Below are 114,905 nucleotides of genomic sequence, written 5' to 3' on the forward strand. Positions count from 1 at the left end.
GGACCGAAACCTTTGCCAAACGCATTACGCTTGGCCGCCTGTCCGAGCCGGAAGATGTCGCCGCCTGCGTTTCATACCTGGCAGGCCCGGACTCCGACTACATGACCGGCCAGTCGCTCTTAATTGATGGTGGAATGGTGTTTAATTAAATTCTAATAAGCTCTGACATGAGTTTTCCCCTGCACCCGTGCAGGGGCTTTTTTTTGTCTCCTCCTTCATTGTGCATTACACTGCGCGCTGCAAAACTTTAGTCATTACGATCTGACAGGCGGTAACAGCGATGAACGGTACAATCACAACGTGGTTTAAAGATAAAGGCTTTGGATTTATCAAAGATGAAAACGGCGACAACCGCTATTTTCATGTGATTAAGGTCGCGAACCCCGATCTGATTAAGAAAGATGCCGCGGTGACCTTCGAGCCGACCACCAACAACAAAGGCCTTTCCGCTTACGCGGTGAAGGTGATCCCGGAAAGCAAACATCTCTTTATTGCTGGCGAGCGCGTGAAGCTCTCCTCGATCAAATCCTTCGTGGTGTTTAACGAAGAAGAGCCGGCTGATACCAAAATCGACAAAGAGAACGCGGTGCTGTCGGTGGGGCTGCTGATGAACAGCATCAAGCCGAAATCCGAGAAAAAGCCGGGCGAAATGCGCACGGTGAAGAAGCTGGCGATCACCACCTTCCAGAACACGACGCTGATCTTCACCGAAGATGAGATCGACATCGACGCCACGGTGAAGCTGCTGAAGTGATTTTTTTTGCCGGGTGGCGGCGACGCCTTACCCGGCCTACGAAAAACCATCAACGCGGCACGAAACGTAGGCCCGGTAAGCGCAGCGCCACCGGGCACCGCCGCGCGCACTTACCCCATCCTGTGCTCACCCCGTAACATCGCCTCGCGGTCAAACACCCTCTGGATCTCCCCGTGCGCCATAAACGCCGCCCGGTCGGACATATGCGCAATCACGTCCGCGTCGTGGCTCACCAGCAGGTAGGTCATGCCGTGCTCGGCCTTCAGGCGGTTGAGCAGGTTCAGAATTTCCGCCTGCACCGACATATCCAGCGCCGAGGTTGGCTCGTCCAGCAGCAGAAGCTGCGGGCGCAGCAGCAGCGCACGTGCAATCGCCACTCGCTGGCGCTGGCCGCCGGAAAGCTGGTGCGGATAACGCCTGCCCGCGTCGGCGAAAAGCCCCACCTGCTGCAGCGCATCCGCCACCTTTTCCGCAACCTGCGTTTCGCCGTGGATGCTTAACGGCTCCGACAGGGTGCGCGCAACGGTGTGGTTTGGGTGCAGCGACGCCCACGGATCCTGAAACACCATCTGCACGTTGCGGCGAAGCTCGCCTTCAAAACGCCGTCCTGGCCGTAGCGCGTCTCCCTGGATCGAAATGCGCCCGTTCCACTCGCGCTGCAATCCCGCCAGCACGCGCAGAATAGTCGATTTCCCGCAGCCGGATTCGCCGATCAGGCTGAAGGTTTCGCCTTTCTCGATGCCAAAGCTGACGGCGGACACCGCCGTTTTCTCCCCGAATCTCACCTGGAGATCGTTAACCTCAACGAGCGCCATTATCGGCCTCCTTCCACGGCTGCGAGCGGTCCAGCGTCGGCAGCATCTGGCCGAAGGTGCTGGCGTTCGGACGGCAGGTCCACAGGGTGCGCGTATACGGGTGCGTCGCCTGCGGAAGCCGGTTCGCCGCCATCTCATCGACCTTTTCGCCCTGATACATTACCAGCACGCGGTCGCAGTGCTCCGCCACCAGCGGCAGATCGTGGCTGATGAGCAGCATCGCCATCTGGCGTTCTTCGCTCTGCTGCACCAGCAGCTCGAGGATCTGATTGCGCAGGCGGGCGTCCAGCGCGGAGGTGGGTTCGTCGGCAATCAGCACCTGGGGGTTGTTGATCAGCGCAATGGCAATCATCACCCGCTGGCCCATGCCCCCGGAGAGTTCGCCGGGGTAGCGCGTGAGGACATGTTCGTTGAGCCCGACGGCGCGGATGACGTCGTGAATGCGCGCCCTGCGCTCGGCGCGGGGGAGGCGCTGGTGTAGGGTCAGCGCTTCATCGAGCTGAGCGGCGACGTTTTGCGCCGGATTCAGCGCGTAGCGCGGGTCCTGCAGGACCATCGCAATCCCGTTGCCGCGCAGCGCCTGCCAGCGGCGGGTGCTCAGGGTCAGCAGGTCGTTGCCGAGCACGTTAAGCCGGTTCGCGCTCACGATGCCGGGCTTACGCACCAGCCCCATCAGGGCGCGGGCGGACATTGATTTGCCCGAGCCGGATTCCCCCACCAGCGCCAGCCGCTCGTTGCCCAGCGTGAAGCTGAGGTTGTTGACCACGCGCGCGGCGGGGTAGTCGATATTCAGCGCATCGACGATGACGCGTTGTTCAGTCATGCTGCGGCTCCAGTACGTCGCGCAGGCCGTCGCCCAGCAGGTTAAAGGCCAGGCTGGCAAACAGAATCGCCCCGCCCGGAATGGCGGCTATCCACCACTGGTCGAAAATCACCTGCATACCGTCGGCAATCATCGCGCCCCATTCAGCCATCGGCGGACGCGCGCCAAGACCGAGGAAGCCCAGCCCGGCGGCCGCCAGAATAATCCCCGCAAGATCCAGCGCCAGCCGCACAATCGCGGACGGCAGGCACAGGGGCAGAATATGGCCGACCAGCAGGCGCGGGCCGCGAATGCCCATCATCTCGGCGGCGGCGAGGTAGTCGCTGTGGCGCAGACGCTGGATCTCGCTCCGCGCCTGCCGCGCGTAGGCGGGCCAGGTGGTTAAGGCCAGCGCCAGCGCGCCGTTGACCAGCCCCGGGCCAAGCATCGCCACAAACGCGAAGGCGAGGATCAGACGCGGCATCGACATTACCACGTCGGTAAAACGCATCAGGATGCGCTCCAGCCAGCCGCCGTAGTAGCCGGACAAAATCCCCACCAGCAGCCCGGCGGGCAGGGTGATTAGGGTAACTAACGCCACCAGCCCGAGCGCCGGGCGGGTACCGTAAATCAGGCGCGAAAGCAGGTCGCGCCCGTAGCTGTCGGTGCCCAGCCAGTGCTGGCCGTTCGGTGCCTGCAGGCGCGCGGCGGCGTCCTGCCAGTTCGGGTCAAGCGGTGCCAGCCACGGCGCGAACAGGGCGATAACCACCAGCAGCGCGATGGCTACCAGCCCGCAAAATGCGGCAGGGGAGCGGCGCAGGCGACGTAAGAAGAGATAAAACGGCATCAGCGCACCCTGGGATCTGTCGCCCGCACAAGCAGGTCGGTAAGGTTATTAATGAGTACAAAGCAGACGCCAATCAGCAGCGTGCCGCCCATGACGGCGGTGGTGTCTCCGGCGAACAGGGCGGTGGTGAGGTAGCGCCCGATCCCCGGCCAGGAGAAGACGGTTTCGGTTAATACCGCGCCTTCCAGCATGCTGGTGTAGGCGAGGGCGATTACCGTCAGCAGGGTACCGCGAATGTTCGGCAGCACGTGGCGCAGCAGAATGGTCATCTCCCCGGCGCCCTTGGCGCGGGCAAGCAGGATGTACTCTTTGTTCATTTCGCTCAGGCAGGCGGAACGCGTCAGACGCGTGATGCTCGCCAGCGAGTAATAGGCCAGCAGCAGCACCGGCAGTACCAGGTGGCTGAGGGCGTTGCGGAACGCCTCGCGGTCGCCGGAAAGCCAGGTATCCACCAGCGCAAAGCCGGTACGCGGCTCGACGGTGAACTGCCAGATATCGTCCAGCCTGCCGGGACCCGCGCTCCACTGCAGCTTCGCGTAGAACAGGGCCAGCATCAGCAGGCCGAGCCAGAAAATCGGTACCGAGTTGCCGAGCAGGGTGAGGGTTCTGATGGCGAGATCGAGCGGCGAACCGGCGTAGCGGGCGCACAGCACTCCGGCAATCACGCCGAGCACGGCGCCGATGATTAACGCCAGCGTGGCCAGCTCCAGCGTGGCGGGGAACGCGTGCAGCAGGTCCTGCAGCACCGGCTGCCCGGTGGCGCTGGCGGTGCCTAAATCACCGTGGGCAAGGTTTTGCAGGTAGTGCCAGAACTGCACGAGCAGGGGACGATCCAGCCCAAGCTGGTGGCGAACCTGATCGTAGGTTGACTGGCTGGCGTGATCGCCGACGATCTGCAGCACGCGATCGACAGGTGAAAACGCCGAGAGCGCAAACGTGACGAGCAGCAGCCCGAAGAGCGTGAGCAGCAGGGTCAGCAGACCCTGAAGCACGCGGGTGGAAAGACGTGGCATGGGAAATCTCTTCATGCCGGGTGGCGGCTTCACCTTACCCGGCCTACAAAAACTGAAAATAAGCACGGACGGCCCCCTCTCCCTTGGGAGAGGGCGGGGTGAGGGGAAACAGGCGGCTCTGTTGCGCGATGTTGCCCTCACCCCAACCCTATCCCACGGGAGAAGGAGAAGGGCTACTTCGTGACGCGGTCGTACCAGACCATATCCGCGTTCAGCCCCTGCTGATACCCCTTCAGGTTATCGCGCACCACGATCTGGGTTTTGCCCTGATCGACGAACACGTACGGCGAGCTCTGCTGCAGCTGCTCCTGCATCTTCTTGTACAGATCCAGACGCTTCGCCGGATCCGGCTCGGCTACCGCCGCCAGCGTGGCTTTGTTCAGCTCCGGGATTTTCCAGCCGTTCAGCCCGGCCACGGTGCTGGATTTACCGTCGTTCCACGCGAAGGCGCTGGCGTTAGAGTGCGCGTCGAAGTAGTCCGGGATCCACAGACGAATCGCCGCCTGATGCTGCTTTGCGCGCACGCGGGCATAGACCTGGCTCCCGGCGGCAGGCAGCAGATCGACCTTCACGCCACCCTGAGCAAAGCTCGCCTGCATCGACTGGGCGATGGTGATAAACGGCGGCTTGTTCTCCACGTCCAGCGTGAAGTGCGCGTCTTTAATACCCGCTTTGGCGAGAATGGCTTTCGCTTTTGCCGGGTCAAACTTAAACGGGTTGTCTTCCAGCGCGCCCGGCAGGCCGACCGGCAGGAAGCTCTGATGAACAAAGTACTGGCCTTTCAGCAGATTTTTGGTGATGCCTTCATAATCGACCAGCCAGCGCGAGGCTTCCCAGAACGCCGGGTTGTTCAGCAGCGGGTTGGCGCTGTTGCCGGTGTTAAACACCAGGTAATTTTGCTCGGCGGACGGAATGCTCAGCACCTTAACGCCCGGCTTGCCGTCCAGGGCGCTTATCTGATCTGCTCCGAGATCGCGCGCCACGTCCGCATCACCCTGCTGGATCAGCAGGCGGCGTGAGGCCGGATCGGGGACGTTTTTAATGATGATGCTTTTGAGCTTCGGCGCGCCGCCGGGTGCCGATTCGTTAGCTTCCAGCACGATGGCCTGATGCGGCTGATAGACGCGCATTTTGAACGCGCCGCTGCCCGCGGAGTGCATTTTCAGCCAGGCGTTGCCGAAGTCGTTATCCTTCACGTTTGCCGCAACCTGCTTTTCATCGACGATGGAGGCAATCGGCGTGGAGAGAATATTCAGCGCCACCGACGGGCTAACGTCCGCCGTCCAGTGAAGCTGGAGGGTATGGTCGTCCACCTTTTTCAGCTGGCTGGCGATGTTGCTCGCGTCCCAGCCCAGCACGTTCAGAATAAAGGCCGGGGATTTGTTCAGCGTCACGGCGCGGGTGTAAGAGAAAATCACGTCTTCCGGGCGCAGCGGGTTGCCGGAGGCGAATCTGGCATCGGGCTTAAGTTTGATCGTCAGCGTTTTTGCTGCCGCGTCCGCTTCCCAGCTTTCTGCCAGAATCGGGGTGATTTTTTCCGGGTTATCGCGGTCCGGCTGTACCAGACGCTGATACAGACTCGGCACGGTCTGGATGCTGGAAAGCTCGTTGGCTTCGGCCGGGTCGAGGCTCACGATGTCATCCAGCCCCTGGGCAACAACCAGCGTGTTGGGCGGAGTAGCGGCGTGGACAACGCCTGAGAGCGCAGCCAGCACCAGTAACGGCAACAGTTTTTTCGTCATAGCGATCCCTGAGAAGAATATATTGTGATTGTTTTATGCTCCGCTACGTTAGGTCGACTCTGACATTCCGCAAAGTCGAAATTCAGCTTTGCTTATATCTTGCGGGAATATCGCATGCGCTCGGGCTATTAAAATACGCTGCTTTTCGCCCGCTTTTTAACCTGCTATAACAAACTCCTTACCTTTCAGGGAGTCACCGCCGTGCCCGAAATCAATCAACATGGTCAAACCGTTAACGATATCGTTCCGGACTGGAGAGGCGCGCGCGTATTAACCCGCACGCCGCTGTTCGGCCAGTATTGCCGCCTGGAGCCGCTGGATGCCGATCGCCACGCGGCCGATCTCTATGAGGCCTACGCGCTGGGCGACGACAGCGACTGGACGTGGCTTGCCAGCACGCAGCCAGCGAGCGTGGAAGCCACCGCCCACTGGATCGTGGCTAAGGTGATGGACGATGAGCTGGTGCCGTTTGCCGTCATTGATTTACGCACCGAACGCTCGGTGGGGCTGGTGAGCTATATGGCTAACGAGCGGCTGCTGGGGTCGGTGGAAATTGGTCACGTGACCTGGTCGCGCAGGATGAAAGGAACCCGGATGGGCACCGAAACGGTGTGGCTGCTGCTGAAAAATGCGTTTGAGCACGGCTACCGGCGCGTCGAGTGGAAGTGCGATTCCATGAACATTGCGTCGCGCAGCGCGGCGGAGCGGCTGGGGTTTGTCTGGGAAGGACGCCTGCGCCAGAAGCTGGTGCGCAAAGGGCGCAACCGCGACAGCGATATGCTTTCTATTATTGACGGCGAGTGGCCGCAAAGAGACGCCGAGCTGCGCGCCTGGCTGGCGGCGGAGAATTTTGACGGGGAAGGGCGGCAGATTAAGCGGCTTGAGGCGTTTCGGTTATAAGTGTTTAATGTAGGGTACATCTGAAACGGTCGATCAATCTGCGGAAATGGCAATTTCGATCAAATTGGTTTTTCCGGACTGTAGCCCCTGCGTCACCGCCGTGGCGATATCCGCGGCCTGGGTCACCCGGCAGCAGCGGATACCCATCGCGGCGCCCAGCGACTGGAAATCAATTCGCGGGTTAATCAGATCCATCCCGATAAAGCGACCCAGCTTTGTCGAACTGTAGCCCGGCTGTCCCTTCATGAAGTTTTTCAGGATGTTGTACTCCAGGTTATTCATCACGATAAAGGTGACGGGCAGATTTTCGTGCGCCGCCGTCCAGAGCGCCTGCGGCGAGTACAGGGAGGCGCCGTCGCCAACCAGACACACTACCGGCTCGCGTCCCAGCCCCAGCGAGTGCCCTACTGCTGCAGGCATTCCCCAGCCCAGACCGCCGCCGCGCATAAAGTAGTAGCGCGGGTGCTGCTGGTCGGAGATAAACCGGCGAACGTGTCTGGCCGTTGCTATCGCCTCGTCGACAATCGTGGTGCCCGGCGGAACGGACTTTATCACCTCGTAGGCCGCGACCATCGGCGAAATCGCCGGGCGCAGCCGCTCGGCTGCCAGACGCTCTTCCTGCAGTTGCCACTCTTTTTCACGTTCAGCGCGTGCCGCTTTGAGCAGCCGCTGATGCGTCAATTTGCTTGCCACCCGGCGCTGCTCAAGCTTCGGCAGCAGTTCCTTCAGGGAGAGTTTTATATCCCCCATCACCGAGAGGCGGGTGGCGTAGGTGCGGCCAAGTTCGTTCATATCCGCCGAGAGCTGATACACCGCGCAGGTTTCCGGAATGGCCTCGCCCTCGCTATACAAAATGGTAATCAGGCTTCTGCCGCCGATGATAAACACCGCATCGTAGGCATTAACGACGCTGGCGATTTCATTTGCGGTGGTGGGCATATTGCCTCGCCAGAGCGCGTGCTGCGTGGGGAAGGGCAAATTCAACGGCCAGGAGGAGCCGTAGACGTGGGCGCCTAGCGCTTCAGCAAGCTGGACAATCTCCTGCGTCGAGCCGCTGGAGTGAACTTCATCCCCCGCCACAATCATGATCCTGCCGGGGGTAACTTCGCTGAGCGCCTGCGCCAGTTCGTCCAGCGAGCCCGCCACGGTGTGGTAGTTCACTTTAGAGGCCGTTTGTATCCCGGCGTCGCTGAGCTCTTCCATCACGTTCATTGGCAGGGATAGCAGCACCGGACCCGCGGGGGGGTAGCTGGCGGCATGAAAGGCCCGGCGCACAAGAACCGGGAGCTGATCGGCGCTGGTGACCTCCTGCGCCCATTTCACCACCGGCGAGCCAATGGAGACAATGTCATCGTACAGGAGCGGGTCGCGCACGTAGTGCCGGGTATCCTGCTGCCCGACGGTGACAACCAGCGGCGTTTTCATGATCCGCGAATTAATGAGATTCCCCATGCAGTGCCCAAGACCGCTGGCGGTATGCAAATTGATAAAACCGGTCTTGCCGGAGGCTTTCGCGTAGCCGTCGGCAATGGCGACCACGCTGCTCTCCTGGAGTGCCAGAATATAGTGAATATTTTCATGGCGAAGAAGGGCATCAATGAGCGGGAGTTCGGTGGTGCCGGGGTTGCCAAAAATATATTCCACACCTTCACTCTCCAGCACTTCAAGGAGAATGTCGGCACCCGATCGCATATTTAAATCTGATATGGACGTTAATGATTTAATCATAATGACACCTCATTCAGCTTTATTTAACTCATGCTAAAATTCTTCCTGCGTAGGACGGACAATTATTTCATTTACATCAACGTCGCCAGGCTGTTCGATAGCAAATAATACGGCTCTGGCAATCGACTCTGCCGGAATAGCCTGCTTATAAAATTCATGCAGGAACTGTTTGCTCGGGGCATCAGAGCTGCCAAACTGCAGCTCGCTTTCAACGGCGCCGGGGGAAATAAGGGTCGTCCGAACGGTTTTCCCCGCTTCCTGACGTAAGCCTTCACTCAGGGCGCGGACGGCGAATTTCGTGGCGCTGTACACCACGCCGCCGGGGGCAAGGACCTTGATACCCGCCACGGAGGCTACGTTAATAAAGTGTCCGCTCCCCTGTCGCTGGAATACCGGGAATGCCGCTGCGATACCGTACAGCACGCCTTTGACATTGGTATCGATCATCCGGTCCCACTCGTCGGTTTTCAGCTCGCTGAGGGGGGCAATCGCCATAAAGCCCGCGTTGTTGATCAGCACGTCGACGCGCTGGTATGCGGCAACGGCAGCGTCAATCGCGCGCTGAACCTCCTCCTGTCGGGTCACGTCTGCCTTCACGGCAATCGCCTGGCCCCCCTGCTGAATAATGCGATCCACCAGGGCGTTAATTCTCTCCAGACGACGGGCAACCAGCACCAGAGAAAAAGGTTTATTTGCCAGATGAAGGGCAATGGCCTCACCAATACCGCTGCTGGCACCGGTGATAACAATAACTTTGTTTGAACTATTATTCATGATCTTATCTCACTGTTGTGTGATGCAAAAATAAAGGCAGGGACAAATTAAAGAATAATAAGAATATCTTTAATTTCAGGTTTGAATATATTGTATATTTCAGGTGGAGCGACATTCGATTAAACATAGTTGAGTTGCGGGAACAGTGTCAATCGACTTTTAAATAAACAAAATAATTGCAGGCTAATATTTATTTCTTATAGCTGGCGAAAAAATATTATCGTAATGAAGGGAAGTATTGAAAACCCTCTCCTTTTAAGGAGAGGGCAGGATTTTAGACTTTCTGTCGTGCCTGACGAACCGGCGCCCCGTTCGCCACATAATACGCCGCCGTGCTCTTCGCCAGCGGCTCGCGCCCGCGAATGGCGTCGGCAATTTTTTCGCCAATCATAATAGTGGTGGCGTTCAGGTTGCCGGTGATGATCTGCGGCATGATCGACGCATCCACCACGCGCAGCCCTTCCAGCCCGTGAACGCGGCCTTCGCCGTCGACCACAGCCATCTCGTCATAGCCCATCTTGCAGGTGCCGCACGGGTGGAAGGCGGTTTCCGCGTGGTTGCGCACGAACTCGTCCAGCTGCTCGTCGGTCTGGCATTCGATACCCGGGCTGATTTCGCGACCGCGATATTTGTCCAGCGCGGGCTGGTGCATGATCTCGCGGGTGATGCGGATAGCGTCGCGGAACTCCTGCCAGTCCTGCTCGTGAGACATATAGTTGAACAGGATCGCCGGATGCTGGTGCGGATCGCGGGACTTGATGCGCACGTGGCCGCGGCTCGGGGAGCGCATGGAGCCAACGTGGCACTGGAAGCCGTGCTCTTTTACCGCGTTCGAGCCGTTGTAGTTAATCGCTACCGGCAGGAAGTGGTACTGAATGTTCGGCCATTCGAACTCTTCGCGGCTGCGGATAAAACCGCCCGCTTCGAAGTGGTTGCTCGCGCCCACGCCGGTGCCGCCAAACAGCCACTCGGCGCCAATCTTCGGCTGGTTCCACCACTGCAGGGCAGGGTAGAGGGAGACCGGCTCTTTGCATTCGTACTGGAGGTACATCTCCAGGTGATCCTGCAGGTTTTCGCCCACGCCGGGCAGGTCGTGCACCAGCGGGATATCGAACTGCTTCAGCAGCTCCGCGCTGCCCACGCCGGAGCGCTGGAGGATCTGCGGGGAGGCAATCGCGCCTGCACACAGCAGTACCTCTTTATTCGCCGTCGCTCTGGACGGGATGGTGCTTTCGCCCTCCAGCCACTCGACGCCCGCCGCGCGCTTGCCGTCAAAAATAATATGATCGGTCATGGCGTGAGTGCGGATGGTCAGGTTCGGGCGCTTTTTAGCCTGGTCCAGATAGCCGCGCGCGGTGCTGGCGCGTCGGCCCTGCGGCGTGACCGTGCGGTCCATCGGGCCGAAGCCTTCCTGCTGGTAGCCGTTGAGATCGTCGGTGCGCGGATAGCCCGCCTGCACGCCCGCCTCCACCATCGCCTCGAACAACGGGTTCACGCCCGGTTTCGAGGTAGTAACGCTCACCGGACCGTCGCCGCCGTGATAGTCGTTCGGCCCCACGTCGCGCGTCTCTGCCTTGCGGTAGTAGGGCAGGCAGTTGAGGTAGCTCCAGTGCTCAAGGCCAGATTCTTTGGCCCAGTTGTCGAGATCCATCGCGTTACCGCGGATGTAGCACATGCCGTTGATCAGCGACGAGCCGCCCAGCCCTTTGCCGCGTCCGCACTCCATGCGGCGGTTGTTCATGTAAGGCTCTGGCTCGGTTTCATACGCCCAGTTGTAGCGCTTGCCCTGCAGCGGAAACGCCAGCGCGGCGGGCATTTGGGTGCGGAAGTCAAAGCGGTAGTCCGGCCCGCCCGCCTCAAGCAGCAGGACGGTGGTGTTCGGATCTTCAGTCAGTCGCGTTGCCAGCACGTTGCCGGCAGAGCCGGCCCCGATAATGATGTAGTCAAATTGCAAATAAACCTCCCGGTTAAAATATGGACTGGAATTTACCCATCTCAACCTGGATGGACTTCACCTGGGTGTAGCTCTGCAGCGTCATCACGCCGTTCTCGCGGCCAATGCCGGAGTGTTTGTAGCCGCCGACCGGCATTTCTGCGGCGGATTCACCCCAGGTGTTGATCCAGCAGATGCCCGCTTCGAGCTGATGAATGGCGCCGTGCGCGCGGTTCAGGTCGGCAGTGACGATGCCCGCCGCCAGACCGTAGTCGGTGTCGTTGGCGCGGCGGAGCGCTTCTTCTTCACTTTCATAGGTGAGGATGGACATCACCGGGCCGAAGATCTCTTCGCGCACGATGGTCATCTCGTCGGTGCAGTCGGTGAACACGGTCGGGGCAACCCACGCGCCGTTGTCGAAGCCTTCGCCCTTCAGCACGTCGCCGCCGCACAGCACGCGCGCGCCTTCCTCTTTGCCTTTGGCGATGTAGCGCAGCACGCTGTCGCGGTGCGGGAAGCTGACCATCGGGCCGAAGTTGGTGCGTTCGTCGAACAGATCGCCCGCGCGGATGCGGCCCACGCGCTCGACGATTTTCTGCTCAAACGCGACCTTGAATTTCGCGGGCACGAACACGCGGGTGCCGTTGGTGCACACCTGGCCGGAGCTGAAGAAGTTCGCCATCATGGCGATGTCTGCCGCGAGATCCAGATCGGCGTCGTCGAAAATAATCAGCGGGGATTTACCGCCCAGCTCCATCGTCACCTCTTTCAGGGACGAGGCCGCCGAGTTGGCCATCACCTTTTTGCCGCTGGCAACGCCGCCGGTGAAGGAGACTTTCGCGATGCCCGGATGCTCGGTCAGGTACTGGCCGGTCTCCGCGCCCACGCCCGGCAGGACGTTAAACACGCCGTCCGGAACGCCCGCTTCGGTGTAGATTTCTGCGAGCTTCAGGGCGGTGAGCGGCGTCACTTCGCTCGGCTTGAAGATCATTGCGTTGCCCGCCGCCAGCGCCGGGGCGGATTTCCACAGGGCGATCTGGATCGGGTAGTTCCACGCGCCGATACCCGCCACCACGCCCAGCGGCTCGCGGCGGGTGTAGACGAACGAGGTCTCACGCAGCGGGATCTGGCTGCCTTCCAGCGCCGGGATCAGCCCCGCGTAGTACTCCAGCACGTCCGCGCCGGTGACGATATCGACGGTTGAGGTTTCGGAATACGCTTTACCGGTATCGAGGGTTTCCAGCTTCGCCAGCTCATCGTTGCGCTCGCGCAGGATATCGACGGCGCGACGCAGAACGCGCGAGCGCTCCATGGCGGTCATCGCCGCCCAGATTTTTTGCCCGCGTATTGCGCTTTCCACGGCGCGATCGACGTCTTCTCTCCCGGCGGCCTGTACGCTCGCCAGAACTTCACCGTTGGCCGGGTTGATGGTCTCGAAGGTGTGACCGCTGGTGGCGGAGGTATAACCACCATTGATATAAAGCTGCTGTTCTGCCATTCGGGACATAAATTCTCCTCGGTTATTCGGTCGGTAAATGCTGGCTGATGAAGTGGCTGGTGAGCGACTGCGCCAGGGTCTTATCCAGCGGCTTGCCGCTCAGCGCGGCGCGTAGCCACAGCCCGTCGATCAGCGCCGCCAGGCCGTAGCCCGCCTCTTCGGCCTGTTCGCGCGGCAGCTCACGGCGGAACTCGTACACCAGGTTTGACAACAAGCGACGGCTGCTCACCTGCTGCAGGCGGTAGAGCATCGGCTGGTGCATGCTGCTCGCCCAGAAGGCCAGCCAGGCCTTCATTGCCGCGCCGCTGGTCTGGGTTTCATCAAAATTGCCGCCGACAATTGCCTGCAGGCGCTGCTCCGCGCTGCCGTCCGGCAGGGCGCGTAAGCGGCTCAAAACCGCGTCGCGCAGCTGGCCGGTGATGTCGCGCATGGTCGCTTCCAGCAGACCGTTTTTGTCTTTGAAGTAGTGACTGATGATCCCCGTGGAAACGCCCGCCCGACGGGCGATCTGCGCGATCGTCGCGTCATGCATTCCCACTTCATTTATTGCTTCCAGCGTGGCGTCGATAAGCTGCCTGCGCCGGATCGGCTGCATCCCCACTTTGGGCATTTTTGCCACTCCATTCATCAGCGTTGGTAATACATTAAAGCGGTTTTTGATTGGACGTTCAATATAAAATGTGTCTTAATTGTTGCGGATTTGGATTTCAATAGTTACAAAAACAGTGGGGATACTGGATGACAGACCTTTCACAAGACAGAGAAAAAGACAAAATCAACCCGGTCGTTTTTTATACTTCCGCCGGGCTGATTTTGTTGTTTTCCCTGACGACGATCTTCTTTCGTGATTTTTCTGCCGAGTGGATTGGGCGCACCCTGAACTGGGTGTCGAAGACATTCGGCTGGTACTATCTGCTGGCCGCGACGCTCTATATCGTCTTCGTGGTCTGCATTGCCTGCTCGCGCTTCGGCTCGGTGAAGCTCGGGCCTGAGCAGTCCAAGCCCGAGTTCAGCCTGCTGAGCTGGGCCGCGATGCTGTTTGCCGCGGGCATCGGCATCGACCTGATGTTCTTCTCCGTGGCGGAACCGGTTACGCAGTATATGCAGCCGCCGGAAGGGGCAGGGCAGACGATGGAGGCCGCGCGCCAGGCGATGGTCTGGACGCTGTTCCACTACGGCCTGACGGGCTGGTCGATGTACGCCCTGATGGGCATGGCGCTCGGATACTTTAGCTATCGTTATAATTTACCTCTCACCATCCGCTCCGCGCTGTACCCGATCTTCGGTAAAAAGATTAACGGCCCGATTGGCCACAGCGTCGATATTGCGGCGGTGATCGGCACCATCTTTGGTATCGCGACGACCCTCGGGATTGGCGTGGTGCAGCTCAACTACGGGCTGAGCGTGCTGTTTGATATCCCGGATTCGATGGCGGCCAAAGCGGCGCTGATTGCGCTCTCCGTCATTATCGCCACCATCTCGGTGACGTCGGGCGTCGATAAAGGCATCCGCGTGCTCTCCGAGCTGAACGTGGCGCTGGCGCTGGGCCTGATCCTGTTCGTGCTGTTTATGGGCGATACCTCGTTCCTGCTCAATGCCTTAGTGCTCAACGTGGGCGACTACGTAAACCGCTTTATGGGCATGACGCTGAACAGCTTCGCCTTCGACCGCCCGGTAGAGTGGATGAACAACTGGACGCTGTTCTTCTGGGCGTGGTGGGTGGCGTGGTCGCCGTTTGTCGGCCTGTTTCTGGCGCGTATTTCGCGTGGCCGCACCATCCGCCAGTTCGTGATGGGCACGCTGATTATCCCGTTCACCTTTACCCTGCTGTGGCTGTCGATTTTCGGCAACAGCGCGCTGCATGAGATCATCCACGGCAATGCAACCTTCGCGCAGGAAGCGATGGCGCACCCGGAGCGCGGCTTCTACAGCCTGCTGGCGCAGTACCCGGCGTTTACCTTTAGCGCCTCCGTGGCGACCATCACCGGCCTGCTGTTCTACGTCACCTCGGCAGATTCCGGCGCGCTGGTGCTGGGCAACTTCACCTCGAAGCTGAAGGACATCAACAGCGACGCGCCGAACTGGCTGCGCATCTTCTGGTCCGTCGCCATCGGCCTGCTGACGCTCGGCATGCTGATGACCAACGGCATTTCGGCGTTGCAGAACACCACGGTGATCATGGGCCTGCCGTTCAGCTTCGTCATCTTCTTCGTGATGGCCGGGCTGTATAAATCGCTCAAGGTGGAAGACTACCGCCGCGTCAGCGCGAGTCGCGACACCGCGCCGCGTCCGATGGGCGCGCAGGACAGGCTGAGCTGGAAGAAACGCCTCTCGCGCCTGATGAACTATCCGGGCACGCGCTACACCAAACAGATGATGGAGACGGTCTGCTTCCCGGCAATGGAAGAGGTTGCGCAGGAGCTGAAGCTGCGTGGCGCCTACGTGGAGCTGAAAAACCTGCCGCCGGAGGAGGGAGAGACCCTGGGGCACCTGGATCTGCTGGTGCATATGGGCGACGAGCAGAACTTTGTTTATCAGATCTGGCCGCAGCAGTATTCAGTACCCGGGTTTACCTACCGGGCGCGCAGCGGGAAATCGACCTACTACCGGCTTGAGACCTTCCTGCTGGAAGGGAGCCAGGGGAATGATTTGATGGACTACAGCAAGGAGCAGGTGATTACGGACATTCTGGACCAGTATGAACGGCACCTGAACTTTATCCATCTGCACAGGGAAGCGCCGGGGAATAGCGTGATGTTCCCGGATGTTTGAGATTTGAGCTGAATAACCTATAAACGCATCGCCGTCGCCCTCAAGCCGGGTGGCGGCGATGCCTTACCCGGCCTACAAAATCGGTTTACCGTAGGCCTGATAAGCGCAGCGCCATCAGACTTTTAGCAGCGTCCACACGTTCCCATCATTATGCTGCCAGACGAGGTTGAAGCGTTTACCTTCAGGATAGTCTCCAGCAGGGTGCGAATGCGCCAGCGTGATTGTTTTTTCCGATAACTCAGTGACTCTCGCCCACTCAAACCCCATGTAAGTATTTACCTTCGGGAAGAGGGCTTTAAACAAACTCTCTTTGGCGCTAAAAGCGAGCGTCAGCGCCAGCGCAAAGGGGTAGCACGAGTGCGTCAGGCATATCGCCTCCTGCGCATCAATGATGCCGTCCTGGATTTCGCGGGCTTCGTGGTCTGGAAGAATGGCTTCGCAATCAATACCTACGAGCGCATCTGGATGAGGGACGACAACCGCCATCGCCTGCGTGCCGCTGTGGGTAATGCTCCCCGAAACCCCTTTCGGCCAGAGCGGTTCGCCGCTGGGGCCGATGCCGGGGATCGCGCGTTCATGTATCGCACCGAGCGCATGCGCGGCGGCGATGCGGCCTGCCAGATGCTCAGCTTTGCGTTTGCTTCCGGCGTTTGAAAGCTCTGCGTGGTGGGGGAGCCAGAGGAGATCGGCATCGGTGAAGGTGGTGGGGGCGAAGGTGACGTGGTGGACGGTGTGGCCGGCAAGAATGAACGTGGTGTGGGTTGTGTGCATGTTTTTCCCTTCAGAATTGTGCGGCCTGATGCCCTCACCCCGGCCCTCTCCCATGGGGAGAGGGGGCAAACACTAAAAACGGCAACTGGGTTGCCGTTTTGTTTTTACCTTAGAATCGCGTATTCACGCTCATGTACCAGGTACGGCCCGGCTCATTATACGTATACGCTCCCGCACCGTACATATACGCACCGGTGGTGGCATTTCCGGTCGTCTGGGCATTACCCGCGCGCCACTGGCGTTTGTCGAAGACGTTATCCACGCCGCCGGTCAGACTAACGTTTTTGGTCATATCCCAGGTCGCGCTCAGGCCAACGATGCTGTACGGGCTGACTTCGTCTTTCTCAGACCCGGTTACCGGCTGACCTTTGTAGTTGTACTTCTTCGGCTGCTGCTTGCCGTACCAGGTGAAGGTCGACTGGAGCGACACGTCCTGATGCACCTGCCAGCTCAGGGTCGAGTTCAGCGTGTACTCCGGAATAATCGACAGACGATCGCCGGTCTCCTTGTTCTTGCTCTGCAGCATGTAGGTGATGTTGTTGGTCCAGTTGATCGTGTCGCTGACCGGCACGTTCAGGGAGCCTTCCAGCCCTTCGACCACCGCTTTCGGTACGTTTTCCCACTGGTAGATATCCGTCTGCACTTTACCGGAAGAAGTCTGGCCAATCGGCGCGTAGCCCGCTTCAATCTTGTCGCGGTAGTCGTTGCGGAACCAGGTGACGCCCGCCAGCCAGCCGTCGTGTTTCCACTCCAGGCCAATCTCTTTGTTGATGCTGGTTTCGGCCTTCAGGTCGTCGTTACCCATCATGTAGCAGCCCACGCCGTCGGAGCTGGCGTAGCAGCCCTGGCCTTTGCTGTAGAGCAGGTAGTTCGGGTTGGTCTGGTACAGGCTCGGCGCCTTATAGGCGCGGGCGATCCCCATCTTCAGCGTGAAGTCATCCCCCAGACCCTGCGACAGGTTCAGGGATGGGCTCCAGTTGTTGCCGACGATAGTGTGGTGGTCGAAGCGCAGGGCAGGGGTCAGCATGGTGCTGTCGGTCAGCTCCATGTTGTTTTCGGCGAACAGGGAGAAAATCTCCGCCGAGGTGTACGGGCTGCGGTCGTTGCTCATGCCCGGAATGGTGCCGCCCTGCTGGGTTTGGGTGAAGGAGGTCGAGTCCTTCATGCGCTGCTGGTTCCACTCGGTGCCGAGCGTCAGGTTCTGGTTAACGAGGAAATCAATCGGCAGGTTGATTTCACTGTGCAGCATCACGTCGGCCAGATCGGTGTCGGTGAATTTATTACTGTTGAACAGGCCTTCCAGACCGCCCGCCAGCCCTTCGCCCAGACGGGAGTTGCGGGTGTGCTCGTACTGCGCCCAGTTGCTGGTGGTAATGCCGTTATCCCAGCCGCCGTTCCAGGTTACCGCGAAGTTCTGGCGATAGATACGGTTGGTCTCTTTGCCGTAGTTCTTTTTCACCAGACCGCTGGAGCTGTTGTCGTTGTTGGTATTCTGGGTATCACCGGCGTAGAGGTTGTTCTGGCGGCTGTAGCCCGCCTCAAATTCCAGAGACTGCATCGGCGCAAAGTCCCAGCGCACCACGCCGTTGATGTCTTTATTTTCCACCCCTTCACGGCCCGCGGGCAGCGTGTCGGCGTAGGCACCGGTTCGGTCAGACTGGTGACCCTGGTTGATGTCCCACGCGTCGGCCTGGGTTTTGTCCAGGTTACCGAACATGCGGAAGCTGAAGTCGCCGCCCAGCGGGCCGCTCAGGCTGAAGTTGGTGCGTTTGGTGGAACCTTCGTCCTTGTGCTCTGGCGCGTTCAGGTAGGTGTTCCAGGAGCCGTGCCACTGGTCGTCGAATTTTTTGGTGATGATGTTCACCACGCCGCCTGCCGCGCCGTTGCCGTAGCGCGCGGCGGCCGGACCGCGGATCACTTCGATGCGCTCGATCATCTCCGGCGGCACCCAGCCGGTATCGCCGCGGGTGTCACGCTCGCCGCGCCAGCCCAGACGAATAGAGTTGCGGCTGGTGACCGGCTTGCCGTCGATCAGGATCAGGGTGTTTTCCGGCCCCATGCCGCGAATGTCAATCTGACGGTTGTTTCCACGCTGGCCGCTGGTGGAGTTCCCGGTGAGGTTAACGCCCGGCATGGTGCGGATGATTTCCGCCACGTCGCGCGCGGGCGGGTTTTTGCGGATCTCGTCGGCGGTGATGGTCGACACGCCCGGCGCCTGTAAATTCTGCTCGGCGGCGGTGATCACCATAGTGTCTTCGTGCTGCGCAGAGGCGGTGTTGTCGTCTGCCACGGCGGGCAGAGCGACACCATAAATCCCTAAATTGACCAGCAAGGCCAGAGAGTGAATCTTCTTATTCATTGTACGTCCCGCTTTTATGGTTATTTAATGAGCGCGCTTCCCACAGCGCGGGCATTACGCTATTGCAAATGCAAATAGTTATCAATAATATTATCAATAAAATTTGCTCTGAAACAAAAAAGTCTGTTAAACATGGGGTTATAATGGTGACGACGTTAACAACCGGAAGTGAAGCGTGGTGGCAGTCGAAAAACGGACCTGAATGGGAACGTCTGAAGGAGAACTGTCGCGTCACCTTCTGGTGGCGGGATCCGGCAGGCACGCAGAAAACCTCATCGGTCAAACGCGTCTGGCTCTACGTTACCGGCGTGACCGACCATCATCAGAATGCCCGCCCGCAATCTCTTGAACGCATTCCGGATACCGACGTCTGGCAGTGGCAGGGCGAGTTCAGCCCGGAATGGCGCGGCAGCTACTGTTTTATCCCCTCCGTAAATGAAAACGATTTTGCCGATACCGTGTTTGAAGGTCAGCAGCCGGACCGCATGGCGCTGCGCGAAGGCTGGCGCAGGCTGCTGCCGCACGCGGTTTCCGACCCGCTGAATCCGCAGAGCTGGCGCGGCGGGCGCGGTCATGCCGTCTCGGCGCTTGAGATGCCGGACGCGCCCGTTCAGCCCGGCTGGAATCAGCCCAAAACGCCCTTCAAGGCGCCGATCTGCATTGAATGGGAAAGCGCGCGCCTGAAAAACCGCCGTCGCGTCTGGATTTTCACCACCGGGGATGACGGCCCCGAGCGCCCGCTGGCGGTGCTGCTCGACGGGCAGTTCTGGGCCGAAAGTATGCCCGTCTGGCCTGCGCTGGCGTCGCTCACCACCGGGCGCCAACTGCCCCCTGCGGTCTACGTATTAATTGACGCGATCGACATGGAACATCGCAGCCGCGAATTGCCCTGTAACCGCGATTTCTGGCTGGCGGTGCAGGAAGAACTTCTCCCTCATGTAAAACAGCTCGCGTCCTTCAGCGACCGCGCCGACCGTACCGTGGTCGCGGGCCAGAGCTTTGGCGGCCTCTCTTCGCTTTATGCTGGCCTCAACTGGCCGCAGCGCTTTGGCTGCATCCTCAGCCAGTCCGGATCCTACTGGTGGCCGCACCGCGGCGGGCAGCAGGACGGGCTGCTCATCGAACAGCTTAAAGCGGGTGAAAAAACCGCACGCGGGCTGCGCATCATCCTTGAGGCCGGGCGTAACGAGCCGCTTATCTTCCGCGCGAACCAGGCGATTTACGCCGAACTCCGCGCGCAGCAGGTTTACTGGCGTCAGGTTGACGGCGGACACGACGCGCTTTGCTGGCGCGGTGGGCTGACGCAGGGGCTAATGACCCTCTGGCAGCCGCTTATTCAATAACGGAGTCTGTATGGAATTCAGCAATCCTTTCGATAATCCGCAGGGACAGTTCGCCATTTTGCAAAACGACCGTGGGCAGTACAGCCTGTGGCCGCAGCAGTGCGAACTGTCGGCGGGGTGGCGCGTGGTGTGCGAGGCCCAGTCTCAGGAGGCGTGCCAGCAGTGGCTCGCCGGGAACTGGCGCACGCTTGAACCGTCCCATTTTGCGGAGGGGAGCGCATGAAACGGCTTCCTCTCGTCGCCGCCCAGCCGGGTATCTGGATGGCGGAACAGCTGTCCTACCTGCCAAACGCCTGGAGCGTGGCGCACTACACCGAGCTGAAAGGCGATATCGACGCGCCATTGCTGGCAAAAGCCATCGCTGAGGGCATGATGCAGGCCGATACCCTGCGAATGCGTTTTGCCGAGGATAACGGCGAGGTGTGGCAGTGGGTGGATGACACCCTCATTCTGCCGGAGCCGTCCATCGTTCGCGTTACCTCTCACGACGCTGCCGTGGCGCTGATGGAGGCCGATCTCCGCCAGAACCTGCGCGTCGACAGCGGTCAGCCGCTGGCGTTTCACCAGCTGATTCAGGTGGGGGAAAGCCACTGGTACTGGTATCAGCGCTATCACCATCTGGTGGTGGATGGCTTCAGCTTCCCGGCCATTACCCGCCAGATCGCCGCGATTTACGCCGCGTGGAAAAAGGATGAACCGACTCCTGACTCCCCGTTTACGCCATTTGCCGAAGTGGTGGAGGAGTATCAGCACTATCGCGACAGCGAGGCGTATCAGCGCGACGGCGCTTTCTGGGCCGAGCAGCGCAGGCAGCTTCCTTCTCCGGTCTCGCTCTCTTCCGCACCGCTGCCGGGACGCGCCGCTACTACCGATATCCTGCGCCTGAAAATCGCTGCCGACGGTCGCGCCTTCAGCCAGCTTGCGCAGGCGGCAGGACAGGCGCAGCGTACCGATCTGGCCCTTGCGCTGGTGGCGCTGTGGCTGGGGCGCCTGACCGGACGGCTGGACTACGCCGCCGGGTTTATCTTTATGCGACGAATGGGCTCCGCCGCGCTGACCGCGACCGGGCCGGTGCTCAACGTCCTGCCGCTGGCGGTGAATATCAACCCGCAGGAGAGCCTGCCGGAGCTGGCGCTGCGCCTGGCCAACCAGCTGAAAAAAATGCGCCGCCACCAGCGCTACGACGCCGAGCAGATCGTGCGCGACAGCGGGCGTGCCGCAGGCGACGAAGCCCTGTTTGGCCCGGTGCTGAACGTGAAGGTGTTTGATTATCAGCTGGATATCGACGGCGTGGAGGCCATCACCCACACGCTGGCGACCGGCCCGGTAAACGATCTCGAGCTGGCGCTGTTCCCGGACGAGCAGGGTGGGCTGAGCATTGAGATCCTCGCCAGTAAGCAGCGCTACGACGAGGCGACGCTGACGCGTCACGTTGCGCGCCTGAACGCGATGCTGATGCAGTTTGCGGCCAACCCGGACCTGCGCTGCGGCGAGGTGGAAACCGTTTCAGAGCAGGAATACCAGATGCTTGCGCGCATCAACGATACCGGGCTGGCGCTGCCGGCCACCACGCTGGCGGATCTGGTGGCGGAGCAGGCGAGCAAAACGCCGGACGCCCCGGCGCTGGCGGATGCGCGCGTTGAGCTGAACTATCGCCAGATGCGCGAGCAGGTCATCGCGCTGGCAAACCTGCTGCGCGAGCGCGGCGTGAAGCCGGGCGACAGCGTGGCGGTGGCTCTGCCGCGCTCGGTGTTCCTGACGCTGGCGCTGCACGGCATCGTCGAGGCTGGTGCCGCGTGGCTGCCACTGGATACCGGCTACCCGGACGATCGTCTGCGGATGATGCTCGAGGACGCGAAGCCGTCCCTGCTTATTACCACTGACGAACAGCTTCCGCGATTTAGCGATCTGTCCGTCGAGACGTTTAGTTACAACACACTGTTACCGGCCGCGGGTGCTGAACCGCTGCGGCTGGCCAAGCCGGAGCAGACGGCCTACATCATCTTTACCTCCGGCTCGACCGGGCGTCCAAAAGGGGTCATGGTCGGCCATACCGCCATCGTTAACCGCCTGAAGTGGATGCAGGACCACTACCCGCTGGACGCGACGGACGTGGTGGCGCAGAAAACGCCGTGCAGCTTTGACGTGTCGGTATGGGAGTTCTGGTGGCCCTTTATCGCCGGGGCGAAGCTGGTGATGGCAGAGCCGGACGCGCACCGAGATCCGCAGGCGATGCAGAGCTTCTTCGCACGGCACGGCGTGACCACCACCCACTTCGTGCCGTCGATGCTGGCGGCGTTTGTCGACTCGCTGACGCCGGAAAACGTCGACTGCTGCAGAACGCTTAAGCAGGTGTTCTGCAGCGGCGAAGCGCTGCCGACCGAGCTGTGCCGCGAGTGGGAGCAGCTCACCCATGCGCCGCTGCACAACCTGTATGGCCCAACCGAAGCGGCGGTGGACGTCAGCTGGTATCCGGCGTATGGCCCCGAGCTGGCGGCGGTTGAGGGCAACAGCGTGCCGATCGGCTTCCCGGTGTGGAATACGGGACTGCGCATTCTGGACGCGATGATGCACCCGGTGCCGTTCGGCGTGGCGGGCGATCTGTATCTCACCGGCATTCAGCTGGCGCAGGGGTATCTGGGACGTCCGGACCTCACCGCCAGCCGCTTTATTGCCGACCCGTTTGCCCCCGGCGAGCGGATGTACCGCACCGGCGACGTTGCCCGCTGGCTGGACAACGGCGCGGTGGAATATCTCGGCCGCAGCGATGACCAGTTAAAAATTCGCGGCCAGCGCATCGAGCTGGGCGAAATCGACCGGGCGATGCTGTCGCTGCCGGACGTGGCCCAGGCCGTCGCCCACGCCTGCGTGTTCAACCAGGCGGCGGCCACCGGCGGGGATGCCCGCCAGCTGGTGGGATACGTCGTCTCCGAATCCGGCTTACCGCTGGACCGCGACGCGCTGCTTGCGTCGCTCAAAGCCCAGCTGCCGCCGCACATGGTGCCGGTGGTGCTGCTGCAAATCAGCGCGCTGCCGCTCAGCGCGAACGGCAAGCTGGATCGCAAGGCGCTGCCGCTGCCGGAGTTGACGAGTAAAACCTCTGGCCGCGTGCCGGAAAGCGAATCCGAAATCGCCGTCGCGCAGGCATTTTCCGCGCTGCTGGGCTGCGAGGTCAACGACATTGAGACCGACTTCTTTGCCCTCGGCGGACACTCGCTGCTGGCGATGCGCCTGGCGGCGCAGCTTAGCCGCGCGTTCGAGCGCAAGGTTACGCCGGGGCAGATTATGGTCGCCTCCTCGGTGAGCAAGCTCAGCGCGCTGCTGGACTCGCAGATGAGCGACGAGCAGGCGCAGCGTCTGGGGTATGAAACCCTTCTGCCGCTGCGCGAAAGCGACGGGCCGACGCTGTTCTGCTTCCACCCGGCGTCCGGCTTTGCCTGGCAGTTTAGCGTCCTGGCGCGCTACCTCAGCCCGCGCTGGTCCATTGTCGGCATTCAGTCGCCGCGTCCGGACGGTCCGATGCAGCAGTGCGCTGATCTGGATGGGGTCATTGAGCATCATCTTAATACGTTGCGTAAGCAGCAGCTGCGGGGGCCATATTATCTGTTCGGCTATTCCCTCGGCGGCACGCTGGCGCAGGGTATTGCCTCCCGTCTGCGCGAGCAGGGAGAAGCGGTGGCCTTCCTCGGCCTGCTGGACACCTGGCCGCCGGAAACCCAGAACTGGTCGGAGAAAGAGGCCAACGGCCTTGACCCGGAAGTGCTGGCGGAGATCGAGCGCGAGCGTCAGGCGTTTATTGCTGCCCAGCAGGGACAGGGCTCCAGCGAGCTGTTTAACGCTATAGAGGGCAACTACGCCGACGCGGTGCGGCTGCTCACCACGGCGCACAGCGCGCGCTTTGATGGCAAAGCGACGCTGTTCGTCGCCGAGCGGACGCGAACGATGGATCCGCAGGTCGCCTGGGCGCCGTGGGTGGCGGAGCTTGAGGTGTACAGCCAGGACTGCGCCCACGTGGATATCATTTCACCGCAGGCGTTTGAGAAGATAGGGCCGGTGTTGAGGGAGATACTGGGATAACGTCAAAAGCGCCGGGTGGCGGCTGCGCCTTACCCGGCCTACGGATCCGTGGTTGATGTTTGTTAGGTTTGCTCCCTCTCCCTGTGGGAGAGGGTCGGGGTGAGGGCATCAGACCGCACGCTTGCCCAGCGGCACCACCAGCGGCGTACCCGCCACCGGATCGTCAATAATCATGCAGCGCATGCCGTAGATCCGCTCGATCAGCTCCGGCGTCACAATCTCTTTCGGCGCGCCCTGCGCCACGATCTCACCGTCGCGAAGCGCAATCAAATGCGTGGCGTAGCGGCACGCCTGGTTTAAGTCGTGCAGCACCGCCGCCAGGGTATACCCCTGCGTGCGGTTCAGCTCGCTCAGCAGCTCCAGCAGGTCAATCTGATGGCTGATGTCGAGCCAGGTCGTCGGCTCGTCCAGCAGCATGATCGACGTTTCCTGCGCCAGCACCATCGCGATCCACGCGCGCTGACGCTGTCCGCCGGAGAGGGTGTCCACGCTCTGCTGGGCGAGCCCGGTAATACCCGTCGCCTGCATCGCGCGGTTCACCGCCTCGTCATCCTCTTTACGCCAGCGGGTAAATAGCGGCTGGTGCGGATAGCGTCCGCGCGAGACCAGCTCCTGCACCGTGATGTCGCCCGGCGTGGTGGCGTTTTGCGCCAGCAGACCGATGCGTCTGGCCACCTCCTTGCTGGCGAAGCGCTGGATCTGCTCCCCGTCAAGAAACACGCTGCCTTCAGCCGGCGTCATCAGGCGGCTCAGCGTGCGCAGCAGGGTCGATTTTCCGCAGCCGTTCGGGCCGATAATGGCCGTGAAGTGGCCGTCCGGAATGGCAACGGATAAGTCACGGGCAATGATTTTTTTGCCGTAGCCGAGGGTGAGGTTTTCGCCGCGCAAGCGGGTGGTTGTGTCTGTCATTTCCTGCGTGACTCCTGAACGAGCAAGACGATGAGGTAAATTCCGCCGAGACTGACGGTCACCACGCCCACCGGCAGTTGATAAGGCATAAACAGCCGCTGGGCGCAGAGATCGGCGGCCAGTAGCAGCAGCGCGCCGCACAGCGCCGCCTGGGTTAATCCCCAGCGCGCCGTGCCGCTAAGTCGCCGGGCGATGTGCGGCGCTACGAGGGCGATAAACGAGATTGGCCCGGCAATCGCGGTGGAGGCGGCGGTCAGCAGTACGGCGACCAGCATCAGCATCAGGCGCGAGCGTTCGACGCCCACGCCCAGCGCGCAGGCGCTATCGTCGCCCATCTCCAGCAGACGCATACGGCGCACCAGCAGCAGCGCGCCGATAAACATCAGCAAAATCAGCGGCGCGGCGGGCCAGATTTTGCCCCACGTCAGGCCGTTGAGGGAGCCTGCATACCACAGCCCGGCGGAGAGTGCGGTTTCCAGAGAAGCCTGCAACAAAAGCCAGGTGTTAAACGCCATCAGCATCGCGCGGATGCCGATCCCGATAATGATCAGCCGGAAGGTGTCAATGCCGTTGCGCCAGGCCAGGGCCCAGATAAGCAGCGAGGTCAGAATGCCGCCCGCCATCGCCGTAAAGGTAATGGCCGTCAGATGTTGCCCGAACAGCACCATCGCCACCAGCACGCCGCTCCAGGCGCCGGTGTTGAGGCCCATCACGTCCGGGCTGCCCAGCGGGTTGCGCATCAGCGACTGGAATATTGCGCCGCTCACGCCGAGCGCCGCACCGACCAGAATCGCCATCGCCACGCGCGGCAGTCGCCACTCCGTCACCACCATGGTGATGTTACGCGGCGCGATGCCGAGCAGGGCGTTGAAGACCTGAGTAAAGTCGAGCGTCACCGCGCCGCTGCGCAGGCTCCAGACCGCCAGCAGCAGAATGGCGATAAGCAGCAGCGAGACGCTGGTCAGTAAACGACGGGACGGGGCCATCATGCGCCACCTCCGCGTTTACGGCGAACCAGGAAGATCAGCACCGGCGCGCCGATAAAGGCGCTGACCACCGAGACGCGCAGCTCGCCGGGCACCAGCAGGCGGCCCAGCACGTCGGCAAACAGCAGCAGGGCAGGGGTCGCCAGCAGCGTCACCGGCAGCGACCAGCGGTGATCCGCCCCCACCAGCCAGCGCGCCATGTGCGGCATCATCAGGCCGATAAAGGCGATCGGGCCGACCACGGCGGTCGCGCTGCCGCACAGTACGGTGATGGCGAACAGACCAATCAGCTGCGTGCGCGCCACGCGGTTGCCGAGGACGGTCGCGGTGTCGCTGCCGAGGCTCAGGCTGTTGAGCGACCGGCTTAAAAACAGCGCCACGGCGGCAGCGATAATGACCGGGATCGCCACCACTTTAAGCGTGTCGAGGGTGCGGATATCCAGCGAGCCGGCCTGCCAGAAGCGCAGCTGGTCGTAGACGTCCGGGTTGAGCAGGGCTATGCCGTTGGACAAGCCCTCCAGCACCGCCGCGAGCGCTACGCCCGCAAGGGTCAGGCGTACCGGGCTCAGCTGCCCGCCGCCCTGGCTGCCGGTAAAGGCGACGACCAGCGAGGCGGCCAGCGCGCCGCAGAAGGCCATCACCAGCTGTTCAGAGGGTGAGGTCAACCCGAACAGCGCCGCGCCGAGCACGATGGCAAAGCTGGCGCCGGAGTTAACGCCGAGAATGCCGGGGTCCGCCAGCGGGTTACGGGTGAGGGTTTGCATCAGGGCACCGGCAAGGCCCAGCGCGCCACCGGCCAGCAGTCCGGCAAGCGTGCGGGGCAGTCGGGCGTCGAGCACGATGACGCAGTCGGCGCTCTGGCAGGTGCCGGAGAGCGCATCAACGATAACGGACGCGGGCAGCGGCTTCGCGCCGACCAGCAGGCTGAGTGCAGCCGCAAGGCTCAGGAGCAGCAGTAAAACGGGCACGGCAACGGCGCGCACCGCAGAAGAGGAAAACGACATAGCAACATCCATGATTTGATAATGATAGTGATTATCGTTATCTATCTTATTTGGCTATGTTAGCATGTGCGCCCATGGAAAGGGTAGAAATAGACTCAAGGCTTTGTCATGAATCAAAAATCCTGGCTGCTCAACCTCAGCCTGCTGAAAACGCACCCGGCGTATCGCGCCGTTTTTATCGCTCGCTTTATCTCCATTTTGTCCCTCGGGCTGCTCGGCGTCGCCGTGCCGGTACAGATCCAGACCCTGACGCACTCCAGCTGGCTGGTGGGGTTATCCGTCACCTTAACCGGCGGGGCGATGTTCATCGGCCTGATGGTCGGCGGCGTGCTGGCGGACCGCTACGAGCGTAAAAAGCTGATCCTGCTGGCGCGCGGCACCTGCGGCGTGGGCTTTATCGGGCTGTGTCTGAACGCGATGCTGCCGGAGCCGTCGCTGATTGCGATTTACGCGCTGGGGCTGTGGGACGGTTTCTTCGCCTCGCTGGGCGTGACGGCGCTTCTTGCGGCAACGCCCGCGCTGGTCGGGCGCGAGAACCTGATGCAGGCGGGGGCGATTACCATGCTCACCGTGCGTCTGGGCTCGGTGATTTCGCCGATGGTGGGCGGCCTGCTGCTGGCGACCGGCAACGTGGCGTGGAACTACGGGCTGGCGGCGGCGGGAACCTTTATCACCACGCTGACGCTGCTGCGTCTGCCGCTGCTGCCGCCTCCGCCGCAGCCGCGCGAGCATCCGCTGAAATCGCTGATGGTCGCGATTCGTTTCCTGTTCAGCAACCCGCTGATTGGCGGGATTGCGCTGCTCGGCGGCCTGCTGACCATGGCGAGCGCCGTGCGCGTGCTCTACCCGGCATTAGCGGGAGCGTGGCAGATGAGCGCCTCGGAGATTGGTCTACTGTACGCCGCCATTCCGCTCGGCGCGGCGTGCGGGGCGCTGACCAGCGGCAACCTGGCGCAGAGCGCGCGTCCGGGGTTGATTATGCTGCTTGCCACGCTGGCCTCGTTTATCGCCATCGGCTTCTTCAGCCTGATGCCGGTGTGGGCTCTCGGGGTGCTGTGTCTGGTGATTTTCGGCTGGCTGAGCGCCATCAGCTCGCTGCTGCAGTACACCCTGATCCAGACCCAGACGCCGGAAGGGATGCTCGGGCGCATTAACGGCCTGTGGACGGCGCAGAACGTGACGGGTGATGCGATTGGCGCGGCGATCCTCGGCGGGCTGGGCGCGATGATGACCCCGGTGGCCTCGGCGAGCTGCGGCGGGTTTGCGTTAGCGATGGTTGGCGGGATTTTGTTAGTGGCGCTGGTGGAGTTGCGGCGGTTCAGGCAGGAGGTTGTGTTGAACGACGGGGCGGCCTGATGCCCTCACCCTGGCCCTCTCCCACAGGGAGAGGGAGGGGAAATGCCTACTTAAACAATGCATTCAATCGGTCTAACACCAACATCGCGCTGTAATAATCCAGGCGGAACGTCTCCGTTCCCAATGCCCAGACCCGTTTGTTTTTCACCGACGGCAAATGCGCCAGCAGCGGGTTGGCGTAAATCGCATCCACGTCTTTCTGGTCGCCGGCAAACACAAACAGCCCTTCGCCGTTCAGCCCCGTCGCCAGGTTTTCCCCTCCCAACTGAATGATGTCGTGGCGTTTGCCCTGGCTTTTTGAGGTGTGCAGTCCGGCGGGCAGCTCCGCCAGCGTAAAGCCCAGCTGGTGCAGCAGCTTGCCCTGCGCCGATTCCGCAGTCCACAGGTTGGCGCTGTGCGCGGCGGCGGTATAGACGATGGCGTTGACAGGCTGCGGCGGCAGCTTCATCTGCTCTTTCACCTGCGCGAGCTGTTTATCAAAGGCGGCAATGCGCTCTACGGCCTGTTTTTCCTGCCCGGTAATGGTGCCCAGTAGGGTCAGCAGTGCCTGCCAGCTTTTGTCGTCGTAGTTGATGATAAGCGTCGGCGCGATAGCTGAGAGCTGATCGTACAGCGCCAGTGCGGAATCCCCGCCGGTAGCGCTGATCAAAATCAGATCCGGCATCTGGGCGGCGACCGCTTCGGCGCTCGGCTCGCCGATGTACAGCCGTGCAACCTTGCGCTGTTTCGCAATATCACCCCACTGGCGCAAAAAGCCCTGCGCATCCGCCACGCGGTTGTTCGGCGTGGTGGCGCCGCTGGCGACGACCGGGGCGTCAATCGCCAGCAGGGAGCCGGTTAAGGTCACGCTGGTGGAGACAATGCGCGTCGGTTTGCTCTCAAGCGTGTGAACGCCTCGGCTGTCGGTCACCTGACGCGGCCAGTCGGCGGCAGCGGCTGAGGCAAGTCCTAAAACAAAAAGTCCAGATAAAAGCAGGGTATTACGGAATAGGGCAGGGAATTTCACAGCGCGACATCCTGTTTTTGTTGAAGATAATGCTTCTCATTTTCATGGTTGCCGCGAAGGGATGCAAGCTTTTGTCGCACAAGTTATTTGTCTGACGGTTGACAGCGAAGCGATGTGGGATTAGGTTAGCCGACGAAAATATAAATGATAATCATTATTGCTTCTTTTATCATTTTGAGGAGGATGATATGGACACGTCCCTGGCTGAGGAAGTTCAGCACACCGCGACCACGCTGCAATCAGACAGCTTTTTCTTTATGTCGCCTTACCGCAGTTTTACTACCTCAGGCTGTTTTGCCCGCTTCTCTGAACCCGCCGTCGGCGGCGACGATCCGGCGGGGCACTTCCAGCAAAAATTAGCCCAGGCCTTCCGGAATGCGAAAGCCAGCGGCATCGCTCATCCGGTGATGGTAGGGGCTATTCCGTTCGATACCCGCAAGACATCTTCTCTGTTTATTCCTCAGCGCTGGCAGACCTTTTCCCGTCCGGCACGTCAGCAGTCCGCACGCTATTTCTCCGGCGCGCAGGCGCTGAAGGTGGAACAGCGCACCGAGATCCCCGCTCAGCCCGTGTTCGAAGAGATGGTCGCGCGCGCCGCGTCGCTCACCGCCACGCCGCAGGTGAATAAGGTAGTGCTGTCGCGCCTGATTGATATCGCCACCGATAAAAACATGGATAGCGGTGCGCTGATGGAGCGGCTGATCGCCCAGAACCCGGCGAGCTTTAACTTCCACGTGCCGCTGGAGGACGGCGGCGTGCTGCTCGGAGCCAGCCCGGAACTGCTGCTGCGCAAAGAGGGCAGGCACTTTAGCTCGCTGCCGCTGGCAGGCTCCGCGCGCCGCCAGCCGGACGACGTATTGGATCGCGAAGCGGGCAATAAGCTGCTCGCCTCCGAAAAAGACCGTCACGAGCACGATCTCGTAACCCAGGCGATGAAGGCCATTCTGGCACCGCGCAGCCACCACCTGAGCATGCCGTCTTCCCCGCAGCTCATCACCACGCCGACGCTGTGGCATTTGGCGACGCCGGTTGAAGGTGACGCGCGTGACAACGAAAACGCCCTGACGCTGGCCTGCCTGCTGCACCCGACCCCGGCCCTGAGCGGCTTCCCGCATCAGGCGGCAAAAGAGCTGATTGCCGAGCTGGAGCCGTTCGACCGCGAGCTGTTCGGCGGCATCGTCGGCTGGTGCGACAGCGAAGGCAACGGCGAGTGGGTGGTGACCATCCGCTGCGCGCGTCTGCATAAAAACACCGTTCGCCTGTTTGCCGGCGCGGGCATTGTGCCGGCCTCCTCGCCGGTGGGCGAGTGGCGCGAGACGGGCGTGAAGCTCTCCACCATGCTTAACGTGTTTGGCCTGCACTAAGGAACGCTCATGACTATTCCCTTTACCCGCTGGCCTGAGGAATTCGCCCGCCGCTACCGTGAAAAAGGCTACTGGCAGGATCTGCCGCTGACCCACATCCTGACGGATCGTGCGGACAGCGATGCCGTGGCGATTATCGACGGCGAGCGGCACATCACCTACCGCGCGTTTAATCAGGCGGTAAACAATCTGGCGTCCGCTCTTCAGGCGCGCGGGCTGCAGCGCGGCGAGACGGCGCTGGTGCAGCTCGGAAACGTGGCCGAGTTCTACATCACTTTCTTCGCGCTGCTGCAAATCGGCGTCGCGCCGGTGAACGCGCTCTTTAGCCATCAGCGCAGCGAGCTGAACGCTTACGCGGAGCAGATCAAACCCGCCGCGCTGATTGCCGATCGCGACCACGGGCTGTTTGCGGGCGATGATTTTCTTAACACCTTTGTGGATGCGCACCGCTCGGTTCGCGTCGTGCTGCTGCGCGGCGATAAGGACGAACACGCCCTGGAAGCGGCGATTGCGCGTCCGGCGGACAATTTCATCCCGAACCCAACGCCCGCCGACGAAGTGGCGTTTTTCCAGCTTTCCGGCGGTAGCACCGGCACGCCGAAGCTGATCCCGCGCACGCACAACGATTACGACTACAGCATTCGCCGCAGCAACGAGATTTGCGGCATCACCGCCGATACGCGTTACCTGAACGCGCTGCCCGCGGCGCATAACTACGCCATGAGTTCGCCGGGATCGTTAGGCGTTTTCACCGCGGGCGGCTGCGTGGTGCTGGCGAACGATCCGAGCGCCACGCTCTGCTTCCCGCTGATTGAACGGCATCAGATTAACGTCACCTCGCTGGTTCCTCCGGCGGTGAGCCTCTGGCTGCAGGCGATTGCCGACGGCGCGGGAAGCGCGCAGCTTAAATCCCTCAGGCTGCTGCAGGTGGGGGGCGCACGTCTCTCCGCCACGCTCGCGGCGCGCATTCCGGCGGAAATCGGCTGCCAGCTTCAACAGGTGTTCGGCATGGCGGAAGGGCTGGTGAACTACACCGCGCTCGACGACGCGCCGGAACGCATCATCAACACCCAGGGCCGCCCGATGTGCCCGGACGACGAAGTTTGGGTGGCGGACGAGCACGGAAACCCGCTGCCGCGCGGTGAGGTCGGGCGTCTGATGACGCGCGGGCCGTATACCTTCCGCGGCTATTTCAACAGCCCGGAACACAACGCCAGCGCCTTTGACGCCGACGGCTTTTACTGCTCCGGCGATCTGATTGCCATTGACGAGCAGGGCTACATCACCGTGCAGGGGCGCGAGAAAGATCAGATCAACCGCGGCGGCGAGAAGATCGCCGCCGAAGAGATTGAAAACCTGCTGCTGCGCCACGAGTCGGTGATCCACGCCGCGCTGGTGAGCATGGAGGACAGCCTGCTGGGCGAAAAAAGCTGCGCGTATCTGGTGGTGAAACAGCCCCTGCGCGCGGTCGAGGTGCGCCGCTTCCTGCGCGAGCAGGGCGTTGCCGAATTCAAGCTGCCGGACCGCGTGGAGAGCGTGGATGCGCTCCCGCTAACGCCGGTCGGTAAAGTCGATAAGAAACAGTTGCGCCTGTGGCTTGCTGAACGCGCCCGGGGCTGAGGAATAGAGTATGGCCATTCCAAAATTAACCGCTTACGCGCTGCCGACCGCCGCAGATCTGCCGACCAACAAGGCGAACTGGGCGTTCGAGCCTGAGTGCGCCGCGCTGCTAATCCACGATATGCAGGAGTATTTCCTGAACTTCTGGGGCGAAAATAGCGCGATGATGCAGCAGGTGGTGGCGAATATCGCCAGACTGCGCGCTTACTGCAAAGCGCACAATATTCCCGTCTACTACACCGCCCAGCCGAAAGAGCAGAGCGACGAAGAGCGCGCCCTGCTGAACGACATGTGGGGGCCAGGCCTGACCCGCTCACCGGAGCAGCAGCGCATTGTAAGTGAACTGACCCCGGACGAAGCGGACACGGTGCTGGTGAAGTGGCGCTACAGCGCGTTTCACCGCTCGCCGCTGGAGCAGATGCTGAAAGAGACGGGCCGCAACCAGCTGCTGATTACCGGCGTCTACGCCCACATCGGCTGCATGACCACCGCCACCGATGCCTTTATGCGCGACATCAAGCCGTTCTTTATCGCCGACGCGCTGGCGGATTTCACCCGCGACGAGCATCTGATGTCGCTGAACTACGTAGCAGGGCGCTCGGGCCGCGTAGTGATGACCAACGAGCTGCTGCCTTCCGTTCCGGCGACCAAAGCCGCGCTGCGCGAGCTGATCCTGCCGCTGCTGGACGAGTCCGACGAGCCGATGGATGACGAAAACCTGATCGACTACGGCCTGGACTCGGTGCGCATGATGGCGCTGGCCGCCCGCTGGCGCAAAGTGCACGGCGATATCGACTTCGTGATGCTGGCAAAAAATCCCACAATCGACGCCTGGTGGGCGCTGCTCTCCCGCGAGGTGAAGTGATGGGTCTGGATTTCACCGGTAAAACCGTCTGGGTGACGGGCGCGGGTAAGGGGATTGGCTACGCGACGGCGCTGGCGTTTGTGGAGGCGGGCGCACGGGTGACCGGCTTCGATCTGGCGTTTCCGCTGGGCGATTATCCGTTCGCCACTGAAACCCTGGACGTGGCGGATGCCGCGCAGGTGCATGAGGTGTGCGGGCGCGCGCTGGCGTCGCTTGAACGGCTGGACGTGCTGGTCAACGCGGCGGGCATTCTGCGCATGGGGGCGACGGACCAGCTTTCGCAGGAGGACTGGCAGCAGACCTTCGCGGTTAACGTCGGCGGCGCGTTCAACCTGTTCCAGCAGACGATGGGCCAGTTCCGCCGTCAGCAGGGCGGGGCGATAGTCACCGTGGCGTCCGACGCGGCGCACACGCCGCGCATCGGCATGAGCGCCTATGGCGCGTCGAAGGCGGCGCTGAAAAGCCTGGCTATGACCGTCGGGCTGGAGCTGGCGGGCAGCGGCGTGCGCTGTAACCTGGTGTCGCCGGGCTCAACGGACACCGATATGCAGCGCACCCTGTGGAAAAGCGACGACGCGGAGCAGCAGCGTATTCGCGGCTTTGGCGAGCAGTTCAAGCTTGGCATTCCGCTGGGCAAAATAGCTCGTCCGCAGGAGATAGCCAGCACGGTGCTGTTCCTTGCATCCGATGCCGCCAGCCATATCACCCTGCAGGATATCGTGGTGGACGGCGGCTCCACGCTGGGGGCGTAAGATGATCTGGAAACGCCATTTACCGCTCAAGGAGCTGAACGCGACCAGCCTGAATACGCTGGTGGCGCATCTCGGTATCGTCTATACCCGCCTCGGTGACGACACGCTGGAAGCGGAGATGCCGGTGGATGCGCGTACCCATCAGCCGTTTGGCCTGCTGCACGGCGGCGCGTCGGCGGCGCTGGCGGAAACGCTGGGGTCGATGGCCGGTTTTCTGATGACCCGCGACGGGCAGAGCGTGGTGGGGACGGAGCTTAACGCCACGCACCATCGTGCGGTCTCTCACGGCAAAGTGCGCGGCGTTTGCCAGCCGCTGCATCTGGGGCGTTCGAGCCAGAGCTGGGAGATTGTGGTATTCGACGAGCAGGGGCGGCGGTGCTGCACCTGTCGGTTGAGCACGATGGTGTTGGGCTAAGCCAGGCAGATCAAAGTGATCGGCTTAACACTGTGGTGTAAATCTCTGGTTTGACCACGCATTATTGCGTTTCAAAGTTGTTAAATTTTTCCGGTTGTTCTAGAAACAAAATGTAACATCTCACTGTTTCACAACAACGGACAACAACTATGAACAACTCAGGGAAATACCTTATATGGGCAGGGCTCTCCGTTGTGGGAGCCTTTGCCCTGGGCTATATCGCCCTCAACCGGGGGGAACAGATCAATGCGCTCTGGATCGTCGTCGCCTCCGTCTGCATTTATCTGATCGCGTACCGTTTTTATGGCCGCTATATCGCGAAGAACGTTCTGGCCGTTGACGCTACGCGCATGACGCCTGCCGTCCGCCATAACGACGGGCTGGACTACGTGCCGACCGACAAAAAAGTGCTGTTCGGTCACCATTTTGCGGCGATTGCCGGAGCGGGTCCGCTGGTGGGGCCGGTGCTGGCAGCTCAGATGGGCTACCTGCCGGGGATGATCTGGATCCTCGCGGGCGTGGTGCTGGCGGGCGCGGTGCAGGACTTTATGGTGCTGTTCGTCTCGACCCGCCGCGACGGGCGTTCGTTGGGTGAGCTGGTGAAAGAGGAGATGGGGGCAACCGCCGGGGTAATTGCGCTGGTGGCGACCTTTATGATCATGGTGATCATCCTCGCGGTGCTGGCGATGATCGTGGTGAAAGCGCTGACCCACAGCCCGTGGGGGACCTATACCGTTGCCTTCACCATTCCGCTGGCGCTGTTTATGGGGATCTATATTCGCTACCTGCGCCCGGGCCGCATTGGTGAGGTGTCGGTAATTGGCCTGGTATTCCTGGTGTTCGCCATTATCTCCGGCGGCTGGGTGGCGGAAAGCCCGACCTGGGCGCCGTTCTTCGACTTTACCGGCGTCCAGCTGACCTGGATGCTGGTGGGCTACGGCTTTGTGGCGGCGGTGCTGCCGGTATGGCTGCTGCTGGCTCCGCGTGACTATCTCTCTACGTTCCTGAAAATCGGCACCATCGTCGGGCTAGCGATCGGCATTCTGATTATGCGCCCGACCCTGACCATGCCTGCGTTAACCAAATTCATCGACGGTACCGGCCCGGTCTGGACCGGCAACCTCTTCCCGTTCCTGTTTATCACCATCGCCTGCGGCGCGGTGTCGGGCTTCCACGCGCTGATCGCTTCCGGCACCACGCCGAAGATGCTGGCGAATGAAAATCAGGCCTGCCTGATCGGCTACGGCGGCATGCTGATGGAATCCTTTGTCGCCATCATGGCGCTGGTCTCTGCCTGCATCATCGACCCGGGCGTGTATTTCGCGATGAACAGCCCGATGGCGGTACTGGCACCGGCTGGTACCGTTGACGTGGTGGCGTCCGCCGCGCAGGTAGTGAGCGGCTGGGGCTTTGCGATTACCCCTGATACGTTGACGAGCATCGCCAGTGAAGTGGGCGAGCAGTCGATTATCTCCCGTGCGGGCGGGGCGCCGACGCTGGCAGTGGGGATGGCCTACATCCTGCACGGCGCGCTGGGCGGGCTGATGGACGTGTCGTTCTGGTATCACTTCGCCATCCTGTTCGAGGCGCTGTTTATCCTGACGGCGGTAGATGCGGGTACCCGCGCGGCGCGCTTTATGCTGCAGGACCTGCTGGGGGTGATCTCCCCGAACCTGAAGCGTACCGATTCGCTCCCGGCTAACCTGCTGGCGACGGCGCTGTGCGTGCTGGCGTGGGGATACTTCCTGCACCAGGGCGTGGTTGATCCGCTGGGCGGAATTAACACCCTGTGGCCGCTGTTTGGTATCGCCAACCAGATGCTGGCGGGCATGGCGCTGATGCTCTGCGCGGTGGTGCTGTTCAAGATGAAGCGCCAGCGTTACGCGTGGGTGGCACTGGTGCCAACCGCGTGGCTGCTGATCTGTACCCTGACGGCGGGCTGGCAGAAGGCCTTCAGTCCGGACAACAAGGTGGGCTTCCTGGCGATTGCCAACAAATTCCAGGCGATGATCGACAGCGGTAAGATCCCGGCGCAGTACACCGAGTCCCAGCTGTCTCAGCTGGTGTTTAACAACCGTCTGGACGCCGGGCTGACCATCTTCTTTATGGTGGTGGTCGTGGTGCTGGCGTTGTATTCTCTGAAAACCGCGCTGGCGGCGTTGAAAAACGATAAGCCAACGGCGAAAGAGACGCCGTACGAGCCGATGCCTGAAAACCTGGAAGAGATTGTGACCCAGGCGAAAGGGGCGCACTAACCTGTGTGCCGGGTGGCGGCTTCGCCTTACCCGGCACACATTTCTTCTCCGGCCTTTCCCTTTGGGAGATGGCCGGAAACAAACGAGAAACTGATTATGTTCGACACCCTTTCCAAAGCAGGTAAGTACCTGGGCCAGGCCGCCAAAATGATGATTGGCGTGCCGGACTACGACAATTACGTCGAGCATATGCGCGTTAACCATCCGGACCAGACGCCCATGACCTACGAAGAATTTTTCCGCGACCGCCAGGATGCCCGCTACGGCGGCAAGGGCGGGGCGAAGTGCTGTTAACCCTCTTTCGGTAAATAGAGGCTGATCTGTTCCTGCTTGCAGCCGTAGATCGCCGCCAGCTTTTCACGGGTGCGCTTTTGCGGACGGGAGTCGAGCGCTTCCAGCTGCGACACGGCGGACTGGGTGATGCCGAGTTTTTCCGCCACCTCCTGCTGGGACATGCCGCGCAGGATACGCCACGCGGCCTGCAGGCTGACGTTCTGCCAGGTCATGATGCTGCATACTTCTCCCGGCAATTCCACGTCATCCAGACTATCGTGTTCGACTTCAATATCCTCCAGATCGTCATCGGTTTCGTCGTCAATTTCTGTCATCTGTAAGAGCATACGAAAATATTCGTGATAGGGAATAACGACGTACTGCGTTTTCCCATTATCGTCCTTGATTAGCTGTACAGCCATAGTTGGCACTCTCCTCATGCAGGTAAGTCGTTGAAGTTCTGCGCTTGACGGCCAAAACATAACAATGGTCATCGGGAGCGTCCCGAAGCGTATAGACGATGCGGTAATCGCCTACGCGAAGCCGGAAATGATTTTCTGTCGTCGATATTTTTTTGATATCGGGCCGGGGAGCCGAGCTGTCATCCAGCTCGGAGAGCTTTACCTCAATTCGACGCTGATATCGCTCGTCAATTCTGGAAAATGCCTTTTTTGCACCATTTGACCAGACAATCTTCATCCGTACCTCCACTGTACGCCCACACAAAGTATAAGGAAATAATAAGGCTATTAGATAAATTCCGAATTTCTAATGGGATACTGTAGAGCGGTAAAATAACCGGAGAAAGCGGCAAAACGCGAACCGTCGAGGGCGCTCGGAAACGCCTCTGCCGGGCGACAGAGGCTTGCAGGGAGATTGCGATCAGGCGTTCAAACCGCCGTCCACGTCCAGGCCGGTACCGGAGATCTGCCCGGCCGCCGGGCTGGCAAGAAACGTGACCGCCGCCGCGACGTCTTCCGGCTGACCGTAATGACCCAAAGCAATAAGCTGACGCTGAGAGTCAGCCTGTTCCCCGTCTTCCGGGTTCATATCGCTGTTGGTGGGGCCGGGGTGCACCAGGTTAACGGTAATGCCGCGCGGCCCTAAATCACGAGCCAGCCCGCGGGTGAGGGAATTCAGCGCCGATTTGGTCATCGAGTAAACGGCAATGCCCGGCTGCGCCACGCGGTTTGCCAGACAGCTTCCGATGTTGATAATGCGCCCGCCGTCGGACATGTGCACCAGCGCTTCCTGAATGGCGATCACCACGCCGCGAATATTGACGTTGATAAGGGCGTCAATGTCCGCCAGCGTCATGGACTCCAGCGGGCCGCCGCGCGCGATCCCGGCGTTGTTGACCAGAATGTCCAGCCCGCCAAGAGAACGCGCCGCATGGGTGACGGCATCCTGAATCGCCTGCGCGCTGGCGCTGTCGGCCTGCACGGCTTCGCTGTGGCGCCCCAGCGCCTTAATCTCATCGGCGACCGCCTGGGCTTTATCGGCAGATTTTTCATACGTAATAATCACATCCGCACCGGCGCGCGCCAGCGACAGGGCAATCGCACGACCCAGCCCGCGGCTGGCACCGGTAACCAGCGCCTTTTTACCTGTTAAATCGATCTGCATGATGACCTCGTTACGAGAGTGGTAAGAATCATCATTAGGTATAGCCTGTCGGGGCGATTAACGGCTGAAGGATTCCACTTTCTCAAACGCGGCGCGCAGAACGTCAGGCGTTAACGTAACAGGTAAATAGTGAATCGACTCCACCGGGCGCAGGGTGTGGGCGATGACCCGATCCAGCTCGTCGCGGTTATTGATGTCGACGTCCAGCTCGCGCAGCGTGGTCGGCAGGTTAAAACGCTGGTACGCCGCGACCAGCTGCGCCAGCACGTCGTCCTGGCCGAGCAGGGCGCTCTGCACCAGAATCCCGTAGGCTACCTTGGTGCCGTGCAGGTATTTTTCCGTCTGCGGCAGCACGGTTAAGCCGTTGTGTACCGCATGCGCCGCCGCCACGCGGGTATAGCGCTCGCCCAGGCCGCCAACCATTCCGCCGCCGGCGATGATTGCATCGACCACGTCCCGAAACGCCTGCGTCTGTTCGCCGCGCTGCTGGTCGGCCAGCGCCTCTTCGCTGCGCGCCAGCAGCACGTCGCGGATCGCCAGCGCGCCGTTGATGCCCAGCCGCACGGTCAGCGGCAGGTTCTCCGGCTCAGGTGCCAATACCACCGCTTCGTACCACTTCGCCAGCGTATCGCCGATGCCCGCCAGCAGATACTCCGCCGGGGCGTTAAGGACGATCTGCGGCTCCACCAGCACCAGGAAGTTGGCGTCGTCGAAGATCTCAAAATGCAGCGCCTGACCGGCATCGTTGTACCAGACGGAGAGCGGGGTCCACGCCGCGCAGGTGGCGGCAATGGTGGGGATGCCCACGAACGGCACCCCTAAGCGGCGCGCCACGGCCTTGACGGTATCCATCACCGCGCCGCCGCCGACGCCAATCACCACGCTGGCGTCGCTGCCGGATTCATTCACCAGATGGGTGACGTCGCGCTCGCTGCAGTGGCCTTTAAACAGCAGGCGTTTCGCCCCCGGCGCGTTAAAGCTCTCCGGCAGGAAAGGGCGCGCGCCTTCGATAGCGCGCTCGCCGTAAATCCACACCGCGCGGGAAAGCTGTTCCGGGGTAAAGAAGTTATCCAGCCTCGCAAGGCTTCCGGGATGAGATAAGTAGTTCGCCGGGCCAGGCACGACGCGGATATCGGTGTTGCTCATGATGGTGTCCTTTTTGCGGAAGCGCTAACCCGATGTTATGTCTGGACATCCGGATGGCTAATAATATTTCGCTTTAACTTATGCCTTTTCCGTCGTTGTCAGTCAACCGGAGCTGTGAAAAATTCGATAAATCAGAAGAGTAATGAAGGATTTACGCGGATGGTTTCCAGTCGCCTTGAGATGCGCGGTATCAGCCTGGCCTTTTCCGGCTTTCAGGCGCTGTCGCGCGTGAATTTCACCTTAACCGGCGGATCCGTACACGCGCTGACCGGCGCCAACGGCGCGGGGAAATCGACGCTGATGGCGGTGCTGTGCGGCACGCACGACCACTATGAGGGCGAGATCAGCATCAACAACCAGCCGGTGAGCATCCGCGAACCGCTTGACGCCAAACGGCTGGGGATCCACCTCGTGCAGCAGGAGGTGGACGTGGCGCTGATCCCGGGGTTAAGCATCGCCGAAAACATCATGCTCGACCAGCTGGCGCAGCCGGGGCATCGTTTCAGCTGGCGCGCGATCCGCCAGCAGGCGAGACAGGCGCTGGCGCAGCTCGACGTGACGCTGGACGTTCGCCGTTCCATCGACGGCTGTTCGCTGGCCGAAAAGCAGCAGATTTTGCTGGCACGCGCCTTGTCCCACCACTGCCGTTTTTTGATTCTTGATGAGCCCACCGCGCCGCTGGACGCGCATGAGAGCGAGCGCCTGTTTGGGGTGGTGAGACGCTTAAAGCAGCAGGGCATCGGCGTGGTGTTTATCTCTCACCGCATTCACGAGCTGAAGGCCATCTGCGACACCCTGACGGTGCTCCGCGACGGCAAGCTGATCGAGTCCGGTCCGATGGCCGATCTTAGCGGCGAAGCGATCGTCGAGAAGATGCTCGGCCACGTGCTGAGCGATATCTATCCGCCCGCGAGGCCGCCGCACGGCGAAGAGACGCTGCTGCGGGTGGAAGGTCTGCATGACGACGCGCTGCTGAAAGATATCTCCCTGCACCTGCGCAAAGGCGAAATCCTCGGGATTGCCGGGCTGGCGGGCGCGGGGAAAACCGAACTCTGCAAGGCGCTGTTTGGCGCCACCAAAAGCCGCGTGGCGCGCGGTGAGCTGAATCATCAATCCTGGCAGCCGTGCGACCCGGCCGACTCCGTGCTGCGCGGTCTGGCGCTGGTGCCGGAGGAGCGGCGCAAAGAGGGCATTTTTATCGACGAACCGGTGAGCATGAACCTGGCGGTAACGGCGGATAACAGCTTCTCGCGCTGGAGCCTGTTTGGCCATCGTCAGGCGTGGCGCTGGGCGGAAGAGGTGATAGCCCGCGTCGGCGTGCGCGCGCGTGGGCCGGGGCAGGTGCTGCGCCGTCTCTCCGGCGGCAACCAGCAGAAGGTTGCCATCGGTAAATGGCTGCGCAATGACGCCAGCGTGCTGATCTTCGACGAGCCGACCAAAGGCGTGGACGTGAAGGCCAAAACCGATCTGTTCCAGCTTATTGACGGCCTGGCGCGCGAGGGCAAAGGGGTGATTTACGCTTCGGGCGAATTTGCCGAACTGGTCGGGTTGTGCGACCGCATCTGCGTGCTGTGGGACGGGCGCATCGTGGCGGAAATCGCCGGGGCCGAGGCCCGCGAAGAGACACTACTTTATTATTCAACCGGAGGAACGGCGTCGTGAGCAAGGCCCTTTCAGTGAACGCGGCGGCGTCTGGCCGCCAGCAGATTTTCGATTTTCTCTACAGGTGGGGCATGCTGTTGACCGTCGTCGCGCTGGTGGCCGTCTTTGGCCTGGCGTCGGACAGCTTCCTCGATCCGAACAACATCATCAACATTCTGCGCTCGATTGCCATCGTGACGGTGATTGCCATTGGCGTGTCGATCTCGTTGACCATCGGCGGGTTCGATCTCTCCGTCGGATCCACCGCCTCGCTGGCGAACGCGCTGGTGGTTTCACTTTTCGTCTGGCACGGCTTGGGTACCACCGAGTCGATTCTGATCACCCTCGCGCTCTGCACGCTGGTGGGGCTGTTTAACGCCTTCCTGATCGTCATCCTGCGTATTCCTGACATGCTCGCGACGCTTGCCAGCCTGTTCGTCATTCAGGGCGTGGCGATGACCTACAGCTACGGCGGGTCGATTACCGAGAACATGGTGCTGCCGAGCGGCGACATGGCGGAAGGCACTATTCCGGTGGCGTTCAGCCTGCTGGGGCAGGTGCCGACCATCGTTATCGTCATGCTGGTGGTGACCGTGCTGGCGCAGCTGGGCCTCTCGTTGACCACTCACGGGCGCCGGATGTACGCCATCGGCGGCAACCCCGAAGCCGCGCGTCTCTCCGGCATTCGTACCACGCGCTACAAGGTGGCGGCCTACGTGATTGCCTCTCTGCTGGCGGGACTGGGCGGGATTTTGTTGGCTTCGCGCATCGGTTCGTCGCAGGTAAATGCGGGCGGCGGATACCTGATGGATGCGGTGGCGGCGGCGTGGATTGGCTTCTCCCTGGCAGGCTCCGGCAAGCCGAACGCGCTGGGAACCCTGGTCGGAGCGGTCATTCTCGGCGTGCTGTCGAACGGGCTGGTGATGCTATCCGTGCCGTACTACGCCATGGACATTATAAAAGGGCTGGTGCTCGCGGTAGCGCTGGCGATTACCTACATACAAAAACGCTGACAACACAACGGGATAAAAAAATGAAAAAGATTGCACTCTCTTTGGTGGCACTTGGGTTGCTCACTGCTCTGCCAGGCTTCGCGGCTACGCCCGCGCCGCTTCCGGCTGCCATTGCGAACCATGACGGCCCGATCCGCATCGCGGTGATCCGTAACCTCGGCTCAGACGACAACACCACGCAGTTTATTGCCGGGGCAATTCAGGAAGGGAAAAAGCTCGGCTTTAAGGTCAGCACCTTTTTAAGCAACGGGGACGACGCCAAATTCCAGGACTTCGTGAACCAGGCCATCAGCCAGAAATATGACGGGATTATTCTCTCTCAGGGGCGCGATCCGTACTCCACCGCGCTGGTGAAGAAAGCGGTGGATGCCGGGATCAAAGTTTCAGTCTTTGATACGGCGGTTAACGGCGAGATCCCGGGCGTAACCGTCACCCAGCAGGACGATGCCTCCCTGACGAACCTCTCCTTCGGCCAGCTGGCGAAAGATTTCAACGGCAAGGCCAATATCGTCAAGCTGTGGGTGGCGGGCTTCCCGCCGATGGAGCGTCGTCAGGCGGCCTATAAAGAGCTGCAAAAGCAGTATCCGGACATCAAAGAGCTGGAATCTATCGGCGCCGTTTCCTCTGACGTGCAGGGCGATACCGCCAACAAGGTGGGTGCGATCCTCGCGAAATATCCGAAAGGCAAAATCGACGCCATCTGGGGCACGTGGGACGCCTTCAGCCAGGGCGCGTATAAGGCGCTGAAAGAGAACGGCCGCACCGAAATCAAGCTCTACAGCATCGACATCTCCAACCAGGATCTGCAGCTGATGCGCGAGCCGGGCAGCCCGTGGAAAGTGAGCGTGGCGGTGGATCCGAAGCTGATTGGAGCGACCAACGTGCGTCTGGTGGCGAACAAGATTGCCGGGGAAGCGACGCCAGCGACCTACGATTTCAAAGCGGCGGCCATTCCTCAGGCGCTGCTGACCGCCCAGCCGGGCCCGGTGAACGTGGCGTCGCTGGGGAAAATCATTCCGGGCTGGGGCCAGACGGAAGATTTTATCGCGCCATGGTTTGCGACGCTGGAAGCGAAAAATAAATAAAATCAGGCCGGGTGGCGTCAGGTGCGGCCTGACGCCCTCACCCCGGCCCTCTCCCGCAGGGAGAGGGGGAAAACCAACAGTACCCGTAGGCCCGGTAAGCGTAGCGCCAACGGGCGAAAGGAGTTCAAGGTGTCTCAACTACCCCCACCCGAATACAGCCGCAATATGCGGCTGATTGGCCATAGCGATCAGGGCGGTCGTCCGGACGGCGTACAGCTGATGGTGCATCGCGGTTTCGCCTATATCGGCCATATGGTGTCGCAGGGCTTTTCGATTGTCGACGTGCGCGACCCGAAGAACCCGAAAGCGGCGGGCTACGTGCCCGCGCCGCCCGGCACCTGGAACGTGCACCTGCAGGCGCATGACGATCTCCTGCTGGTCATCAACGCGCGGGATCTTTTTGCCGATGCCCGCTTTGCCGACGAGAAGGTCTACTACACCCGCCAGGTGGGGGAGACCGTTAGCGACGTGCAGGACAAAGGCTGGAGCGCCGGGCTGCGCGTATTTGATATCTCCAAGCCCGACAGGCCGCGCGAAATCGGCTTTCTGTCGCTGAGCGGCATCGGCATTCACCGCATCTGGTACGTCGGCGGACGCTGGGCCTACGTTTCAGCACTCATTGACGGCTTTACCGACTACATCTTTCTGACCATCGACCTGGCGGACCCGCGCAAGCCTGAAGTGGCGGGGCGCTGGTGGCTGCCGGGGATGAACCAGGCGGAAGGGGAGAAGCCGAACTGGCCGGAAGGGAAACGCTACGCGCTGCACCACGCGATTATCGCGGGCGATACCGCCTACGGCAGCTGGCGCGACGGCGGCCTGACGCTGCTGGACGTGAAGGACCGCACCCGGCCGAAGCTGATTAGCCACCGCAACTGGAGCCCGCCGTTTGGCGGCGGGACGCACACCGCGCTGCCGCTGCCGGACCGCGATTTGCTGGTGGTGCTGGACGAAGCGGTGCTGGATAACCAGGAGGACGGCGAAAAGCTGATCTGGCTGTTTGATATCCGCGAGCCGTCGAACCCGGTGAGCATCTCGACCTTCCCGCAGCCGGATGAAACCGACTATGTGGCGAAAGGTGCGCATTTCGGGCCGCATAACCTGCACGAGAACCGGCCGGGGAGCTTCGTCAGCTCGACGCTGATTTTTGCGACGTATCAGAACGCGGGCGTGCGCGCGTATGACATTTCCAATCCGTATCGTCCGGTGGAAACCGGCGCGCTGGTGCCTGCGGCACCGGAGAAAATGATGGATACCCGCCCGAATCGCCCGCAGGTGATCCAGTCGTGTGACGTGTTTGTGGATGCACAGGGAATTATCTACAGCACGGATTATAACGGCGGGCTGTCGGTGATTGAGTATTTGGGGTAAGCGCAGTTTGATGCCCTCACCCCGGCCCTCTCCCACAGGGAGAGGGAGAAAATCAGAATCGTAGGCCCGGTAAGCGCAGCGCCACCGGGCACAAAGCCGGCACTCAGCTGTACTGCCGCACTCGTGCCACCAGATCTTCCGCGCTATCGATGCGGTCGGCAATGACAATCAGCGCTTTACCGAGCGTTATCGCGTGGCGCAGGCACTCGTGGCGCATCGCCTCGTCCTGGATGGTGTCGATATCCGCCACGTGGGAAAGCCCGACGCTGCGGCGAATGAGCTCGGTGCCGCAGAAGCCGATGGCGTCATGCCAGACCTTTTTCAGGAACGCGGAGGCATAGCCCGGCGCGCCGAGCGCGGCGTCGCGCGTTTTCTCGTTTGCCAGCGCCTGGAAGCGTTCCGCGAAGGTGTTCCACAGCTCCTGAATATCGGTCAGGCGCTGCTCGCGCGCGGCGGCGGCATCGCGAATGCCCAGGTGCCCCGGCAGCCCGCAGAAGTTCAGCAGCAGGTTGCCGATGGCGGTGCCGACGTCAAAGCCAATCGGGCCAAAGTAGCCGAACTCGGCGTCGATGGCCTTCAGGCTGCCGTCGGCCACAAAAATCGAGCCGCTGTGAATATCGCCGTGCAGGAGCGCTTCGGCGTGCGAGAAGAAGCGATGCTTCAGGGAGGCCACGGCAATTTTAAGCTGAGCGTCGTCGCGCAGGGCCGCGACGTCATTTTCCAGCTCGGCCGGGTAGCTGTTGCGCTCGTGGATCTGGTACGGATCGTTGAAGAACAGATCTTCGGTGATCTCGCACATCTCCGGGTTGATGAATTTCGCCACCTGCGCTTTCTTCTCGTGCGGGTGCAGGTAGAAATCGCTGGTGTAGAACAGCGCGTGCGCGAGGTATTCACCCAGCTGACGCGCCGCCAGCGGGTAATAATTATTTTTGATCAGCTCGCCGCGCCAGATGCGATGGCTGGAGAGATCTTCCATCATCATCACCGCCAGCTCCGGATCGAAGTGGTGGATTTTCACGGTGTGCTGCGGGCTGTGCCGGTAGTGCTCGACTAGGGTTTGCGCCTCCAGACGGGCGCGGTCCAGCGTCAGCGGCCAGGACTCGCCGACGCAGCGCACGTAGGGTAGCGCCTGCTTAACGACGATGCGGCTCACGCCCGCGCTGTCGAAAATTTTAAAGACCAGATTGAGGTTGCCGTCGCCAATCTCCTGCGCCTCTACCAGCGATGAAGGATCGTCAAGTCCGCCAAACTGCCTGGCATACTCCACGGCATCCTGAGCGGTAAAGGTACGGTATTGCGACATGGCCTGCTCCTCACGAGTTTTTAAATTAAGACATGTAGACGTCTATACATCTGGATTTCATCCTGACACAATGTGCTACAACAACGCAACAGGGAATTAACGACATGCAGACATTACAGACGACCAGCCTGCGGGTGGCGAATAATCAGCTCTTTATTCTCGACCAGCAGGCCCTCCCGCAGGAGAAACGCTGGCTGGATGCCTCGACCGTAGAGGCGCTGGTTGGGCATATCCACGCCCTGCGCGTGCGCGGCGCGCCGCTGATTGGTCTCTCTGCAAGCCTGCTGCTGGCGCTGCTGGCGGAAAACGGCAAAAGCCGTGACGAGCTGGCGATTGCGCTGGAAACCCTGCGCGCGTCCCGCCCGACGGCGGTGAACCTGATGAACAATCTCGACCGCATGAAGATTGCGCTGTGGCAGGAAGAGTATGTTCCGGCGCTGGTGTCGGAGGCGCTGCGCCTGATTGATGAAGATAAACGACTCTGTGATGCCATTGCGAAAGCGGGCAGCGCGCTGGTGAAGCCCGGCAGCCGCCTGCTGACCCACTGCAACACCGGCGGACTGGCAACGGCGGGGGTCGGTACGGCGCTTGGGGTCATTGCTCGCGCGCACCAGGAAGGCAACGTGAGCAACGTCTGGGTCGATGAAACCCGCCCGCTGCTGCAGGGCGGTAGATTGACCGCGTGGGAGCTTGGCGAGCTGGGTGTGCCGTATCAGCTGATTACCGATTCCATGGCCGCCAGCCTGATGGCGAAAGGGCAGGTAGACGCCGTGTGGGTGGGCGCAGACCGCATTGCGGCTAACGGCGACGTGGCGAACAAAATCGGCACCTACTCCCTGGCGGTGCTGGCAAAATTCCACGGCATTCCGTTCTATGTGGCCGCGCCGCAAACGACCCTCGACCCGGAATGCCCGAACGGCGACGCGATCCCGATTGAGCAGCGTGCCGCCAGCGAGGTGACGGGCGTCGCCGGAAGCTTTGGCGCGGTTCAGTGGGCGCCGGAAAACGCGCAGGTCTACAACCCGGCGTTTGACGTTACGCCAGCCTCGCTGATTAGCGGCTGGGTGCTGGATACGGGCGTGGTCACGCCGGAAGAGGTTGCGGAAGGGAAATTTGCCTGAGTCCGGCTATCCTTTAAGGGGCTCCCTTAAGAGGACAACATCGTGACGCTCGATCCTGAAACTGACTTAAAACTGGAGCGCGTGGTGGATGCACCGCGCGACCTGCTGTGGCTGTGCTGGACCACGCCGGAACACATCAAAAACTTCTTCATTCCTGCTCCCCATAAGGTGACCGAATGCGATCTCGATCTCCGCGTGGGCGGGCGGTTCAACACCGTGTTTGAGGTGGACGGTCAGCGGATGGATAACCGGGGCGTCTTTCTGGAAATCGATCCCGGTCAAAAGCTGGTCTTTACCGACGGCTATACCGAAGGCTGGAAACCGGCCGGGAAGCCGTTTATGACGGCGATCCTGCTGCTGGAGGATGTGGGCGAGGGCAAGACCCGCTACACGGCGATTGCGCGTCATCCGACGAAAGAAATCCGCGAACAGCATGAACAGATGGGCTTCCACGAAGGGTGGGGGATTGTGCTGGATCAGCTGGTGGGGTATGTGAAAGGACTGGAGCGTTGAAGCCCGAGCGGCCTGATGACCTCACTCCGACCCTCTCCCACAGGGAGAGGGAGCAAACGCTAAAAACGGCAGCTATAGCTGCCGTTTTGCTTTTACCTATGCGAGGCGTGGATACGCATCCGCGATCGCATCGCCCGTAAACTGCGCCACCCAGCCTTCCGGATTGTCGAAAATACGAATGGCGGTAAAATTCGGCTCTGAGCCCATATCAAACCAGTGCGGCGTGCCCGCGGGAACGGAAATCAGGTCGTTTTTCTCGCACAGCACCTGATACACCTCATCATCAATGTGCAGGCAGAACAATCCCGCGCCTTCCACGAAAAAGCGCACTTCGTCTTCGCCATGGGTATGTTCGTTCAGGAACTTCGCGCGCAGCGCCTCTTTCTGCGGGTTGTCGGCGCGCAGGCTAATCACATCCCAGCTCTGATAGCCTTTCTCCGCCACCAGCTTGTCGATCGCATGCTGATACGCCGCGATCACGGCTTCAGGCGCGGGATCGTGTCCTAAATCGCGATCCGCAGCCCAGCGTTCAAACCGCACGCCTTTGGCGTTGAGCTGCTGGGCGATCTCGGCGGCGTCGGTGCTGTGCCACTGGTGTTGACTGGCGTCTTTATCGGAATAAATGGTCAATGCGCTCATGAAGGGATCTGCTCCGGATTAATCTCGTCAAACTGGTGGACCTGATGGTGATGGCTTGCGCCGTCATCATCACCGCGAATCAGCTGCAGGGTGCGAAAACCTGCCTGTTCAGCCGCGTCCAGCTCCTGATGAATATCGGACAGGAACAGGATCTGCGACGGGGCGATGCCCGTTTGTGTCGCAATGTTCTGATAGGACTGCACCTCGCGCTTGGCGCCGATGTGGGTATCAAAATAGCCGCTGAACAGATGAGTAATATCACCTTCGTCGCTGTAGCCAAATAACAGTTTCTGCGCGGCGACGGAGCCAGAGGAATAAACATAGAGATCAATCCCTTGCGCTTTCCACTTTTCCAGCGCAGGCAGTACGTCCGGGTAGAGGTGGCCCGTGAAGTCGCCGTTCACGTAGCCGTCATGCCAGATGATCCCCTGCAGGGCTTTTAGCGCCGTGGATTTGCGGTCTTCATCCATAAAGGCAAACAGCGCGTCGATGAGTTCGCCGACGCTGGCGTGTGGATTACCGATTTCATCACGCAGGTTGTCCAGAATGGATTTGACCGGCTCGGCGTACTGCTGGGCGGTCACGAAGGCCGCCAGCCGCTCACGCGCGTAGGGGAACAAAACATCATGGACAAAACGAATATCGCTGGTGGTCCCTTCAATATCCGTCACAATCGCGCGAATCATACTCTCTCCAGTTGTCGTAAACGCATTTCGCATTCAAATAGGAATTCTAGTCCTTCCAGATGACGGCGGGCCTCGGCCACGTCGCGTCCCCAGCAGGTTAAGCCATGACCGCGCAGAAGAAAACCATAATTAAGCGGGCGCTCCTGCGCGTAATGGGCGATTCGGGAGGCGAGGGCGTCGATATCCTGGTCGTTATCAAAGACCGGGATAGCCACCGTATCCAGATGCGTGGTCTGCCCGGTGAGGGATTTTTGCATCTCAAAACCGCTGATGTTGAGCTCGGCTTCTTTGACCAGACGCGACAGTACCGTGGCGTTGACGGTATGAACGTGCAGGACGGCGTTGGCTTCCGGGAACAGGCGATAAATCAGCGTGTGAAGACCGGTTTCCGCCGACGGCCTGCGGCCAGACGGCGCGCGGTTGGTGGCAATTTCAACCTGCAGAAAGTCCGCCGTTGTCAGGCTGCCTTTGTCTTTGCCGGATTCGCTGAGCCAGCAGAGGTGTTCGTCCTGACGCACCGACATATTGCCGCCGGTGGCTGGCGCCCAGCCTTTGGCGCCAATCCAGCGGCAGGCGTCGACAAGATGTGTGAGTTGCAGGTTGTCTGTCATTTCCTTTTACCCTCGCGGTCAGGAATATTCATATGGTTTAGACGTCTAAGCGTCTTGATTGCCAAAGACTAACATCGTGTTATAGTGGCAGCAACATAAGTATTACAAGCAGGCACGACACAATGAGCAATAACGCTTTGATTCCGAAGAGTAAACTTCCCAATCTCGGTACTACCATCTTTACGCAGATGAGCGCTCTGGCGCAGCAGCACAACGCCATTAACCTTTCTCAGGGCTTCCCGGATTTCGATGGCCCTACCTATTTACAGGAGCGTCTGGCGTACCACGTGGCGCAGGGGGCGAATCAGTATGCGCCGATGACGGGCGTGCAGGCGCTGCGGGAAGCCATTGCGGATAAAACGGCGGAGCTGTACGACCATAAGCCCGATGCGAACACCGACATTACGGTGACGGCAGGGGCGACCGAAGCGCTGTATGCGGCCATCACCGCGCTGGTGCGTGCGGGCGATGAAGTTATCTGCTTTGACCCGAGCTACGACAGCTATGCGCCTGCGGTTGAACTCTCCGGCGGCGTGGTGAAACGCGTGGCGCTTCAGCCGCCGCACTTTCGCCCTGACTGGCAGGCGTTTGCCGCGCTGCTGAGCGACAAAACCCGCCTGGTGATCCTGAACACCCCGCACAACCCGTCGGCGACGGTGTGGCAAAAGGCCGATTTCGCCGCGCTGTGGCAGGCGATTGCGGAGCGTGAAATTTACGTGCTCAGCGATGAAGTCTACGAGCATATCTGCTTTGCAGAAGAAGGACACGCCAGCGTGCTGGCCCATCCGCAGCTTCGCGAGCGCGCAATCGCTGTCTCGTCATTCGGTAAGACTTACCATATGACCGGCTGGAAAGTGGGCTACTGCGTCGCACCGGCCGCCATTAGCGCCGAGCTGCGCAAGGTGCACCAGTACCTGACCTTTGCCGTGAACACGCCGGCTCAGCTGGCGCTGGCGGATATGCTGCGCGCTGAACCCGGGCATTATCGCGCGCTGCCGCGTTTCTACCGTGAACGTCGGGATCTGTTTGTGGCGGCGCTAAGCAAAAGCCGTCTGGAGATTTTGCCCTCAGAAGGGACCTATTTTCTGCTCGCCGACTACAGCGCGATATCGGATCTGGACGACGTGAGCTTCTGCCAGTGGCTGACGAAAGAGGTGGGCGTGGCCGCTATTCCGCTGTCGGTATTTTGCGCCGATCCCTTCCCGCATAAGCTGATCCGTCTTTGCTTTGCGAAGCAGGAATCGACGCTGCTGGCGGCGTCAGAGCGTCTGAACACGCTCTGATTATTTCACCGTCCAGGCTTCTGAGTAACGACGGTCTGCAAACAGTTCCAGCAGACCGTTGATTTGCTTGAGGCGCAAGACTTCATCGCCGTCCATACCCAGTTCCCTGCTTATTCTCTCGTCATTCCAGCCAAGCTGCACCAGCTCGCGAACGATCTCCGACATGGCGTTAATCTGGTGTCGACCCCGCGCCCGGTTGTGACGAATCGTGGCGGCCATACGGTTATGTTTATCCTGCCGATCCCGACGCAGGCAGGTGATGGGGAGATAGCCCTTGAGCTGACGCTTCAGCGCCGCCCGATTTTTACCAATTTCATGGCGATGAAAACCATCCACAATTTCGTAGTGGTGCGGTTCGCTTTCAGTCACAACGATAGGTTGGGTGAATCCATCGAGCTCCAGTGACTGACTGAGCAGCCGTTTTTCTGGTGGCGCAACGTTATTGGGGTTGTAGTCGTTAGCGGTAATAGCGTCCTGTCTTATCCAGAGGACGCAGTCTATAGGTTGCTCACGAAATGGACTGTGTTTATGGATCGCTTCACGAAAGGCATTTATGGCGTTAATGCGCTCCTCTTCGGAAAGTGACTGAAGGTACGTTTCCATCTCGGTGATTAGTCTTTGTTGCATAATATGCCCCACTCCTTGCGTTTCGCCTTCACTCTTTCGCTGTAGCGCTGATAATGTTTGGGTTTGTTTGGGCTGAACGATAGCGCCCTGCACCAGTAGTCGTTATTCAGGAGAACCTTGCAAATACGGCGCCATGAGGGAATATCTTTGGCTCCGATATCACCGTCCTGCGTATCGGGAATATCCTCCAGGCCTCTCTTCTGATACCAGTGCAGATAAATGGCGATTTTATTGCGGTAATGCTCAGCCGTATGTTGCGGCATGCTGTCGAGGAGCAACATGGCATATTCGCGCCAGCACAGGTGTTCGGGTTTCAGAATTTTTCGGTGACCATAAAAATGGTTATCGTGTCCGGCGTACATCCCCCCGCTGCGCGCACCGCTCACGCGCTCACACATGGCCGCCCAGCGATCGGGCTCAACAACGTGGTAGAGCCATAATCCCTGACGCTGTTCAGGACCAAAGGGTTCACAAATCCGCATGTAGCGTAGCGGCACGCCAGCCTGAAACATCAGGTCATAGAGTGGGTTATAGCAACACCCTGATTTGGCGAACCAGGTCCATATATCGGCGGTTTTCCAGTCGTAGAGAGGGTAGATATACCAGGCATGTCCTCCCGGTGCGACGGTTGTCCAGGGTTTATCGTCGGCAAACCGCTGTTTACGCGCCGACGCGATAGCCAGAAAACGGTTGTAAGACTCATCGGCGCGGATGCCAATCAGTATCGCCGCCGGGCGATTGCAGGAGAACCAGTCGGAGAAACTGCGGACAAAGGTTTCAAACGTCATGCCTGGCTGGTAGAAGGAAAAAAAAGCGGGATCGGTAATCGCATCGTCAGGAGGCTGGCGGACCCATCGGGTGCCGGGTTCCCAGCATTGCCATTTCGGCTGGAATTGTGACAGTGAATTTTGCGTTGTCAGGGGAAGCGCGACCCACCAGAAATGATCGATGACATCGCTGTACAACTCGCGCATATGTTCCACATGGGTAATGGTATGGGAAAACTGCGCTTCCCAGTCGATAAAGAGCACATCTATTTTGATTTTCATCAGTCGCGCCTGTTGGGCAACCAGATGCAGCATAATGGTGGAGTCTTTACCTCCTGAAAAAGAAACACAGGTTTTGGGAAAGTTTTCGAGCGTCCATTTTATTCGCTCCCGAGCAGCGGTAAGAACATCCTGATTTAAAGAGTATTTATAAAGTGACATGCTTATTCTCATCCTGAGGGATAAATACCTGACTGTAGCGTCAATGCTAATGAGAGGATTATATCAGTCAATTTTAATTAGATATGCTACGGTAATGATATCTCTTCAATAAAACTCGCGAATGCCGAGCTATTGAGCGCGGAACGGTTGTACATCATGTAAATATCAATGCTTGGGAATTGAATGTCAGTTTCCACTTTTCGCAGGTTGAGGGCTGGGCCATATTGTTCGAAGGCCGGCGCAGGTACTAATCCTATGAGATCGGACGAACCGATCGCCGACAGAAGGGATATAAAAGAGTCGCTACGATAGACGATATTTCTTTTGGTTAACAGGCTTTCGGCCTTTTCCTGATAGTCTTTGAAGCTGTTCTCATCGTTCAGGTAGGCGGTGAAGTTTTCATTCAGGATCTCTTCACGCGTGGGATTTTCACTGAGACGGGGATGGCCCTCACGACAAACGAGGACGAAAGGAAGTTTATGGTAGAGGCTACAGGCGACAGAATGATTGTTAGAAGAAGAAAATGAAAATATCAGGTCGGCTCTTCTGTAGGCTAAGAGATCTTCTGCTGAATCAGACGAAAGAAAAACATCATGTAATTCAATTGAATAGTTATGGTTTTCCATCAGCAATTTTATAGGGTCAAGCGTTGCTTTCATACTCATAAAATGCGGGCAATAAATGACAAAGTTCTTCTTCAACCCGCTGCTGTGCATGATATTGATAGTCTGCTCCAGCTGGTTCAGGTTCTGTTCCAGATGATGATGCAGATTGACGCCGACGGTCGTGGGCGTGATCCCTTTACCGGAACGGATAAACAGAGGATCGTTGAGTTGCCCTCTCAGACGCTGCAGTGACTGGCTCACGGCAGAGGGTGTGATATACAGCGTCTCGGCGGCTTTACTGATACTAAGGTGCTGGTAAATGCACTCGAAAATGACTAACAGATTAAGATCGAATTTTTTAAGGTCATAGAGGTTTGCCATGTTTCGTCCTGAGGGTGCTGCGTTTGCTGTGGTTATCATATAACTGGTAACAATAGTTTGAGGCTAACTATTTATAATTCTTTCGGTTAATTCTCTTAGTTTTAAATTAAAAACATCTTAATATATCACGGTGGCAGATTATTGAAATAGTGCTTCGAAGGCGATTGAGATAACTTTATTGTAGAAAAGGGAGTGATCATTTTAAATGACAATTGCCATTTATATATCGCGATAGTTTTATAATAAAAATAAATCTATAACGCTCCGGAATGATGTTCGACGCAACCTATCACAGCCATAGGCAGGAATGCCTCTCTTATGGATTGCTCAATCCCTGCGCGGGTGGTGTAATCAAAAGGCTGTTACCGCCTTGATATAAAGGGTTGTAGAGCGCAACGCAACGCCAGTTTCGGCTGGCACTGAATGTACCTGCGGGGAATTCAGGTATCAGGGCCGCCCGTTGAGGCGGCCTTTTTACTTTTAGGCTTTCCTGTAAAAGGTTCACCTTGTTGTCTTGTCGACGTTGTAAGGTTTGGCTGATTGATTTGATAAAGCATACGCATTAGCCCCGATGAATAAAGTTGGTTACCTTACATCTCAACGAAAACACGGAGGAAGTACAGATGTCTTTGATTAACACCAAAATTAAACCTTTCAAAAACCAGGCGTTCAAAAACGGTGAGTTCATCGAAGTTACCGAGAAAGATACCGAAGGCCGCTGGAGCGTCTTCTTCTTCTATCCGGCTGACTTTACCTTCGTTTGCCCGACTGAACTGGGTGACGTGGCAGACCATTACGACGAACTGCAGAAGCTGGGCGTAGACGTTTACTCTGTCTCTACCGATACCCACTTCACCCACAAAGCATGGCACAGCAGCTCTGAAACCATCGCGAAAATCAAATACGCGATGATCGGCGACCCGACTGGCGCCCTGACCCGTAACTTCGACAACATGCGTGAAGATGAAGGCCTGGCTGACCGCGCCACCTTCGTTGTTGACCCGCAGGGCATTATCCAGGCTATCGAAGTTACCGCTGAAGGTATCGGCCGTGATGCTTCTGACCTGCTGCGTAAAGTGAAAGCTGCTCAGTACGTGGCTTCTCACCCTGGCGAAGTATGCCCGGCGAAATGGAAAGAAGGCGAAGCGACGCTGGCTCCATCCCTGGACCTGGTTGGCAAGATCTAAGTCTGTAAAGCCTGGCGGCGCTGCGCTTGCACAGGCCTACAGTATCGTAGGCCGGGTAAACGAAGTGCCACCCGGCAATCAATGGGCGCACCCGCGCCCATTTCATTCCAGCACCATGATGCAAGTTGCATTCAGGCCGCCCGTATAAGGCAGCTTGCATGATGACGTCTTAAGAGAGGGAAGAACAATGCTCGACACTAACATGAAAACCCAGCTCAAGGCCTACCTTGAGAAACTGACCAAACCCGTTGAGCTGATTGCCACGCTGGACGACAGCGCCAAATCGGCAGAGATCAAGGAACTGCTGGCGGAAATCGCCGAGCTGTCGCCGAAAGTGACCTTCAAAGAAGACAACGCGCTGCCGGTCCGTAAGCCCTCTTTCCTGATTACCAACCCAGGCTCCGACCAGGGACCGCGCTTTGCCGGCTCGCCGCTGGGTCACGAATTTACCTCACTGGTGCTGGCACTGCTGTGGACCGGTGGTCATCCGTCAAAAGAAGCGCAGGCGCTGCTGGAGCAGATCCGCGATATCGACGGTGATTTCGAATTTGAAACCTATTACTCGCTCTCCTGCCACAACTGCCCGGACGTGGTGCAGGCGCTGAACCTGATGTCGGTCCTGAACCCGCGCATCAAGCACACGGCGATTGACGGCGGTACCTTCCAGAATGAAATCACCGAACGCAACGTGATGGGCGTTCCGGCGGTCTACATGAACGGCAAAGAGTTCGGCCAGGGCCGTATGACGCTGACCGAAATCGTAGCCAAAGTGGATACCGGTGCTGAAAAACGTGCGGCGGAAGAGCTGAACAAACGCGATGCTTATGACGTGCTGATCGTCGGTTCCGGTCCTGCGGGCGCGGCGGCAGCGGTGTACTCCGCGCGTAAAGGTATTCGTACCGGCCTGATGGGTGAACGATTTGGCGGCCAGGTGCTCGATACCGTGGACATCGAAAACTACATTTCCGTGCCGAAGACCGAAGGTCAGAAGCTGGCAGGGGCGCTGAAGGCGCACGTCAGCGACTATGACGTAGACGTGATCGACAGCCAGAGCGCCAGCAAGCTGGTTCCGGCCGCGGCCGAGGGTGGTTTACACCAGATTGAAACCGCGTCCGGCGCGGTGCTGAAAGCGCGCAGCATTATCATTGCCACCGGCGCGAAATGGCGCAACATGAACGTTCCGGGCGAAGATCAGTACCGTACCAAAGGCGTGACCTACTGTCCGCACTGTGATGGCCCGCTGTTTAAAGGTAAACGCGTGGCGGTGATCGGCGGCGGTAACTCGGGCGTGGAAGCGGCTATCGACCTGGCGGGGATTGTTGAGCACGTTACCCTTCTGGAGTTCGCTCCAGAGATGAAGGCCGACCAGGTACTGCAGGATAAAGTTCGCAGCCTGAAAAACGTCGACATCGTACTGAACGCGCAGACCACGGAAGTGAAGGGCGACGGCAGCAAAGTGACCGGCCTGGAATATCGCGACCGCGTGAGCGGCGACGTGCACAGCGTTCAGCTGTCAGGGATCTTCGTGCAGATTGGTCTGCTGCCAAATACCACCTGGCTGGAAGGCGCGATTGAGCGCAACCGCATGGGCGAAATCATCATCGATGCGAAATGTGAAACCAGCGTGAAAGGCGTGTTTGCGGCGGGCGACTGCACCACCGTGCCGTACAAACAGATCATTATCGCCACGGGCGAAGGGGCGAAGGCGTCTCTGAGTTCCTTTGACTACCTGATTCGCACCAAAACCGCATAACAGAAGAAAGTAAGGCTACACCTGCAATAGCGAGAGGCCACCGAAAGGTGGCCTCTTTTTTTATCTTACGACCATCACCGGTATATGGGTGTGGCGGATCACGCTGGAGGCGTTAGATCCCAGCAGATGCGTGGTAATGGAAGGGTTGCGCGAACCGATGACCACCACGTCTGCTTTCAGCTCGTTCGCCAGTTCGTTTACCGCATCGCGTACGCTGCCGAATCTGACGTGCGTTTTGATGCGAGAAGGGTCGATGCTGAAGTGGCTGACCATGGTTTGCAGACGAGTTTCCGCTTCATGCTGCAAATGCTCCTCGAAGCGACGCACGTCGGCGGCAAAGCGGTGCAGGCTCAGGCTGGCGGAGCCCGGCAGTACGTGTAAAAGATGGATAACACCGTCCTGCTGCGCCAGGAACTCCGCATGGCGAACGGCCTTGTCGCTCAGCTCCATCTCAAAAACATCAACCGGCATAATGATTCTCTGATACATACCCGTTTCTCCTTGTTTATAAACGCTGAACTCATTCAACCATAAAAAATAAATGGTTTCTGTAAGCGCCCCGTCAGTTTTCTTATCTCGCCAGGATAAATCTCAAAAGGCCCATATTACGGGGCAGACCTTGAGCGGTAGCTACCCTTATACACTTACCTGGAACCTTTCGGAGGTCGCATGAAAGCACTTACGTATCACGGTCCGCACCATGTTCGCGTCGAGAATGTCCCCGATCCCATTATCGAGCAGCCCGACGATATCATTTTGCGCGTCACGGCCACGGCGATCTGCGGCTCCGATTTGCATCTCTATCGCGGAAAGATCCCGAAGGTGCAGCACGGCGACATTTTTGGCCATGAGTTTATGGGGGAAATCGTCGAGTGCGGCGCAGAGGTGAAGAATTTGCAAAAAGGCGATCGCGTGGTGATCCCCTTTGTCATTGCCTGCGGAGACTGTTTCTTCTGCCGTCTGCAGCAATACGCGGCCTGTGAGAATACCAATGCCGGGCAGGGCGCCGCGCTGAACAAAAAGCAAATTCCCGCGCCGGCCGCGCTGTTTGGCTACAGCCATCTCTACGGCGGCGTGCCGGGGGGACAGGCGGAATATGTCCGCGTGCCAAAAGGCAACGTCGGGCCGTTTAAGGTCCCGCAACTTCTTTCCGATGATAAGGCGCTGTTCCTGTCCGATATTTTGCCCACGGCCTGGCAGGCGGCAAAAAATGCGCAGATTGAAAAAGGCTCAAGCGTTGCGGTTTTCGGCGCCGGGCCGGTGGGGCTACTGACTATTGCCTGCGCGCGGCTGTTAGGGGCTGAGCAGATCTTTGTTATCGATCACCACCCGTACCGTTTGCGATTTGCCGAGGCGCGTTACGGCGCAATTCCCATCAACTTTGATGATGAAAACGACGCAGCGGAAAAAATCATCGAGCAAACCGCTGGCCAGCGCGGCGTTGACGCCGTGATTGATGCGGTAGGGTTCGAAGCGAAAGGCAGCACCACCGAAACGATCCTCAGCAATCTTAAAATTGAAGGTAGCAGCGGCAAAGCGCTGCGGCAGTGCATTGCTGCCGTTCGACGCGGTGGCGTAGTTAGCGTACCCGGCGTGTACGCCGGGTTTATTCATGGATTTCTGTTTGGCGATGCCTTTGATAAGGGGCTGACGTTCAGGATGGGCCAGACCCACGTCCATGCCTGGCTGGGTGAACTGCTGCCGCTGATCGAAAAAGGGCTGCTTACGCCGGAAGAGATCGTGACCCATTATCTTCCCCTTGCCGATGCGGAACGCGCCTATAAGGTGTTCGAAAAACGGGAGGAGGAGTGCCGGAAGGTGATTCTGGTCCCTGGCGCAGAAACGCCCGAGGCCGCAGAGCAGAAAGTTAAGGGCCTGGTGAATGCTTTCCCCGGTGGGGTTGCATGAATACTCGCCTAGCTGTGGCGTTCAAGATAAAGCACGGCCAAGACGATAATCGCCGCAATAATCAGAAAAATAAGTGTGATAGCCAGTATCTCACTCATGACCGTCCCCACGGCACCAAAACAGATTAAGCGTGGATTAAGGGCTTTTTGCGCGATATAAGAAAATGGGGTGAATTTACGGAAAGAGGATGCGGCTGCATCCTCTGTGCAAAGCGGGTGGGCGCTTGGTCAGAAGTGGTTAACGCAGGTAATCGCCCGCGGCTTCTGGCTGGTAGAGCAACGCCAGCACTTCAAGATGGGCAGAGGCGCCGCCCGGCAATTCCCAGTGGATGGTATCGCCCGTGCGCAGGCCCAGCAGTGCGGCACCCACAGGCGCAAGAACAGAAAGCTGTGCGCTGCTGTCGGTCATCTGAGCCGGGTAAACCAGCGTGCGGGTCAGCTCTTCACCGGTGGTCAGGTTGCGGAATTTTACCTGGCTGTTCATGGTGACCACGTCATGCGGCATCGTCTCAGGCGTGCACATCTGCGCCCGGTCGAGCTCCTCATTCAGGGCGTCGGCCACGGGAAGTGAGGCAAACTCTGCTTTTTCCAGCAGCCTGTCGATACGTTCTGCGTCGAGCTCATTGATGATAATTGTAGGTCTGGACATTTTTACTCCATGTCGTTAATGCTGCGTGTAACGCAGAAACCAATCCAAAAGAAAACCCTCGCCGTCTGGCAGCGAGGGTTTAACTCTCCCGATGATACTGGCTGAAGGCGCAAGTTTGAAGTGATGAAGGTCACATTCATGGTCCATATGAATTTTCGCTGAAATTTATTCAGTCTTCATTCCGGACGGAATACGTTACGCTGAGAGTCCTGAACCCGGGCGTTGCGCGAAGCGCAATTCGCGTCAGCCCACCAACGAGAGAGAATTATGTACTTCTACCAACCGTCTCAGGGTCACGGCCTGCCGCACGATCCGCTGAACGCCATTATTGGTCCACGTCCGATCGGCTGGATCTCCTCATGCGATAAGGCCGGTCAGCTGAATCTCGCACCGTACAGCTTCTTTAACTGCTTTAACTATCGCCCGCCGATCATCGGCTTTTCCAGCAACGGCTGGAAGGACAGCGTGCGTAATATTACCGAAACAAAGGAATTTGTCTGGAACCTGGCGACGCGCGATCTCGCGCAGGCGATGAACCAAACCTCTGCGATGCTTCCCCACGATAGGGATGAATTTAGCTTTGCCGGGCTAACGCCAGCGGCGAGCCAGCTGGTTAACGCGCCCCGCGTCGCCGAAAGCCCGGTGAACTTTGAGTGCCGCCTGTCGCAGTGCATTCAGCTTACCGGTGCCGACGGCACACCGGTCGATACATGGCTGGTGTTGGGGGAGGTGGTCGGTATCCATATTGCCGAAACGCTGCTGGAAGAGGGGATATACCAGACGGCTAAAGCGCAGCCCATCCTGCGTGCGGGTGGGCCGACGGCGTATTATGGCATCAGTGATGAAAACCGGTTTGATATGGTGCGCCCGGGCGCGGATCAGTAACCGGCTTTATCAATCACGAACTGTTTTCCGCAGTTACCCGGATGTGGCTGCGGTACAAATGACGCCGCAGAAAGCGGGTTGTTAATGATATCCGCCTTAAGCGAAATCTGCATCTCGGTCAGATACGCCGGATTGCCGTTGCAGGTCAACTTGATCGCTTTGATGTTCTCCTTGCCCCAGCTTTTGGCAACGGCACTGTCAAAGTCGCTGCGATTGATGGTTTTCCCGTAATTATCGGCGAGGAATTTACCGACCGCGCTGTTTTTAACTTCCTGATTCATCCGCACCATCGTGCCGAAATAGGCATCCGGATCGAAACCAAAGCAGACGCCATGTTTGGCATATTCGTAACGTTCCAGGCAGGAATTACCGCCCGCGCCCGGCATCACGTCGTTGAGCTTTGCTGCAGCAGAAAGCGAGAGTCCAGTTTCGGCGGCATCGCATTTGCGGCTGGCCTTCACTTCCGGCATGTTCGGAATCGGGCGCGTGGCGCAGCCAAAACGCATCCATCGACGTTCATCCACGCCGCGTGCGGCAATAGATTTTGGCAAGCCAGGCCATAGACCGTGGACGGTCAGAAAATCGGCTTTATTATCGCGCTCTTTTTGCAGGCGACATTCGTCAGGTTCATTGCGGTTGCGCTCGACCATGCTCTGGCAAAACCCGGTTTGCCAGGACAGAGCCAGCACATAGCGATCGAAATCGCTATACTGTGTTGCCTTCAGCGGTTCCGCCTGCGCGGAGAAGATACAGAGAGAAAGCGCCATTGCGCCAGACGGGATGACGATATCCTTCCTGAACATATGATTTCCTGATCGAATGAGCACGATTTATTTCTGGAAGTTATTAAAGCACAAAAAGCGCCCGCAGGCGCTTTTTGGATATCCATAATTTAGCTTAGGCCGCGCCGGGTACCAGCACTTCCGTGGCGATAATCACGATAATCAGACCAACTATAACGGGCACTGAGGTGCGTTTGACGACTTCGAATGGCGAAATTTTCGCCATCCCGGCAACGGCGACGACCACACCCGACACCGGCGAAATGGTCCGGCCGAGGTTTGACGCCTGCAGCATGGGAATGGAGAGGTAGGCTGGGTTAATACCGGAGGAGTGAGCCAGTTTCGGGATCATCTCAACGAAAGCGTAGAAAGGCGCATTACCGGACCCGGTGGTCATCGCCGCCAGCATGGTGAGCACCACCAGAACCAGCATCAGGATAATACTGGCCGAGCCGAACGAGGTGGCGATAGAAATCAGGCTCTGGATAAAGCCGATCGTGCTCAGACCTTGGGCAAAAACGCCCGCTGCAACCAGCAGGATCACCACGCCAGCGAAGGCATCCGCCATACCGCGATACGCTACTTCCAGACCCGAGAAGACTTTTTGCGTGTTAAAACCGCGCACAAACTCCAGCACGGCGGCCAGCAGCATACAGATGACCAGAATGGTGATGATGTGCAGCTGTGGACCCCATTTGCCGTCAAAAATCAGCACTCCGACGATCGGGGTGAACGGCAGAATGGCATAGAACGCGGGAGCGGTCGTGGTGATTTCACTCACGTCCATCATTTCATGGCTGATGTTTTCTTTCTTATCGAGATAGCGCTGCCAGAAGAAATGTGCGATCCCCATGCCCACGATGGCAACGATCGAGATCGGTAACGTGGTTTTAAAGGCGAAGTCGATGAGTGACATCTCCGCCGCCTTTGCCGCCAGCACAACGTCGCCGGAGGTCGGGGAGAGAATAATCGCTGCCGGAGACGCGCAAATTGCCGCGGCCGCGCCACGGCTGATACCGACGTTCACCATGACCGGGAACAGCGTCGCCATGAGCAGTACCCCAAGTCCGGTAGCTGACGAAACGGCCAGCGACATGAGGCAGGCGAGGAAATAGGCGGCGACCATTAGCAGATACGGCGAGTTAATGTATTGCAGGGGTTTAGAGGCAAGCTTAACGACCATGTCGTTGGCGCCAATGTGGGTCATGTAGGCTGCAAAACCGCACAGCATCATGATCATCATACCCAGATCGCCGCCGCGGCTCATGAGCAATATTTTAATATATTCAACAATATCTGTAGCAGTGTAACCGGTGCTGGTCGCGCTGGCAGGTAACACCTGGTGCCCCATTATTGCGCTGATAATCAGCAGCGTTAGACCGCCGACAAATAATACGCCCGTGGCCGAGTAGCCTTTAATGATGTAGCGTGCGACCCCGACAATGACGACGACTCCAATAAGGAGTTCGAATAACGTAAGCATGATTTCCCCTGTATCTCTGCTGCTATGGAGCACAAAAAATCAATAAAAAAAAGAAGGATGAAAATGTGCCGAATAATTGGCCTGTTCTTGCTGATTAAAATCAATAAACAGACGACTAGAGAACCGAACAACCGTGTTTTGCCATGGCCCGTACATTTATGTCATGTGGCCCTTGACCGTCAGAAATAGCGCAACATGCCCCATTAATGATAACAAATTGTTAATGTTTTGTGTGGTTTTGCATGTTGCTGATTAACAAAGAGTAATGTGAAAGTCACACCCCTTGTGGGCTTATTTGCACGTATCTCTCGCTTTCTTTAAGAATATTCCCGGAAAGAGCCCGAATAATTAGGAATAAAGCTGATGTCGTTAAGCCTTGATTCAACTATTTTATGGTAAACTTTGCCTCGAATACTAAGAATGGTAATTGCATTGTGATCGTACGTAATACATTTTTCTCTATTTTGTTGTTTATTTTTGGGCAGTTAACGTTTTCTTCTGTTGCTCAGGCAGAAAGCAACGCGACGGGTAAAGGCTGGTTCTCAACCTTTACGGATAATGTTTCCCAGACATGGACGGCACCTGAACATTATGATCTCTATGTCCCGGCAATAACGTGGCATGCGCGTTTTGCTTATGACAAAGAGAAAACCGATAAATACAACGAGCGTCCGTGGGGCGCGGGTTTTGGCCAGTCGCGCTGGGATGAAAAGGGAAACTGGCATGGCATCTATCTGATGGCCTTCAAAGACTCGTTTAATAAATGGGAACCGATTGGGGGGTATGGTTGGGAGAAAACCTGGCGTCCGCTAGCGGACGAGAACTTCCACGTCGGTTTGGGCTATACCGCCGGGGTCACTGCACGTGACAACTGGAACTATATTCCGATCCCGGTCCTACTGCCTTTGGCCTCTATTGGCTATGGTCCCGCAACGTTCCAGATGACCTACATCCCGGGTACGTACAACAACGGTAACGTTTACTTCGCCTGGATGCGTTTTCAGTTTTAACTGACAAAACGTTACATGCTGGTGATAAAACGCGCAGTTGTTGATTCATAAGCGATAAAAATCTGTCAGTGAAAATTAACGCGACTTTAGTCACTTTTTATCAAAGATCCGCTGGACAAAAGGTCCCACAATTGATGTACTGATAACCGACACAGCATTTGTGTCGTTTTTTAATGTAAAGGTAATTTTGATGTCTAAGATTAAAGGTAACGTTAAGTGGTTTAATGAGTCCAAAGGATTCGGTTTCATTACTCCTGAAGATGGCAGCAAAGACGTGTTCGTACACTTCTCTGCAATCCAGTCTAATGGTTTCAAAACTCTGGCTGAAGGTCAGCGTGTAGAGTTCGAAATCACTAACGGTGCCAAAGGCCCTTCTGCTGCTAACGTAATCGCTCTGTAATTCAGACGCGTCAGCAAGAATTTCAAAACCCGCTCACTGAGCGGGTTTTTTTCGTTTTGAATCAGCCAAGCAGATACATTTTCAGGAAGCTGGCTACGATCAGCACGCTCACCAACACCATTCCTGCGCTCATCAGACTCTGTTTCATTCTGTCACCCTCGTTCAGTATTGCATTTAGAGTGACAGAGAATAATTAAGCCAACATTAACGGTTCGGCTGTTAATGCGCGCTTGCGGAAGAAAATAGCCAAAATGCGATCCCCGTCATCGCAAACGAGCCGAACATATTGATCGCCATATTCATCAGCGCCCAGCCAATGCGGCCTTCCTGAAAGAGAAAAACCGTTTCCGCAGAAAAGGTTGAGAAGGTGGTCAAACCGCCGCAGAATCCGGTGGTAATCAATACCTTCCACATTGGGTCAATGTGCGTCATTCGGTTAAACCAGGCCAGCCCCATGCCGATGATAAAGGCACCAATCAGGTTAGCGGCCAGCGTCCCCATGGGAATCGCCTGATGCAGGGGGTTAAACCGCATACTCAGAAACCATCGCGCAACGCTACCCGTTCCCCCACCAATAAAAACGGCTAAAAGTAGTTGTAACACGCTAAATACCTGCTATTTGATGTGTAAGAGTAGCGAGTTTAACGCCGTTTATGATGAGGGGACAAATATGTATGTAGCGGTAGGGCAGTTTGCCGTCACGCCTGACTGGCATCAGAATGCGAGAACATGCGTCGAACTGATGATGCAGGCCCGGCAGAAAGGCGCGTCGCTGTTGGTTCTCCCCGAGGCGCTGCTGGCCAGGGACGATAATGACCCGGATTTATCCGTGAAGTCCGCGCAGCCGCTGGATGGCGAATTCTTACAGCAATTGCTCGCCCAAAGCGCGGGCAATACGATGACGACGATCTTAACGATCCATGTTCCCTCCACGCCGGGTCGAGCAGTCAATACGCTGGTGGTGATTCGTAACGGGACCATCGTCGCACGCTACGCCAAGCTTCATCTCTATGATGCGTTCAGCATCCAGGAGTCGCGTCGCGTTGACCCCGGAGACGAGCTCCCTCCGCTGCTGGAGATTGACGGATTTAAGATCGGGCTGATGACGTGCTATGACCTGCGTTTTCCCGAGCTGGCGCTGCATCTGGCGCTGCAGGGGGCGAACGTGCTGGTACTCCCTGCCGCGTGGGTCAGAGGGCCGTTAAAAGAGCACCACTGGGCAACGCTGCTTGCGGCGCGCGCGCTGGATACAACCTGCTATGTCGTTGCCGCAGGAGAATGTGGCACGAAAAACATCGGGCAAAGCAGGGTGGTTGATCCGCTGGGGGTGACGATCGCCGCCGCCGCTGAAGCCCCGTATTTGTTGGTGGCGGAGATAAACTTAGAGAGAATTGCGCTTGCGCGTCAGCAATTACCCGTTCTTCGCAATCGTCGGTTTGCGCCACCGCAATTATTGTGATGTTTTTTTCAACAATGCTTGATTCACCTTGTTACAGATTGCTATTGTGTGCACGCGCTAAATGACCGTTAATACAGTCAGGTTTTGGCGCTGAATGCAGCCTGTTTTAAGTAAAGAAGGTATCTATGGGTGAGATTAGTATTACCAAACTGCTGGTGGTTGCCGCACTGGTCGTCCTGCTGTTTGGTACCAAGAAGTTACGCACGCTGGGTGGTGACCTGGGGGCTGCCATCAAAGGCTTTAAGAAAGCGATGAACGATGATGATGCAGCGGCGAAGAAAAGCGCCGAGGATGACGTCCCGGCAGACAAGCTTTCTCACAAAGAGTGACAGCAACGCCTGAGGGCTTGCGAAAAAAAAACCGGCTCATGAGGCCGGTTTTTTTGTATTACTGTAAATGAATATTACAGCATTATTTAACTTCTTCGCCTTTAGCCTGCATATCGGCATGGTATGAGGAGCGAACGAATGGGCCGCAGGCAGCATGGGTGAAGCCCATCGCCATCGCTTCGGCTTTCATTTCATCGAATTCGTCCGGGCTCACGTAGCGCTGTACCGGCAGGTGGTGACGGCTTGGCTGCAGATACTGTCCGAGGGTCAACATGGTCACACCGTGGCGGCGAAGATCGCGCATCACCTCGATGATTTCATCATTGGTTTCACCCAGACCCACCATCAGACCAGACTTGGTCGGAATATGCGGATGCGCTTCTTTGAAACGCTCCAGCAGCTTCAGGGACCAGTTGTAGTCAGCGCCCGGACGGACCTGACGGTAAAGACGCGGCACGTTCTCCAGGTTGTGGTTAAACACATCTGGCGGCGTTGCGGTCAGGATATCCAGCGCACGGTCCATACGGCCGCGGAAGTCAGGCACCAGCGTCTCGATTTTGATGTTAGGGCTTTTCTCTCGAATGGCCGTAATGCAGTCGGCGAAGTGCTGAGCACCACCGTCACGCAGGTCGTCACGGTCAACGGACGTGATAACCACATAACGCAGCGCCATGTCGGCGATGGTCTGCGCCAGTTTCTGGGGTTCGTTAGCATCAGGCGCGACTGGACGGCCATGAGCAACATCGCAGAACGGGCAGCGGCGGGTACAGATAGCACCCAGAATCATAAACGTCGCGGTACCATGATTGAAACATTCAGCAAGGTTCGGGCAAGAGGCTTCTTCACAGACGGAGTGAAGGCCATTCTTGCGCATCGCCGCTTTGATCCCCTGGATACGCGAAGAGTCGGCCGGAAGTTTGATTTTCATCCATTCCGGTTTTCTTAACAGCGCCTCGCGCTCTGTAGCCACGTTTTTAACCGGGATAAGGGCCATTTTATCGGCATCGCGGTATTTAACACCGCGTTCCATCACAATGGGTTTACTCATAGCGTGCGTGTTCCAGTTGCGAATATCGAAGGAAAGCGTTTCAATTCAAGGGAATGTTGTATTTATCAACTATTTTTGAACGAACGACAGGCAGTATATCATTGAAACGGTCGTTAAAGCAGCCTGCCAGATCGCCAATTTGTAAAATAGTTGTTGTTTTGTGCCTTTTGCCCTGCGGGTTGCAGGGACTTGTGCTGGCTAAACCTGTCAGAAGGCCTGACGGATAATGCGGATGACGTTTTCCAGGACCGGGTCGCGCAAACTCAGCTTGTTATAATGCAGTGAAATCTCGATAGATTCCGCATTAAGCTGACTGAGCGGGATGCTTTCCAGCGGCCAGCATTTTTGTAGCAGACTGTACAGGCGTGATGGCATAACGCACAGCATGTCGCTGCTGCCGATCAGGGATGCGGTGGTAAACATATTGTAACTGCTGAAGCTGATCTGACGTTCCGGGAAAATTTCATCAATACGCTGACGAAGTGCGTGATTAGATTGCCCTTCGGTCATGAAAGATGAGTGATCGTAGTTGCGCAGGTTTTCGATGGTTAACGGCTCGCTAAGAGCAGGATGCTGCTGGCGGCAAACCAGTACCAGGTTATCCGCATAAAGCACATTTTGCCCCAGCGCTCTGGCACTGAAGCTGCCGCTTTCAATAATCAGGTCCGTCTGGAACTGGGCAAGCTGAATGTCTGGTTCATTGAGAGGCACGTTACGAAGCAGGAGCTGCGGAGCATGTTCTTTCACGGCCTGGAAGATCGCCGGCATCACCAGCACCCCTACAGAAGGGGAACAGCCGATGGTGATGGTTCGCTGCTTATCATAGCTTCCGGTTAAATCCAGCGCGCCCAGAATCGACTCCAGCCCCTGACTGATGTACTCATGGAGATGCGTGGCGTAAGCCGTTGGCGTTACCCCCTGGCCCTTGCGGATAAATAATGGGTCAGGAAATATAGCGCGAAGCTTTTGGATTGACTGGCTTATTGCTGATGGCGTGAGATTAAGAATTTTCGCAGCGTTAACGATACCCTTATGGACATATACCGCCTCAAAAATAGTCAGTAAATTGAGATCAATATTACGTAAAGTCCGAAAAATTTGTGGCTTGTCTTCGCCACCGGGTTCATTCAGTCGTTTGGCTGGTAAATTATTATACTCCACGCTTTCACTCCGTATACATTCACAATATGAATGATAGTTGAATTTATTTATTATGCTTGTAGAGATTCGTAAAGTGTTGGTTTTGTTTCACTTGTTTATCAAAAACAAACAGTTGAGTGATTATTGCTCACGTTACTTATGCCGTGTTTGCCGTGCTTGCTGGAGGCTAAATAATATGTGGCGGTAATATTCGGGCGCTTCGAAAATATAGAATCTGTGGATTATTGTAAAGTGCAAAAGCGGTAAATAAACAGTGGCCCGCCAAATTATCGAGCCATGTTGTATGATGTATTAAGCAGGGATATATTCGTATGGGGGATTGTTAAGTAGCGCTAACATCTGCTTTAAAAGCACTGGACGAATAGTTTCTGGCGTAGCGGTTTCAACCCACTGGCGTACCTGCGTCATTTCCATGCCGGCATAGCCGCAGGGGTTAATGCGTTGGAAAGGCGCGAGGTCCATATTAATATTCAAGGCCAGGCCATGGAATGAGCAGCCTTTACGAATACGCAGCCCCAGGGAGCAGATCTTCATTTCCCCAACGTAAACGCCTGGCGCATCGGCGCGTGGATGCGCGTCAATACCATATTCCGCCAGCGTGTTGACGACAGTTTGTTCCAGTAAGGTAACCAGTTCACGTACGCCAAGCTTTCTGCGTTTCAGATTGAGCAGGACGTACATCACCTGCTGCCCGGGCCCATGATAAGTGACCTGACCGCCGCGATCGCTCTGAATAACCGGGATATCTCCCGTCATTAGCAAATGCTCTGCTTTACCCGCCTGGCCCTGCGTAAATACCGGCAGGTGTTCGACCAGCCAGATTTCATCCGGGGTGCTGTCATCGCGTGAATCGGTGAAGTCATGCATAGCCTGGGAGACAGGCTCATAAGGTTGCAGGCCGAGGTGACGGACCAGAATTTTATCCTGATACAAAACTGCGTCTCCGAAGACGAGGGACAAAAGGTGTGGGGGAGTATATCACAGCGGGGAGAGGGGTTACCCGGCAAACCGGGTAACCGCAAAGGGACTACAGCACCATACGAACAATTTCGATATTGCCGAGCTCTTCGTACAGCGTTTCAACCTGCTCAATGTGTGTCGCAGTGATGGTAATAGAGACAGAGTGGTAGTTGCCCTTGCTGCTTGGTTTTACTGACGGAGAGTAGTCACCCGGCGCATGGCGCTGTACCACTTCAACCACCTGATCAACCAGCTCAGGTTTCGCCAGACCCATTACTTTGTAGGTAAATGAGGTAGGGAATTCAAGCAGTTCGTTAAGTTTGGTTTTCATGTCAGCTCCGGCGTAACGTCAAAAAATAATAACTCCCACGTCAGATGGGAGTTATCAGGATACTTAGTATATGGGGATCAAAATCACACTTTCAAGTGTTCAATTTTTAACCAAACCAGTGGTGGAACATCAATTTAATGTAATCAATGATTTTGCCGAAGAAATTGCCTTCAGGAATTTCTTGCAGGACAACCAGCGGACGCTGATCGATCGTTTTTCCATCCAGCTGGAAGTTGATCGTGCCCACAACCTGGTTTTTCTGCAGCGGGGCATGCAGCTCGGTGCTGTTCAGCACGTAGCTGGCTTTCAGATCCTTCATGCGACCGCGTGGAATGGTCAGGTAGAGGTCTTTATCAACGCCGAGTGAAGCACGGTCGTTGTCGCCGAACCAGACGGGTTCAGACGCAAACTCTTTGCCTGCTTTCAGTGGATTCACGGTTTCGAAGAAGCGGAAGCCCCAGGTCAGCAGTTTCTTGCTTTCTGTTTCACGACCTTTAAAGGTGCGGCCGCCCATCACGGCAGAGATCAGACGCATCTGACCTTCAGTGGCAGAGGCCACCAGGTTGTAGCCCGCTTTGTCGGTGTGGCCAGTTTTGATGCCGTCAACGTTCAGGCTGTTATCCCACAGCAGGCCGTTACGGTTGGTCTGACGAATACCGTTGAAGGTGAACTCTTTCTCTTTATAGATAGAGTATTCGTTAGGTACATCGCGGATCAGCGCCTGACCAATCAGGGCCATATCACGTGCGGAGCTGTACTGACCGTCTGCGTCCAGGCCGTGTACGGTCTGGAAATGGCTGTTTTTCAGACCCAGCGCGGTAACGTAGCTGTTCATCAGGCCCACAAAGGCATCCTGGCTACCGGCGGCGAAATCGGCCATCGCCACGCAGGCATCGTTACCAGACTGCAGGTTGATACCGCGAATCAGCTGGGAAACAGGAACCTGCATACCCGGCTTCAGGAACATCAGAGAGGAACCTTTGAAAACAGGGTTCCCGGTTGCCCACGCATCGTTACCGATGGTGACCAGATCCGATTCTTTGAATTTACCTGCCTTCATCGCCTGGCCGATAACGTAGCTGGTCATCATTTTGGTCAGGCTGGCCGGGTCACGGCGGGCATCGGCATTCTGTTCTGCCAGTACTTTGCCAGAGTTGTAATCGATCAGGATGTAGGATTCCGCGTCGATTTGCGGAACGCCAGGGATCATGGTCTTGATATTCAGGTCATCGGCGTGAGCTGCAGAGAGCGCAGCAGCGCAAAGGGCCGTGGTCAGCGCCATGCGCTGCACAAAACGAGCAGAAAAAGTGGTCTTCATGGTCAGAACTACGACATCCGTGATGGAATTAAAAAAAGTGCCTTACTATAGCAAATGCTATTCAGGCAGGCATCCGACTTTAAGCATGAGTTTGTGAATGTGTTTTACACTAACTGACAATTCGGATACCGCCGGTTAATTATTTCGCAACAGCGATAAATGACTGAAGTTGAGCTTCATTCTGCAGACGCTGCTGCAGGGATGCGGCCTGCGATTTGCTGGCAAACGGCCCCATCTGAATGCGCCAGACCGCGCCGTTCTGCTCAACGCGTCCCGGTACGCCAAACTGCTGGCTCAGACGCTGTTGGTACTGCTTGGCCCGGGCCTGATCGCTCACTGCGCCTACCTGAACCACATAGTTGCCGCTGGCCGCTGCTGGAGCCGCCACCGCCGCACTTTGCGTGGCCGCTGGCGCCGTTACGGGAGCCGGCTGGGTCGCTGGCGCAGCAACGGGAGCAGGGGCCGGAGTCGGCTCACTGCCTTCCAGCACGCCCGAGGCTAAGGTCGTCGGTGCGCCAAGAAAGCCGCTACTCTTTACCGGCGCGCCGGTAGAATCCTCGCTTTGCAGCGTGTCATTGCTGATCGGGCGAATTTCTCCCCCCGGCTGAGCTGGCTCTGCCGGAGACGAGACGCTTCCCATTCCGCCGTCAAGATTTGGGCGGTCAGGAAGGGCATAGGTCTGTTTTGCCACCGTCGTACACGCGGTACCCGGCCCGGAGAGCGAACCATCCTGTGCGACGATAATCGGATCAATACGGACTTTGGTGTTGTTCGAGGTGTTCAGGCGATCGGCAGACGCGCGCGACAGGGAAATCACCCGGTCATTCCCGTAAGGTCCACGGTCGTTGATCCGCACGACGATCATACGGCCATTCGCCAGGTTGGTGATACGGGCGTAGCTCGGGATCGGCAGCGTCGGGTGTGCCGCCGTCAGCTGCATTGGGTCGAACGCTTCCCCGGAAGCCGTCAGGTTACTTCCTGGCTCGGCATCATAAATGGCGGCAAAGCCCGCCTGACTGAAACGGGAAGGATCCTGAACAATTTTATAGCTTTTGCCATCGCGCTCGTAATCCTGATTGGCACTGGCATTCAGCGGTTCATAAACGGGATCGGCACCGCTGATTTCAACGATCGGGCCATTACATACCGCAGGCTGCGGCGGCGCGACGGTTGCCTGTTGCTGACCATCATCACTTGTGCAGGCCGCAAGTAAACTTGCCGCGATGCAGATCCCCAGCCACTGCTTACGCATTCCGATCCCCTTATTTTTATACGCTTTTTGACAACATTTTTCTGTGGGTATGGATCGACATCACGATACCAAACCCGGCCATCAACACGATCAGTGCCGAGCCTCCGTAACTCACCAGCGGCAGCGGTACGCCTACCACCGGCAGAATACCACTCACCATACCAATATTTACGAAGACATAAACGAATAAAATCAGCATCAACCCGCCGGCCATGACGCGACCAAAGGTGGTTTGCGCGCGCGCTGCAATCCACAATCCCCGCATGATCAGCAGGACGTACAGCGCCAGCAATATTAAGATGCCAACCAGCCCCAGCTCTTCCGCCAGTACCGCAAAGATAAAGTCGGTGTGGCGTTCCGGTAAAAACTCCAGCTGCGACTGCGTGCCGTGCAGCCAGCCTTTACCGCGCAGGCCGCCGGAGCCAATCGCAATCTTGGACTGAATAATATGATAGCCCGCGCCCAGCGGATCGGTTTCCGGATCGAGCAGCATCATGACGCGCTGGCGCTGGTAATCATGCATCAGGAAGAACCACAGGATAGGAATGAAAGCCGCAATCAGCACCACCGCGATACCAATCAGGCGCCAGCTCAGTCCCGACAGGAACAGGACAAACAGGCCGGAGAGGGCAATAAGGATTGAGGTCCCCAGGTCAGGCTGTGCCGCAACCAGCAGCGTTGGCAGGAAAATCAGCACCAGCGCGATAGCGGTATTCTTCAGAGACGGCGGACAGACGTCGCGGTTGATAAAGCGTGCCACCATTAGTGGAACGGCGATTTTGGCAATTTCAGAGGGCTGGAAGCGGACAACGCCCAGATCCAGCCAGCGCTGCGCCCCTTTTGAAATGGCGCCAAACGCATCGACCGCAACCAGCAGAATAATACAGAAGATGTAGAGATAGGGCGCCCAGCCTTCGTAGACGCGCGGCGGGATCTGCGCCATCACCACCATGATAATTAGACCCATGGCAATCTGGCCGATTTTGCGCTCCATCATCCCGATGTCCTGGCCGCTGGCGCTCCAGATAACCAGCGCGCTGTAAACCAGCAGAGCCAGCAGGATCAGCAGCATGGCTGGGTCGATGTGGATTTTGTCCCACAGCGATTTTTTATTTGGATTATCCGTCATGATTATTGGTCCTCCGCCGCAGCGGCGGCCGGGTTTTCAGCCGGCAGTTCGGTGTTGTTATCACCCAGCATAATGTGGTCAAGGATCTGGCGCATGATGGTCCCTACTGCAGGCCCGGCACCGCCGTTCTCGAGAATCATTGCCACCGCGACCTGCGGGTTGTCATAAGGAGCAAACGCCGTCATCAGCTTATGGTCACGCAGACGTTCAGCAATGCGGTGCGCGTTATAGGTTTCATTGGCCTTAAGACCAAACACCTGCGCAGTACCGGACTTCGCCGCCACTTTGTACGGCGTCCCGGCGAAATACTTGTGTGCGGTACCGTTCGGGCGGTTTGCCACGCCGTACATACCGTCTTTCGCAATTTCCCAGAAGCCTGAATGTATGTCACCCACCGGGGCTTCATGCGGCTGGTTCCACGGCACTTTTTTGCCGTCTTCAACCGTACTCTGCAGCAGATGCGGCACTTTCACCACGCCGTCATTGATGAGGATCATCATGGCTTTGTTCATCTGAAGCGGCGTTGCCGTCCAGTAGCCCTGACCGATACCCACCGGAATGGTGTCGCCCTGATACCACGGTTTTTTAAAGCGCTTCAGCTTCCATTCACGCGTTGGCATGTTACCAGAACGTTCTTCTGAAAGGTCCACGCCGGTGTAATGCCCGTAGCCGAATTTGCTCATCCACTCTGACAGACGGTCGATACCCATGTCATACGCCACCTGATAGAAGAAGGTATCCGCAGACTCCTCCAGCGATTTGGTGACGTTCAGATGACCGTGGCCCCATTTTTTCCAGTCACGATAGCGCTTGTCTGAACCCGGCAGCTGCCACCAGCCCGGGTCGAACAGGCTGGTATTACGGTTGATGACGCCAGCACTCAGCGCAGAGACCGCCACGTACGGTTTAACCGTTGATGCCGGCGGGTAAACCCCTTGCGTCGCGCGGTTCACCAGCGGCGTGTTCGGGTCATTCAGCAGACCGGAATAGTCTTTACTGGAAATGCCGTCAACAAAGAGGTTCGGGTCATAGCTAGGCATGGAGACCATCGCCAGGATGCCGCCGGTACGAGGATCGGTGACCACAACGGCTGCACGGCTACCCGCCAGCAGGGTCTCGATGTACTGCTGAAGTTTGAGGTCGAGCGTCAGATAGACGTCATGCCCCGCCTGAGGCGGCACTTCTTTCAGCTGGCGGATCACGCGGCCGCGGTTGTTAACTTCAACCTCTTCATAGCCGGTTTGTCCGTGCAGAACGTCTTCGTAGTAACGTTCGATCCCCAGCTTACCGATATCGTGCGTAGCAGCGTAGTTGGCCAGCTTGCCGTCTTTATCAAGGCGGTCGACGTCTTTGTCGTTAATCTTGGAAACGTAGCCAATCACATGCGTCAGCGCGGAGCCGTAGGGATAGTAGCGACGCTTATATCCCTTCACTTCCACGCCGGGGAAACGGTACTGATTCACCGCAAAGCGGGCCACCTGGACTTCCGTAAGATTGGTTTTAACCGGAATCGAGGTGAAGCGGTGAGAGCGGGCGCGCTCTTTTTTGAAGGCCGCGATATCGTCATCGTTAAGGTCGACAACGCTTTTCAGCGCTTCCAGCGTATCCTGAACATTATCGACTTTTTCCGGCATCATCTCGATTTGATAGATGGTGCGGTTCAACGCCAGCGGTGTGCCGTTACGATCGTAAATAATGCCGCGGCTGGGTGCGATAGGCACCAGCTTAATGCGGTTTTCGTTTGAACGCGTCTGGTAGTCGGTAAAGCGGACAATTTGCAGATTATAGAGGTTGGCGATCAGCACGCCGGTAAGCAGCAAAATCCCGGTAAAGGCGACCAGCGCCCGGCGCACAAACAGCGCGGACTCAGCCGTATAGTCGCGAAAAGAATTCTGTAGTTTCATCCGCTGCTTAATCTACCCTGGTCAGTCATTACTCGCGGTGATAGGGGTGGTTGGTAGTAATGCTCCACGCGCGATACAGGCTTTCTGCCACCAGTACCCGAACGAGCGGGTGGGGAAGCGTCAGCGCGGAGAGAGACCAACTTTGTTCAGCCGCCGCTTTGCAGGCAGGGGATAACCCTTCTGGTCCGCCAATCAACAGACTGACGTCACGACCATCCTGCTTCCAGCGCTCCAGTTCTTGCGCCAGCTGCGGCGTATCCCAGGGTTTACCTGGAATATCGAGGGTGACGATGCGGTTTTTGCCTGCGGCAGCCAGCATCAGTTCGCCCTCTTTATCGAGAATACGTTTGATATCAGCGTTCTTGCCGCGCTTACCGGCGGGAATTTCCACCAGCTCGAACGGCATGTCTTTTGGAAAACGACGCAGATATTCAGTAAAACCGGTTTGTACCCAGTCCGGCATTTTGGTGCCGACGGCGACCAGCTGCAACTTCACGCATTAACCCCAGAGTTTTTCCAGCTCATACAGGCGACGGCTCTCGTCCTGCATGACGTGGACAATCACATCGCCGAGGTCGACTACCACCCAGTCAGCCGTCGCTTCACCTTCAACACCCAGCGGTAACAGCCCTGCTGCACGCGATTCCTGAACCACGTGATCGGCAATTGAAACAACATGACGCGTCGATGTACCGGTGCAGATGATCATGCAGTCGGTAATACTGGATTTACCCTTAACGTCGATAGCGATGATGTCCTGACCTTTCAGGTCATCAATTTTGTCAATAACAAAATCCTGGAGTGCTTTACCCTGCAAGTTTTCCCCCTGGGGTGAATGAGATTGTAAAACTTTGAATTCGTAGCCAGACAGTATACCTGAACTCACGCCTGCGTCGGGACAAATGTCTCCGGCCGGGCTTTTGAAGGCGGGTATCATCCCACCCTCCGCCTGAGATTGCATTGCCATTTTTGTAAAACAATTTCTGTAAAGCAATGATCGGCGGGAAAGTCTGGCAGCGGAGAATAACAGTATGGCTTACCCTGTCAAGGCAGGATAAACAATAAGCCGCTTTTTATGCTCTCCGGCTATTCATCTGCGCTTTTCTGATACAAACCGTGCGCGTGGATATAGGCCAGCACCGGGGTTGGCAGCAGATCGTCACACGCTAAACCCTGCTGTAAACGCTCGCGAATGAGAGTCGCAGAGATATCGAACCACGGCGTTTCCGCCAGATAGATCTTCCCGGCAGGCTGGTTGTGAAGATCTTCAACATTATCGGTGAGATGGTCTTCCAGCCACTGCTGGTACTGCGCTTCGCGCATGGTCAGCGGATAGCCGGGACGGCGGCAGACGAGCAGGTGGCTGTTCTCCAGGATGGTTTCATACTGATGCCACGTAGGGAAATTCAGCAGAGAATCCTGGCCGATGATAAAGGCAAGCGGCTGGTCTGGTCCTTGTTCGGCGCGCCACTCCTGAAGCGTCTGAGACGTCCAGGAGGGCGTGTCGCGACGCAGCTCACGCTCGTCAAGTCGGAAGAGCGGTTTATCTGCGATGGCAAGGGCAAGCATCTCTTTTCGCTGCTCGCTAGTCGCCTCGGGCTGTGGACGATGGGGCGGGACATTGTTGGGCATGATGGTGACGCGCTGAAGTCCGATCAGATTCGCCAGAATTTCAACCGGCTTCAGATGCCCGTAATGTACCGGGTCGAAGGTGCCGCCATATAAGGCCTGTAAAGAATGCATGCTATCCATCAATAAAAACGTCTGCCAGCGCCTTGTGGCAGAGCAGCAGGGAAAGGCTTTCCAGCTCCGCCCAGACCGACTGGCCGTAATCTTGTTTTAACGTGAGCTCAGCGCGCATCAGAAGCTGCACAGCCTGACGAAGCTGTTCATGACTCAGGCGGTTGACGGCCTCGGTGGTCAAAGCCCTGCGATTTTGCCACACGCGGTGTTTATCAAACAGCGAACGCAGCGGCGTATGGGCAGACTGACGCTTGAGCGTAATCAGCAGCAGCAATTCGCGCTGCAGCGTACGCAGCAAAATAACCGGTTCGCTCCCTTCGAGACGCAGCTGTTGCAGAATATGCAGGGCGCGTTTGCTTTTCGCCGACAGCAGCGCGTCCACCCAGTGGAACGGCGTGAAGTGCGCCGCGTCGTTAACGGCCTGCTCGACGCGCGGCAAGGTCAGCTTGCCATCCGGCCAGAGCAGGGAGAGTCTGTCCAGCGCCTGCGCCAGGGCCAGCAGGTTACCTTCATAGCAGTAGCAGAGCAGTTGGTTCGCCGCATCATCCAGCTGAAGGTTGTTCTGCTTCGCTCTCGCTGCCACCCATTTGGGCAGATGCGCCTGTTCAGGCGTCTGACAGGTCACCTGCACCGCGTGGGCAGCGAGTTGGGTGAACCACGCCGCATTTTCCTGCGCTTTGGTGAGCTTGTTGCCGCGCACAATCAGCAGCAGATCGCTGTGAAGCAGGCTGACCAGCGTGGCCAGCTGTTCATTGATGGCCGCGTTAGGGCCGTTTTCCGGCAGCAGGATCTGAATAGTCTGGCGCGACGCAAAAAGGCTCATCGCCTGACAGAGTGAGAAGAGGGCATTCCAGTCGGTGTTGTTATCCAGCTGGACGGTGTGGTGCTCATCGAAGCCCTGAGAGGCGGCCTCATGCCGCACGGCATCCAGGCTTTCCTGAAGTAATAAGGGATCGTTTCCAAGAAGCAGATACGCCGCGCGCAGCCCTTCTTTGAGCTGCGCGCGGAGTTGTTCAGGATACAGCCTGATCATCATTTACCCAGAGAGTTAGCAGCAGGAAGCGTGCCGGCAACGGGTTTTTCAACAATGTCAGAGCCTTGTCTGGTAGACGCTGCAATACCTGGCAGTTTACGGATCAGCTGTTCCGCCGCCTTGTCGTACATTTCGTTGATGATAATCTGCTGTTCGGCATCTTTTGCCAGCGCCGTCTGCGGGTTATCGAAGAACGAACGGTACACTTTCGTGCTGATCGGATAGATGTCTTTACCCGGGATCAGGACCGCTGCGTTGACCGTCATAACCATCTGGTATTCTGCGGTACGACCATCCTGGAAGATAGATGCCGTATCTTTGCCGAGAGTCATCCCCAGGACACGCAGAGAGGGAATGTCCTGGCGCAGCGTTTGTTTCTCAACAAGCTCAACGCCGTTCAAACGCAGCTGATTACGAATTGCCCGGCTGAGTGGACCATTCGGATCTGATGAGTCGAAAATCATCGTTTTCATCTCAGCAGGCACCGCCGTGGTATTGCGCAGGTGCCAGCCACAGCCGGCGGTGACAAGCACCGCCAGTGATAAGAGTATTGTTGCCAGTTGTCGCACGTTTCCTCCCGCGCTTAGCCAACGACCAGATTGAGCAGTTTACCCGGTACGTAGATCACTTTACGTACGGTAACGCCCTCAAGATATTTTGCGACCAGAGGTTCCTGGCCCGCGCGCTCGCGGACCTGTTCTTCGGTTGCATCGACCGCCACGGTAATTTTACCGCGGACTTTGCCGTTTACCTGGACCACAACCAGCGTCGTGTTTTCTACCATCGCTGATTCGTCAGCCTGCGGCCACGGCGCGTTGTCGATATCGCCTTCGCCTTTCAGCTCCTGCCACAGGGTGAAGCTGACATGCGGAGTGAACGGGTTCAGCATGCGAACAACAGCAAGCAGCGCTTCACGCATTAAGGCACGATCCTGCTCGCCGTCCTGCGGAGCCTTCGCCAGCTTGTTCATCAGTTCCATAATAGCCGCAATTGCGGTATTGAAGGTCTGACGACGACCAATATCATCGGTCACTTTCGCAATCGTTTTATGAACATCGCGACGCAGCGCCTGCTGATCTTCAGTCAGTGCGGCGGCGTTCAGCGCCGGGGCATCGCCCAGTGCCGTGTGTTCGTAAACCAGTTTCCAGACGCGTTTCAGGAAGCGGTTCGCCCCTTCCACGCCGGACTCCTGCCATTCCAGGGTCATGTCCGCCGGAGAGGCAAACATCATGAACAGACGCACGGTATCCGCACCGTAACGCTCAACCATCACCTGCGGATCGATACCGTTGTTTTTCGACTTGGACATCTTGCTCATGCCGGTGTAGACCAGTTCATGACCTTCGGCGTCTTTCGCCTTAACGATACGGCCCTTCTCGTCACGCTCGACGATCGCATCAACCGGTGAAACCCAGTTACGCTCGCCGTTGGCACCAACATAATAGAACGCATCTGCCAGCACCATGCCCTGACACAGCAGCTGTTTTGCTGGTTCGTCAGAGTTCACCATGCCTGCATCGCGCATCAGTTTGTGGAAGAAGCGGAAGTAGAGCAGGTGCATGATGGCGTGTTCGATGCCGCCGATATAGATATCAACCGGCAGCCAGTAGTTTGCCGCATCGGAATCGAGCATACCGTCCTGATACTGCGGGCAGGTGTAGCGCGCATAGTACCAGGATGACTCCATAAAGGTGTCAAAGGTGTCGGTTTCACGCAGCGCAGGCTGTCCGTTAACGGTGGTTTTTGCCCACTCAGGATCGGCTTTAATCGGGCTGGTGATACCGTCCATGACCACGTCTTCCGGCAGGATCACCGGGAGCTGATCTTCTGGCGTTGGCATCACGGTGCCATCTTCCAGCGTCACCATCGGGATTGGCGCACCCCAGTAACGCTGACGGGACACGCCCCAGTCGCGCAGACGGAAGTTAACTTTACGTTCGCCCACGCCCAGAGAGGCCAGCTTATCGGCGATGGCGTTGAAGCCCTCTTCGAAGCTCAGACCGCTAAATTCACCGGAGTTGAACAGGGTGCCTTTTTCAGTCAGGGCGTGTTCAGACAGGTCTGGTTCTGAACCGTCAGCCGCCAGGATGACAGGCTTGATGGTCAGGCCATATTTGGTGGCAAATTCGTAGTCGCGCTGGTCGTGACCCGGAACAGCCATCACGGCGCCAGTGCCGTACTCCATCAGAACGAAGTTGGCGGCCCAGACAGGGATTGCTTCGCCTGTCAGTGGGTGAATGGCTTTAAAGCCGGTATCAACCCCTTTTTTCTCCATCGTCGCCATGTCGGCTTCGGCCACTTTGGTGTTGCGGCACTCATCGATGAATGACGCCAGCTCCGGATTGTTTTCCGCCGCTTTCTGCGCCAGCGGATGACCTGCGGCTACGGCCAGGTAGGTCGCGCCCATGAAGGTGTCCGGACGGGTGGTGTAGACAGTCAGAGTCTGGTCGTAGTTCTCAACGTTGAAGGTAATCTCCACGCCTTCAGAACGGCCGATCCAGTTGCGCTGCATGGTCTTAACGGTATCTGGCCAGTGATCCAGGTTATCCAGATCGTTCAGCAGCTCATCAGCGTAAGCGGTGATTTTGATAAACCACTGTGGGATCTCTTTACGCTCAACTTTGGTGTCACAGCGCCAGCAGCAGCCGTCGATAACCTGTTCGTTCGCGAGAACGGTCTGGTCATTTGGACACCAGTTAACGGCAGAGGTCTTCTTATACACCAGGCCTTTTTTGTACAGCTCGGTGAAGAACTTCTGCTCCCAACGATAGTATTCCGGGGTACAGGTTGCCAGCTCGCGGCTCCAGTCATAGCCAAAGCCCAGCATTTTGAGCTGGTTTTTCATGTACGCGATGTTGTCGTACGTCCACGGCGCCGGAGCGGTGTTGTTTTTGACCGCCGCGCCTTCCGCAGGCAGACCGAACGCATCCCAGCCGATAGGCTGCAGAACGTTTTTACCCAGCATGCGCTGGTAGCGTGCAATCACATCGCCGATGGTGTAGTTACGCACATGGCCCATGTGTAGTCGACCAGAAGGATAGGGAAGCATCGACAGGCAGTAATACTTCTCTTTGCTCTCGTCTTCGGTTACTTCAAAGGTGCGCTTCTCGTCCCAGTGTTGCTGGACTTTTGATTCTATCTCTTCCGGGCGGTATTGCTCTTGCATGGCAGCCAGTGGTCCTGTTTTCAATACAGCTACAAATGTAGCCAATGGATGTGGTAATTCAGATCCGCATAGCATAGCCCAAACGCCCGCGTCAAAACAGCCTTTCGCACAAATGCGCTTTGCAGGAATTTACCGGGTCTGTGCTTCACCTGACAAAGCGGCGATGAAATAAGGTCTATTATTAGAAATAGTTACTTACCCGGGAGGCAAAATGATGAACAAGGTTGCTCAATTTTACCGCGAACTGGTGGCGACACTGACGGAACGGCTGCGTAACGGCGAGCGAGATATCGATGCGCTGGTGGAGCAGGCGCGTGCCCGCGTGACGAAAACGGGTGAGTTAACGCGAACCGAAGTGGAAGAGGTGACGCGCGCCGTGCGTCGCGATCTGGAAGAGTTCGCGCGCAGCTACCAGGAGAGTCAGGAGGAGGTCACGGACAGCGTTTTTATGCGGGTGATTAAAGAGAGCCTGTGGCAAGAGCTGGCCGACATCACGGATAAAACGCAGCTGGAGTGGCGCGAGGTCTTTCAGGATTTGAACCATCACGGTGTTTATCACAGTGGAGAGGTGGTCGGCTTGGGAAATCTGGTGTGCGAGAATTGCCACCATCATATTGCGGTATATACGCCGGATGTCCTGCCGCTGTGTCCGAAATGCGGCCACGATCAGTTCCAGCGTCGGCCGTTTGAGCCCTAAATAAAAGCAAAACGGCAACTATGTTGCCGTTTTTAGTGTTTGCCCCCTCTCCCCGTGGGAGAGGGTTGGGGTGAGGGCATCAGGCTGCACTATAGTAAGCCAGTCTCTCCGCCAGCAAATCCACAAACGCCTCGCGATCGATATCCACCATCACCGTGGTATTCGCTTTATTCCCCGTCAGCGAGTAGTAATCCACCACCGTCATTCCCTGGGTGTATTTTCCCTGCGTCTCAACACCAACCCATCTGTCCACCGTGGTGAACATCTCCGGCTTCAGTAGCCAGGCAATGGTGCACGGGTCGTGCAGCGGCGCGCCGTGGAAGCCCCATTTCTCGGCTTTGTGATACTCCATAAAGAAGTCGAGCAGTTCGGCCACGGTTGTCGCGACCGTATTACCCACGGAGCGGAATCGCTCAATATCGTCCGCCATAATCTGCGCGCGGTGGGTAACGTCCAGCCCTGCCATCACAATCGGTAAGCCAGACTGGAAGACGATTTCCGCCGCTTCCGGGTCGACAAAGATGTTGAACTCCGCCGCAGGCGTCCAGTTCCCCAGCCCCATTGCCCCGCCCATAATCACAATACGGGCAATTTTATTATGCAGCTCAGGATGGCTGTTCAGCAGCAGCGCAACGTTGGTTTGCGGTCCGGTTGCCACCAGCGTTACCGGTTCTGCACTCTCACGCAGCACCTTCGCCATCAGCTCCACGGCGGTACAGTTTTGCGGCGTGAAGCCCGGCTCCGGCAGTGCCGGACCATCCAGCCCGCTTTCACCATGAACGTTGTCGGCAATAATCAGCTCGCGCATCAGCGGCTTCACGGCCCCGCCGGCGACAGGAATATCGGTGTGTTTGAGCAGCGTGAGCATGCGCAGCACGTTGCGCAGGGTTTTGTCTGGCGTCTGGTTTCCGGCGGACGAGGTGACGGCTTTTACCTCGAGTTCAGGGGAGGCAAGAGCGAGGACGAGCGCGATCGCGTCGTCATGACCCGGATCGCAATCGAGAATAATAGGCTGTGCCATAGCGTTCTCCATACGTAGCGTTATTTTGTGACAAGGTTAATGCTGCAATGTGACGCCGACGAGAGGAACTGAGTGAAAGCGTGAAGCAGTGCGCAATCCGCAGATTGCGCACCGGGAAGGTTAGTGCAGGATTTTCGCAAGGAAATCTTTCGCACGCTCGGATTTCGGGTTAGCGAAGAACTCTTCTTTCGGTGAGTCTTCAACAATTTTCCCTTCGTCCATAAAGATCACGCGGTTGGCCACTTTACGGGCGAAGCCCATTTCGTGGGTCACCACCATCATGGTCATCCCTTCGTGAGCCAGCTCGACCATTACGTCCAGCACTTCGTTGATCATCTCTGGATCGAGCGCCGACGTTGGCTCATCAAACAGCATTGCCACCGGATCCATACACAGCGCGCGGGCGATCGCCACGCGCTGCTGTTGGCCGCCAGAAAGCTGTGCCGGGAACTTATCGGCATGCGCCGAAAGCCCAACGCGTTCCAGCAGCTTCAGACCTTTCTCGCGCGACGCTTTTTTATCACGCTTAAGCACTTTTACCTGCGCCAGCGTCAGGTTCTCAATAATGGAGAGGTGAGGGAACAGCTCAAAATGCTGGAACACCATGCCAACGTGAGAGCGAAGCTGAGCGAGGTTGGTTTTCTTGTCGTTGACCTTGGTGCCGTTGACGACGATCTCACCCTGCTGCACCGGCTCCAGTCCGTTGACGGTTTTGATCAGCGTCGATTTACCGGAGCCGGACGGCCCGCACACCACCACCACGTCGCCTTTTTTGACTTCGGTGGAGCAGTCGGTCAGCACCTGAAAGTGCCCATACCATTTAGAAACATTTTTCAGGGAAATCATTATACCGTCCTTTTCTTCAGCCAGCTGACCAACAGCGACGCGCTTAAACTAATCACAAAATAGACCGCACCCGCGAAGAGCACCATTTCGACCTGCGTACCATCACGTTCACCGATGGTTGACGCGGTACGGAAGAAGTCTGCCAGACTCAGAACGTAGACCAGCGAGGTATCCTGGAACAGCACGATGCCCTGGGTCAGCAGGAGCGGAACCATGGCGCGAAACGCCTGCGGCAGAATAATGAGCTGCATGGACTGCCAGTGCGTCATCCCCAGTGCCAGCGCGGCGCTGGATTGCCCGCGGGAGATACTCTGAATGCCAGCTCGGATAATCTCCGAGTAGTAAGCGGCCTCGAACATTGAGAACGCCACCATGGCGGAGATCAGACGGATATCGGTTTTCGGCGAAAGCCCCAGCACGTTCTGCAGGAAACCGGGCACAATCAGGTAAAACCACAGCAGCACCATCACCAGCGGGATGGAACGGAACACGTTAACGTAGGCGGTCGCAAACCAGGCGAGCGGCTTAAAGCTCGACAGGCGCATGACGGCCAGCAGGGTACCCCAGACGATACCAATGATGATGGCGATAACGGTGATTTTTAAGGTAATCACCAGTCCATCAAGCAGGTAAGGCATGGATGGAACGATAGAACTCCAGTCAAATTCGTACATTATTTGCCCCCCAGATTACCCGGCAGGCGGATTTTGCGTTCAACCAGGTTCATCACCAGCATGATGAAAGCGTTAATCAGAACATACGCGAGCGTAATCGCGGTGAAGGATTCCCACGCGTGAGCGGAGTAATCCAGCAACTTGCCCGCCTGCGCGGCCATGTCGACCAGGCCGATAGTCGAGGCGATGGCCGAGTTTTTCACCAGGTTCATCATCTCGGAGGTCATCGGCGGAACGATAACGCGGTAGGCGTTAGGCAGCAGCACGTAGCGGTAGGTTTGGGGCAGCGTCAGGCCCATTGCCAGGCCCGCATTTTTTTGTCCACGCGGCAATGACTGAATGGCGGCACGCACCTGCTCGCAAACGCGCGCAGCGGTAAACAGCCCCAGACACATCATGGAGGAGACAAAGAACTGCACGTTCGGATCCAGCTCCGACTTGAACCACATGCCAATATTTTCCGGCAGCAGTTCCGGGATGACCAGATACCAGGTAAAGAATTGCACGATCAGCGGAACGTTACGGAACAGTTCCACATACAGGGTGCCAAGCGTTGAAAGAAAACGGTTAGGGACGGTGCGCAGAATACCGAACAGAGAACCGACAAGAAACGCGATAATCCACGCCGTTATCGATAGTGCCACGGTGACCTGAAAGCCGCTCCACAGCCAGCCAAGATAGGTGGTGTTGCCGAACGGGGCTTGTTGCAGGAATATGCCCCAGTTCCAGTCTATTGACATAATAAACTCCAGAAAAAAAAGGGTAGCAGCGCTACCCTCGAAGATTGGTGAGAAGCTCATTTTTCGCGCTGAGTGGGGAACGACCACTCAACGTATAGTCTGTCCATGCTTCCCGACAATCGAGAGGGCAGGAGATCCCGCCCCTGTAGTTCTAATTAGTTAAGAGCCTTGTCATTTGGAGATTTGAACAGCGCTTTCATGTCGTCAGACAGTTCAAAATTCATGTTTAGGTTTTTTGGTGGAATCGGGTTCTTGAACCACTTGTCGAACCATTTCTCCGCTTCGCCGGAGGTCTGTACCTGGGCGATGGTGTCATCGATCAGCTTTTTGAACTGCGGATCGTCTTTACGCAGCATACAGCCGTAGGCTTCTTTGGACTGCGCGGTACCGACGATATCCCAGTTGTCTGGTTTTTTCGCTTTCGCACGTTCGCCCGCCAGCAGAGCATCATCCATCATAAACGCGACGGCACGACCGCTTTCCAGGGTACGGAAGGAGTCGCCATGGTCTTTCGCGCTGATGATGCGCATATCCATTTTCTTCTCGTCGTTCAGCTTGTGCAGCAGCACTTCTGACGTCGTACCAGAGGTCACAACAACCGCTTTGCCTTTCAGGTCAGCGAAGTCTTTGATCTCGCCGCCTTTCTTCGTCAGCAGACGGGTGCCCACGACAAAGATGGTGTCAGAGAAGGCAGCCTGTTTCTGACGCTCGAGGTTGTTGGTGGTGGAGCCACACTCGAAGTCAAAGGTGCCGTTTTGCAGCAGTGGAATACGGTTCTGTGAAGTGATTGGGATCAGCTTCACCTGCAGGTCAGGTTTGTTCAGCTTTTTCTTCACAGCTTCAACGATGGCGTTGGAGTAATCCTGTGAATAGCCCACGACTTTTTGCGTGTTGTCGTAGTAAGAGAACGGGACAGAAGATTCACGGTGGCCGACCACGATCACGCCGTTTTTGGCAATCTTGTCGAGAGTGCTGCCTGCTGCCGGAGCATCTTCAGCGTGAACCACGCCTGCAGACATTCCCATAACCAGCATTGCTGTGGCCAGTTTACGTAATTGCATACCCAACTCCTTTTTTATCAGCGCCAGCGACGCATTGATACCCATTGTGATGTTGTTATATCTCGCGCAGTGCGAGTGCAGTGTTATGCAAGCTTGTTAACATTTAGTCTGGCTTAATGTAAAGATTTTGCTGCGTTATTGTTTATTTTTGCGAAGCGCGCCGCACCATTCAGAGGCAAATATCTCCCGTTGCACCGTTTCGGTGCTGCCGATGATCTACGCTGGTGCGACAAAGTTGCACGTTAAGCCAAACTGCGTTTACCTGAATAAACAAAGCAATAGGCGTGCCAGAATGGGAGTCTGGAGAAAATTGTCGGGTAGCGGCTACGCCACCCGGCAACAGAAGGAAAGGTTATTTACGACGCGGACGCAGGCTCATCAGCACCGCGCCAAAGCCGAACAGCGCGGTCAGTACCCACAGCGGCCAGTTGCCGGTGCGCGCATATGGCGTCAGCCCCGTGGTTGGCGTAACTTTAGTGGTCAGCACCTCGCGGGTAAACTGCGGGATCATCGCCTGAATCTCGCCCTGCGGACCAATCACAGCGGTGATGCCGTTGTTGGTACTGCGCAGCAGCGGACGCGCCAGCTCCAGAGAGCGCATACGTGCCATCTGGAAGTGCTGCCACGGGCCGATTGACTTACCAAACCAGGCATCGTTGGAGATGGTCAGCAGATAGTCCGTATCAGGGCGGAAGTTATCGCGCACCTGCTCGCCGAGGATGATTTCGTAGCAGATAGCCGCCGTCAGGGCTGCGCCGTGCGCGTGCAGCTGAGGCTGTACGTATGGGCCGCGGCTGAAAGAGGACATCGGCAGGTCGAAGAACGGGGCCAGCGGGCGCAGAATCGACTCCAGCGGGACAAATTCACCAAACGGCACCAGGTGGTTCTTGTTGTACCGGTCAGTGGAGTGGTAGCTGTATTCGCTGTCTTTGCCGAGCGTAATGATGGTGTTGTAGGTGTCGTAGCGGTTCTGCTGATTCAGACGCGCATCGACAATCCCGGTGATTAGCGTGCTGCCGCGCGCCACCAGCAGGTCGTTCATCATGTTGAGGAACGGCTGCTGATTGATTTCCAGATCGGGAATGGCAGACTCCGGCCAGATAATCAGCTGCGATTTACCCATCACCTCTTCGGTGGCGTTGGCGTAGATCTTCAGCGTGTTCAGCAGCTCTTTCTCGTCCCACTTCATGGACTGCGGGATATTCCCCTGCACCATGGAAACCTGCATGGCGCGCGCGGGCTCAGGCGTGAACCACTGGATATAGCGCAGCGGGAAGGGAAGGGCGAACAGCACCAGCGCCATAACCAGCGGCTTCCAGCAGCGCGTGACCAGCGCCAGAACCAGCAGGCCGCTCACCACCATCAGCAGGAAGTTGATGGCCTCAACGCCCATTACCGGCGCCAGGCCTTTGAGCGGGCCGTCAATCTGACTGTAGCCGAACTGCAGCCACGGGAAGCCGGTCAGCACCCAGCCGCGCAGGAATTCCGTGATTTGCCAGACCACTGGTGCGGCAATGGCAACGCGCAGCCTGCTGGTTTTGGGCCACAGGCGAGAAAGGATGCCGGCGAACAGACCGGTATAAAGTGAGAGATACGCGGCGAGCAGTACCACCAGGAAGACGTTAACCGGGCCCGGCATACCGCCAAACTGGGCGATGCTGACGTAGACCCAGTTAATACCTGAGCCAAACAGCCCCAGTCCCCAGAAGTAGCCGATAGCTGCAGCCTGTACCGGACGACGGTTCAGGGTCAGACCCTGAAGCCCCATCAGGGAAAGAATGGCCGCAGGCCAGATGTCGTAAGGAGAAAAAGCCAGCGTACCGCTGGCTCCGAGTAACAGCGCCAGCAGCAAACGGACGCGCTGGCGTTCAAGCAATGGGGCAAATGCCATTTACATTAATCTTCCAGTTTTGGCACCGGTGAATCGTCCGGCGTTCTGACGTGAACCTGTATAATACGTCGGCTGTCGGCCATTGCCACTTTGAACTGGTAACCGTCGATGTCAACAGTCTCACCGCGCGCAGGGAGGTGGCCAAAGGCCTGCATCACCAGCCCGCCAATGGTATCGACCTCTTCATCGCTGAAGTGGGTCCCGAAGGCGTCGTTGAAGTCCTCAATGGAGGCCAGCGCACGAACGGTCCAGGTGTGACGGCTGAGCTGACGGAAGTCGATATCTTCTTCTTCGTCGTACTCGTCTTCGATTTCGCCCACGATCAGCTCAAGAATATCCTCGATCGTGACCAGACCGGAAACGCCACCAAATTCATCAATAACAATCGCCATGTGGTAACGCTGAGAGCGAAACTCTTTCAGCATCCGATCCACACGTTTACTTTCCGGTACAACCACGGCCTGGCGTAACACTTTTTCCATGCTGAAGGCTTCGGCATCGCTGCGCATAAACGGCAGCAGATCTTTCGCCATTAAAATCCCTTCGATGTGATCTTTGTCTTCGCTGATGACCGGGAAACGCGAGTGGGCGGATTCGATGATGACATCGAGGCACTCGTCCAGGGTTTGGTTACGTTTCAGGGTGATCATCTGCGAGCGGGGGATCATGATATCGCGAACGCGCTGGTCGGCGATGTCCATGACCCCTTCGAGCATTTCGCGCGTATCTTCGTCGATAAGGTCGTTCTGCCCGGAATCACGAATCAGCTCCAGCAGTTCATCACGGTTTTTGGGTTCGCCGTGGAAAAGCTGGTTCAGAATGAGGGAGAAAAATCCCTTTTTACTGGTTGTCGGGTCGCTACTGTGTGAATTGTCGTCGCTCATGGCGTTTGTTAAGGGTTCTCTTGTTAGTTCAACGTTTACCGCCACGCGATATCCTTTCGTGGCGGCAGGGGAGTCAGTCAGGTGACGGACTATTCTTTCTCGGCAATGTACGGATCCTCATAGCCCAGAGCAAGCATTATCTCTGTCTCGAGGGACTCCATCTCTTCCGCTTCGTCATCTTCAATGTGATCGTAGCCGAGCAGATGCAGGCTGCCGTGTACCACCATATGCGCCCAGTGGGCCTCAAGCGGCTTTTGCTGCTCTTTCGCTTCCTGTTCAACCACCTGACGGCAGATGATCAGATCGCCCAGCAGCGGCATCTCAATGCCCGGAGGCGCTTCAAACGGGAAAGAGAGCACGTTGGTCGGCTTATCTTTCCCGCGATAGGTCAGGTTAAGCTCATGGCTTTCTGCTTCATCCACCAGGCGAATCGTAACTTCTGATTCTTCCTGAAACTGAGGAATAACGGCATCCAGCCATTTCTGAAACTGTGCCTCATCTGGCATGCCGGAATTGTCTTCACAGGCCAGCTGTAAATCGAGGATCACCTGACTCATTTCTGTTCTTGCTCCTGCGCTTCGCGCTTACGTTCTGCGGCCAGTTCGGCCTTACGCTTCTGATCCGCCTCTTCCCAGGCTTCATAGGCGTTAACGATACGCGCGACCACCGGGTGGCGTACCACGTCTTCACTGTGGAAGAAGTTAAAGCTGATTTCATCGACCTCGGCCAGCACCTCAATCGCGTGGCGCAGTCCTGATTTGGTGCTGCGCGGCAGGTCGATCTGGGTGACGTCACCGGTAATGACCGCTTTCGAGTTAAAGCCGATACGCGTCAGAAACATCTTCATCTGTTCGATGGTGGTGTTCTGGCTCTCATCGAGAATGATGAACGCATCGTTCAGCGTACGACCGCGCATGTAGGCGAGCGGGGCAACTTCGATAACGTTACGCTCAATGAGCTTCTCAACCTTCTCAAAGCCGAGCATCTCGAACAGCGCATCGTATAAAGGACGCAGATACGGGTCGACCTTTTGACTCAGATCGCCCGGCAGGAAGCCCAGCTTTTCGCCCGCTTCGACGGCAGGGCGGGTCAGCAGGATGCGACGTATCTCCTGGCGTTCCAGCGCATCTACCGCAGCGGCAACGGCCAGATAGGTTTTACCCGTACCCGCCGGACCCACGCCGAAGGTGATGTCGTGGTCCAGGATATTGGCGATGTACTGCGCCTGGTTTGGCGTACGCGGCTTAATGACGCCACGTTTGGTCTTGATATTGATTGCCTTACCGTAGTCCGGCACGCTTTCCGCGCTTTGCTCAAGCACGCGCGCCTCTTTAATGGCGAGGTGGATCTGTTCCGGCTCGATATCCTGCGTTTCGCCGCGCATTGGGGCGGTATCAACATACAGGCTACGCAGAATGTCCGCAGCGGCGTTGACGCAGATAGGGCGTCCGGTAAGTTTGAAATGATTATCGCGACGATTGATTTCGATACCCAGACGTCGCTCCAGTTGTTTGATGTTGTCATCAAACGGCCCGCACAGGCTCAGCAGGCGAGCGTTGTCTGCTGGCTCAAGGCTAATTTCACGCGTATCTATATTCAAACTGTTCCTCTTTAATTGTTTAACTGACCCATTGCGATAGGGCGTAATAAAACGGTCATTACCGAAATTATTCACGCCGCAGAATAAAGGCGCAAGCGTTGCGGAAGATATTGGGGACGATGAGAGGAAATACAAGGCCTGCCGGAAAGGCAGGCCAGGAGGATTAAGGCTGGTAAATCCCCACGCCAGAATCGTTTTCTTTACGGGTACGAGAGATCACGGATTCCGGTGACTCGGCAATACGCAGGCCCATTTCGTCCTCGGTGCGTACCAGCTTCGCGCGCAGCGAGTTGGTCAGCACTTCAACAATCTCGACGTCCACGAATTTACCGATCATATCCGGGGTGCCCTCAAAGTTCACCACGCGGTTGTTTTCGGTACGACCGGAGAGTTCCATAATGCTCTTGCGGGAGGTGCCTTCCACCAGAATGCGCTGAACGGTGCCGAGCATACGGCGGCTCCACGCGTTGGCCTGCTGGTTAATACGCTCCTGCAGAATATACAGACGCTGCTTTTTCTCTTCTTCCGGCACATCGTCAACCATATCGGCCGCAGGTGTTCCAGGACGCGCAGAGAAGATGAAGCTGTAGCTGACGTCAAAATTCACTTCACCGATGAGCTTCATGGTGCGCTCGAAGTCATCAGCGGTTTCGCCAGGGAAGCCGACGATAAAGTCGGAGCTGATCTGGATATCCGGACGCGCTTCACGCAGCTTGCGAATGGTGGACTTGTACTCCAGCACCGTATGCGGGCGGCCCATCAGGTTCAGCACGCGGTCAGAGCCACACTGAATCGGCAGGTGCAGGAAGCTCACCAGCTCTGGCGTATCGCGATACACGTCAATGATGTCGTCGGTAAACTCCATCGGGTGGCTGGTGGTAAAGCGAATGCGGTCTATACCGTCAATCGCGGCCACCAGACGCAGCAGCTCGGCAAAGCTGCCGGTGGTGCCGTCGTAGTTTTCCCCGCGCCAGGCGTTTACGTTCTGGCCCAGCAGATTCACTTCGCGAACGCCCTGTGCGGCAAGCTGCGCAATTTCAAACAGAATATCGTCTGCCGGACGGCTGACTTCTTCACCGCGGGTGTAAGGCACCACGCAGTAAGTGCAGTATTTGTTGCAGCCTTCCATGATGGAGACGAAGGCGGTCGGGCCATCGGCGCGCGGCTCTGGCAGACGGTCAAACTTTTCGATTTCCGGGAAGCTGACGTCAACGACCGGGCTGCGGCTGCCGCGAACCTGATTGATCATCTCCGGCAGGCGGTGCAGGGTCTGAGGGCCAAAGACAATATCCACATACGGGGCTCTCTGGCGGATCAGCTTACCTTCCTGCGACGCAACGCAGCCACCCACGCCGATGATCAGGTCCGGATTTTTTCGCTTGAGAAGCTTCCAGCGGCCTAACACGTGAAAGACTTTTTCCTGCGCTTTTTCACGAATCGAACAGGTGTTCAGCAGCAGCACGTCCGCTTCTTTCACATTTTCTGTCAGCTGGTATCCGTGGGTTGAATCCAGCAGATCGGCCATCTTGGATGAATCGTATTCGTTCATCTGACAGCCCCAGGTTTTTATATGGAGTTTTTTAGTCATCGACTTGCTCAGCTCAGGATTGCAAGCCGCGTATTGTAATGCTTTGGTGGGGTTGTGACCAGTATGAAGGTTATGTGTCTCAGGACCGCAAAAATCCGGTAAACTTAAGGGATTCTCCAATAAGGAAAATTGACCATGACACTCCTACACACTGAAGTTGCCGTTGTCGGCGGCGGTATGGTCGGCGGCGCGCTGGCGCTGGGGCTGGCGCAGCAGGGATTTGAGGTAACGGTAATCGAACAGGCTGCACCGCTGGCCTTCGATCCCGCCAGCAAACCGGATGTGCGCATTTCCGCTATCAGCGCGGCGTCCGTCGATCTGCTGCGCGCGCTGGGCGTCTGGGAGGCGGTGCTGGCGATGCGCGCCCATCCTTATAGCCGTCTTGAAACCTGGGAGTGGGAAAATGCCCACGTCGCGTTTGATGCCGCTGAGCTAAAGCTGCCGCGCCTGGGTTATATGGTGGAAAACAACGTGCTTCAGCAGGCGCTCTGGCAGGTGCTGGAGGCGCACCCGAAGGTGACGCTGCGCGTTCCGGCGTCGATTAAGGCTCTGCATCCTCAGGAGAGCGGGTATTCGCTGACGCTCGACAGCGGCGATGAACTGGCCGTGAAGCTCGTCGTCGGAGCGGACGGCGCTAACTCGCAGGTCAGACAGATGGCGGGAATTGGCGTTCATGCCTGGCAGTATGAGCAGTCCTGCATGCTGATTACCGTCGAGTGCGAGAATGCGCCGGGAGAAAGCACGTGGCAGCACTTTACGCCGAATGGCCCGCATGCCTTTTTGCCGCTGTTTGATAACTGGGCATCGCTGGTCTGGTATGACAAACCGGCACGCATTCGCCAGCTGCAGGGGCTTTCAATGGAACAATTGCAGCGGGAAATTCGCCTGCATTTTCCGAGCCGTCTGGGCAACGTTACGCCGGTGGCTGCCGGGGCGTTTCCCCTCACTCGGCGCCATGCTTTGCAGTATGCCCGTGAAGGGCTGGCGCTGGTGGGCGATGCAGCGCACACCATTCATCCGCTGGCCGGGCAGGGCGTGAATCTGGGGTACCGTGATGTCGATGCGTTACTGGATGTGCTGAGCAGCGCCCGCGGGCACGCGGAAAACTGGGCCAGCCATCAGATTCTGAAGCGTTACCAGACGCGACGCATGGCGGATAACTTTATTATGCAGTCGGGGATGGATCTGTTCTATGCCGGGTTCAGCAATGACTTAGCCCCGGTGCGCATTCTGCGTAATATTGGATTGATGGCAGCGGAGCGTGCAGGTGGTTTGAAGCGTCAGGCGCTGAAATACGCCTTAGGACTTTAGTTTTCATTCCCTCTCCCCGTGGGAGAGGGGCAGGGTGAGGGCATCAGGCTGCACAATACTAACAACAAAAACAAAAAAGCCCGCAGAGCGGGCTTTTTTGTTACTTAAGTGGCTGGGGTGCAGGGATTCGAACCCCGGAATGCTGGTATCAGAAACCAGAGCCTTACCGCTTGGCGACACCCCAATTGCGTTAAACAAACTGCTTAACGACTTTTTAAATTGGCTGGGGTACGAGGATTCGAACCTCGGAATGCCGGAATCAGAATCCGGTGCCTTACCGCTTGGCGATACCCCAACAATTTGTCTTGATTACCGAAAAATCGATAATCTTAATTTGGTGGCTACGACGGGATTCGAACCTGTGACCCCATCATTATGAGTGATGTGCTCTAACCAACTGAGCTACGTAGCCAGTACTGCAATCTTCGATGGCTGGGGTACCTGGATTCGAACCAGGGAATGCCGGTATCAAAAACCGGTGCCTTACCGCTTGGCGATACCCCAATACCGCGGAGAACCGCAAAATCGAAGAAATATGGCTGGGGTACCTGGATTCGAACCAGGGAATGCCGGTATCAAAAACCGGTGCCTTACCGCTTGGCGATACCCCATCCGTGCAACGCTTACCCGGGAATGGTGCGGGAGGCGAGACTTGAACTCGCACACCTTGCGGCGCCAGAACCTAAATCTGGTGCGTCTACCAATTTCGCCACTCCCGCAAAAAAGATGGTGGCTACGACGGGATTCGAACCTGTGACCCCATCATTATGAGTGATGTGCTCTAACCAACTGAGCTACGTAGCCATCTTTTTTCGCGTTACCTTATCGGCGTTGCGGGGCGCATTATGCGTATAGACCCTTGCAGCGTCAACACCTTTTTCAACGAAAATAGCCGGAATGTGACTGTTTGGTTAGGTTGCGAACAGCGTGACCGAATATTCGGCAATTATTGGTTATTAATCAGATTTAGACGGTGAAATACGAGGCAAAAAAATCAGGCCCCTGAGGGGCCCGATTGCGATCTGAGTGATTATTTGTAGGCTGACTGATGAACGCCTACCGCGCGTCCTGACGGATCGTTCATGGATTTGAAAGATTCATCCCATTCAATCGCTTTGGCAGAAGAGCAGGCGACGGACGGGCCACCCGGTACGCACTCCGCGGCGCTCGGTACCGGGAACAGCTCTTCAAAAATTTCACGATACAGATAGGCCTCTTTCGAGCCCGGCGTGTTGTACGGGAAGCGGAAGCTCGCGGTTTCCAGCTGTTGGTCAGAAACCTGTTTCGCCGCGACCTCTTTCAGGGTGTCGATCCAGCTATAGCCTACGCCATCAGAGAACTGCTCTTTCTGACGCCATGCCACGCTCGCCGGCAGGTAGGATTCAAAACACTCACGCAGGATATGTTTTTCCATTTTGCCGTTGCCGCACATCTTGTCCTGCGGGTTGATGCGCATCGCCACGTCGAGGAATTTCTTATCGAGGAACGGCACGCGCGCTTCCACGCCCCAGGCCGACATCGCTTTGTTGGCACGCGCACAGTCGAACATGTGCAGCGCCTGCAGCTTGCGCACGGTCTCTTCGTGCAGCTCTTTGGCGTTCGGCGCCTTGTGGAAGTACAGGTAGCCGCCAAACACTTCGTCAGACCCTTCACCGGAGAGCACCATCTTGATGCCCATCGCTTTGATCTTACGCGACATCAGGTACATCGGCGTTGAGGCGCGGATGGTGGTCACGTCATAGGTTTCAATGTGATAGATCACATCGCGGATCGCATCCAGACCTTCCTGCACGGTGAAGTGAATCTCATGGTGCACGGTGCCGAGGTGGTTCGCCACTTCCTGCGCGGCTTTCAGGTCGGGTGCCCCTTCCAGGCCAACGGCAAAAGAGTGCAGCTGTGGCCACCAGGCTTCTGAGCGCTCCTGATCTTCCACGCGACGGGCCGCGAATTTCTTGGTGATCGCGGAGATCACGGAGGAGTCCAGACCGCCGGAGAGCAGCACGCCGTACGGCACGTCGGACATCAGGTGGCTTTTCACGGAATCTTCCAGGGCCTGACGCAGCTCGGCTTTGTCCGTGACGTTGTCTTTCACCGCATCATAGTCGAACCAGTCGCGCTGGTAATAGGAGCGGATTTCGCCGTCTTTGCTCCACAGATAGCTGCCCGCCGGGAACTCTTTAATGGTGCGGCAGACCGGCACCAGGGCTTTCATTTCAGAGGCGACGTAGAAGTTGCCGTGCTCATCGTGGCCCATGTACAGCGGGATAATGCCGATATGGTCACGGCCAATGAGGTAAGCGTCTTTTTCGCTGTCGTACAGGGCGAAGGCAAACATGCCCTGCAGGTCGTCCAGGAACTCGGGCCCTTTCTCCTGATACAGCGCCAGGATCACTTCACAGTCAGAACCGGTCTGGAACGCGTAGCGGTCGCCGTATTCGGCGCGCAGCACCTGGTGGTTGTAGATTTCACCGTTGACAGCCAGCGCGTGCGTTTTTTTCTCGTTATACAGCGGCTGTGCACCGGCGTTGACGTCAACAATAGACAGACGTTCGTGAGCCAGAATCGCTTTGTCACTGGCGTAAACGCCTGACCAGTCCGGACCGCGGTGGCGCATCAGGCGGGACAGTTCGAGTGCCTTTTTACGCAGTTCGCCCGCGTCAGTTTTAATATCCAGTACGCCAAAAATTGAACACATAACCTTCTCCGTTAACCCTGTTGCTTTGTAATGTTGCTTGCTTATGAAAATGCCGCAAAGGAGCAGGGCGCGCAAGCGTTTTACGGGTGAAAACGGAAATAGTGCAATAGTGATTGCGGAATAGTGAAAAAAGAGTACGTCATGGATTCTTTTATTGATGATTGTGCAATAAAACGTGTTTTTTGTTAGATGGTGTTCTGTTTGTGTAGGCTATAAATGAAAAACCACGCCCTGTGGCGTGGTGCGGTATCAGATGATGTCGATTTCATCGACGGAGGGGTAAATCCAGCTTGGCCGGAACGGCATCGAATCAATGTCATCAAGTTGAGAGACGCCGGAGAGGACCAGAATCGTCTCCAGACCCGCCTGAAATCCGGCCAGAATATCGGTGCGCAGGTTGTCGCCGACAATAACGGTTTCTTCAGAGTGGGCCTGCATCTTGTTGAGCGCGGCACGAATGATCCACGGGCTCGGTTTACCGACCACAAACGGCTGACGACCTGAGATTTTTTCGATACCGGCGCACAGCGCGCCGCAGGCCGGATAAAAACCACGGCCGTGCGTATCCGGGTTGGTAGCGATAAAGCGCGCGCCGCTGGCGACAAAGTATGCTGCCTTATGCATCATCTCCCAGTTAAAGGAGCGCGTTTCGCCGACAATCACAAAGTCCGGGTTCACGTCAGTGATGGTAAAGCCAGCTTTGTACAGCTCGTGTATCAGTGCACCTTCACCCACCACGTAGGCTTTTTTCCCTTCCTGACGCTTAAGAAAGTCCGCCGTGGCCATTGCCGAGGTATAAAACACGCTGTCCGGAACGTCGACGCCCGCCGTGGCAAAGCGGTTAGCCAGATCCTGACCGGTTTGGGAAGGGTAGTTCGTGAGCAGAACCAGAGGCATTCCTTTGTCGATGATGCGGTGTAGAAACTCCGCAGCACCCGGCACGGCAACGTTGTCGTGCATCAGCACGCCGTCGATATCACAAATTACATTCTTAATGGTCATGGACAGTCCGACATCAAAAAAAGAAGGCGTTACTATAAGGTCCGATCAACTTTCCAGCAAATGCTGCAGCAGAATTCCGTTGAGCATGGCGCGTTTGACCAGCGCGAACGCGCCGATCGCCGAGCGATGGTCAAGCTTTGAACGAACCACCGGGAGGTTCTGGCGGAATGCTTTCAGCGCCTGGGTGTTAATACAGCCTTCAATGGCGGGGAGCAGCACCTTTTCCGCCTCCACAATTTCACCGGCGATCACCACTTTTTGTGGGTTAAACAGGTTAATGGCGATGGCGATGGTTTTCCCCAGATGACGGCCTACCTGCTCGATCACTTCGCAGGCCAGCGCGTCACCCTTATTGGCGGCTTTGCAGATGGTGCCAATTTTGCAATCGTCCAGCGTGACGCGGCTTTGGTAACCCTGTTCAAGGAGATGGCGAACGCGCTGCTCAATGGCAGTGTTGGCGGCAATCGTTTCAAGACAGCCGAAGTTGCCGCAGTGGCAGCGCTCCCCGAGGGGCTCAACCTGAATGTGGCCAATCTCGCCGACGTTACCGTTGCGGCCAATAAAAATACGGCCGTTAGAGATAATACCGGCGCCCGTTCCGCGGTGAACGCGCACCAGAATAGAGTCTTCGCAGTCCTGGCTCGCACCAAAGTAGTGCTCTGCCAGCGCCAGCGAGCGAATGTCGTGGCCCACAAAGCAGGTCACTTTAAAACGCTTTTCCAGCGCGTCTACCAGCCCCCAGTTTTCAACCTGAATGTGCGGCATATAGCGGATAACTCCGCTTTCGGGGTCGACCAGGCCGGGCAGAATCACGGAGATGGCGATGAGTTCGCGGATCTTGCGCTGACAGCTTTCAATAAACTGCGCGATGGTATTCAGCAGCGCATGCTCCAGCGTCTCCTGGGTACGCTCCGGAAGAGGGTAGTGCTCTTCCGCAATGGCTTTACTGCTCAGATCGTAAAGCGTAAGCGTGGTGTCATGACGGCCCAGACGGACGCCAATGGCCTGAAAATTGCGGGTTTCGGTGATAATGGAGATGGCGCGGCGGCCCCCGGTGGAGGCCTGCTGATCGACTTCTTTGATCAGACCGCGCTCAATGAGCTGGCGGGTAATTTTTGTCACGCTGGCGGGAGCAAGCTGGCTTTGTTCGGCTATCTGAATTCGCGAGATTGGTCCGTGCTGGTCAATCAGGCGGTATACCGCCGCACTGTTAAGTTGTTTAACGAGATCGACATTACCGATTTGAGCTTGTCCGCCAGGTGTCATACTTTTACTTACTCAGTGACGACCTCGTTACCATTAACGATGGTCTTAATAATTTTATAATCGTGTGTGAATGCCGTCAGGTTTGCAACCATACCTGGTGCAATTCCGCCAAGCAGTTTATCCACGCCCATTGCGCGAGCCGGATAAAGGGTTGCCATACGCAGGACTTCATCAAGCGCAATCCCGCAATGTTCAACCAGGTTACGCACCCCTTCAATCATGGTCAAAGAGGAACCGCTCAGCGTACCGTTTTCATCCACACACAGTCCATTGCGGTAGTATATTGTTTTACCGGCAAAAATGAACTGCTCAATATTTGCACCTGCCGGTGCGGTGGCATCCGTCACCAGACAAAGCTTGTCACCTTTCAGCCGCTTAGCGTTGCGGATGTTGGTGTAATCGACATGCATGCCGTCAGCAATAATGCCGCAGTAGACGTCTGGCTCATCCAGAATCGCCCCGACCAGACCCGGTTCACGGCCTGTGATATACGGCATGGCGTTGTAAAGGTGCGTTGCGAAGGTAATGCCTGCGCGGAAACCGGCTTTCGCTTCTTTCATCGTCGCGTTTGAGTGACCTGCTGAAACGATAATCCCGGCACCAGCCAGTTTGCTGATGACATCCGTACCCGTCATTTCAGGCGCCAGCGTCACTTTGACGATCACATCGGCGTTCGCACACATGTAGTCAACCAGCTCCGCATCAGGTTTACGCACGTAATTCGGGTTATGCGTTCCTTTCTTGACCATATTCAGCCATGGCCCTTCAAGGTGCAGACCCAGCGCCTGGTTAGGGTGTTTGGCCAGGTATTCGCGCATCACGCGGATACCCTGCTTCATGAGGTCATCACTGCTGGTGATGAGCGTTGGCAAATAGCTGGTGCAGCCCGATTTCTCGTTGGCTTTCTGCATGATCTCCAGCGTTTCGACCGTCACCGCATCCGCGGTGTCATTGAATTGCACACCGCCGCAGCCGTTGAGCTGTACGTCGATGAAACCGGGGGAGATTACTGCTCCATTGAGTGAGCGCTGTTCAATCTCCGGCGGCAGTTCTGCCAGCGGGCAAACACGTTCAATCAGGCCATCAGCGATAACAATCGCATGGTCATCCAGAATTTCATGGCCGGTATAAATCCGACCGTGGGTTAAAGCGTACATAACGACCCCCGGTTAAAAAAAAGCGGCCGCCTCTTGATGAAGAGGCGGTTATTCAATTACAGACCTTTGATATTCTCAGCTTCTAACTCGTTGAAGTATTTCAGCGTTTTAACCTTCAGCTCCATCGTGGACGGTTCGTCACAGACGATGACTGATTTCGGATGCAGCTGCAGGCAGCTGATGGTCCACATATGGTTTACGTTGCCTTCAACGGCAGCCTGGAGCGCTTGCGCTTTCACGCCGCCCAGCACCAGAATCATCACTTCTTCGGCATCCAGCAGGGTGCCTACGCCTACGGTCAGGGCGTATTTTGGAACCTGGTTAACATCGCCGTCAAAGAAGCGGGAGTTTGCCACGCGCGTGTCATGGGTCAGCGTTTTAATACGGGTGCGGGAAGCCAGAGATGACGCCGGTTCGTTAAACGCAATATGACCATCATTGCCTACGCCACCCATGAACAGGTGGATCTTACCGTAAGAACGGATTTTTTCTTCATACTGACGGCATTCTGCGTCAATATCAGGCGCGTTTCCATTCAGCAGGTTAATATTTTCAGATGGAATATCAACGTGATCAAAGAAATTGCGGTGCATAAAGCTATGGTAGCTTTCCGGGTGGTCTTTCGGTAAGCCAACGTATTCATCCATATTGAAGGTTACAACATGTTTGAAGCTAACCTGGCCTGCTTTATGCATCTCAACCAGCGCCTTATAGGCGGTCAGCGGCGTGCCGCCTGTCGGAAGTCCAAGAACGAAAGGACGATCTGCGGTCGGTTTAAAGGCGTTAATACGGTTAACGATATGGCGAGCGGCCCATTTACCGACTTGTTCAGCAGTTGCCAGGGGAATCAGTCTCATTGTTCACCTCAAGAGTTTAAGTAGAAGAGTGGGCGGATGGCTATCGGGACCTGATACTTAAGCGTAACCTGGAAACTTTCAGGCCGGATCAATCCGTCTTGATTTTTTGAATGATAAAATAAGTTTTCGCTGTTAGCCAGTATAAGGGAGGGTAAATAACGATATTTGGTGACAAAAATCACAAAAAGTACGCGTTTAATTTGCGATACGAATTAATTTTTCACACACTCACAATGCCAGTGAAGCATCAACTGTATCTATAGTTCGTGACACAATAAAAAACAGAGCTGAGAACATGCCTTAAACGGGGTCTCATAGGGGGAAGAAAGTGAGTATTCTAGGTTATTTACAAAAGGTTGGCCGCGCGCTTATGGTGCCGGTCGCCACGCTGCCTGCCGCAGCCATCCTGATGGGTGTCGGCTACTGGATCGACCCCAACGGCTGGGGTAATACCAGCGCGCTGGCGGCGTTCTTTATCAAGTCAGGTTCCGCCATTATCGACAACATGTCCGTGTTGTTCGCGATTGGTGTGGCTTACGGTATGTCCAAAGACAAAGACGGTGCCGCTGCGCTGACCGGTTTTGTCGGTTTCCTCGTGTTAACCACCCTCTGCTCGCCTGCAGCGGTGGCCATGATCCAAAAAATTCCGGCGGACCAGGTTCCGGCGGCGTTCGGTAAGATCAGCAACCAGTTTGTCGGTATCCTTGTGGGTATCATCTCCGCCGAACTGTATAACCGCTTCAGCAGCGTAGAGCTGCCGAAAGCGCTCTCCTTCTTTAGCGGTCGCCGCCTGGTTCCTATCCTGACCTCGTTTGTGATGATCGTTGTCGCGTTCATCATGATGTACGTCTGGCCGATGATCTTCGACGGCCTGGTGAACTTCGGTGAGCACATCCAGAAACTGGGTTCTGTCGGTGCGGGCGTGTACGCGTTCTTCAACCGTCTGCTGATCCCGGTCGGTCTGCACCACGCGCTGAACTCCGTATTCTGGTTCGACGTTGCCGGTATTAACGATATCCCTAACTTCCTGGGTGGCGCACAGTCCATCGAAGCAGGTAAAGCGGTTGTCGGTATCACCGGTCGTTACCAGGCGGGCTTCTTCCCGATCATGATGTTTGGTCTGCCGGGTGCTGCGCTGGCTATCTACCACTGCGCGCGTCCAGAGAACAAAGCGAAAGTGCTGGGTATCATGATGGCGGGGGCGTTCGCGGCCTTCTTCACCGGTATCACCGAGCCGCTGGAGTTCTCCTTCATGTTCGTGGCGCCGGTTCTGTATGTGATCCACGCCGTGCTGACCGGTATCTCCGTGTTCATCGCTGCCAGCATGCACTGGATTGCCGGTTTCGGCTTCAGCGCCGGTCTGGTGGATATGGTGCTGTCGTCCCGTAACCCGCTGGCGACCCACTGGTGGATGCTGATCCCGCAAGGTCTGGTGTTCTTCGCGATCTACTACATGGTGTTCCGTTTCACTATCACCAAATTCAACCTGATGACCCCGGGTCGTGAACTGGCCGTGGCCGGTAGCGAAGCGGATGGTCAGGATGTGAACGTGAGCGGTGCTCAGGATCAGGACGTTTCAGGCCTGGCGCGTCAGTACATCGCCGCTGTCGGGGGTTCTGACAACCTGACCGGTATCGACGCCTGTATCACTCGTCTGCGTCTGAACGTCAAAGACTCTTCCCTGGTGAACGAAGCGCTGGCTAAACGTCTTGGTGCTTCCGGTGTTATTCGCCTGAACAAAACCAGCGTGCAGATTATCGTTGGCTTCGTGGCAGAGAAAATTGCTAATGCCATGAAAACCACCGGTCCGGTAGCCGCAGCAGAAGCTTCTGCCGCACCTGCCGCCGCGCCAGCGGCTGCAAAACCGCAGGCGGTACCGAACGCGAAAACGGTAGCCGCGCTGGTTTCACCGGTAACCGGTGAAGTCGTTGCGATTGAGCAGGTGCCTGATGAAGCCTTCGCCAGCAAAGCGGTTGGTGACGGTGTGGCGGTGAAACCAACGGACAAAACCGTTGTGTCTCCGGCCGCCGGTACCATCGTGAAAATCTTCAACACCAACCACGCGTTCTGCCTCGAAACAGAAAATGGCGCGGAGATCGTTGTCCACATGGGTATCGATACCGTCGCGCTGAACGGCCAGGGCTTTACTCGCCTGGTGGAAGAGGGTGCAGAAGTAGTGGCAGGCCAGCCGATTCTGGAAATGGATCTGGACTTCCTGAACGCCAACGCGCGCTCCATGATAAGTCCGGTCGTTTGCAGCAACATCGACGACTTCAGTGGCCTGGTCATTCAGGCGAAAGGTCAGGTTGTTGCGGGGCAAACGCCGCTGTATGAGATTAAAGGCAAGTAATCGCTCCTGAGTAGAGTCATGCCTTAAGCGGCGGGGGATATCCTCCGCCGCTTTTTTTTGCAGCAAAAGCCCCCATTATTTTCTTCAGAGACGTTTTAAGGGTTGTCACTACGTCCGGCTTATAAGATCATATGCCGTTATACGTTGTTTACGCTTTGAGGAATCCACGATGAGTGAGGCAGAAGCCCGCCCGAGTAACTTTATTCGTCAGATCATCGATGAAGATCTGGCCAGTGGTAAGCACACCACAGTTCATACCCGCTTCCCGCCGGAGCCGAACGGCTACCTGCATATCGGGCATGCGAAGTCCATCTGCCTGAACTTTGGCATTGCGCAAGACTACCAGGGACAGTGCAACCTGCGTTTCGATGACACCAACCCAGTAAAAGAAGACATCGAATACGTTGAGTCCATCAAGAATGACGTGCAATGGCTGGGCTTCAACTGGTCTGGCGATATCTGCTACTCCTCTGACTATTTTGATCAGCTGTACGCCTACGCGGTTGAACTGATCAACAAGGGTCTGGCGTATGTTGACGAACTGTCTGCTGATGAAATCCGTGAATATCGCGGTACGCTGACCGCGCCGGGCAAAAACAGCCCGTTCCGCGATCGCAGCGTGGAAGAGAACCTGGCGCTGTTTGAAAAAATGCGTGCTGGCGGCTTCGAAGAAGGCAAAGCGTGCCTGCGTGCCAAAATCGACATGGCGTCTCCGTTCATCGTGATGCGCGATCCGGTGCTGTACCGCATTAAGTTTGCGGAACACCACCAGACCGGCAACAAGTGGTGCATCTACCCGATGTACGACTTTACCCACTGCATCAGCGATGCGCTGGAAGGCATTACGCACTCTTTGTGTACGCTGGAGTTTCAGGACAACCGTCGTCTGTACGACTGGGTTCTGGATAACATCACCATTCCTGTGCATCCGCGCCAGTACGAGTTCTCTCGTCTGAATCTGGAATACACCGTGATGTCCAAGCGTAAGCTGAACCTGCTGGTGACCGACAAGCACGTTGAGGGCTGGGACGATCCGCGTATGCCAACCATCTCGGGTCTGCGTCGTCGTGGTTACACTGCCGCCTCTATTCGTGAGTTCTGCAAACGTATCGGCGTGACTAAGCAGGATAACACCATCGAGATGGCCTCCCTGGAATCCTGCATTCGCGAAGATCTCAACGAAAACGCTCCGCGCGCGATGGCGGTTATCGACCCGGTGAAACTGGTTATCGAAAACTATCCGCAGGGTGAAAGCGAGCTGGTCTCCATGCCTAACCATCCGAACAAACCGGAAATGGGTAGCCGTGACGTGCCGTTCAGCGGTGACATCTGGATTGACCGCGCTGACTTCCGCGAAGAAGCCAACAAGCAGTACAAGCGTCTGGTGCTGGGTAAAGAAGTGCGTCTGCGTAACGCCTACGTCATCAAAGCCGAGCGCGTAGAGAAAGATGCAGAAGGGAATATCACCACCATCTTCTGTTCATATGACGCTGAAACGCTGAGCAAAGATCCGGCGGATGGCCGCAAGGTGAAAGGCGTGATTCACTGGGTGAGCGCTTCCCACGCGCTGCCGGTAGAAATCCGTCTGTACGATCGTCTGTTTAGCGTGCCTAACCCAGGTGCTGCGGAAGATTTCCTGGCGACCATCAACCCGGAATCTCTGGTGATCAAGCAGGGTTATGCGGAGCCTTCTCTGAAAGCCGCTGAAGCGGGCAAAGCGTTCCAGTTCGAACGTGAAGGTTACTTCTGCCTGGACAGCCGTTATAGCACGGCAGAAAAACCGGTATTCAACCGTACCGTAGGTCTGCGTGATACCTGGACGAAGATCGGCGAATAATATTGCTGGTCTGGTCAATGAGAGACAAACGCCGCACCATGCGGCGTTTTTTTATTTAACGATCAGGGTATTAAGACAGGGCCTAAAAAGGTGTGATAAAAATATCAGGTCAATGAGGTGCTACTTATTTTTTTAAAAAAAGTTTGTGTCATTACGAAAAACAAAAAGGTGATAAAAAAGGAAAGATAATCCACGTCTAGCCACTGAAATACCTGATAATTCCCCGCCATTGCTCGCCTCTCTGCAAATGTTACAAATCACTACCAATTATGTGCACTTCGTCATAATCCTGACTTTTGCCCGCTAAAAAGCATTGATAATTCGCGTCGCGAAAAATAACCTAAAGACGGTAGTTAATTCGAGGGTATTTAAAACTACCCCTGACCATTTGGTCTTTTTTATTTACGCCGCTTCAGGCGTTTTAATTCGTCAAAGAGGAATAATCTATGCGTACGTTCAGTGGCAAACGTAGTGCGCTGGCGCTGGCTATTGCCGGTGTGACAGCAATGTCGGGCCTGGTGGTGACACCAGAGGCGAAAGCGGCAGGCTTCATCGACGATTCTACCCTCACGGGCGGTATTTATTACTGGCAGCGTGAACGTGACCGTAAAGACGTCACCGAAGACAAATACAAAACCAACCTTTCTCACTCCACCTGGAACGCCAACCTGGACTTCCAGTCAGGCTATGCCGCGGATATGTTCGGTCTGGATATTGCTGCGTTTACCGCGATTGAAATGGCGGAAAACGGTGACAGCGCCCACCCGAACGAAATTGCCTTCTCCTCCAGCAACAAAGCCTATAAAGAAGACTGGTCCGGGGATAAGAGCGGTATCAGCCTTTATAAAGCCGCTGCAAAATTTAAATACGGTCCGGTTTGGGCGCGCGGGGGTTATATTCAGCCAACCGGTCAGACTCTGTTAGCGCCGCACTGGAGCTTTATGCCGGGTACCTATCAGGGTGCGGAAGCCGGGGCGAATTTTGACTACGGTGATGCGGGGGCGTTGAGCTTCTCCTATATGTGGACCAACGAGTACAAAGCGCCGTGGCACATTGAAATGGACAAGTTCTACCAGAACGATAAAAAAACCAAAGTCGATTACCTGCACTCGCTGGGCGCGAAGTACGACTTCAAAAACGATCTGGTGCTTGAAGCGGCATTCGGTCAGGCACAAGGCTATGTCGATCAGTATTTTGCCAAGGCCAGCTATAAATTCGATGTCGCGGGTAGCCCGCTGAGCACCAGCTACCAGTTCTACGGTACGCGCGACAAGGTCAGCAACGGTGGCGTCAACGACATTTATGACGGCACCGCGTGGCTGCAGGCGTTAACCTTCGGCTACAAGGTCGGTCAGGTTGATTTACGTCTGGAAGGCACATGGGTGAAGGCGGAAGGGCAGCAGGGCTACTTCCTGCAGCGTATGACCCCGACCTACGCCTCCTCCAACGGTCGTCTTGATATCTGGTGGGATAACCGCTCTGACTTCAACGCCGACGGTGAGAAAGCGGTCTTCTTTGGCGCAATGTATGACCTGAAAAACTGGAATCTGCCGGGCTGGGCCGTGGGTGCCTCTTACGCTTACGCCTGGGACGCAAAACCTGCCGATATGGCCACGCCGGACGCATACTACGATCCTAACTATCGCCTGAAAGAGTCTTCCTACAGCCTCGATGCTATCTATACCCTGCAGGATGGCCGCGCGAAAGGCACGATGTTCAAACTGCACTTCACTCAGTATGACAACCACTCCGATATCCCGAGCTATGCGGGCGGTTACGGCAACATCTTCCAGGATGAACGTGACGTGAAATTCATGGTTATTGCCCCATTCACCATCTTCTGATGAACGCACCGGCGGGCTGAGTCCCGCCGGTATGGAGACTGCACATGATGAAAAAAATCGTTATCGTCGCGTTGCTGGCATCAGGGCTGGTGGCGTGTGCTCAGAATCAGGCGCCGAAAGAGGACTCCCGTCTGAAGGAGGCGTATAGCGCCTGCATAAATACTGCGGAAGGATCGCCGGAGAAAATTCAAGCCTGTCAGAGCGTGCTGAACGTGCTGAAGAAAGAGAAAGCGCATGAGCAGTTCGCGACGCAGGAGAACGTCCGCGTGATGGATTACCAGGCCTGTATCCAGGCGCGTAAAACAGGTAACGATCAGGAAGTGGCGAAGCGTTGCGATAAGATCTGGAACGAGATACGCAATAACAATAAATAAGTGCTTTACGCCCGGTGGCGCTGCGCTTGCCGGGCCTACAAAGGTGTCATAGCCCGTAGGCCCGGTAAGCGCAGCGCCACCGGGCTTTTTCAGGCAAAAAAAAAAGCCAACCTTGCGGCTGGCTCAGAGTATGAATACTGATTATTTCGCGTCGTGCGCGTGGTCGTCTTCGCGGCAGTCGCCTTCAGCGCAGTGACCGTAAAGATACAGGCTGTGGTTCGTCAGGCGGATGCCATGACGCGCCGCGATTTCACGCTGGCGTGATTCAATGGAATCATCGCTGAATTCAATGACCTTGCCGCAATCGAGGCAGATCAGGTGATCGTGGTGCTGCTGCTGGGTCAGTTCGAAAACAGATTTACCGCCTTCGAAATTATGACGGGTAACAATGCCCGCGTCATCAAACTGGTTCAGCACGCGATAGACGGTAGCCAGCCCGATCTCTTCACCCATGTCGATAAGACGTTTATAGAGGTCTTCCGCACTGACATGGTGATTGTCTGGACCCTGAAGCACTTCAAGGATTTTTAACCGAGGAAGCGTAACTTTCAGGCCAGCCTTCTTTAATGCGGTATTGTTGTCAGTCATGCGGAATCTGTCCTGTTGCTAAACGATTCACTTCTGTAGGAAGTGACAGAAAATGCACCCGGGATAATGCGTCTCATTATAGAACTGCCATGGCTAAATGAAAACTGCAAGTCTCAGGCAAAATATGCTTATAAAAACGTGGTATCACCAACAAACTTGCTCAATGGAAAACCACGTTTTATCAGGGAGACATTGTACAGGTCTGGGCGAAAAAGTTAAAAGATTGTAGCGATTAATTTAATCGGTTTGACCTGAAGCACGGGCGCAGCCGCCGCTGCGCCGCGATAAAATCAGGCGTTCAGAATATCGTCCAGGTGCAGTTCCTCACGGATCTGCTTAACCCACTTCTCAACACGCTCTGCGGTCAGCTCTGGCTGACGGTCTTCGTCGATGGCCAGACCCACGAAATGATCGTCATCGGCCAGGCCTTTAGACGCTTCGAAGTGGTAACCGGCGGTCGGCCAGTGGCCTACGATAACCGCGCCGTTCGGCTCAATGATATCGCGGATGGTGCCCAGCGCGTCACAGAAGTATTCGGCGTAGTCTTCCTGATCGCCACAGCCAAACAGGGCGACCAGCTTACCGTTGAAGTCCACTTCTTCCAGCGTCGGGAAGAAATCATCCCAGTCGCACTGGGCTTCACCGTAGTACCATGTTGGGATACCCAGCAGCAGAATGTCATAGCCTTCCAGATCTTCTTTGCTGCTCTTGGCGATGTCATGCACATCAGCAACGTCTTTACCGAGCTGTTTTTGAATGTTTTTTGCGATATTTTCAGTATTGCCGGTATCACTGCCAAAGAAAATGCCGATGATTGCCATGAGTAAAATAACCTCTTGAAACTTAATAGTATGGTGGCGCAATTTGGCCACGGATAAGGGCAATAATAGCAGAACTGGCAACCCTGCGGAAACAGCTATCGCGCAGGACTGCACTCTGTGCTACATGAAAAGGGCGATAAAGGGGATTTTCAGACTTATGCCTGGCCGCGTAACGTTTCAAGCTGGGCGATCAGCATCTCTTCAATGAGCTCGCTACGGCTGATATTTCGGGCCTCGGCCAGCTCATTAAGTGCATCGACCGCGTCGGCGTTGAGCTTCAGTTCGACACGCTTAAGCCCACGATTTTTATCGCGTTTAAGCTGGTTGCGTTTATTGATACGCAGCTGTTCATCGCGCGAAAGCGGATTCGTCTTGGGTCGTCCCGGGCGACGCTCATTCGCGAACAGATCTAGTGTCGTACGGTCCGTTTGTTCTTTGGCCATGATTCTGAGACTTCGGGGGAAACACGCCGCCCTGCTAATGCCCGGGCGATAAGCGCGCCATCATACATCACCAAAAACGGCACGCCAACGACTGGAAGCCCGCAGCCTTCCAGTCGCTTTCTTTTTAATCAATTTGCAGTATCAGCGAGATAGCGGCGAATGGCGCGCAGCACAGCATCCGGTTTTTCCGCATGCACCCAGTGCCCTGCACCGGCAATCACGTGGGCGCGAGCCTGCGGGAATTGGGCCAGCAGCGTGTCGCGGTACGCGTCGGTAACGTAAGGCGAGTTGCCGCCGCGAATAAAGAGAGTAGGGTATGGCCAGGCGGGGACGGTTTCCCAGCCGACGATGTTATTGTACTGGTCCCAGAGCACCGGCACGTTAAAACGCCATTGCCCGTCAACAAACGACTTCAGCAGGAACTGAACGACGCCTTCTTCATTAAGATGCTCACGCATGACGGCAGCCGCCTGTTGGCGCGTCGCGACACCCGCTTCTGTGACCGCATTAATGGCGGCAAAAATCTCGTCGTGACGGCGAACGTCATAATCCACGGGCGCGACGTCAATCACCACCAGGCCGCTAATACGGTCCGGGGCCAGTGCCGTCAGGGCCATCACCGCTTTGCCACCCATTGAATGCCCGATGAGGGTCACCTTTTGCAGGTCGTGGGCATCCAGCGTATCCAGCAGATCCTGCGCCATCGCCGCGTAGGTCATCTCGTTGGAACGCCCGGAAAGACCATGATTGCGCATATCGACCTGTAAAATATCGTGGTCGGTAACCAGATCGCGCGCCAGCACGCCCAGGTTATCCAGACTACCAAAAAGCCCGTGAACCAGTACGATGGGAGAATTATTGTTCGGCGATTGTGCAGTTTGCGCTCGGGTATTCAATTTCATGGCAAAGTTCTTTTTTTACGTATGTCAGGTTAGGGTATTATGTTGACCATTCTGCCGCCCGGCTGCAAGGTTCCAGTTTAATCTGACTTTTGCTGCCAACCTGGTTTGACGCTATCCGCTGTTGGGATTTGACCTTATAATCCCAATGACTTGTATTCAGATAAGATATCGCACTGGATTAAGATGAAAACAATCGAAGTTGATGACGAACTCTATCAGTATATTGCCAGCCAGACGCGGCATATCGGGGAGAGCGCGTCCGACATTTTACGGCGCATGCTTAAAATTTCCGCCGCTTCACAGCCTGCTACCCCAGTCACCAAAGATGTCGTGTCTCAGCCGAGCGTTGTTGCACAAGCAAAACCTGCCGTGACGCCGGCAAAAGATAAAGTGCGCGCGATGCGCGAGCTGCTGCTCTCCGATGAATACGCGGAGCAGAAAAAGGCCGTTAACCGCTTTATGCTGGTGCTGTCTACACTTTACTCACTGGATAACAAAGCGTTTGCTGAAGCGACCGAGTCGCTTCACGGCCGTACTCGCGTCTATTTCGCGGGCGACGAGCAGACGCTGCTGCAAAATGGCAATCAAACCAAACCCAAACATGTTCCTGGCACCCCGTACTGGGTGATCACCAATACCAATACGGGCCGCAAGTGCAGCATGATTGAACACATCATGCAGTCCATGCAGTTCCCGGCGGAATTGATTGAAAAGGTTTGCGGTACAATTTAACCCTTGCATCAGAAGGACCCGGTAATGGCAAATCACAGCCGTGCAGGCCAACCTGCACAACAAAGCGATTTGATTAACGTCGCTCAGCTGACCGCGCAGTATTATGTGCTGAAACCGGTCGTGGGCAACGCAGAACACGCAGTGAAGTTTGGTACATCCGGTCACCGCGGCAGCGCGGCGCGCCACAGCTTTAACGAACCGCACATTCTGGCCATTGCTCAGGCCATTGCGGAAGAGCGCGCTAAAAATGGCGTTACCGGTCCGTGCTACGTGGGGAAAGATACCCATGCCTTGTCTGAACCGGCGTTCATCTCTGTTGTGGAAGTGCTGGCGGCAAACGGCGTCGACGTGATTGTTCAGGAGAACAATGGCTTCACCCCAACCCCTGCGGTCTCTAACGCCATCCTGGTGCATAACAAAAAAGGTGGCGCGCTGGCTGACGGTATCGTTATCACGCCATCCCACAACCCGCCGGAAGACGGTGGTATCAAATACAACCCGCCTAACGGCGGCCCGGCCGATACCAACGTCACCAAAGTGGTGGAAGATCGTGCGAACGCGCTGCTGGCTGACGGTCTGAAAGGCGTGAAGCGCATTTCTCTGGATGCTGCCATGGCGTCCGGTCACGTGAAAGAGCAGGATCTGGTTCAGCCGTTCGTGGAAGGGCTGGCGGATATCGTCGATATGGCGGCCATCCAGAAAGCCGGGCTGAAGCTGGGCGTGGATCCGCTGGGCGGCTCCGGTATCGAATACTGGAAACGTATCGCCGAGCATTACAAGCTGGATCTGACCATCGTGAACGATCACGTCGATCAGACCTTCCGCTTTATGCACCTGGACAAAGACGGCGCGATCCGTATGGACTGCTCCTCCGAGTGCGCGATGGCGGGCCTGCTGGCGCTGCGTGATAAATTCGATCTGGCGTTTGCTAACGACCCGGATTATGACCGTCACGGTATCGTCACCCCTGCCGGGCTGATGAACCCGAACCACTATCTGGCTGTTGCAATTAACTATCTGTTCCAGCACCGCCCGCAGTGGGGCAAAGAGGTGGCCGTCGGTAAAACGCTGGTTTCCTCCGCGATGATCGACCGCGTGGTGGAGGCGCTGGGCCGCAAGCTGGTGGAAGTGCCGGTGGGCTTCAAATGGTTCGTTGACGGTCTGCACGACGGCAGCTTCGGCTTCGGCGGTGAAGAGAGCGCGGGCGCATCTTTCCTGCGTTTCGACGGCACGCCATGGTCAACCGATAAAGACGGCATCATCATGTGCCTGCTGGCGGCGGAAATCACCGCTGTCACCGGTAAGAACCCGCAGGAACACTACAACGACCTGGCGGCACGCTTTGGTGCACCAAGCTATAACCGTATTCAGGCTGGCGCGACGTCAGCCCAGAAAGCGGCCCTGTCCAAACTCTCTCCAGAGATGGTCAGCGCAAGCACCCTGGCGGGTGATCCGATCACTGCTCGTCTGACGGCGGCACCGGGCAACGGCGCATCCATTGGTGGTCTGAAAGTGATGACCGAGAATGGCTGGTTCGCCGCGCGTCCGTCCGGTACGGAAGATGCGTACAAAATCTATTGCGAAAGCTTCCTCGGCGCTGAGCACCGTCAGCAGATTGAGAAAGAAGCGGTAGAGATTGTCAGCGAAGTGCTGAAAAACGCGTAAGTGCGGTATGGGTGCGGGCTGATGCCTTCACCCCGGCCCTCTCCCACAGGGAGAGGGAGAAAACACTAAAAACGGCAACCCATGGGTTGCCGTTTTGCTTTTACTTAACTGTGCTTGTTCTTCAATTCAAACCGCGGTGACACCAGACCGTACAGCGTCCAGCCCATAAAGGTCACCATTGCCCCGTAGAGCATCGCTTCCTGGCCGGATGAGTAGAGCGCATAGAAGCTGTAGATTGCCCCAATCAGCGCCACAATATTCGCCACTCTTGCTTTGCGTGGATCTACCTTCGCCACCTTCTGGATGATCACCAGCGCTGCCATCGACAGAATATACGGAATGATGTTCGTCACCACCGCCAGGTTGACCAGCACGTTGAACTGGCTGTTCAGCGACGGGCTAATGGTCATCAGCGACAATCCACTCTGGAAGATGACAATCGCCAGCATGCCCTGCACCGGCGCATCCGCTTTGGTCACGCGGGAGAAGATTTTTGGGAAGTAACCTTCATCAGCCGAGGATTTAAACACCTGTGCGATGGTGAACTGCCAGCCGAGGAGTGAACCGCAGCAGGACATTACCATCAGACCCATAATCACCTTCCCGACTTCCGGGGTGAACATCTGCGCGAAGGCCAGCCCAAACGGCGCCGTAGAGTTTGCCAGATCCATGTTTGGCACAATCCCGGCAATCACGTTAGTCGAGACGATATAGATCACCGCCGCGCCCAGCGTGCCGCCGAGGACCGCAATCGGCACGTTCTTTTCAGGATTCTCTACCACTTCCGCGTTCGCGCAGGCGGATTCCAGACCCAGGAAGGCCCAGAGCGTCATGGCGATAGAAGAGCCGACAGCGGTAAAGAACGGCACATGGTGCGGGTTCCAGGAGTTGGCGTAGAGCGTCGGGCTAAACCAGAACCAGCCGATGATGCACAGGCCGACAACCGGGATAATCACGCCCCAGACGGTGATGCTGGATAGCTGTCCGGTGATACGCGCGCCGCCAAAGTTAGCCACGGTGCAGATCCACAGCACGCCGATGGTCGCCAGCCCAATTTGCACAGGACTGAGCGTTGCGCCAAACAGCTCCGTACCGTAGCCCACGGCGGAGATGGCAATCGCCACGTTGGCGATCAGCAGCGACACGCCGTAGGTGTAGTTGGCCATAAAGTTACCCGACTTGCCAAAGGCGTATTCGGCGTAGCCGCCCATGCCGCCTGACTTACGGCTGAACATCCCGCACTTGGCGAACGCCCACGCCAGCGCCATTGAACCGACTGCCGTCACCAGCCAGGAGATGATAGAGATGGTACCCACCTCTGCCAGTTTGGTGGGCAGCATGATAATCCCGGAGCCCATCATGTTCACCATGGTGAGGATGGTCAGCTGCACCACGCCCATCTTATTGGACTTACTCATAATTTCTCTCCTTTCAGCAGCGCGGGCTGAGCGGCGGGTTGTTTGATGACGTTGCAGCGAACCTGTTTGCGACCCTCACACTCCTCGACGTACACACCCTGCAGCTCCGGCGCGAAGCCCGGCAGAAGGTTGATGCCTTCTTCCAGCGCGGCAAAGTAGCGCAGCACGGAACCTCCCCAGACTTCCCCTGGAACCACGCACAATACCCCCGGTGGATAAGGGAGCGCGCCTTCGGCGGCGATGCGGCCTTCCGCGTCGCGCAGGGAGACCAGTTCAACCTCACCGCGCAGATAGGCGTAGTTCGCGTCCTGCGGGTTCATCATCACGCGCGGGAAGTGAGACTTGCGGAACATCTCTTTCTGCAGCTGTTTCACGTTGTGGCGGGCGTACAGGTCATGCATCTCCTGGCAGATCTGGCGCAGGGTGTAATCCGCGTAACGTTCCGGATGTTGTTTGTAGAGAGAAGGCAGGACGTCTTTCAGCGGAACATCGCTCTCGAGCAGTTTTTCGAAGCGCACCAGCTGCGCCACCAGCTGCTGCAGTTTGCCCATATCTTCCGCAGGCGTGAGCAGGAACAGGATCGAGTTGAGATCGCATTTTTCCGGCACGATGCCATTTTCACGCAGGAAGTTGGCAAGGATAGTGGCGGGCACGCCGAAGTCGTCATACTCCCCGGTGCGGGCGTTGATGCCCGGTGTGGTCAGCAGGAGCTTGCACGGGTCGATAAAATACTGATGCTCAGCGTAGCCTTCAAAAGCGTGCCAGTTTTCACCCGGTACGAAGTGGAAGAAGCGCAGATCGGTCGCAATTTCCGCCGTGTCCCAGCTTTCCCACGGGCGGCCATCCACCGTTTCCGGCACGAAGGGGCGCAGATACCGGCAGTTCTCCAGGATCAGCTTGCGCGCTTCGATACCGTTCACCACGCAATCCATCCACATGTTGCGGCCGCTCTGGCCTTCATGCATACGGGCGTTAATGTCCAGCGCAGCGAACAGCGGATAAAACGGGCTGGTGGAGGCGTGCATCATAAAGGCATTGTTCAGCCGCTTGTGCGGGACATAGCGCTGTTGCCCTTTGATATGGCTGTCTTTCTTATGGATTTGCGAGGTCTGCGAGAAGCCGGCCTGCTGTTTATGCACGGACTGGGTGACCAGGATCCCCGGATCGTTTTCGTTCAGCTCCAGCAGCAGCGGAGAGCAGTCGGCCATCATCGGAATAAACTGCTCGTAACCCACCCAGGCGGAGTCAAACAGGATGTAATCACACAGATGCCCAATCTTATCCACCACCTGACGGGCGTTATAGATGGTGCCATCGTAGGTACCCAGCTGGATCACCGCCAGACGGAACGGACGCGCATCGCGTGCACGGCCCGGCGCCACCTCTGCCACCAGCTCGCGCAGATAACTTTCTTCAAAACAGTGGGCGTCAATGCCGCCAATAAAGCCGTACGGGTTACGCGCGGTTTCCAGATAGACCGGCGTTGCGCCAGCCTGGAGGAGGGCACCGTGATGGTTAGATTTGTGGTTGTTACGGTCAAACAGCACCAGGTCGCCCGGGGTGAGCAGGGCGTTAAGCACCACTTTGTTGGATGACGAGGTGCCATTCAGCACGAAGTAGGTCTTATCGGCATTAAAGACCTTTGCCGCATGCTGCTGGGCGATGCACGGCGCGCCTTCGTGGATCAGCAGATCGCCCATCGCCACGTCGGCGTTACACAGGTCGGAGCGGAAAAGCGTCTCACCAAAGAAATCGACAAACTGATTACCGGCAGGATGACGGCGGAAGAACTGGCCACCCTGATGCCCCGGGCAGTCAAACGCGCTGTTGCCCTGTTTCACATAGTCGACAAGGGCGCGGAAAAACGGCGGGCGCAGCTGGGTTTCATACTTCTGGGCTGCCGCTTCCAGCTGGCGTCCATAAAAGTCGTTACTGGTGTCTGAATACTCAAATACGCCGT

106 protein-coding genes and 7 tRNA genes (2 of these 113 cut by a window edge) are annotated in these 114,905 nt (G+C 57.1%); 38 read left to right on the forward strand and 75 right to left on the reverse strand.

Annotated features, from left to right (window positions below; all coding sequences use genetic code 11):
* Positions 1-149: the final stretch of a (S)-acetoin forming diacetyl reductase gene (locus SPG90_RS01345; RefSeq protein ID WP_045402003.1), read on the forward strand. The gene continues 622 nt to the left of window position 1, outside the view; only the last 149 of its 771 coding nucleotides appear in the window; its start codon lies beyond the left edge, outside the window; the stop codon is at positions 147-149.
* 131 nt (positions 150-280) lie between these two features.
* Complete coding sequence (locus tag SPG90_RS01350; RefSeq protein ID WP_023310683.1) at positions 281-754, forward strand: cold-shock protein; 474 nt, start codon at positions 281-283, stop codon at positions 752-754.
* Positions 755-864: 110 nt separating this feature from the next.
* On the opposite strand, the gene SPG90_RS01355 is transcribed toward SPG90_RS01350, so the two are convergent.
* The 5 genes from SPG90_RS01355 to SPG90_RS01375 all read right to left on the reverse strand — a co-directional run bounded on the left by SPG90_RS01355 (position 865) and on the right by SPG90_RS01375 (position 5,973).
* Positions 865-1,569: an ABC transporter ATP-binding protein gene (locus tag SPG90_RS01355; RefSeq protein WP_322407858.1), complete on the reverse strand. Its 705-nt coding sequence runs from the start codon at positions 1,567-1,569 to the stop codon at positions 865-867.
* Positions 1,556-2,392 carry an ABC transporter ATP-binding protein gene (locus tag SPG90_RS01360; RefSeq protein WP_047174564.1) on the reverse strand — a complete coding sequence of 279 codons (837 nt, stop codon included), beginning with the start codon at positions 2,390-2,392 and terminating at the stop codon, positions 1,556-1,558. The genes SPG90_RS01355 and SPG90_RS01360 overlap by 14 nt, the downstream gene beginning before the upstream one ends.
* Positions 2,385-3,218: an ABC transporter permease gene (locus SPG90_RS01365; protein WP_047174565.1), complete on the reverse strand. Its 834-nt coding sequence runs from the start codon at positions 3,216-3,218 to the stop codon at positions 2,385-2,387. Before SPG90_RS01365 ends, SPG90_RS01360 begins: the two co-directional genes overlap by 8 nt.
* The gene (locus SPG90_RS01370; RefSeq protein ID WP_322407861.1) at positions 3,218-4,231 is read right to left on the reverse strand and encodes an ABC transporter permease; all 1,014 of its coding nucleotides are present in this window, start codon (positions 4,229-4,231) and stop codon (positions 3,218-3,220) included. Before SPG90_RS01370 ends, SPG90_RS01365 begins: the two co-directional genes overlap by 1 nt.
* Positions 4,232-4,404: 173 nt before the next feature.
* The gene (locus SPG90_RS01375) at positions 4,405-5,973 is read right to left on the reverse strand and encodes an ABC transporter substrate-binding protein (RefSeq protein WP_322407862.1); all 1,569 of its coding nucleotides are present in this window, start codon (positions 5,971-5,973) and stop codon (positions 4,405-4,407) included.
* A gap of 201 nt (positions 5,974-6,174) precedes the next feature.
* Between SPG90_RS01375 and SPG90_RS01380 the strand changes: the two genes are divergently transcribed.
* On the forward strand, positions 6,175-6,873 hold the full coding sequence (locus SPG90_RS01380; protein WP_045402028.1) for a GNAT family N-acetyltransferase: 699 nt from the start codon (positions 6,175-6,177) through the stop codon (positions 6,871-6,873).
* A gap of 33 nt (positions 6,874-6,906) precedes the next feature.
* Here SPG90_RS01380 and SPG90_RS01385 read toward each other — a convergent pair whose 3' ends face one another.
* The 5 genes from SPG90_RS01385 to betI form a co-directional block, all read right to left on the reverse strand.
* The gene (locus tag SPG90_RS01385; protein WP_322407863.1) at positions 6,907-8,601 is read right to left on the reverse strand and encodes a thiamine pyrophosphate-binding protein; all 1,695 of its coding nucleotides are present in this window, start codon (positions 8,599-8,601) and stop codon (positions 6,907-6,909) included.
* 33 nt (positions 8,602-8,634) lie between these two features.
* Positions 8,635-9,375 (reverse strand): SDR family oxidoreductase, encoded by a 741-nt coding sequence (locus SPG90_RS01390; RefSeq protein WP_322407865.1) that lies wholly within the window; start codon positions 9,373-9,375, stop codon positions 8,635-8,637.
* 274 nt (positions 9,376-9,649) lie between these two features.
* On the reverse strand, positions 9,650-11,329 hold the full coding sequence (betA, locus tag SPG90_RS01395; RefSeq protein ID WP_047173391.1) for a choline dehydrogenase: 1,680 nt from the start codon (positions 11,327-11,329) through the stop codon (positions 9,650-9,652).
* Between the two features lie 13 nt (positions 11,330-11,342).
* Complete coding sequence (gene betB / locus SPG90_RS01400; RefSeq protein WP_322407866.1) at positions 11,343-12,815, reverse strand: betaine-aldehyde dehydrogenase; 1,473 nt, start codon at positions 12,813-12,815, stop codon at positions 11,343-11,345.
* Between the two features lie 13 nt (positions 12,816-12,828).
* The gene (gene betI, locus SPG90_RS01405; protein WP_032662864.1) at positions 12,829-13,416 is read right to left on the reverse strand and encodes a transcriptional regulator BetI; all 588 of its coding nucleotides are present in this window, start codon (positions 13,414-13,416) and stop codon (positions 12,829-12,831) included.
* A 128-nt stretch (positions 13,417-13,544) separates the two neighbouring features.
* On the opposite strand from betI, the gene betT reads away from it, so the two are divergent.
* On the forward strand, positions 13,545-15,578 hold the full coding sequence (gene betT / locus SPG90_RS01410; protein WP_029741651.1) for a choline BCCT transporter BetT: 2,034 nt from the start codon (positions 13,545-13,547) through the stop codon (positions 15,576-15,578).
* 114 nt (positions 15,579-15,692) lie between these two features.
* Here betT and entD read toward each other — a convergent pair whose 3' ends face one another.
* The gene (gene entD, locus SPG90_RS01415) at positions 15,693-16,349 is read right to left on the reverse strand and encodes an enterobactin synthase subunit EntD (RefSeq protein WP_045402035.1); all 657 of its coding nucleotides are present in this window, start codon (positions 16,347-16,349) and stop codon (positions 15,693-15,695) included.
* A 109-nt stretch (positions 16,350-16,458) separates the two neighbouring features.
* Positions 16,459-18,708, reverse strand: coding sequence for a TonB-dependent siderophore receptor (locus SPG90_RS01420; protein ID WP_258756635.1), 2,250 nt, complete (start codon positions 18,706-18,708; stop codon positions 16,459-16,461).
* A gap of 140 nt (positions 18,709-18,848) precedes the next feature.
* Here SPG90_RS01420 and fes point away from each other — a divergent pair, with 140 nt between their 5' ends.
* The 3 genes from fes to entF are packed head-to-tail and all read left to right on the forward strand — an operon-like array spanning position 18,849 to position 24,128.
* Entirely contained in the window at positions 18,849-20,051 is a 1,203-nt protein-coding gene (gene fes, locus SPG90_RS01425; RefSeq protein WP_322408152.1) for an enterochelin esterase, read from the forward strand.
* Between the two features lie 10 nt (positions 20,052-20,061).
* Positions 20,062-20,274: an MbtH family protein gene (locus tag SPG90_RS01430; protein WP_126302909.1), complete on the forward strand. Its 213-nt coding sequence runs from the start codon at positions 20,062-20,064 to the stop codon at positions 20,272-20,274.
* Positions 20,271-24,128 carry an enterobactin non-ribosomal peptide synthetase EntF gene (gene entF, locus SPG90_RS01435; RefSeq protein ID WP_126302908.1) on the forward strand — a complete coding sequence of 1,286 codons (3,858 nt, stop codon included), beginning with the start codon at positions 20,271-20,273 and terminating at the stop codon, positions 24,126-24,128. Before SPG90_RS01430 ends, entF begins: the two co-directional genes overlap by 4 nt.
* Positions 24,129-24,236: 108 nt before the next feature.
* Here entF and fepC read toward each other — a convergent pair whose 3' ends face one another.
* Genes fepC through fepD form a run of 3 tightly spaced genes read right to left on the reverse strand, consistent with a single transcriptional unit; the run spans position 24,237 to position 27,027 of the window.
* A complete protein-coding gene (fepC, locus tag SPG90_RS01440) occupies positions 24,237-25,037 on the reverse strand; it encodes an iron-enterobactin ABC transporter ATP-binding protein (RefSeq protein WP_045356527.1) in 801 nt (266 codons plus the stop codon).
* Positions 25,034-26,023, reverse strand: coding sequence for an iron-enterobactin ABC transporter permease (gene fepG / locus SPG90_RS01445; protein WP_072254642.1), 990 nt, complete (start codon positions 26,021-26,023; stop codon positions 25,034-25,036). Before fepG ends, fepC begins: the two co-directional genes overlap by 4 nt.
* Positions 26,023-27,027 carry a Fe(3+)-siderophore ABC transporter permease gene (gene fepD, locus SPG90_RS01450; protein ID WP_248195923.1) on the reverse strand — a complete coding sequence of 335 codons (1,005 nt, stop codon included), beginning with the start codon at positions 27,025-27,027 and terminating at the stop codon, positions 26,023-26,025. The genes fepG and fepD overlap by 1 nt, the downstream gene beginning before the upstream one ends.
* 108 nt (positions 27,028-27,135) lie before the next feature.
* On the opposite strand from fepD, the gene entS reads away from it, so the two are divergent.
* Complete coding sequence (entS, locus tag SPG90_RS01455; RefSeq protein WP_045402057.1) at positions 27,136-28,383, forward strand: enterobactin transporter EntS; 1,248 nt, start codon at positions 27,136-27,138, stop codon at positions 28,381-28,383.
* 46 nt (positions 28,384-28,429) lie between these two features.
* On the opposite strand, the gene fepB is transcribed toward entS, so the two are convergent.
* The gene (gene fepB / locus SPG90_RS01460) at positions 28,430-29,389 is read right to left on the reverse strand and encodes a Fe2+-enterobactin ABC transporter substrate-binding protein (protein ID WP_023310705.1); all 960 of its coding nucleotides are present in this window, start codon (positions 29,387-29,389) and stop codon (positions 28,430-28,432) included.
* Between the two features lie 188 nt (positions 29,390-29,577).
* On the opposite strand from fepB, the gene entC reads away from it, so the two are divergent.
* The 7 genes from entC (at position 29,578) to SPG90_RS01495 (ending at position 36,954) form a co-directional block, all read left to right on the forward strand.
* Positions 29,578-30,753 (forward strand): isochorismate synthase EntC, encoded by a 1,176-nt coding sequence (gene entC, locus SPG90_RS01465; protein WP_322407868.1) that lies wholly within the window; start codon positions 29,578-29,580, stop codon positions 30,751-30,753.
* 9 nt (positions 30,754-30,762) lie between these two features.
* The gene (entE, locus tag SPG90_RS01470; protein WP_258756618.1) at positions 30,763-32,373 is read left to right on the forward strand and encodes a (2,3-dihydroxybenzoyl)adenylate synthase EntE; all 1,611 of its coding nucleotides are present in this window, start codon (positions 30,763-30,765) and stop codon (positions 32,371-32,373) included.
* A gap of 10 nt (positions 32,374-32,383) precedes the next feature.
* Positions 32,384-33,238 carry an isochorismatase gene (locus tag SPG90_RS01475; RefSeq protein ID WP_322407869.1) on the forward strand — a complete coding sequence of 285 codons (855 nt, stop codon included), beginning with the start codon at positions 32,384-32,386 and terminating at the stop codon, positions 33,236-33,238.
* A complete protein-coding gene (gene entA / locus SPG90_RS01480) occupies positions 33,235-33,990 on the forward strand; it encodes a 2,3-dihydro-2,3-dihydroxybenzoate dehydrogenase EntA (RefSeq protein WP_032668097.1) in 756 nt (251 codons plus the stop codon). The genes SPG90_RS01475 and entA overlap by 4 nt, the downstream gene beginning before the upstream one ends.
* 1 nt (position 33,991) lies before the next feature.
* Positions 33,992-34,405: a proofreading thioesterase EntH gene (entH, locus tag SPG90_RS01485; RefSeq protein WP_213750972.1), complete on the forward strand. Its 414-nt coding sequence runs from the start codon at positions 33,992-33,994 to the stop codon at positions 34,403-34,405.
* A 149-nt stretch (positions 34,406-34,554) separates the two neighbouring features.
* The gene (cstA, locus tag SPG90_RS01490; protein ID WP_023310711.1) at positions 34,555-36,660 is read left to right on the forward strand and encodes a pyruvate/proton symporter CstA; all 2,106 of its coding nucleotides are present in this window, start codon (positions 34,555-34,557) and stop codon (positions 36,658-36,660) included.
* Between the two features lie 96 nt (positions 36,661-36,756).
* Positions 36,757-36,954 carry a YbdD/YjiX family protein gene (locus SPG90_RS01495; protein ID WP_006809671.1) on the forward strand — a complete coding sequence of 66 codons (198 nt, stop codon included), beginning with the start codon at positions 36,757-36,759 and terminating at the stop codon, positions 36,952-36,954.
* Here the strand turns inward: SPG90_RS01495 and SPG90_RS01500 are convergent.
* From SPG90_RS01500 to SPG90_RS01515, 4 genes are all read right to left on the reverse strand, one after another.
* Complete coding sequence (locus SPG90_RS01500) at positions 36,951-37,355, reverse strand: helix-turn-helix domain-containing protein (RefSeq protein WP_126302903.1); 405 nt, start codon at positions 37,353-37,355, stop codon at positions 36,951-36,953. The two genes, SPG90_RS01495 and SPG90_RS01500, sit on opposite strands and share 4 nt — an antisense overlap.
* A complete protein-coding gene (locus SPG90_RS01505; RefSeq protein ID WP_023310713.1) occupies positions 37,327-37,632 on the reverse strand; it encodes a type II toxin-antitoxin system RelE family toxin in 306 nt (101 codons plus the stop codon). The genes SPG90_RS01500 and SPG90_RS01505 overlap by 29 nt, the downstream gene beginning before the upstream one ends.
* A gap of 183 nt (positions 37,633-37,815) precedes the next feature.
* The gene (locus SPG90_RS01510; RefSeq protein ID WP_032661029.1) at positions 37,816-38,559 is read right to left on the reverse strand and encodes an SDR family NAD(P)-dependent oxidoreductase; all 744 of its coding nucleotides are present in this window, start codon (positions 38,557-38,559) and stop codon (positions 37,816-37,818) included.
* A 57-nt stretch (positions 38,560-38,616) separates the two neighbouring features.
* Positions 38,617-39,705 (reverse strand): oxidoreductase, encoded by a 1,089-nt coding sequence (locus SPG90_RS01515; RefSeq protein WP_126302902.1) that lies wholly within the window; start codon positions 39,703-39,705, stop codon positions 38,617-38,619.
* Positions 39,706-39,864: 159 nt separating this feature from the next.
* Between SPG90_RS01515 and SPG90_RS01520 the strand changes: the two genes are divergently transcribed.
* From SPG90_RS01520 to SPG90_RS01535, 4 genes are all read left to right on the forward strand, one after another.
* Positions 39,865-41,367: a sugar ABC transporter ATP-binding protein gene (locus SPG90_RS01520; RefSeq protein ID WP_239632092.1), complete on the forward strand. Its 1,503-nt coding sequence runs from the start codon at positions 39,865-39,867 to the stop codon at positions 41,365-41,367.
* The gene (locus SPG90_RS01525) at positions 41,364-42,359 is read left to right on the forward strand and encodes an ABC transporter permease (protein ID WP_023310717.1); all 996 of its coding nucleotides are present in this window, start codon (positions 41,364-41,366) and stop codon (positions 42,357-42,359) included. Before SPG90_RS01520 ends, SPG90_RS01525 begins: the two co-directional genes overlap by 4 nt.
* Before the next feature lie 20 nt (positions 42,360-42,379).
* Positions 42,380-43,444, forward strand: coding sequence for a sugar ABC transporter substrate-binding protein (locus SPG90_RS01530; protein WP_042715243.1), 1,065 nt, complete (start codon positions 42,380-42,382; stop codon positions 43,442-43,444).
* Positions 43,445-43,573: 129 nt separating this feature from the next.
* Entirely contained in the window at positions 43,574-44,815 is a 1,242-nt protein-coding gene (locus SPG90_RS01535; protein WP_213750975.1) for an LVIVD repeat-containing protein, read from the forward strand.
* A 103-nt stretch (positions 44,816-44,918) separates the two neighbouring features.
* On the opposite strand, the gene mtnK is transcribed toward SPG90_RS01535, so the two are convergent.
* A complete protein-coding gene (gene mtnK, locus SPG90_RS01540) occupies positions 44,919-46,118 on the reverse strand; it encodes an S-methyl-5-thioribose kinase (RefSeq protein WP_047173404.1) in 1,200 nt (399 codons plus the stop codon).
* A 104-nt stretch (positions 46,119-46,222) separates the two neighbouring features.
* Here mtnK and mtnA point away from each other — a divergent pair, with 104 nt between their 5' ends.
* Positions 46,223-47,239, forward strand: coding sequence for an S-methyl-5-thioribose-1-phosphate isomerase (gene mtnA, locus SPG90_RS01545; RefSeq protein WP_126302899.1), 1,017 nt, complete (start codon positions 46,223-46,225; stop codon positions 47,237-47,239).
* Between the two features lie 42 nt (positions 47,240-47,281).
* Positions 47,282-47,752: an SRPBCC family protein gene (locus SPG90_RS01550; RefSeq protein WP_023310722.1), complete on the forward strand. Its 471-nt coding sequence runs from the start codon at positions 47,282-47,284 to the stop codon at positions 47,750-47,752.
* Between the two features lie 96 nt (positions 47,753-47,848).
* Here SPG90_RS01550 and SPG90_RS01555 read toward each other — a convergent pair whose 3' ends face one another.
* From SPG90_RS01555 to SPG90_RS01565, 3 genes are read right to left on the reverse strand one after another with little or no spacing between them, the layout of a single operon-like run.
* Positions 47,849-48,391 carry a 1,2-dihydroxy-3-keto-5-methylthiopentene dioxygenase gene (locus SPG90_RS01555; protein WP_023310723.1) on the reverse strand — a complete coding sequence of 181 codons (543 nt, stop codon included), beginning with the start codon at positions 48,389-48,391 and terminating at the stop codon, positions 47,849-47,851.
* Positions 48,388-49,077: an acireductone synthase gene (gene mtnC, locus SPG90_RS01560; RefSeq protein WP_126302898.1), complete on the reverse strand. Its 690-nt coding sequence runs from the start codon at positions 49,075-49,077 to the stop codon at positions 48,388-48,390. Before mtnC ends, SPG90_RS01555 begins: the two co-directional genes overlap by 4 nt.
* Complete coding sequence (locus SPG90_RS01565) at positions 49,074-49,688, reverse strand: methylthioribulose 1-phosphate dehydratase (protein ID WP_047173407.1); 615 nt, start codon at positions 49,686-49,688, stop codon at positions 49,074-49,076. The genes mtnC and SPG90_RS01565 overlap by 4 nt, the downstream gene beginning before the upstream one ends.
* A 122-nt stretch (positions 49,689-49,810) precedes the next feature.
* Here SPG90_RS01565 and SPG90_RS01570 point away from each other — a divergent pair, with 122 nt between their 5' ends.
* Positions 49,811-50,971: a pyridoxal phosphate-dependent aminotransferase gene (locus SPG90_RS01570; RefSeq protein ID WP_126302897.1), complete on the forward strand. Its 1,161-nt coding sequence runs from the start codon at positions 49,811-49,813 to the stop codon at positions 50,969-50,971.
* Here the strand turns inward: SPG90_RS01570 and SPG90_RS01575 are convergent, their stop codons facing one another.
* The 3 genes from SPG90_RS01575 to citR form a co-directional block, all read right to left on the reverse strand.
* Positions 50,972-51,598, reverse strand: a complete 627-nt coding sequence (locus SPG90_RS01575; RefSeq protein WP_045402112.1) for an IbrB-like domain-containing protein — start codon at positions 51,596-51,598, stop codon at positions 50,972-50,974.
* Positions 51,583-52,806, reverse strand: a complete 1,224-nt coding sequence (locus SPG90_RS01580; RefSeq protein ID WP_126302896.1) for a phosphoadenosine phosphosulfate reductase — start codon at positions 52,804-52,806, stop codon at positions 51,583-51,585. The genes SPG90_RS01575 and SPG90_RS01580 overlap by 16 nt, the downstream gene beginning before the upstream one ends.
* Positions 52,807-52,892: 86 nt before the next feature.
* Positions 52,893-53,792: a DNA-binding transcriptional repressor CitR gene (gene citR / locus SPG90_RS01585; RefSeq protein ID WP_045402116.1), complete on the reverse strand. Its 900-nt coding sequence runs from the start codon at positions 53,790-53,792 to the stop codon at positions 52,893-52,895.
* Between the two features lie 623 nt (positions 53,793-54,415).
* Here citR and ahpC point away from each other — a divergent pair.
* Together ahpC and ahpF are read left to right on the forward strand one after the other, a co-directional pair.
* A complete protein-coding gene (gene ahpC / locus SPG90_RS01590) occupies positions 54,416-54,979 on the forward strand; it encodes an alkyl hydroperoxide reductase subunit C (protein WP_008501015.1) in 564 nt (187 codons plus the stop codon).
* Positions 54,980-55,166: 187 nt separating this feature from the next.
* Complete coding sequence (gene ahpF / locus SPG90_RS01595; protein ID WP_023310730.1) at positions 55,167-56,732, forward strand: alkyl hydroperoxide reductase subunit F; 1,566 nt, start codon at positions 55,167-55,169, stop codon at positions 56,730-56,732.
* A 60-nt stretch (positions 56,733-56,792) separates the two neighbouring features.
* Here ahpF and uspG read toward each other — a convergent pair whose 3' ends face one another.
* On the reverse strand, positions 56,793-57,221 hold the full coding sequence (gene uspG, locus SPG90_RS01600; RefSeq protein WP_023310731.1) for a universal stress protein UspG: 429 nt from the start codon (positions 57,219-57,221) through the stop codon (positions 56,793-56,795).
* A 180-nt stretch (positions 57,222-57,401) separates the two neighbouring features.
* Here uspG and SPG90_RS01605 point away from each other — a divergent pair, with 180 nt between their 5' ends.
* Complete coding sequence (locus SPG90_RS01605; protein WP_126302895.1) at positions 57,402-58,640, forward strand: zinc-dependent alcohol dehydrogenase; 1,239 nt, start codon at positions 57,402-57,404, stop codon at positions 58,638-58,640.
* An 8-nt stretch (positions 58,641-58,648) separates the two neighbouring features.
* Here the strand turns inward: SPG90_RS01605 and yldA are convergent, their stop codons facing one another.
* The gene (yldA, locus tag SPG90_RS22345; RefSeq protein WP_023310733.1) at positions 58,649-58,738 is read right to left on the reverse strand and encodes a small membrane protein YldA; all 90 of its coding nucleotides are present in this window, start codon (positions 58,736-58,738) and stop codon (positions 58,649-58,651) included.
* Positions 58,739-58,877: 139 nt separating this feature from the next.
* The gene (gene rnk, locus SPG90_RS01610; protein ID WP_023310734.1) at positions 58,878-59,288 is read right to left on the reverse strand and encodes a nucleoside diphosphate kinase regulator; all 411 of its coding nucleotides are present in this window, start codon (positions 59,286-59,288) and stop codon (positions 58,878-58,880) included.
* Positions 59,289-59,555: 267 nt separating this feature from the next.
* On the opposite strand from rnk, the gene SPG90_RS01615 reads away from it, so the two are divergent.
* On the forward strand, positions 59,556-60,173 hold the full coding sequence (locus SPG90_RS01615; RefSeq protein WP_023310735.1) for a flavin reductase family protein: 618 nt from the start codon (positions 59,556-59,558) through the stop codon (positions 60,171-60,173).
* On the opposite strand, the gene rna is transcribed toward SPG90_RS01615, so the two are convergent.
* Positions 60,167-60,976 (reverse strand): ribonuclease I, encoded by an 810-nt coding sequence (gene rna, locus SPG90_RS01620; protein WP_126302894.1) that lies wholly within the window; start codon positions 60,974-60,976, stop codon positions 60,167-60,169. The two genes, SPG90_RS01615 and rna, sit on opposite strands and share 7 nt — an antisense overlap.
* Positions 60,977-61,070: 94 nt before the next feature.
* Complete coding sequence (gene dcuC / locus SPG90_RS01625; protein ID WP_023310737.1) at positions 61,071-62,438, reverse strand: anaerobic C4-dicarboxylate transporter DcuC; 1,368 nt, start codon at positions 62,436-62,438, stop codon at positions 61,071-61,073.
* A 392-nt stretch (positions 62,439-62,830) separates the two neighbouring features.
* On the opposite strand from dcuC, the gene pagP reads away from it, so the two are divergent.
* Positions 62,831-63,448: a lipid IV(A) palmitoyltransferase PagP gene (gene pagP, locus SPG90_RS01630; protein WP_047173413.1), complete on the forward strand. Its 618-nt coding sequence runs from the start codon at positions 62,831-62,833 to the stop codon at positions 63,446-63,448.
* A gap of 190 nt (positions 63,449-63,638) precedes the next feature.
* Positions 63,639-63,848 carry a transcription antiterminator/RNA stability regulator CspE gene (gene cspE, locus SPG90_RS01635; protein WP_002439184.1) on the forward strand — a complete coding sequence of 70 codons (210 nt, stop codon included), beginning with the start codon at positions 63,639-63,641 and terminating at the stop codon, positions 63,846-63,848.
* A 219-nt stretch (positions 63,849-64,067) separates the two neighbouring features.
* On the opposite strand, the gene crcB is transcribed toward cspE, so the two are convergent.
* Positions 64,068-64,451 carry a fluoride efflux transporter CrcB gene (gene crcB / locus SPG90_RS01640; RefSeq protein WP_023310740.1) on the reverse strand — a complete coding sequence of 128 codons (384 nt, stop codon included), beginning with the start codon at positions 64,449-64,451 and terminating at the stop codon, positions 64,068-64,070.
* A 67-nt stretch (positions 64,452-64,518) separates the two neighbouring features.
* Here crcB and SPG90_RS01645 point away from each other — a divergent pair, with 67 nt between their 5' ends.
* Positions 64,519-65,307 (forward strand): deaminated glutathione amidase, encoded by a 789-nt coding sequence (locus tag SPG90_RS01645; protein WP_047173414.1) that lies wholly within the window; start codon positions 64,519-64,521, stop codon positions 65,305-65,307.
* Between the two features lie 125 nt (positions 65,308-65,432).
* A complete protein-coding gene (gene tatE, locus SPG90_RS01650) occupies positions 65,433-65,636 on the forward strand; it encodes a twin-arginine translocase subunit TatE (protein WP_023310742.1) in 204 nt (67 codons plus the stop codon).
* An 82-nt stretch (positions 65,637-65,718) separates the two neighbouring features.
* On the opposite strand, the gene lipA is transcribed toward tatE, so the two are convergent.
* From lipA to leuS, 14 genes are all read right to left on the reverse strand, one after another.
* Complete coding sequence (gene lipA / locus SPG90_RS01655) at positions 65,719-66,684, reverse strand: lipoyl synthase (protein WP_013097595.1); 966 nt, start codon at positions 66,682-66,684, stop codon at positions 65,719-65,721.
* A gap of 207 nt (positions 66,685-66,891) precedes the next feature.
* The gene (locus SPG90_RS01660) at positions 66,892-67,845 is read right to left on the reverse strand and encodes a YbeF family transcriptional regulator (RefSeq protein WP_032665064.1); all 954 of its coding nucleotides are present in this window, start codon (positions 67,843-67,845) and stop codon (positions 66,892-66,894) included.
* Positions 67,846-68,136: 291 nt separating this feature from the next.
* Positions 68,137-68,778: a lipoyl(octanoyl) transferase LipB gene (gene lipB / locus SPG90_RS01665; RefSeq protein WP_045402138.1), complete on the reverse strand. Its 642-nt coding sequence runs from the start codon at positions 68,776-68,778 to the stop codon at positions 68,137-68,139.
* Positions 68,779-68,872: 94 nt separating this feature from the next.
* Positions 68,873-69,136, reverse strand: coding sequence for a DUF493 family protein YbeD (gene ybeD / locus SPG90_RS01670; protein ID WP_006177135.1), 264 nt, complete (start codon positions 69,134-69,136; stop codon positions 68,873-68,875).
* A gap of 106 nt (positions 69,137-69,242) precedes the next feature.
* The gene (gene dacA / locus SPG90_RS01675) at positions 69,243-70,454 is read right to left on the reverse strand and encodes a D-alanyl-D-alanine carboxypeptidase DacA (protein ID WP_014069323.1); all 1,212 of its coding nucleotides are present in this window, start codon (positions 70,452-70,454) and stop codon (positions 69,243-69,245) included.
* Positions 70,455-70,593: 139 nt separating this feature from the next.
* The gene (rlpA, locus tag SPG90_RS01680; RefSeq protein WP_045402139.1) at positions 70,594-71,706 is read right to left on the reverse strand and encodes an endolytic peptidoglycan transglycosylase RlpA; all 1,113 of its coding nucleotides are present in this window, start codon (positions 71,704-71,706) and stop codon (positions 70,594-70,596) included.
* 16 nt (positions 71,707-71,722) lie between these two features.
* A complete protein-coding gene (gene mrdB, locus SPG90_RS01685) occupies positions 71,723-72,835 on the reverse strand; it encodes a peptidoglycan glycosyltransferase MrdB (RefSeq protein ID WP_023310746.1) in 1,113 nt (370 codons plus the stop codon).
* 2 nt (positions 72,836-72,837) lie between these two features.
* Positions 72,838-74,739 carry a peptidoglycan DD-transpeptidase MrdA gene (mrdA, locus tag SPG90_RS01690; RefSeq protein ID WP_032638848.1) on the reverse strand — a complete coding sequence of 634 codons (1,902 nt, stop codon included), beginning with the start codon at positions 74,737-74,739 and terminating at the stop codon, positions 72,838-72,840.
* A 28-nt stretch (positions 74,740-74,767) separates the two neighbouring features.
* Complete coding sequence (gene rlmH, locus SPG90_RS01695) at positions 74,768-75,235, reverse strand: 23S rRNA (pseudouridine(1915)-N(3))-methyltransferase RlmH (RefSeq protein WP_023310748.1); 468 nt, start codon at positions 75,233-75,235, stop codon at positions 74,768-74,770.
* A gap of 3 nt (positions 75,236-75,238) precedes the next feature.
* On the reverse strand, positions 75,239-75,556 hold the full coding sequence (rsfS, locus tag SPG90_RS01700; RefSeq protein WP_023334893.1) for a ribosome silencing factor: 318 nt from the start codon (positions 75,554-75,556) through the stop codon (positions 75,239-75,241).
* 269 nt (positions 75,557-75,825) lie between these two features.
* Positions 75,826-76,491, reverse strand: coding sequence for a nicotinate-nucleotide adenylyltransferase (gene nadD / locus SPG90_RS01705; protein WP_164554873.1), 666 nt, complete (start codon positions 76,489-76,491; stop codon positions 75,826-75,828).
* A complete protein-coding gene (gene holA, locus SPG90_RS01710; protein WP_059446433.1) occupies positions 76,484-77,515 on the reverse strand; it encodes a DNA polymerase III subunit delta in 1,032 nt (343 codons plus the stop codon). Before holA ends, nadD begins: the two co-directional genes overlap by 8 nt.
* A complete protein-coding gene (gene lptE / locus SPG90_RS01715; RefSeq protein WP_045356587.1) occupies positions 77,515-78,084 on the reverse strand; it encodes an LPS assembly lipoprotein LptE in 570 nt (189 codons plus the stop codon). The genes holA and lptE overlap by 1 nt, the downstream gene beginning before the upstream one ends.
* A 14-nt stretch (positions 78,085-78,098) precedes the next feature.
* The gene (gene leuS / locus SPG90_RS01720) at positions 78,099-80,681 is read right to left on the reverse strand and encodes a leucine--tRNA ligase (protein ID WP_045402152.1); all 2,583 of its coding nucleotides are present in this window, start codon (positions 80,679-80,681) and stop codon (positions 78,099-78,101) included.
* 214 nt (positions 80,682-80,895) lie between these two features.
* Here leuS and SPG90_RS01725 point away from each other — a divergent pair, with 214 nt between their 5' ends.
* A complete protein-coding gene (locus SPG90_RS01725) occupies positions 80,896-81,378 on the forward strand; it encodes a zinc ribbon-containing protein (RefSeq protein ID WP_045402228.1) in 483 nt (160 codons plus the stop codon).
* A 79-nt stretch (positions 81,379-81,457) separates the two neighbouring features.
* Here SPG90_RS01725 and rihA read toward each other — a convergent pair whose 3' ends face one another.
* The 10 genes from rihA to miaB form a co-directional block, all read right to left on the reverse strand.
* Positions 81,458-82,399 carry a pyrimidine-specific ribonucleoside hydrolase RihA gene (rihA, locus tag SPG90_RS01730; RefSeq protein ID WP_126302892.1) on the reverse strand — a complete coding sequence of 314 codons (942 nt, stop codon included), beginning with the start codon at positions 82,397-82,399 and terminating at the stop codon, positions 81,458-81,460.
* Between the two features lie 120 nt (positions 82,400-82,519).
* On the reverse strand, positions 82,520-83,245 hold the full coding sequence (locus SPG90_RS01735) for an amino acid ABC transporter ATP-binding protein (RefSeq protein ID WP_014883001.1): 726 nt from the start codon (positions 83,243-83,245) through the stop codon (positions 82,520-82,522).
* Positions 83,245-83,919, reverse strand: coding sequence for a glutamate/aspartate ABC transporter permease GltK (gene gltK / locus SPG90_RS01740; protein WP_014883002.1), 675 nt, complete (start codon positions 83,917-83,919; stop codon positions 83,245-83,247). Before gltK ends, SPG90_RS01735 begins: the two co-directional genes overlap by 1 nt.
* Complete coding sequence (locus SPG90_RS01745; protein ID WP_023310756.1) at positions 83,919-84,659, reverse strand: amino acid ABC transporter permease; 741 nt, start codon at positions 84,657-84,659, stop codon at positions 83,919-83,921. Before SPG90_RS01745 ends, gltK begins: the two co-directional genes overlap by 1 nt.
* 155 nt (positions 84,660-84,814) lie before the next feature.
* Positions 84,815-85,720: an amino acid ABC transporter substrate-binding protein gene (locus tag SPG90_RS01750; RefSeq protein ID WP_008501049.1), complete on the reverse strand. Its 906-nt coding sequence runs from the start codon at positions 85,718-85,720 to the stop codon at positions 84,815-84,817.
* Between the two features lie 352 nt (positions 85,721-86,072).
* Positions 86,073-87,611 carry an apolipoprotein N-acyltransferase gene (gene lnt / locus SPG90_RS01755; RefSeq protein ID WP_322407875.1) on the reverse strand — a complete coding sequence of 513 codons (1,539 nt, stop codon included), beginning with the start codon at positions 87,609-87,611 and terminating at the stop codon, positions 86,073-86,075.
* A 5-nt stretch (positions 87,612-87,616) separates the two neighbouring features.
* Positions 87,617-88,495 (reverse strand): CNNM family magnesium/cobalt transport protein CorC, encoded by an 879-nt coding sequence (corC, locus tag SPG90_RS01760; RefSeq protein WP_126302986.1) that lies wholly within the window; start codon positions 88,493-88,495, stop codon positions 87,617-87,619.
* Positions 88,496-88,584: 89 nt separating this feature from the next.
* Positions 88,585-89,052 (reverse strand): rRNA maturation RNase YbeY, encoded by a 468-nt coding sequence (gene ybeY / locus SPG90_RS01765; RefSeq protein ID WP_008501052.1) that lies wholly within the window; start codon positions 89,050-89,052, stop codon positions 88,585-88,587.
* Complete coding sequence (locus SPG90_RS01770; protein ID WP_023310759.1) at positions 89,049-90,095, reverse strand: PhoH family protein; 1,047 nt, start codon at positions 90,093-90,095, stop codon at positions 89,049-89,051. The genes ybeY and SPG90_RS01770 overlap by 4 nt, the downstream gene beginning before the upstream one ends.
* Before the next feature lie 163 nt (positions 90,096-90,258).
* Positions 90,259-91,683, reverse strand: a complete 1,425-nt coding sequence (gene miaB, locus SPG90_RS01775; RefSeq protein WP_023310760.1) for a tRNA (N6-isopentenyl adenosine(37)-C2)-methylthiotransferase MiaB — start codon at positions 91,681-91,683, stop codon at positions 90,259-90,261.
* Between the two features lie 135 nt (positions 91,684-91,818).
* On the opposite strand from miaB, the gene ubiF reads away from it, so the two are divergent.
* Complete coding sequence (gene ubiF / locus SPG90_RS01780) at positions 91,819-92,994, forward strand: 3-demethoxyubiquinol 3-hydroxylase (RefSeq protein ID WP_126302890.1); 1,176 nt, start codon at positions 91,819-91,821, stop codon at positions 92,992-92,994.
* 109 nt (positions 92,995-93,103) lie between these two features.
* On the opposite strand, the gene SPG90_RS01785 is transcribed toward ubiF, so the two are convergent.
* From SPG90_RS01785 to nagB, 12 genes are all read right to left on the reverse strand, one after another.
* Positions 93,104-93,178, reverse strand: a tRNA-Gln gene (locus SPG90_RS01785).
* 36 nt (positions 93,179-93,214) lie between these two features.
* A tRNA-Gln gene (locus SPG90_RS01790) sits at positions 93,215-93,289 on the reverse strand.
* A gap of 40 nt (positions 93,290-93,329) precedes the next feature.
* A tRNA-Met gene (locus tag SPG90_RS01795) sits at positions 93,330-93,406 on the reverse strand.
* A gap of 17 nt (positions 93,407-93,423) precedes the next feature.
* Positions 93,424-93,498: transfer RNA gene (locus SPG90_RS01800), tRNA-Gln, on the reverse strand.
* A 32-nt stretch (positions 93,499-93,530) separates the two neighbouring features.
* Positions 93,531-93,605, reverse strand: a tRNA-Gln gene (locus SPG90_RS01805).
* A 23-nt stretch (positions 93,606-93,628) separates the two neighbouring features.
* Positions 93,629-93,713 (reverse strand) — tRNA-Leu (locus SPG90_RS01810).
* A gap of 8 nt (positions 93,714-93,721) precedes the next feature.
* Positions 93,722-93,798: transfer RNA gene (locus SPG90_RS01815), tRNA-Met, on the reverse strand.
* A 226-nt stretch (positions 93,799-94,024) separates the two neighbouring features.
* Positions 94,025-95,689: an asparagine synthase B gene (gene asnB, locus SPG90_RS01820; RefSeq protein WP_045402165.1), complete on the reverse strand. Its 1,665-nt coding sequence runs from the start codon at positions 95,687-95,689 to the stop codon at positions 94,025-94,027.
* Between the two features lie 249 nt (positions 95,690-95,938).
* Entirely contained in the window at positions 95,939-96,691 is a 753-nt protein-coding gene (gene nagD, locus SPG90_RS01825; protein WP_023310763.1) for a ribonucleotide monophosphatase NagD, read from the reverse strand.
* A gap of 45 nt (positions 96,692-96,736) precedes the next feature.
* The gene (gene nagC / locus SPG90_RS01830) at positions 96,737-97,957 is read right to left on the reverse strand and encodes a DNA-binding transcriptional regulator NagC (protein WP_021242995.1); all 1,221 of its coding nucleotides are present in this window, start codon (positions 97,955-97,957) and stop codon (positions 96,737-96,739) included.
* Between the two features lie 8 nt (positions 97,958-97,965).
* Positions 97,966-99,114, reverse strand: a complete 1,149-nt coding sequence (gene nagA, locus SPG90_RS01835; RefSeq protein ID WP_126302889.1) for an N-acetylglucosamine-6-phosphate deacetylase — start codon at positions 99,112-99,114, stop codon at positions 97,966-97,968.
* A 56-nt stretch (positions 99,115-99,170) separates the two neighbouring features.
* Positions 99,171-99,971, reverse strand: coding sequence for a glucosamine-6-phosphate deaminase (nagB, locus tag SPG90_RS01840; RefSeq protein ID WP_023310765.1), 801 nt, complete (start codon positions 99,969-99,971; stop codon positions 99,171-99,173).
* 328 nt (positions 99,972-100,299) lie between these two features.
* Here nagB and nagE point away from each other — a divergent pair, with 328 nt between their 5' ends.
* From nagE to chiQ, 4 genes are all read left to right on the forward strand, one after another.
* Entirely contained in the window at positions 100,300-102,321 is a 2,022-nt protein-coding gene (gene nagE / locus SPG90_RS01845; protein ID WP_047633829.1) for an N-acetylglucosamine-specific PTS transporter subunit IIBC, read from the forward strand.
* A 169-nt stretch (positions 102,322-102,490) separates the two neighbouring features.
* Positions 102,491-104,158, forward strand: coding sequence for a glutamine--tRNA ligase (gene glnS / locus SPG90_RS01850; protein WP_029740147.1), 1,668 nt, complete (start codon positions 102,491-102,493; stop codon positions 104,156-104,158).
* Between the two features lie 446 nt (positions 104,159-104,604).
* Positions 104,605-106,002 carry a chitoporin ChiP gene (gene chiP, locus SPG90_RS01855; RefSeq protein WP_023310769.1) on the forward strand — a complete coding sequence of 466 codons (1,398 nt, stop codon included), beginning with the start codon at positions 104,605-104,607 and terminating at the stop codon, positions 106,000-106,002.
* A 47-nt stretch (positions 106,003-106,049) separates the two neighbouring features.
* Positions 106,050-106,376 carry a ChiQ/YbfN family lipoprotein gene (gene chiQ / locus SPG90_RS01860; protein WP_032668313.1) on the forward strand — a complete coding sequence of 109 codons (327 nt, stop codon included), beginning with the start codon at positions 106,050-106,052 and terminating at the stop codon, positions 106,374-106,376.
* A 141-nt stretch (positions 106,377-106,517) separates the two neighbouring features.
* Here the strand turns inward: chiQ and fur are convergent, their stop codons facing one another.
* The 4 genes from fur to ybfF all read right to left on the reverse strand — a co-directional run bounded on the left by fur (position 106,518) and on the right by ybfF (position 109,130).
* Positions 106,518-106,964 carry a ferric iron uptake transcriptional regulator gene (gene fur / locus SPG90_RS01865; protein ID WP_023310771.1) on the reverse strand — a complete coding sequence of 149 codons (447 nt, stop codon included), beginning with the start codon at positions 106,962-106,964 and terminating at the stop codon, positions 106,518-106,520.
* A gap of 290 nt (positions 106,965-107,254) precedes the next feature.
* Positions 107,255-107,785: a flavodoxin FldA gene (gene fldA / locus SPG90_RS01870; RefSeq protein ID WP_008501067.1), complete on the reverse strand. Its 531-nt coding sequence runs from the start codon at positions 107,783-107,785 to the stop codon at positions 107,255-107,257.
* Between the two features lie 155 nt (positions 107,786-107,940).
* Complete coding sequence (gene ybfE, locus SPG90_RS01875) at positions 107,941-108,228, reverse strand: LexA regulated protein (protein WP_023310772.1); 288 nt, start codon at positions 108,226-108,228, stop codon at positions 107,941-107,943.
* Positions 108,229-108,356: 128 nt separating this feature from the next.
* Positions 108,357-109,130 carry an esterase gene (gene ybfF / locus SPG90_RS01880; protein WP_045402175.1) on the reverse strand — a complete coding sequence of 258 codons (774 nt, stop codon included), beginning with the start codon at positions 109,128-109,130 and terminating at the stop codon, positions 108,357-108,359.
* Between the two features lie 183 nt (positions 109,131-109,313).
* Here ybfF and seqA point away from each other — a divergent pair, with 183 nt between their 5' ends.
* Positions 109,314-109,862, forward strand: a complete 549-nt coding sequence (seqA, locus tag SPG90_RS01885) for a replication initiation negative regulator SeqA (protein ID WP_008501070.1) — start codon at positions 109,314-109,316, stop codon at positions 109,860-109,862.
* 24 nt (positions 109,863-109,886) lie between these two features.
* Positions 109,887-111,527: a phosphoglucomutase (alpha-D-glucose-1,6-bisphosphate-dependent) gene (gene pgm, locus SPG90_RS01890; RefSeq protein WP_045356603.1), complete on the forward strand. Its 1,641-nt coding sequence runs from the start codon at positions 109,887-109,889 to the stop codon at positions 111,525-111,527.
* 104 nt (positions 111,528-111,631) lie between these two features.
* Here the strand turns inward: pgm and potE are convergent, their stop codons facing one another.
* Both potE and speF read right to left on the reverse strand, forming a co-directional pair.
* Complete coding sequence (potE, locus tag SPG90_RS01895; RefSeq protein WP_095907516.1) at positions 111,632-112,945, reverse strand: putrescine-ornithine antiporter; 1,314 nt, start codon at positions 112,943-112,945, stop codon at positions 111,632-111,634.
* On the reverse strand, positions 112,942-114,905 hold the 3' portion of the coding sequence (speF, locus tag SPG90_RS01900) for an ornithine decarboxylase SpeF (protein WP_032661123.1). 235 nt of this gene lie beyond the right edge of the window; 1,964 of the gene's 2,199 nt are visible here — the last part of the coding sequence; the start codon falls outside the window, past its right edge; it ends in the stop codon at positions 112,942-112,944. The genes potE and speF overlap by 4 nt, the downstream gene beginning before the upstream one ends.

It is taken from the genome of Enterobacter sp. D2, from assembly GCF_034427575.1.
Classification (GTDB): domain Bacteria; phylum Pseudomonadota; class Gammaproteobacteria; order Enterobacterales; family Enterobacteriaceae; genus Enterobacter; species Enterobacter cloacae_M.

Excerpts from the sequence above, each read along its gene's own strand:
- SPG90_RS01350 (WP_023310683.1), top strand. The coding sequence starts at position 281 with ATGAACGGTACAATCACAACGTGGTTTAAAGATAAAGGCTTTGGATTT.
- SPG90_RS01355 (WP_322407858.1), bottom strand. The coding sequence starts at position 1,569 with ATGGCGCTCGTTGAGGTTAACGATCTCCAGGTGAGATTCGGGGAGAAA.
- SPG90_RS01360 (WP_047174564.1), bottom strand. The coding sequence starts at position 2,392 with ATGACTGAACAACGCGTCATCGTCGATGCGCTGAATATCGACTACCCC.
- SPG90_RS01365 (WP_047174565.1), bottom strand. The coding sequence starts at position 3,218 with ATGCCGTTTTATCTCTTCTTACGTCGCCTGCGCCGCTCCCCTGCCGCA.
- SPG90_RS01370 (WP_322407861.1), bottom strand. The coding sequence starts at position 4,231 with ATGCCACGTCTTTCCACCCGCGTGCTTCAGGGTCTGCTGACCCTGCTG.
- SPG90_RS01375 (WP_322407862.1), bottom strand. The coding sequence starts at position 5,973 with ATGACGAAAAAACTGTTGCCGTTACTGGTGCTGGCTGCGCTCTCAGGC.
- SPG90_RS01385 (WP_322407863.1), bottom strand. The coding sequence starts at position 8,601 with ATGATTAAATCATTAACGTCCATATCAGATTTAAATATGCGATCGGGT.
- SPG90_RS01390 (WP_322407865.1), bottom strand. The coding sequence starts at position 9,375 with ATGAATAATAGTTCAAACAAAGTTATTGTTATCACCGGTGCCAGCAGC.
- betB (WP_322407866.1), bottom strand. The coding sequence starts at position 12,815 with ATGTCCCGAATGGCAGAACAGCAGCTTTATATCAATGGTGGTTATACC.
- betI (WP_032662864.1), bottom strand. The coding sequence starts at position 13,416 with ATGCCCAAAGTGGGGATGCAGCCGATCCGGCGCAGGCAGCTTATCGAC.
- betT (WP_029741651.1), top strand. The coding sequence starts at position 13,545 with ATGACAGACCTTTCACAAGACAGAGAAAAAGACAAAATCAACCCGGTC.
- entD (WP_045402035.1), bottom strand. The coding sequence starts at position 16,349 with ATGCACACAACCCACACCACGTTCATTCTTGCCGGCCACACCGTCCAC.
- SPG90_RS01420 (WP_258756635.1), bottom strand. The coding sequence starts at position 18,708 with ATGAATAAGAAGATTCACTCTCTGGCCTTGCTGGTCAATTTAGGGATT.
- SPG90_RS01430 (WP_126302909.1), top strand. The coding sequence starts at position 20,062 with ATGGAATTCAGCAATCCTTTCGATAATCCGCAGGGACAGTTCGCCATT.
- entF (WP_126302908.1), top strand. The coding sequence starts at position 20,271 with ATGAAACGGCTTCCTCTCGTCGCCGCCCAGCCGGGTATCTGGATGGCG.
- fepC (WP_045356527.1), bottom strand. The coding sequence starts at position 25,037 with ATGACAGACACAACCACCCGCTTGCGCGGCGAAAACCTCACCCTCGGC.
- fepG (WP_072254642.1), bottom strand. The coding sequence starts at position 26,023 with ATGGCCCCGTCCCGTCGTTTACTGACCAGCGTCTCGCTGCTGCTTATC.
- fepD (WP_248195923.1), bottom strand. The coding sequence starts at position 27,027 with ATGTCGTTTTCCTCTTCTGCGGTGCGCGCCGTTGCCGTGCCCGTTTTA.
- entS (WP_045402057.1), top strand. The coding sequence starts at position 27,136 with ATGAATCAAAAATCCTGGCTGCTCAACCTCAGCCTGCTGAAAACGCAC.
- entC (WP_322407868.1), top strand. The coding sequence starts at position 29,578 with ATGGACACGTCCCTGGCTGAGGAAGTTCAGCACACCGCGACCACGCTG.
- entE (WP_258756618.1), top strand. The coding sequence starts at position 30,763 with ATGACTATTCCCTTTACCCGCTGGCCTGAGGAATTCGCCCGCCGCTAC.
- SPG90_RS01475 (WP_322407869.1), top strand. The coding sequence starts at position 32,384 with ATGGCCATTCCAAAATTAACCGCTTACGCGCTGCCGACCGCCGCAGAT.
- entH (WP_213750972.1), top strand. The coding sequence starts at position 33,992 with ATGATCTGGAAACGCCATTTACCGCTCAAGGAGCTGAACGCGACCAGC.
- cstA (WP_023310711.1), top strand. The coding sequence starts at position 34,555 with ATGAACAACTCAGGGAAATACCTTATATGGGCAGGGCTCTCCGTTGTG.
- SPG90_RS01495 (WP_006809671.1), top strand. The coding sequence starts at position 36,757 with ATGTTCGACACCCTTTCCAAAGCAGGTAAGTACCTGGGCCAGGCCGCC.
- SPG90_RS01500 (WP_126302903.1), bottom strand. The coding sequence starts at position 37,355 with ATGGCTGTACAGCTAATCAAGGACGATAATGGGAAAACGCAGTACGTC.
- SPG90_RS01505 (WP_023310713.1), bottom strand. The coding sequence starts at position 37,632 with ATGAAGATTGTCTGGTCAAATGGTGCAAAAAAGGCATTTTCCAGAATT.
- SPG90_RS01510 (WP_032661029.1), bottom strand. The coding sequence starts at position 38,559 with ATGCAGATCGATTTAACAGGTAAAAAGGCGCTGGTTACCGGTGCCAGC.
- SPG90_RS01515 (WP_126302902.1), bottom strand. The coding sequence starts at position 39,705 with ATGAGCAACACCGATATCCGCGTCGTGCCTGGCCCGGCGAACTACTTA.
- SPG90_RS01520 (WP_239632092.1), top strand. The coding sequence starts at position 39,865 with ATGGTTTCCAGTCGCCTTGAGATGCGCGGTATCAGCCTGGCCTTTTCC.
- SPG90_RS01530 (WP_042715243.1), top strand. The coding sequence starts at position 42,380 with ATGAAAAAGATTGCACTCTCTTTGGTGGCACTTGGGTTGCTCACTGCT.
- mtnK (WP_047173404.1), bottom strand. The coding sequence starts at position 46,118 with ATGTCGCAATACCGTACCTTTACCGCTCAGGATGCCGTGGAGTATGCC.
- mtnA (WP_126302899.1), top strand. The coding sequence starts at position 46,223 with ATGCAGACATTACAGACGACCAGCCTGCGGGTGGCGAATAATCAGCTC.
- SPG90_RS01555 (WP_023310723.1), bottom strand. The coding sequence starts at position 48,391 with ATGAGCGCATTGACCATTTATTCCGATAAAGACGCCAGTCAACACCAG.
- mtnC (WP_126302898.1), bottom strand. The coding sequence starts at position 49,077 with ATGATTCGCGCGATTGTGACGGATATTGAAGGGACCACCAGCGATATT.
- SPG90_RS01565 (WP_047173407.1), bottom strand. The coding sequence starts at position 49,688 with ATGACAGACAACCTGCAACTCACACATCTTGTCGACGCCTGCCGCTGG.
- SPG90_RS01570 (WP_126302897.1), top strand. The coding sequence starts at position 49,811 with ATGAGCAATAACGCTTTGATTCCGAAGAGTAAACTTCCCAATCTCGGT.
- SPG90_RS01575 (WP_045402112.1), bottom strand. The coding sequence starts at position 51,598 with ATGCAACAAAGACTAATCACCGAGATGGAAACGTACCTTCAGTCACTT.
- SPG90_RS01580 (WP_126302896.1), bottom strand. The coding sequence starts at position 52,806 with ATGTCACTTTATAAATACTCTTTAAATCAGGATGTTCTTACCGCTGCT.
- citR (WP_045402116.1), bottom strand. The coding sequence starts at position 53,792 with ATGGCAAACCTCTATGACCTTAAAAAATTCGATCTTAATCTGTTAGTC.
- ahpC (WP_008501015.1), top strand. The coding sequence starts at position 54,416 with ATGTCTTTGATTAACACCAAAATTAAACCTTTCAAAAACCAGGCGTTC.
- ahpF (WP_023310730.1), top strand. The coding sequence starts at position 55,167 with ATGCTCGACACTAACATGAAAACCCAGCTCAAGGCCTACCTTGAGAAA.
- uspG (WP_023310731.1), bottom strand. The coding sequence starts at position 57,221 with ATGTATCAGAGAATCATTATGCCGGTTGATGTTTTTGAGATGGAGCTG.
- SPG90_RS01605 (WP_126302895.1), top strand. The coding sequence starts at position 57,402 with ATGAAAGCACTTACGTATCACGGTCCGCACCATGTTCGCGTCGAGAAT.
- yldA (WP_023310733.1), bottom strand. The coding sequence starts at position 58,738 with ATGAGTGAGATACTGGCTATCACACTTATTTTTCTGATTATTGCGGCG.
- rnk (WP_023310734.1), bottom strand. The coding sequence starts at position 59,288 with ATGTCCAGACCTACAATTATCATCAATGAGCTCGACGCAGAACGTATC.
- SPG90_RS01615 (WP_023310735.1), top strand. The coding sequence starts at position 59,556 with ATGTACTTCTACCAACCGTCTCAGGGTCACGGCCTGCCGCACGATCCG.
- rna (WP_126302894.1), bottom strand. The coding sequence starts at position 60,976 with ATGTTCAGGAAGGATATCGTCATCCCGTCTGGCGCAATGGCGCTTTCT.
- dcuC (WP_023310737.1), bottom strand. The coding sequence starts at position 62,438 with ATGCTTACGTTATTCGAACTCCTTATTGGAGTCGTCGTCATTGTCGGG.
- pagP (WP_047173413.1), top strand. The coding sequence starts at position 62,831 with ATGGTAAACTTTGCCTCGAATACTAAGAATGGTAATTGCATTGTGATC.
- cspE (WP_002439184.1), top strand. The coding sequence starts at position 63,639 with ATGTCTAAGATTAAAGGTAACGTTAAGTGGTTTAATGAGTCCAAAGGA.
- SPG90_RS01645 (WP_047173414.1), top strand. The coding sequence starts at position 64,519 with ATGTATGTAGCGGTAGGGCAGTTTGCCGTCACGCCTGACTGGCATCAG.
- tatE (WP_023310742.1), top strand. The coding sequence starts at position 65,433 with ATGGGTGAGATTAGTATTACCAAACTGCTGGTGGTTGCCGCACTGGTC.
- lipA (WP_013097595.1), bottom strand. The coding sequence starts at position 66,684 with ATGAGTAAACCCATTGTGATGGAACGCGGTGTTAAATACCGCGATGCC.
- ybeD (WP_006177135.1), bottom strand. The coding sequence starts at position 69,136 with ATGAAAACCAAACTTAACGAACTGCTTGAATTCCCTACCTCATTTACC.
- dacA (WP_014069323.1), bottom strand. The coding sequence starts at position 70,454 with ATGAAGACCACTTTTTCTGCTCGTTTTGTGCAGCGCATGGCGCTGACC.
- rlpA (WP_045402139.1), bottom strand. The coding sequence starts at position 71,706 with ATGCGTAAGCAGTGGCTGGGGATCTGCATCGCGGCAAGTTTACTTGCG.
- mrdB (WP_023310746.1), bottom strand. The coding sequence starts at position 72,835 with ATGACGGATAATCCAAATAAAAAATCGCTGTGGGACAAAATCCACATC.
- mrdA (WP_032638848.1), bottom strand. The coding sequence starts at position 74,739 with ATGAAACTACAGAATTCTTTTCGCGACTATACGGCTGAGTCCGCGCTG.
- nadD (WP_164554873.1), bottom strand. The coding sequence starts at position 76,491 with ATGGATAGCATGCATTCTTTACAGGCCTTATATGGCGGCACCTTCGAC.
- holA (WP_059446433.1), bottom strand. The coding sequence starts at position 77,515 with ATGATCAGGCTGTATCCTGAACAACTCCGCGCGCAGCTCAAAGAAGGG.
- leuS (WP_045402152.1), bottom strand. The coding sequence starts at position 80,681 with ATGCAAGAGCAATACCGCCCGGAAGAGATAGAATCAAAAGTCCAGCAA.
- SPG90_RS01725 (WP_045402228.1), top strand. The coding sequence starts at position 80,896 with ATGAACAAGGTTGCTCAATTTTACCGCGAACTGGTGGCGACACTGACG.
- rihA (WP_126302892.1), bottom strand. The coding sequence starts at position 82,399 with ATGGCACAGCCTATTATTCTCGATTGCGATCCGGGTCATGACGACGCG.
- SPG90_RS01735 (WP_014883001.1), bottom strand. The coding sequence starts at position 83,245 with ATGATTTCCCTGAAAAATGTTTCTAAATGGTATGGGCACTTTCAGGTG.
- gltK (WP_014883002.1), bottom strand. The coding sequence starts at position 83,919 with ATGTACGAATTTGACTGGAGTTCTATCGTTCCATCCATGCCTTACCTG.
- SPG90_RS01745 (WP_023310756.1), bottom strand. The coding sequence starts at position 84,659 with ATGTCAATAGACTGGAACTGGGGCATATTCCTGCAACAAGCCCCGTTC.
- SPG90_RS01750 (WP_008501049.1), bottom strand. The coding sequence starts at position 85,720 with ATGCAATTACGTAAACTGGCCACAGCAATGCTGGTTATGGGAATGTCT.
- lnt (WP_322407875.1), bottom strand. The coding sequence starts at position 87,611 with ATGGCATTTGCCCCATTGCTTGAACGCCAGCGCGTCCGTTTGCTGCTG.
- corC (WP_126302986.1), bottom strand. The coding sequence starts at position 88,495 with ATGAGCGACGACAATTCACACAGTAGCGACCCGACAACCAGTAAAAAG.
- ybeY (WP_008501052.1), bottom strand. The coding sequence starts at position 89,052 with ATGAGTCAGGTGATCCTCGATTTACAGCTGGCCTGTGAAGACAATTCC.
- miaB (WP_023310760.1), bottom strand. The coding sequence starts at position 91,683 with ATGACTAAAAAACTCCATATAAAAACCTGGGGCTGTCAGATGAACGAA.
- ubiF (WP_126302890.1), top strand. The coding sequence starts at position 91,819 with ATGACACTCCTACACACTGAAGTTGCCGTTGTCGGCGGCGGTATGGTC.
- asnB (WP_045402165.1), bottom strand. The coding sequence starts at position 95,689 with ATGTGTTCAATTTTTGGCGTACTGGATATTAAAACTGACGCGGGCGAA.
- nagD (WP_023310763.1), bottom strand. The coding sequence starts at position 96,691 with ATGACCATTAAGAATGTAATTTGTGATATCGACGGCGTGCTGATGCAC.
- nagC (WP_021242995.1), bottom strand. The coding sequence starts at position 97,957 with ATGACACCTGGCGGACAAGCTCAAATCGGTAATGTCGATCTCGTTAAA.
- nagA (WP_126302889.1), bottom strand. The coding sequence starts at position 99,114 with ATGTACGCTTTAACCCACGGTCGGATTTATACCGGCCATGAAATTCTG.
- nagB (WP_023310765.1), bottom strand. The coding sequence starts at position 99,971 with ATGAGACTGATTCCCCTGGCAACTGCTGAACAAGTCGGTAAATGGGCC.
- glnS (WP_029740147.1), top strand. The coding sequence starts at position 102,491 with ATGAGTGAGGCAGAAGCCCGCCCGAGTAACTTTATTCGTCAGATCATC.
- chiP (WP_023310769.1), top strand. The coding sequence starts at position 104,605 with ATGCGTACGTTCAGTGGCAAACGTAGTGCGCTGGCGCTGGCTATTGCC.
- chiQ (WP_032668313.1), top strand. The coding sequence starts at position 106,050 with ATGAAAAAAATCGTTATCGTCGCGTTGCTGGCATCAGGGCTGGTGGCG.
- fur (WP_023310771.1), bottom strand. The coding sequence starts at position 106,964 with ATGACTGACAACAATACCGCATTAAAGAAGGCTGGCCTGAAAGTTACG.
- fldA (WP_008501067.1), bottom strand. The coding sequence starts at position 107,785 with ATGGCAATCATCGGCATTTTCTTTGGCAGTGATACCGGCAATACTGAA.
- ybfE (WP_023310772.1), bottom strand. The coding sequence starts at position 108,228 with ATGGCCAAAGAACAAACGGACCGTACGACACTAGATCTGTTCGCGAAT.
- ybfF (WP_045402175.1), bottom strand. The coding sequence starts at position 109,130 with ATGAAATTGAATACCCGAGCGCAAACTGCACAATCGCCGAACAATAAT.
- seqA (WP_008501070.1), top strand. The coding sequence starts at position 109,314 with ATGAAAACAATCGAAGTTGATGACGAACTCTATCAGTATATTGCCAGC.
- pgm (WP_045356603.1), top strand. The coding sequence starts at position 109,887 with ATGGCAAATCACAGCCGTGCAGGCCAACCTGCACAACAAAGCGATTTG.
- potE (WP_095907516.1), bottom strand. The coding sequence starts at position 112,945 with ATGAGTAAGTCCAATAAGATGGGCGTGGTGCAGCTGACCATCCTCACC.